At 67.7% G+C, this 109,761-nt stretch carries 113 protein-coding genes, 1 tRNA gene and 2 pseudogenes (2 of these 116 cut by a window edge); 59 read left to right on the top strand and 57 right to left on the bottom strand.

Annotation, left to right across the window (positions count from 1 at the left end; all coding sequences use genetic code 11):
* Together V6X63_RS03330 and V6X63_RS03325 are read right to left on the bottom strand one after the other, a co-directional pair.
* A protein-coding gene (locus V6X63_RS03330; RefSeq protein WP_367978101.1) for a 7TM-DISM domain-containing protein crosses the window boundary here: on the bottom strand, positions 1-376 show its beginning. It extends 452 nt beyond the left edge of the window; the window shows 376 of its 828 coding nt (coding positions 1-376); it begins with the start codon at positions 374-376; its stop codon lies beyond the left edge, outside the window.
* Positions 377-692: 316 nt separating this feature from the next.
* A complete protein-coding gene (locus tag V6X63_RS03325) occupies positions 693-1,331 on the bottom strand; it encodes a shikimate kinase (RefSeq protein ID WP_367978100.1) in 639 nt (212 codons plus the stop codon).
* A 199-nt stretch (positions 1,332-1,530) separates the two neighbouring features.
* Between V6X63_RS03325 and V6X63_RS03320 the strand changes: the two genes are divergently transcribed.
* On the top strand, positions 1,531-1,782 hold the full coding sequence (locus V6X63_RS03320; protein ID WP_367978099.1) for a helix-turn-helix transcriptional regulator: 252 nt from the start codon (positions 1,531-1,533) through the stop codon (positions 1,780-1,782).
* 165 nt (positions 1,783-1,947) lie between these two features.
* On the top strand, positions 1,948-2,208 hold the full coding sequence (locus V6X63_RS03315; RefSeq protein ID WP_367978098.1) for a hypothetical protein: 261 nt from the start codon (positions 1,948-1,950) through the stop codon (positions 2,206-2,208).
* A 71-nt stretch (positions 2,209-2,279) separates the two neighbouring features.
* Here V6X63_RS03315 and V6X63_RS03310 read toward each other — a convergent pair.
* Positions 2,280-2,355 (bottom strand) — tRNA-Lys (locus tag V6X63_RS03310).
* 127 nt (positions 2,356-2,482) lie between these two features.
* Between V6X63_RS03310 and V6X63_RS03305 the strand changes: the two genes are divergently transcribed.
* Both V6X63_RS03305 and V6X63_RS03300 read left to right on the top strand, forming a co-directional pair.
* A complete protein-coding gene (locus V6X63_RS03305; protein ID WP_367978097.1) occupies positions 2,483-2,761 on the top strand; it encodes a FitA-like ribbon-helix-helix domain-containing protein in 279 nt (92 codons plus the stop codon).
* Positions 2,761-3,180 (top strand): type II toxin-antitoxin system VapC family toxin, encoded by a 420-nt coding sequence (locus tag V6X63_RS03300; protein WP_367978096.1) that lies wholly within the window; start codon positions 2,761-2,763, stop codon positions 3,178-3,180. Before V6X63_RS03305 ends, V6X63_RS03300 begins: the two co-directional genes overlap by 1 nt.
* Before the next feature lie 4 nt (positions 3,181-3,184).
* Here the strand turns inward: V6X63_RS03300 and ybgF are convergent, their stop codons facing one another.
* From ybgF to V6X63_RS03250, 10 genes and pseudogenes are all read right to left on the bottom strand, one after another.
* Positions 3,185-4,048, bottom strand: coding sequence for a tol-pal system protein YbgF (gene ybgF, locus V6X63_RS03295; RefSeq protein ID WP_367978095.1), 864 nt, complete (start codon positions 4,046-4,048; stop codon positions 3,185-3,187).
* 22 nt (positions 4,049-4,070) lie between these two features.
* Complete coding sequence (pal, locus tag V6X63_RS03290; RefSeq protein WP_367967153.1) at positions 4,071-4,619, bottom strand: peptidoglycan-associated lipoprotein Pal; 549 nt, start codon at positions 4,617-4,619, stop codon at positions 4,071-4,073.
* Between the two features lie 130 nt (positions 4,620-4,749).
* Positions 4,750-6,099, bottom strand: coding sequence for a Tol-Pal system beta propeller repeat protein TolB (gene tolB / locus V6X63_RS03285; protein WP_367978094.1), 1,350 nt, complete (start codon positions 6,097-6,099; stop codon positions 4,750-4,752).
* 241 nt (positions 6,100-6,340) lie between these two features.
* The gene (gene tolA / locus V6X63_RS03280) at positions 6,341-7,366 is read right to left on the bottom strand and encodes a cell envelope integrity protein TolA (protein WP_367978093.1); all 1,026 of its coding nucleotides are present in this window, start codon (positions 7,364-7,366) and stop codon (positions 6,341-6,343) included.
* Complete coding sequence (gene tolR, locus V6X63_RS03275; RefSeq protein WP_367984553.1) at positions 7,363-7,767, bottom strand: protein TolR; 405 nt, start codon at positions 7,765-7,767, stop codon at positions 7,363-7,365. Before tolR ends, tolA begins: the two co-directional genes overlap by 4 nt.
* Before the next feature lie 41 nt (positions 7,768-7,808).
* Complete coding sequence (tolQ, locus tag V6X63_RS03270; protein ID WP_367967150.1) at positions 7,809-8,588, bottom strand: protein TolQ; 780 nt, start codon at positions 8,586-8,588, stop codon at positions 7,809-7,811.
* Between the two features lie 97 nt (positions 8,589-8,685).
* Complete coding sequence (gene ruvB / locus V6X63_RS03265; RefSeq protein WP_367978092.1) at positions 8,686-9,729, bottom strand: Holliday junction branch migration DNA helicase RuvB; 1,044 nt, start codon at positions 9,727-9,729, stop codon at positions 8,686-8,688.
* 24 nt (positions 9,730-9,753) lie between these two features.
* Positions 9,754-10,359 (bottom strand): Holliday junction branch migration protein RuvA, encoded by a 606-nt coding sequence (ruvA, locus tag V6X63_RS03260; RefSeq protein WP_367978091.1) that lies wholly within the window; start codon positions 10,357-10,359, stop codon positions 9,754-9,756.
* Positions 10,343-10,889: pseudogene (ruvC, locus tag V6X63_RS03255) on the bottom strand (crossover junction endodeoxyribonuclease RuvC); the annotation flags it as partial. The gene ruvA and the pseudogene ruvC, both read right to left, overlap by 17 nt.
* A 6-nt stretch (positions 10,890-10,895) precedes the next feature.
* Positions 10,896-11,639 carry a YebC/PmpR family DNA-binding transcriptional regulator gene (locus V6X63_RS03250; protein ID WP_367967146.1) on the bottom strand — a complete coding sequence of 248 codons (744 nt, stop codon included), beginning with the start codon at positions 11,637-11,639 and terminating at the stop codon, positions 10,896-10,898.
* Between the two features lie 92 nt (positions 11,640-11,731).
* Between V6X63_RS03250 and pabB the strand changes: the two genes are divergently transcribed.
* From pabB to phbB, 4 genes are all read left to right on the top strand, one after another.
* Positions 11,732-13,117 carry an aminodeoxychorismate synthase component I gene (gene pabB / locus V6X63_RS03245; RefSeq protein ID WP_367978090.1) on the top strand — a complete coding sequence of 462 codons (1,386 nt, stop codon included), beginning with the start codon at positions 11,732-11,734 and terminating at the stop codon, positions 13,115-13,117.
* 45 nt (positions 13,118-13,162) lie between these two features.
* Complete coding sequence (locus V6X63_RS03240; protein WP_367967144.1) at positions 13,163-14,341, top strand: acetyl-CoA C-acetyltransferase; 1,179 nt, start codon at positions 13,163-13,165, stop codon at positions 14,339-14,341.
* 15 nt (positions 14,342-14,356) lie between these two features.
* Entirely contained in the window at positions 14,357-14,893 is a 537-nt protein-coding gene (gene phaR, locus V6X63_RS03235) for a polyhydroxyalkanoate synthesis repressor PhaR (RefSeq protein ID WP_367978089.1), read from the top strand.
* A gap of 192 nt (positions 14,894-15,085) precedes the next feature.
* The gene (phbB, locus tag V6X63_RS03230; protein ID WP_367967142.1) at positions 15,086-15,832 is read left to right on the top strand and encodes an acetoacetyl-CoA reductase; all 747 of its coding nucleotides are present in this window, start codon (positions 15,086-15,088) and stop codon (positions 15,830-15,832) included.
* A gap of 419 nt (positions 15,833-16,251) precedes the next feature.
* Here phbB and rbsK read toward each other — a convergent pair whose 3' ends face one another.
* From rbsK to V6X63_RS03210, 4 genes are read right to left on the bottom strand one after another with little or no spacing between them, the layout of a single operon-like run.
* Positions 16,252-17,175: a ribokinase gene (gene rbsK, locus V6X63_RS03225; protein WP_367967141.1), complete on the bottom strand. Its 924-nt coding sequence runs from the start codon at positions 17,173-17,175 to the stop codon at positions 16,252-16,254.
* A 3-nt stretch (positions 17,176-17,178) separates the two neighbouring features.
* Positions 17,179-18,189 carry an alpha/beta fold hydrolase gene (locus V6X63_RS03220; protein WP_367967140.1) on the bottom strand — a complete coding sequence of 337 codons (1,011 nt, stop codon included), beginning with the start codon at positions 18,187-18,189 and terminating at the stop codon, positions 17,179-17,181.
* Positions 18,186-19,013, bottom strand: a complete 828-nt coding sequence (locus V6X63_RS03215; RefSeq protein WP_367967139.1) for a poly(R)-hydroxyalkanoic acid synthase subunit PhaE — start codon at positions 19,011-19,013, stop codon at positions 18,186-18,188. The genes V6X63_RS03220 and V6X63_RS03215 overlap by 4 nt, the downstream gene beginning before the upstream one ends.
* Before the next feature lie 51 nt (positions 19,014-19,064).
* Complete coding sequence (locus tag V6X63_RS03210) at positions 19,065-20,510, bottom strand: M48 family metalloprotease (protein WP_367978088.1); 1,446 nt, start codon at positions 20,508-20,510, stop codon at positions 19,065-19,067.
* 101 nt (positions 20,511-20,611) lie between these two features.
* On the opposite strand from V6X63_RS03210, the gene V6X63_RS03205 reads away from it, so the two are divergent.
* On the top strand, positions 20,612-21,736 hold the full coding sequence (locus V6X63_RS03205) for an AI-2E family transporter (RefSeq protein WP_408022294.1): 1,125 nt from the start codon (positions 20,612-20,614) through the stop codon (positions 21,734-21,736).
* Positions 21,737-21,766: 30 nt separating this feature from the next.
* On the opposite strand, the gene V6X63_RS03200 is transcribed toward V6X63_RS03205, so the two are convergent.
* Genes V6X63_RS03200 through V6X63_RS03190 form a run of 3 tightly spaced genes read right to left on the bottom strand, consistent with a single transcriptional unit; the run spans position 21,767 to position 24,072 of the window.
* Positions 21,767-23,050, bottom strand: coding sequence for a PhoH family protein (locus V6X63_RS03200; RefSeq protein WP_367978086.1), 1,284 nt, complete (start codon positions 23,048-23,050; stop codon positions 21,767-21,769).
* 7 nt (positions 23,051-23,057) lie between these two features.
* Positions 23,058-23,534, bottom strand: coding sequence for a peroxiredoxin (locus V6X63_RS03195; RefSeq protein WP_367978085.1), 477 nt, complete (start codon positions 23,532-23,534; stop codon positions 23,058-23,060).
* A gap of 4 nt (positions 23,535-23,538) precedes the next feature.
* Positions 23,539-24,072 (bottom strand): glycine cleavage system protein R, encoded by a 534-nt coding sequence (locus tag V6X63_RS03190; RefSeq protein WP_367967135.1) that lies wholly within the window; start codon positions 24,070-24,072, stop codon positions 23,539-23,541.
* Positions 24,073-24,211: 139 nt separating this feature from the next.
* Here V6X63_RS03190 and dapA point away from each other — a divergent pair, with 139 nt between their 5' ends.
* The 3 genes from dapA to purL are packed head-to-tail and all read left to right on the top strand — an operon-like array spanning position 24,212 to position 29,590.
* Entirely contained in the window at positions 24,212-25,087 is an 876-nt protein-coding gene (dapA, locus tag V6X63_RS03185; RefSeq protein ID WP_367967134.1) for a 4-hydroxy-tetrahydrodipicolinate synthase, read from the top strand.
* Entirely contained in the window at positions 25,084-25,695 is a 612-nt protein-coding gene (bamC, locus tag V6X63_RS03180; protein WP_367978084.1) for an outer membrane protein assembly factor BamC, read from the top strand. The genes dapA and bamC overlap by 4 nt, the downstream gene beginning before the upstream one ends.
* 4 nt (positions 25,696-25,699) lie before the next feature.
* Complete coding sequence (gene purL / locus V6X63_RS03175) at positions 25,700-29,590, top strand: phosphoribosylformylglycinamidine synthase (protein WP_367978083.1); 3,891 nt, start codon at positions 25,700-25,702, stop codon at positions 29,588-29,590.
* Between the two features lie 3 nt (positions 29,591-29,593).
* On the opposite strand, the gene V6X63_RS03170 is transcribed toward purL, so the two are convergent.
* A complete protein-coding gene (locus V6X63_RS03170) occupies positions 29,594-29,875 on the bottom strand; it encodes an antitoxin (protein WP_367967131.1) in 282 nt (93 codons plus the stop codon).
* A 298-nt stretch (positions 29,876-30,173) separates the two neighbouring features.
* Here V6X63_RS03170 and msrP point away from each other — a divergent pair, with 298 nt between their 5' ends.
* Together msrP and V6X63_RS03160 are read left to right on the top strand one after the other, a co-directional pair.
* On the top strand, positions 30,174-31,151 hold the full coding sequence (gene msrP, locus V6X63_RS03165; RefSeq protein ID WP_367978082.1) for a protein-methionine-sulfoxide reductase catalytic subunit MsrP: 978 nt from the start codon (positions 30,174-30,176) through the stop codon (positions 31,149-31,151).
* Positions 31,148-31,807, top strand: coding sequence for a protein-methionine-sulfoxide reductase heme-binding subunit MsrQ (locus V6X63_RS03160; RefSeq protein ID WP_367978081.1), 660 nt, complete (start codon positions 31,148-31,150; stop codon positions 31,805-31,807). Before msrP ends, V6X63_RS03160 begins: the two co-directional genes overlap by 4 nt.
* Here V6X63_RS03160 and V6X63_RS03155 read toward each other — a convergent pair.
* Positions 31,804-32,673 carry an ATP-binding protein gene (locus V6X63_RS03155; protein ID WP_367978080.1) on the bottom strand — a complete coding sequence of 290 codons (870 nt, stop codon included), beginning with the start codon at positions 32,671-32,673 and terminating at the stop codon, positions 31,804-31,806. The genes V6X63_RS03160 and V6X63_RS03155 overlap by 4 nt on opposite strands.
* A gap of 23 nt (positions 32,674-32,696) precedes the next feature.
* Here V6X63_RS03155 and V6X63_RS03150 point away from each other — a divergent pair, with 23 nt between their 5' ends.
* The 3 genes from V6X63_RS03150 (at position 32,697) to V6X63_RS03140 (ending at position 36,358) form a co-directional block, all read left to right on the top strand.
* Positions 32,697-33,026 (top strand): putative signal transducing protein, encoded by a 330-nt coding sequence (locus tag V6X63_RS03150; protein ID WP_367967127.1) that lies wholly within the window; start codon positions 32,697-32,699, stop codon positions 33,024-33,026.
* Positions 33,023-35,032, top strand: a complete 2,010-nt coding sequence (locus V6X63_RS03145) for an ABC-F family ATP-binding cassette domain-containing protein (RefSeq protein ID WP_367967126.1) — start codon at positions 33,023-33,025, stop codon at positions 35,030-35,032. Before V6X63_RS03150 ends, V6X63_RS03145 begins: the two co-directional genes overlap by 4 nt.
* Before the next feature lie 114 nt (positions 35,033-35,146).
* Positions 35,147-36,358: an ABC transporter substrate-binding protein gene (locus tag V6X63_RS03140; protein WP_367978079.1), complete on the top strand. Its 1,212-nt coding sequence runs from the start codon at positions 35,147-35,149 to the stop codon at positions 36,356-36,358.
* 73 nt (positions 36,359-36,431) lie between these two features.
* Here the strand turns inward: V6X63_RS03140 and V6X63_RS03135 are convergent, their stop codons facing one another.
* The 7 genes from V6X63_RS03135 to V6X63_RS03105 all read right to left on the bottom strand — a co-directional run bounded on the left by V6X63_RS03135 (position 36,432) and on the right by V6X63_RS03105 (position 40,897).
* A complete protein-coding gene (locus tag V6X63_RS03135) occupies positions 36,432-36,806 on the bottom strand; it encodes a type II toxin-antitoxin system VapC family toxin (RefSeq protein WP_367978078.1) in 375 nt (124 codons plus the stop codon).
* Positions 36,803-37,036: a type II toxin-antitoxin system Phd/YefM family antitoxin gene (locus V6X63_RS03130; RefSeq protein ID WP_367978077.1), complete on the bottom strand. Its 234-nt coding sequence runs from the start codon at positions 37,034-37,036 to the stop codon at positions 36,803-36,805. Before V6X63_RS03130 ends, V6X63_RS03135 begins: the two co-directional genes overlap by 4 nt.
* Before the next feature lie 79 nt (positions 37,037-37,115).
* Positions 37,116-38,051: a branched-chain amino acid ABC transporter permease gene (locus V6X63_RS03125; protein WP_367978076.1), complete on the bottom strand. Its 936-nt coding sequence runs from the start codon at positions 38,049-38,051 to the stop codon at positions 37,116-37,118.
* Complete coding sequence (locus tag V6X63_RS03120; RefSeq protein WP_367978075.1) at positions 38,051-38,911, bottom strand: branched-chain amino acid ABC transporter permease; 861 nt, start codon at positions 38,909-38,911, stop codon at positions 38,051-38,053. Before V6X63_RS03120 ends, V6X63_RS03125 begins: the two co-directional genes overlap by 1 nt.
* 6 nt (positions 38,912-38,917) lie before the next feature.
* A complete protein-coding gene (locus V6X63_RS03115) occupies positions 38,918-39,622 on the bottom strand; it encodes an ABC transporter ATP-binding protein (protein ID WP_367978074.1) in 705 nt (234 codons plus the stop codon).
* Positions 39,623-39,625: 3 nt separating this feature from the next.
* On the bottom strand, positions 39,626-40,405 hold the full coding sequence (locus tag V6X63_RS03110; RefSeq protein ID WP_367978073.1) for an ABC transporter ATP-binding protein: 780 nt from the start codon (positions 40,403-40,405) through the stop codon (positions 39,626-39,628).
* Positions 40,406-40,432: 27 nt separating this feature from the next.
* Positions 40,433-40,897, bottom strand: coding sequence for an FKBP-type peptidyl-prolyl cis-trans isomerase (locus V6X63_RS03105; RefSeq protein ID WP_367978072.1), 465 nt, complete (start codon positions 40,895-40,897; stop codon positions 40,433-40,435).
* A gap of 136 nt (positions 40,898-41,033) precedes the next feature.
* Here V6X63_RS03105 and V6X63_RS03100 point away from each other — a divergent pair, with 136 nt between their 5' ends.
* Entirely contained in the window at positions 41,034-41,936 is a 903-nt protein-coding gene (locus tag V6X63_RS03100) for a DMT family transporter (protein ID WP_367978071.1), read from the top strand.
* A gap of 17 nt (positions 41,937-41,953) precedes the next feature.
* Positions 41,954-44,062, top strand: coding sequence for a S9 family peptidase (locus V6X63_RS03095; RefSeq protein WP_367978070.1), 2,109 nt, complete (start codon positions 41,954-41,956; stop codon positions 44,060-44,062).
* Here the strand turns inward: V6X63_RS03095 and V6X63_RS03090 are convergent.
* Together V6X63_RS03090 and V6X63_RS03085 are read right to left on the bottom strand one after the other, a co-directional pair.
* Positions 44,032-44,562 (bottom strand): DUF2058 domain-containing protein, encoded by a 531-nt coding sequence (locus V6X63_RS03090; protein WP_367967117.1) that lies wholly within the window; start codon positions 44,560-44,562, stop codon positions 44,032-44,034. The genes V6X63_RS03095 and V6X63_RS03090 overlap by 31 nt on opposite strands.
* Positions 44,563-44,573: 11 nt before the next feature.
* A complete protein-coding gene (locus V6X63_RS03085) occupies positions 44,574-45,146 on the bottom strand; it encodes an SHOCT domain-containing protein (RefSeq protein WP_367967116.1) in 573 nt (190 codons plus the stop codon).
* Between the two features lie 160 nt (positions 45,147-45,306).
* Between V6X63_RS03085 and V6X63_RS03080 the strand changes: the two genes are divergently transcribed.
* The gene (locus V6X63_RS03080; RefSeq protein ID WP_367978069.1) at positions 45,307-45,912 is read left to right on the top strand and encodes a superoxide dismutase; all 606 of its coding nucleotides are present in this window, start codon (positions 45,307-45,309) and stop codon (positions 45,910-45,912) included.
* On the opposite strand, the gene V6X63_RS03075 is transcribed toward V6X63_RS03080, so the two are convergent.
* The 5 genes from V6X63_RS03075 to metH all read right to left on the bottom strand — a co-directional run bounded on the left by V6X63_RS03075 (position 45,869) and on the right by metH (position 53,571).
* A complete protein-coding gene (locus V6X63_RS03075) occupies positions 45,869-46,573 on the bottom strand; it encodes a polysaccharide deacetylase family protein (RefSeq protein WP_367967114.1) in 705 nt (234 codons plus the stop codon). The genes V6X63_RS03080 and V6X63_RS03075 overlap by 44 nt on opposite strands.
* Positions 46,570-48,825 (bottom strand): sulfotransferase, encoded by a 2,256-nt coding sequence (locus tag V6X63_RS03070; protein WP_367978068.1) that lies wholly within the window; start codon positions 48,823-48,825, stop codon positions 46,570-46,572. The genes V6X63_RS03075 and V6X63_RS03070 overlap by 4 nt, the downstream gene beginning before the upstream one ends.
* Positions 48,826-48,865: 40 nt before the next feature.
* Complete coding sequence (locus V6X63_RS03065) at positions 48,866-49,186, bottom strand: HPF/RaiA family ribosome-associated protein (RefSeq protein WP_367978067.1); 321 nt, start codon at positions 49,184-49,186, stop codon at positions 48,866-48,868.
* Positions 49,187-49,225: 39 nt separating this feature from the next.
* On the bottom strand, positions 49,226-49,807 hold the full coding sequence (locus tag V6X63_RS03060) for an invasion associated locus B family protein (RefSeq protein WP_367978066.1): 582 nt from the start codon (positions 49,805-49,807) through the stop codon (positions 49,226-49,228).
* 62 nt (positions 49,808-49,869) lie between these two features.
* Complete coding sequence (metH, locus tag V6X63_RS03055; RefSeq protein WP_367978065.1) at positions 49,870-53,571, bottom strand: methionine synthase; 3,702 nt, start codon at positions 53,569-53,571, stop codon at positions 49,870-49,872.
* An 89-nt stretch (positions 53,572-53,660) separates the two neighbouring features.
* On the opposite strand from metH, the gene V6X63_RS03050 reads away from it, so the two are divergent.
* A complete protein-coding gene (locus tag V6X63_RS03050) occupies positions 53,661-54,026 on the top strand; it encodes a hypothetical protein (protein WP_367978064.1) in 366 nt (121 codons plus the stop codon).
* On the top strand, positions 54,010-54,855 hold the full coding sequence (locus V6X63_RS03045; protein WP_456242977.1) for a M48 family metallopeptidase: 846 nt from the start codon (positions 54,010-54,012) through the stop codon (positions 54,853-54,855). Before V6X63_RS03050 ends, V6X63_RS03045 begins: the two co-directional genes overlap by 17 nt.
* Here V6X63_RS03045 and purU read toward each other — a convergent pair.
* Positions 54,848-55,717, bottom strand: coding sequence for a formyltetrahydrofolate deformylase (purU, locus tag V6X63_RS03040; protein ID WP_367967108.1), 870 nt, complete (start codon positions 55,715-55,717; stop codon positions 54,848-54,850). The genes V6X63_RS03045 and purU overlap by 8 nt on opposite strands.
* Positions 55,717-57,384, bottom strand: a complete 1,668-nt coding sequence (gene ettA, locus V6X63_RS03035; protein WP_367978063.1) for an energy-dependent translational throttle protein EttA — start codon at positions 57,382-57,384, stop codon at positions 55,717-55,719. The genes purU and ettA overlap by 1 nt, the downstream gene beginning before the upstream one ends.
* Before the next feature lie 117 nt (positions 57,385-57,501).
* Between ettA and glyA the strand changes: the two genes are divergently transcribed.
* The 9 genes from glyA (at position 57,502) to fnr (ending at position 65,017) form a co-directional block, all read left to right on the top strand.
* Complete coding sequence (gene glyA / locus V6X63_RS03030; protein WP_367967106.1) at positions 57,502-58,767, top strand: serine hydroxymethyltransferase; 1,266 nt, start codon at positions 57,502-57,504, stop codon at positions 58,765-58,767.
* A gap of 9 nt (positions 58,768-58,776) precedes the next feature.
* Complete coding sequence (nrdR, locus tag V6X63_RS03025; RefSeq protein ID WP_367967105.1) at positions 58,777-59,262, top strand: transcriptional regulator NrdR; 486 nt, start codon at positions 58,777-58,779, stop codon at positions 59,260-59,262.
* Positions 59,263-59,291: 29 nt separating this feature from the next.
* A complete protein-coding gene (ribD, locus tag V6X63_RS03020) occupies positions 59,292-60,374 on the top strand; it encodes a bifunctional diaminohydroxyphosphoribosylaminopyrimidine deaminase/5-amino-6-(5-phosphoribosylamino)uracil reductase RibD (protein ID WP_367967850.1) in 1,083 nt (360 codons plus the stop codon).
* Complete coding sequence (locus V6X63_RS03015) at positions 60,375-61,031, top strand: riboflavin synthase (protein ID WP_367967104.1); 657 nt, start codon at positions 60,375-60,377, stop codon at positions 61,029-61,031.
* Between the two features lie 2 nt (positions 61,032-61,033).
* Positions 61,034-62,188, top strand: coding sequence for a 3,4-dihydroxy-2-butanone-4-phosphate synthase (ribB, locus tag V6X63_RS03010; protein ID WP_367967103.1), 1,155 nt, complete (start codon positions 61,034-61,036; stop codon positions 62,186-62,188).
* Between the two features lie 69 nt (positions 62,189-62,257).
* Positions 62,258-62,719 (top strand): 6,7-dimethyl-8-ribityllumazine synthase, encoded by a 462-nt coding sequence (ribH, locus tag V6X63_RS03005; RefSeq protein WP_367967102.1) that lies wholly within the window; start codon positions 62,258-62,260, stop codon positions 62,717-62,719.
* The gene (nusB, locus tag V6X63_RS03000; protein WP_367967101.1) at positions 62,716-63,168 is read left to right on the top strand and encodes a transcription antitermination factor NusB; all 453 of its coding nucleotides are present in this window, start codon (positions 62,716-62,718) and stop codon (positions 63,166-63,168) included. The genes ribH and nusB overlap by 4 nt, the downstream gene beginning before the upstream one ends.
* 12 nt (positions 63,169-63,180) lie before the next feature.
* Positions 63,181-64,140, top strand: a complete 960-nt coding sequence (gene thiL, locus V6X63_RS02995; protein WP_367967100.1) for a thiamine-phosphate kinase — start codon at positions 63,181-63,183, stop codon at positions 64,138-64,140.
* Positions 64,141-64,240: 100 nt separating this feature from the next.
* Entirely contained in the window at positions 64,241-65,017 is a 777-nt protein-coding gene (fnr, locus tag V6X63_RS02990) for a fumarate/nitrate reduction transcriptional regulator Fnr (protein ID WP_367967099.1), read from the top strand.
* A 36-nt stretch (positions 65,018-65,053) separates the two neighbouring features.
* On the opposite strand, the gene sufT is transcribed toward fnr, so the two are convergent.
* Entirely contained in the window at positions 65,054-65,605 is a 552-nt protein-coding gene (gene sufT, locus V6X63_RS02985) for a putative Fe-S cluster assembly protein SufT (RefSeq protein ID WP_367967098.1), read from the bottom strand.
* A 128-nt stretch (positions 65,606-65,733) separates the two neighbouring features.
* On the opposite strand from sufT, the gene V6X63_RS02980 reads away from it, so the two are divergent.
* Both V6X63_RS02980 and V6X63_RS02975 read left to right on the top strand, forming a co-directional pair.
* Positions 65,734-67,035 carry an aspartate aminotransferase family protein gene (locus V6X63_RS02980; protein WP_367967097.1) on the top strand — a complete coding sequence of 434 codons (1,302 nt, stop codon included), beginning with the start codon at positions 65,734-65,736 and terminating at the stop codon, positions 67,033-67,035.
* 77 nt (positions 67,036-67,112) lie between these two features.
* Entirely contained in the window at positions 67,113-68,372 is a 1,260-nt protein-coding gene (locus V6X63_RS02975; protein WP_367978062.1) for an MFS transporter, read from the top strand.
* A 10-nt stretch (positions 68,373-68,382) separates the two neighbouring features.
* Here the strand turns inward: V6X63_RS02975 and V6X63_RS02970 are convergent, their stop codons facing one another.
* Both V6X63_RS02970 and V6X63_RS02965 read right to left on the bottom strand, forming a co-directional pair.
* Complete coding sequence (locus V6X63_RS02970) at positions 68,383-69,822, bottom strand: NAD-dependent succinate-semialdehyde dehydrogenase (RefSeq protein WP_367978061.1); 1,440 nt, start codon at positions 69,820-69,822, stop codon at positions 68,383-68,385.
* Positions 69,823-69,852: 30 nt separating this feature from the next.
* Positions 69,853-70,833, bottom strand: coding sequence for a D-2-hydroxyacid dehydrogenase (locus V6X63_RS02965; RefSeq protein WP_367978060.1), 981 nt, complete (start codon positions 70,831-70,833; stop codon positions 69,853-69,855).
* A 171-nt stretch (positions 70,834-71,004) separates the two neighbouring features.
* On the opposite strand from V6X63_RS02965, the gene V6X63_RS02960 reads away from it, so the two are divergent.
* Positions 71,005-72,210 (top strand): pyridoxal phosphate-dependent aminotransferase, encoded by a 1,206-nt coding sequence (locus V6X63_RS02960; protein WP_367967093.1) that lies wholly within the window; start codon positions 71,005-71,007, stop codon positions 72,208-72,210.
* Between the two features lie 29 nt (positions 72,211-72,239).
* Here the strand turns inward: V6X63_RS02960 and V6X63_RS02955 are convergent, their stop codons facing one another.
* Positions 72,240-73,784: a GNAT family N-acetyltransferase gene (locus V6X63_RS02955; protein WP_367967092.1), complete on the bottom strand. Its 1,545-nt coding sequence runs from the start codon at positions 73,782-73,784 to the stop codon at positions 72,240-72,242.
* Between the two features lie 68 nt (positions 73,785-73,852).
* Between V6X63_RS02955 and V6X63_RS02950 the strand changes: the two genes are divergently transcribed.
* The 3 genes from V6X63_RS02950 to V6X63_RS02940 are packed head-to-tail and all read left to right on the top strand — an operon-like array spanning position 73,853 to position 79,013.
* A complete protein-coding gene (locus tag V6X63_RS02950; RefSeq protein WP_367967091.1) occupies positions 73,853-74,245 on the top strand; it encodes a TraR/DksA family transcriptional regulator in 393 nt (130 codons plus the stop codon).
* 17 nt (positions 74,246-74,262) lie between these two features.
* Complete coding sequence (locus V6X63_RS02945; protein ID WP_367978059.1) at positions 74,263-75,993, top strand: autotransporter assembly complex protein TamA; 1,731 nt, start codon at positions 74,263-74,265, stop codon at positions 75,991-75,993.
* Positions 75,993-79,013, top strand: a complete 3,021-nt coding sequence (locus V6X63_RS02940; RefSeq protein ID WP_367978058.1) for a translocation/assembly module TamB domain-containing protein — start codon at positions 75,993-75,995, stop codon at positions 79,011-79,013. The genes V6X63_RS02945 and V6X63_RS02940 overlap by 1 nt, the downstream gene beginning before the upstream one ends.
* On the opposite strand, the gene V6X63_RS02935 is transcribed toward V6X63_RS02940, so the two are convergent.
* Entirely contained in the window at positions 79,004-80,374 is a 1,371-nt protein-coding gene (locus tag V6X63_RS02935; RefSeq protein ID WP_367967088.1) for a DEAD/DEAH box helicase, read from the bottom strand. The two genes, V6X63_RS02940 and V6X63_RS02935, sit on opposite strands and share 10 nt — an antisense overlap.
* Positions 80,375-80,469: 95 nt before the next feature.
* Here V6X63_RS02935 and grxD point away from each other — a divergent pair, with 95 nt between their 5' ends.
* On the top strand, positions 80,470-80,805 hold the full coding sequence (grxD, locus tag V6X63_RS02930) for a Grx4 family monothiol glutaredoxin (RefSeq protein WP_367967087.1): 336 nt from the start codon (positions 80,470-80,472) through the stop codon (positions 80,803-80,805).
* A gap of 26 nt (positions 80,806-80,831) precedes the next feature.
* Here grxD and rnt read toward each other — a convergent pair whose 3' ends face one another.
* Positions 80,832-81,464, bottom strand: a complete 633-nt coding sequence (rnt, locus tag V6X63_RS02925; RefSeq protein WP_367967086.1) for a ribonuclease T — start codon at positions 81,462-81,464, stop codon at positions 80,832-80,834.
* Positions 81,461-82,519 carry a dihydroorotase gene (pyrC, locus tag V6X63_RS02920; RefSeq protein ID WP_367967085.1) on the bottom strand — a complete coding sequence of 353 codons (1,059 nt, stop codon included), beginning with the start codon at positions 82,517-82,519 and terminating at the stop codon, positions 81,461-81,463. The genes rnt and pyrC overlap by 4 nt, the downstream gene beginning before the upstream one ends.
* Positions 82,520-82,628: 109 nt before the next feature.
* On the opposite strand from pyrC, the gene V6X63_RS02915 reads away from it, so the two are divergent.
* The 5 genes from V6X63_RS02915 to V6X63_RS02895 all read left to right on the top strand — a co-directional run bounded on the left by V6X63_RS02915 (position 82,629) and on the right by V6X63_RS02895 (position 87,772).
* Positions 82,629-83,843: an argininosuccinate synthase gene (locus V6X63_RS02915; RefSeq protein ID WP_367967084.1), complete on the top strand. Its 1,215-nt coding sequence runs from the start codon at positions 82,629-82,631 to the stop codon at positions 83,841-83,843.
* Positions 83,844-83,999: 156 nt separating this feature from the next.
* Positions 84,000-84,947: a metal ABC transporter solute-binding protein, Zn/Mn family gene (locus V6X63_RS02910; RefSeq protein WP_367967083.1), complete on the top strand. Its 948-nt coding sequence runs from the start codon at positions 84,000-84,002 to the stop codon at positions 84,945-84,947.
* Positions 84,944-85,756, top strand: coding sequence for a metal ABC transporter ATP-binding protein (locus V6X63_RS02905; protein WP_367967082.1), 813 nt, complete (start codon positions 84,944-84,946; stop codon positions 85,754-85,756). Before V6X63_RS02910 ends, V6X63_RS02905 begins: the two co-directional genes overlap by 4 nt.
* A complete protein-coding gene (locus V6X63_RS02900) occupies positions 85,737-86,876 on the top strand; it encodes a metal ABC transporter permease (protein WP_367978057.1) in 1,140 nt (379 codons plus the stop codon). Before V6X63_RS02905 ends, V6X63_RS02900 begins: the two co-directional genes overlap by 20 nt.
* Positions 86,873-87,772: a metal ABC transporter permease gene (locus tag V6X63_RS02895; RefSeq protein WP_367967080.1), complete on the top strand. Its 900-nt coding sequence runs from the start codon at positions 86,873-86,875 to the stop codon at positions 87,770-87,772. The genes V6X63_RS02900 and V6X63_RS02895 overlap by 4 nt, the downstream gene beginning before the upstream one ends.
* On the opposite strand, the gene nth is transcribed toward V6X63_RS02895, so the two are convergent.
* The 4 genes and pseudogenes from nth to V6X63_RS02875 all read right to left on the bottom strand — a co-directional run bounded on the left by nth (position 87,748) and on the right by V6X63_RS02875 (position 91,301).
* Positions 87,748-88,401, bottom strand: coding sequence for an endonuclease III (gene nth, locus V6X63_RS02890; RefSeq protein ID WP_367967079.1), 654 nt, complete (start codon positions 88,399-88,401; stop codon positions 87,748-87,750). The two genes, V6X63_RS02895 and nth, sit on opposite strands and share 25 nt — an antisense overlap.
* Positions 88,398-89,075 (bottom strand): annotated as a pseudogene (rsxB, locus tag V6X63_RS02885) (electron transport complex subunit RsxB); the annotation flags it as partial. The pseudogene rsxB and the gene nth, both read right to left, overlap by 4 nt.
* A 2-nt stretch (positions 89,076-89,077) precedes the next feature.
* Complete coding sequence (gene metG / locus V6X63_RS02880) at positions 89,078-90,730, bottom strand: methionine--tRNA ligase (protein ID WP_407826368.1); 1,653 nt, start codon at positions 90,728-90,730, stop codon at positions 89,078-89,080.
* Between the two features lie 19 nt (positions 90,731-90,749).
* Positions 90,750-91,301: a shikimate kinase gene (locus V6X63_RS02875; protein ID WP_367967077.1), complete on the bottom strand. Its 552-nt coding sequence runs from the start codon at positions 91,299-91,301 to the stop codon at positions 90,750-90,752.
* Positions 91,302-91,440: 139 nt separating this feature from the next.
* Here V6X63_RS02875 and apbC point away from each other — a divergent pair, with 139 nt between their 5' ends.
* Together apbC and dcd are read left to right on the top strand one after the other, a co-directional pair.
* Positions 91,441-92,535 (top strand): iron-sulfur cluster carrier protein ApbC, encoded by a 1,095-nt coding sequence (gene apbC, locus V6X63_RS02870; protein ID WP_367978056.1) that lies wholly within the window; start codon positions 91,441-91,443, stop codon positions 92,533-92,535.
* Positions 92,536-92,550: 15 nt separating this feature from the next.
* Positions 92,551-93,114: a dCTP deaminase gene (gene dcd, locus V6X63_RS02865; RefSeq protein WP_367967075.1), complete on the top strand. Its 564-nt coding sequence runs from the start codon at positions 92,551-92,553 to the stop codon at positions 93,112-93,114.
* Here the strand turns inward: dcd and V6X63_RS02860 are convergent.
* Genes V6X63_RS02860 through purM form a run of 3 tightly spaced genes read right to left on the bottom strand, consistent with a single transcriptional unit; the run spans position 93,111 to position 95,592 of the window.
* Complete coding sequence (locus V6X63_RS02860; RefSeq protein WP_367967074.1) at positions 93,111-93,875, bottom strand: DUF3108 domain-containing protein; 765 nt, start codon at positions 93,873-93,875, stop codon at positions 93,111-93,113. The two genes, dcd and V6X63_RS02860, sit on opposite strands and share 4 nt — an antisense overlap.
* Positions 93,872-94,537, bottom strand: coding sequence for a phosphoribosylglycinamide formyltransferase (gene purN, locus V6X63_RS02855; RefSeq protein WP_367978055.1), 666 nt, complete (start codon positions 94,535-94,537; stop codon positions 93,872-93,874). Before purN ends, V6X63_RS02860 begins: the two co-directional genes overlap by 4 nt.
* A complete protein-coding gene (gene purM, locus V6X63_RS02850; RefSeq protein WP_367978054.1) occupies positions 94,534-95,592 on the bottom strand; it encodes a phosphoribosylformylglycinamidine cyclo-ligase in 1,059 nt (352 codons plus the stop codon). Before purM ends, purN begins: the two co-directional genes overlap by 4 nt.
* 90 nt (positions 95,593-95,682) lie before the next feature.
* Between purM and V6X63_RS02845 the strand changes: the two genes are divergently transcribed.
* Complete coding sequence (locus V6X63_RS02845; RefSeq protein ID WP_367978053.1) at positions 95,683-96,705, top strand: DUF2066 domain-containing protein; 1,023 nt, start codon at positions 95,683-95,685, stop codon at positions 96,703-96,705.
* On the top strand, positions 96,705-97,421 hold the full coding sequence (gene hda, locus V6X63_RS02840; RefSeq protein WP_367978052.1) for a DnaA regulatory inactivator Hda: 717 nt from the start codon (positions 96,705-96,707) through the stop codon (positions 97,419-97,421). The genes V6X63_RS02845 and hda overlap by 1 nt, the downstream gene beginning before the upstream one ends.
* Here the strand turns inward: hda and V6X63_RS02835 are convergent.
* Both V6X63_RS02835 and wrbA read right to left on the bottom strand, forming a co-directional pair.
* Entirely contained in the window at positions 97,406-97,822 is a 417-nt protein-coding gene (locus V6X63_RS02835; protein ID WP_367967069.1) for a DUF2069 domain-containing protein, read from the bottom strand. The genes hda and V6X63_RS02835 overlap by 16 nt on opposite strands.
* Positions 97,819-98,436 carry an NAD(P)H:quinone oxidoreductase gene (wrbA, locus tag V6X63_RS02830; protein WP_367967068.1) on the bottom strand — a complete coding sequence of 206 codons (618 nt, stop codon included), beginning with the start codon at positions 98,434-98,436 and terminating at the stop codon, positions 97,819-97,821. The genes V6X63_RS02835 and wrbA overlap by 4 nt, the downstream gene beginning before the upstream one ends.
* 52 nt (positions 98,437-98,488) lie before the next feature.
* Here wrbA and V6X63_RS02825 point away from each other — a divergent pair, with 52 nt between their 5' ends.
* The 3 genes from V6X63_RS02825 (at position 98,489) to V6X63_RS02815 (ending at position 99,538) form a co-directional block, all read left to right on the top strand.
* Positions 98,489-98,770, top strand: coding sequence for an acylphosphatase (locus tag V6X63_RS02825; protein WP_367978051.1), 282 nt, complete (start codon positions 98,489-98,491; stop codon positions 98,768-98,770).
* A gap of 76 nt (positions 98,771-98,846) precedes the next feature.
* On the top strand, positions 98,847-99,185 hold the full coding sequence (locus V6X63_RS02820; RefSeq protein WP_407826367.1) for a c-type cytochrome: 339 nt from the start codon (positions 98,847-98,849) through the stop codon (positions 99,183-99,185).
* Positions 99,182-99,538: a c-type cytochrome gene (locus tag V6X63_RS02815; RefSeq protein WP_367967066.1), complete on the top strand. Its 357-nt coding sequence runs from the start codon at positions 99,182-99,184 to the stop codon at positions 99,536-99,538. The genes V6X63_RS02820 and V6X63_RS02815 overlap by 4 nt, the downstream gene beginning before the upstream one ends.
* Here V6X63_RS02815 and V6X63_RS02810 read toward each other — a convergent pair.
* Complete coding sequence (locus V6X63_RS02810) at positions 99,499-100,341, bottom strand: SDR family oxidoreductase (protein WP_367978050.1); 843 nt, start codon at positions 100,339-100,341, stop codon at positions 99,499-99,501. The two genes, V6X63_RS02815 and V6X63_RS02810, sit on opposite strands and share 40 nt — an antisense overlap.
* A 42-nt stretch (positions 100,342-100,383) precedes the next feature.
* Here V6X63_RS02810 and trmH point away from each other — a divergent pair, with 42 nt between their 5' ends.
* Entirely contained in the window at positions 100,384-101,052 is a 669-nt protein-coding gene (gene trmH, locus V6X63_RS02805; protein WP_367967064.1) for a tRNA (guanosine(18)-2'-O)-methyltransferase TrmH, read from the top strand.
* On the opposite strand, the gene V6X63_RS02800 is transcribed toward trmH, so the two are convergent.
* Complete coding sequence (locus V6X63_RS02800; protein WP_367978049.1) at positions 100,992-102,722, bottom strand: proline--tRNA ligase; 1,731 nt, start codon at positions 102,720-102,722, stop codon at positions 100,992-100,994. The two genes, trmH and V6X63_RS02800, sit on opposite strands and share 61 nt — an antisense overlap.
* A gap of 154 nt (positions 102,723-102,876) precedes the next feature.
* Here V6X63_RS02800 and ilvN point away from each other — a divergent pair, with 154 nt between their 5' ends.
* The 8 genes from ilvN (at position 102,877) to V6X63_RS02760 (ending at position 109,572) form a co-directional block, all read left to right on the top strand.
* Complete coding sequence (gene ilvN / locus V6X63_RS02795) at positions 102,877-103,371, top strand: acetolactate synthase small subunit (protein WP_367967062.1); 495 nt, start codon at positions 102,877-102,879, stop codon at positions 103,369-103,371.
* Positions 103,372-103,391: 20 nt separating this feature from the next.
* A complete protein-coding gene (ilvC, locus tag V6X63_RS02790; protein ID WP_367967061.1) occupies positions 103,392-104,408 on the top strand; it encodes a ketol-acid reductoisomerase in 1,017 nt (338 codons plus the stop codon).
* Positions 104,409-104,474: 66 nt separating this feature from the next.
* Positions 104,475-105,245, top strand: coding sequence for a CDP-diacylglycerol--serine O-phosphatidyltransferase (gene pssA, locus V6X63_RS02785; RefSeq protein ID WP_367967060.1), 771 nt, complete (start codon positions 104,475-104,477; stop codon positions 105,243-105,245).
* A 36-nt stretch (positions 105,246-105,281) separates the two neighbouring features.
* Positions 105,282-106,835, top strand: a complete 1,554-nt coding sequence (locus V6X63_RS02780; protein ID WP_367967059.1) for a 2-isopropylmalate synthase — start codon at positions 105,282-105,284, stop codon at positions 106,833-106,835.
* 16 nt (positions 106,836-106,851) lie between these two features.
* Entirely contained in the window at positions 106,852-107,604 is a 753-nt protein-coding gene (locus tag V6X63_RS02775) for a uracil-DNA glycosylase (protein WP_367967058.1), read from the top strand.
* Positions 107,601-108,092, top strand: coding sequence for a ribosomal protein S18-alanine N-acetyltransferase (gene rimI / locus V6X63_RS02770; RefSeq protein ID WP_367967057.1), 492 nt, complete (start codon positions 107,601-107,603; stop codon positions 108,090-108,092). The genes V6X63_RS02775 and rimI overlap by 4 nt, the downstream gene beginning before the upstream one ends.
* Positions 108,089-109,348: an MFS transporter gene (locus tag V6X63_RS02765; protein ID WP_367978048.1), complete on the top strand. Its 1,260-nt coding sequence runs from the start codon at positions 108,089-108,091 to the stop codon at positions 109,346-109,348. Before rimI ends, V6X63_RS02765 begins: the two co-directional genes overlap by 4 nt.
* The gene (locus V6X63_RS02760; protein WP_367967055.1) at positions 109,345-109,572 is read left to right on the top strand and encodes a DUF2970 domain-containing protein; all 228 of its coding nucleotides are present in this window, start codon (positions 109,345-109,347) and stop codon (positions 109,570-109,572) included. Before V6X63_RS02765 ends, V6X63_RS02760 begins: the two co-directional genes overlap by 4 nt.
* Here V6X63_RS02760 and V6X63_RS02755 read toward each other — a convergent pair.
* Positions 109,544-109,761, bottom strand: partial view of a sodium:solute symporter family transporter gene (locus tag V6X63_RS02755; protein ID WP_367967054.1) — the end only. 1,174 nt of this gene lie beyond the right edge of the window; only the last 218 of its 1,392 coding nucleotides appear in the window; the start codon falls outside the window, past its right edge; the stop codon is at positions 109,544-109,546. The genes V6X63_RS02760 and V6X63_RS02755 overlap by 29 nt on opposite strands.

Genomic DNA, 109,761 nt, shown 5'->3' with positions numbered 1-109,761 from the left:
GGTGATTGGTCGGCGCCTCGCCGGCGGCGATCGCCGGCCGGAAGAGCTCGATGGACGCCAGGTAATAGGGGCCGATGAAAAGACGGGCATCCTGCGGGCTGGATGTCGGGTTGGTGATCGTCAGCCGCATGCGCTGCGGGGCGTTATCAAGGCGCTGGCCCTGATCGGCGGGGCGCTGGCGGAGGTTGCATTGCTCGAGGGCGCTCGCCGTATCCGGTGTCACGCCGGGTGGGCAGTAGCGGAGTTCGTAGGGCAGTGGTTCGCCTTGCGCGGCGTTCGCTGTCATGCCGCCCAGCACCAGTGATGCCACCAGCCAGAGCAACGCCACCAGCAGCCCCCGGCACCATCCCGTCCGCCGCATTGTCTCCGCACCCATGCCCGCTCCCGGTTCTTGCCCCTGAACCGTATTGTCACCGCGTCGCCCGGCTTAAGCGAAGGCCACGCGCCACGACGCTTCCGTTATACGGCCTGCGCCGTGCGGAAACTCTCAGTGGCTCTCGGGTGTATGATCCCGAAAGCGACTGTGTCTTCTTTTTACAGGGTACGGACGATGAAGCAGAAACAACCGAACCACCGGCATAAAGCGGCCGTGATGCGGATTCTTGCCCGTCGACCCTCGGCGCCCCTTATTGATGAATCGCGGATACGGGAGGCGAGAGAAACCGGTCGGCCATAGCAGTCTTAGTAAGAGATTACGCCTGCGGGCGTACCAGTTCATCCTCTCCCACCCATCCCAGCTCAAGCCCGACGGTGTAGAAACCCGTCACCGAGAATTCGCTGATCTCGCGCGCGGTATGGGCGACGGTGATCTCGCCGCAGAGGGCGCGCGAGGCGGCCTTGGTGACCTCCTGGAGTAGCGCGAAGTCCCGGAACCAGTGCTTTAGCGGCGCTTTGCCGAGTGCTTCGCGCTTTTGGTTCCGGCCTTCGATGCCGGCGGCCACCGCCGCTTCGAGCCGATCGATGGCCTGCGGATCCCGGGCACGCAGCGATTCGGCAAGCTGCGAATAGCGCAGCTCCAGCACGACATTGTCCCGATCGGCATCCCGGGCGTGATACGGCGCGATGGCCTCATCCAGGCAGACCAGCGCCCGCCCGAGGCCGAAATGCTCAGCTACACGCGGGGTGATGGCGGAAATGCCGCGCGGCTCAAGGGGATCGCCCTGGATGATGACAAGCGGCGGTTTGCTCACCGGGCGACGCGCCCAGTGTGCCTGCAGTCCTGCCGCGACCTGCTCCGCGACGGCCATCGGATCCCGCGGGTCATAGCCGCCCATGCCCTCAATGACGACCGGGTGATAGGCGGCGAGGGTGGTGAGTGAATCCGGAGTCAAGGCAATCCAGGCGCTAGGATGATGGTGGGACTTGCAGGATACATTCCACACAATGTCTCCGTCATCCAAAAGTCGACTCGTATGCGTCAATTCCGATAATATATTTTTACTGCAATTAGCGCATAAATTTGATCTATGTGCTGATCCCGATATTGCAACATTATCGGGGTTGCCGCATATTGGAGTCGAGGTAAAGACCATGAATGATCTGGCACGCACACCAGGGCAGATCGGCAACCTCGTCCGCCGCATCCGCAAAGGCCGGCGGCTGACGCAGGCACAGCTCGGCGAGAAGGTGGGGCTGCGCCAGGAGACGATCTCCCTCATTGAGACCGGCAACCCAGCGGCCCGGATGGATACGATCCTGGCGGTTCTGGCTGCCCTGGATCTGGAGTTCCGCATTGCGAAGCGCTCCAGGGGCGGTGCCGAAGAGATTGAGGCGATCTTCTGATGCCGCGGCGCCGACAACATGCGCCGCTGCGGGTCCTGCTCAACAGCGGTCTCGTCGGGCATACGACCAGGGCGTCTGGCGGGGCGATTTCATCGACTCGCCCCGCTCTATGACGTCCTAATCGCACAACCGAGCCTGGACAGTCGCCAGATCGCTCGCAGACAGATGAAACTGGCTATGTCGGTGGGTGCCCGGCGCCATTACCCTGTCGAAGAGATTGTGGGGCGTCATTTCCTGCAGACCGGCCAAGAGGCGGGCCTGCCAAAGACGCTCGTCAACCAGGCGATCGAGGACATGGCCGATCATGCCGCGGACGCGCTTGAGAAGACGACGCAGGCGCTGCCTGCGGATTTCCCGCCCAGCATCCATGAGTCCGTGAGCGCGGGTGTCTTGAAGCGCGTTCGTCAACTGACGGTCCGGGAGTGACATCCTCTCCACGGCTTAAGCCGGCAGGTTCTCGCGATTCTCTGGCGGGCAAGGCGTAAGCTTTCGATGATTGGTGGGTCGTGCAGGATTCGAACCTGCGACCAGCGGATTAAAAGTCCGATGCTCTACCAACTGAGCTAACGACCCACTGCCGCGGAATGATACGGAGATGGCGCGCTGGCGGCAATATGGAAGCCCGGCCGTACCTTGAGGATGCGCCGCCATGCTATCGTGATATCATTATGATTGCGTTTCGATTAGCCGGAGGTGAGCGATGGCACAGCTTGTTGTTCGGAATCTGGACATGGCCATCAAGGCAGCGATCAAGCGGCGTGCGGTTGAGCACGGATGGAGTATGGAGGAGGAGATTCGGCAGATTCTTCGGGGCGCGGTCAGCGAGCAGCGTATATACGCGGGAAACCTCGGTTCCCGAATCGCAGAGCGCTTTGCCGGAGACGGGCTGACAGCCCCCATACCTGAATGCCACGGCCAGCCTGTAGAACCCATGTCGTTTGACCGTGAAAACGCGTCAGAGGGCGACGCGCACCAATGATGCTCCTCGACACCAATGTGCTCTCGGCGCTGATGCAGTCAACGCCGGATGAGCGAGTTGTCCAATGGTTGGATCAACAGCCGGTTGACGAGATCTGGCTGTCCACGATCACGATCTTCGAGGCGCGGTACGGGCTGCAGATCATCGAGGATGGCCGCCGTCGCCGACACCTTACCCGGCAGTTCGAGGCCATTCTGGCTGAGGACCTGGCGCATCGCGTCCTTTCATTTGATCAAAAAGCAGCCGATGCGGCCGCCACGCTCGCAGCGAGTCGGCGCCGTCATGGGCGCCCGGTTGATACAAGAGACACCTTCATCGCAGGCATTGCAGTCGCGAACCAGGCAGCGATCGCTACCGGAAATATTCGGCATTTCTCGGACTTACCGACTCCGGTGGTCAACCCATGGGCTGCCGCCTGAACCGTCACATCTGATTCAGACGCTGCTGAGCTAGATTCGCCGCGGTGGTGTCCGGGAAATCGGCGATGACGCGCTCGAGCGCGGTCCGGGCTTCTTCCATCCGGCCCTGCTCGAAGTACACATAGCCGATCTTGAGCAGCGCATCGGGGCGCTTGTTGCTCTCCGGGTAGTTGTCGATGACCTGCTGGAACTCGGGCAGGGCCGCGTCGAAGTCGCGTACGACGTAGTACGACTCGCCCAGCCAGTAGCGGGCATTGGCGGCGAGCGCGGAGTCCGGATGATCGGCCACGAACCGCTGGAAGGCCTCGGCGGCCTCCTGGTAGCGTCCGGCGCGGAGGGTCTCGAAGGCGCTGTCGTAGGCGTTGCGAATCGCGGCCTCCTGGCCGGCTGCATCCGCGGCGGCATTGTCTGAGCCGGTGGTTGAGGCGCCGTTGTTGGGGCTGGCTGATCCGGCTGCATCCGACCCGTTCGCGCTCTGCGCTGCGCCGGCGCTGCCGGTGCCTGCACCGGTGGATGGGGCTGCGCCGTTGCCGCTGGCGCTATCCGTGGATCCGTTGCCGTCCCCGGTCTCCAGTGCCTGCAGACGGCCGTCCACATCCAGGTAGATCTGGCGCTGCTGGTCGCGCAGATCATCGATCTGGCGCTGCAGTTGCTCGATCTCGCCGCGCAGGGTGCTCACCTCCTGTCGCAGGGTCTCGGCCTGGTTCATCAGGCCCATGAGCGCGCTGCCCTCGAGGCGCTGCTCAAGCCGGTCGACACGGCGCTCGAGATTGGCCTGGGCGGGCGCCGGTGTGCTGGTGGCCGCCAGTGTGGCGGCCAGCGCCAGAGCGGCGCCGGCCATCAGACGGGGACGGGCGATACGCGACATGAAGCCTCCCGATGTGCCTCGTTTAGCGTTCGTAGACGAGCTCGGCGCGGCGGTTCTGCGCCCAGGCCGATTCCGTGCTGCCGCTCACCGCGGGGCTCTCTTCGCCGTAGCTCACGATGTCGACCTGGGTCTCATCGGCTCCGGCGATCAGCAGTGCCTGCTGGACCGACTCCGCCCGGCGCTCGCCGAGGGCGAGGTTGTACTCGCGCGAGCCGCGCTCGTCGGTATGACCCTCGACGAGGATGGCCCGCTCGGGATTGTCGGCGAGGTACTCGCCGTGCGCCTCGATCAGCTCCATGCCCTCATCGGTCAGCACAGCGCTGTCGTATTCGAAGTAGACGACCCGATCGGACAGCGGGCTCGCCGGGTCTTCCAGCGGCTCGCCCTCGAACCCGGCCGTGCCCTGGGCACCGGAGGCGGAGGCCCCGGCACCGCCGGCCGCCATTTCCGCGGCGGCGGCCTGGTCGATCTCGGCCATCTCGGTGTCATTGATGTCGTCTTCGGTGGTGGCGCAGCCGGCCAGCACGACGGTGAAGGCCACGGGCAACAGCCAGCGGAGGCTAGGTTTCATGGAAGACTCTCCTGTTCCTGATCGATGCGATGCCATGGTTCGGTGAACCCTCTGGGTCGATACCCCTATTAAAAGCGGAAAAAGCGCTGACGAAAAGCGTTTTCCCGCGGCCCTGTCCCCAAAGGCCCGCCTAGAGCGGTCCCCAGTCCGGCTCACGCACGGTATTGTCAAATCGTGTGAGTTCGCCCTGCACCCGGCCGAATACCGACACGGTGGCGAGTTCGGTGCCCTCGCCGGTGGAGCGGGTGTAGGCGATCATGCTGCCGCTGCTCGAGAAGCTCGGTGACTCATCGAGCGGCCCTTCGGTCAGCACCCGCATGAACCCCTGCTCGAGATCCTGTACCGCGATGCGGAAGCCGTCGCCGTCCTGATTGACGAAGGCGAGGAAGCGGCCGTCGTCCGAGACGCTTGGGCTCGCGTTGTAGCGTCCCTCGAAGGTGACGCGCTCGGCATCACCGCCGCCGACCGGGATGCGGTAGATCTGCGGGCTGCCACCCCGGTTGGAGGTGAAGTAGATCGCCTCGCCGTCGGGCGCCCAGGTGGGTTCGGTATCGATGCCGAAATGGCGCGTGAGCTGGCGGGCACTGCCTTCGCCATCGGGGTCGATCAGATAGATATCCGGGTTGCCGCCGCGCGAGAGGGTGATGGCCAGTTGCTCGCCGTCCGGCGACCACGATGGGGCGCCGTTGATCCCCGGGAAGCTCGCCACCACGCGCCGCTCACCGGTGGCCACATTCTGCACGAAGATCTGCGAACTGCGGCCGGACTCGAAGGAGACATAGGCGAGGCGCTCGCCATCGGGGGACCAGTCCGGTGACATCAGTGGTTCATCGGAGGTGAGGATGGTCTGCGGTCGGTGGCCATCGGCCTCCGCCACCACCAGGCGGTACTCGCGCTCGTCCACCGGGCCGACTTCCTCGATGTAGGCAATGCGGGTGTTGAAGCCGCCGGGCCGCCCGATCAGGGCCTCGAAGATCTGATCGCTGATGGTATGGGCGAGGTTGCGCAGCCCGGCGGGCGTCACGCGGAAGCGCTGGCCGGTGATGCGCTCGCCGGCGTAGACATCGAGCAGCTCATAGCGCACGCGGTAGTTGCCGCCCTCAAGCGGCGCGATGCTGCCGACCACCAGCGTGTCCGCCCCCAGGGCGCGCCAGTTGCGAAAGCGCACGTCCTCGAAGCGAGCCGGGTCGCCGAGGTGGTTGGCCGGGTCCAGCGGGTCGAACAGCCCGCTGCGGTAGAGATTGGCGCGGATGATCGCGGCGACATCAATGCCCGGGTCGACGCCTTCCTCGGCGAACGGGACCACCGCGATGGGCAGGGCCGCCGCCGCGCCGCCGGTGATCTCAATGCGCACTTGGGCGTTGGCCTGACCGCCCGGCATGGCGAGCGTGGCCAGCATGCCGAGCATGATCAGCAGCGCGGTGCCCGCGAGTGCAGCACCGATGCGGCCTGTGCCGCGATGGAAGGAGGGGTGGGTCATTGATCTCATGGTGTTCAATCCGGTTTTGCAGCAACCCGGGTTACTGGCTTGATGACCATTCTGCACGGCTGTCGTGACCGGCCTGTGATGTCTCCAGCATGGTACCGGACATTGGCTTGCCGGTGCGCGAGGCCCGGTCGATGCGGGTACCCCTGTCCGCTCCGGCTGCACACGATTCTGGTGTATGAATGTGTGTCTCTTTCATGTGCAGGCTCGCCAACAGACACCCTGGCCCCTCTATTCACTCATCCGGCGCGAAGATCAGTTCCACGCCCTGACGATAGAGCGCGGCGAGGGCGGGTTCATCGGGCATCGGTAGCGGGTCGGCGCGGCGGACGGCCGTCTCCGCGGAGCGATCGAAGGCCGCATTGCCGCTGGTGCGCACCACCTGGGCCGAGAGCACTGTTCCGCCCGGCCCCAGGCGCACGGCGACCACGCAACTGAGGCCGTCCGGAATACCGGCCGGCCGCGTCCAGGCCCGCTCGACTTTCTGCCGGATGGCGGCGTCGAAGGTACCACGGGCCTCGGCCACGCGACGGGCCTGCGCCTCCGCCTCCGCGCGGGCTTGGGCCTGCGCCTCGGCCTCGCGACGGGCCTGCTCTTCCGCTTCCCGACGGGCGCGTTCCTCGGCTTCGCGTCGGGCCTGTTCTTCGGCCTCGCGTCGGGCCTGCGCCTCGGCTTCACGCCGGGCCTGTTCCTCGGCCTCCCGCCGCGCCTGTTCCTCGGCTTCACGGCGGGCGCGTTCTTCCGCCTCGCGACGGGCCTGCTCTTCCGCTTCCCGCCGGGCCTGTTCCTCGGCTTCGCGTCGCGCCTGCTCGGCTGCTTCAGCCTCGCGCCTTGCCTGCTCCGCCGCCTCGCGCTGGCGCTGCGCCTCAGCTTCGGCCTCGCGGCGGGCCTCCTCCGCGGCCCGGGCGGCTTCCCGCTCGGCGGCCAGGCGTTCGGCCTCCGCCTCGCGCTCGGCCTCGAGGCGCTCGAGTTCCTCCTGGCGCTCGCGCTGCGCGGCCTGCTGCTGGGCCTCCAGCGCCTCGATCGCGGCCTCGACCTCGGCCTCGTCCACGGCCACCGCCTGTACCGCCTGCTCCGTGCCGGGTCGGGCCTGGTCGGTGACGCTGCCAAAAGTGAAACTCAGGGCGAACAGCCCGAAGAGCAGGGCATGGGCAACCACCGACAGGCCGATGTCGCGTCCGGCCCCGGCGCCGCGGAGCAGACCCCCGGCGTTCTCCGGGCGCGTCTCGTCATCGCTTCCGGATCGGCCCAGTCGCATCATCCACCGCTGGCCGGGGGCTGGGTCATGAGCCCGACCTGGGGCACGCCGGCATCCTGGAGCGCGGTCATCACATCGATCACCCGTGCGTAGGCCACCTCGCCATCACCGCGCACGAACACCGGCGTGTCGGGCTGCGCCCGCATGACCGCGGTGACGTTCACCACCACCTCCTCGGCGCTGACCGGCTCATCATCCGCCTGCGCGCCGATGCTCAGGTAAAAGCGCCCGTCCCGGTCGACCTCCACGATCACCGGCTCCTGCTCCTGCGGCGGCATGGGCTCGGCGGTGGACTGCGGCAGGTCGATCTCCACGCCCTGGTAGAGCAGCGGGGCGGTGACCATGAAGATCACCAGCAGCACCAGCATGACGTCGATGTACGGGACGACGTTGATCTCCGCCATCGGGCGGCGACGGCCGCGTCGGCGCATGGGCGCGTTCACGCTCACCGGCCGCCGGCTCCCGGGTCGGCGTATCCCGCACCGGCGGCGGCCCCGCCGCCCGCCGCGGGTGATCCGGCCGCCGCGCTCCCCGCGCCGGCCGCGCCGGCGGCACGGCCATGCAGGTGCCGCTGCAGGATGCTGGTGAACTCCTCGATGAACATCTCGTAGCGGTTGGTGATGCGCTCGGACTGGTTGGAGAAGCGGTTATAGGCGATGACCGCCGGAATGGCGGCGAAAAGCCCCAGGGCCGTGGCGATCAGCGCCTCGGCGATGCCGGGGGCCACCGTGGCGAGCGTGGCCTGCTGCATCGCGCCCAGCGCGAGGAAGGAGTTCATGATGCCCCAGACCGTCCCGAAGAGACCGATGTAGGGGCTGGTCGAGCCCACCGTGGCGAGAAACGGCACGTACTGCTCGAGCTGGTCCATCTCGCGGTTCAGAGCCACGCGCATGGCCCGCTGTGCCCCGTCCATGGTGGGCTCCGGGTCGGCGCTCTGCCTGCGCATGCGGCTGAACTCCCGGAACCCGGCGCGGAAGATCCGCTCCATGCCGCCGGACTCGATATCGGGCTGCTCCGATCGGGTGTAGATCTCGGTCAGGTTGCCGCCCGACCAGAAGTTGTCCTCGAACCGGATGGCGCCGTCGCGGGCCTGTCTGAGCTGCCGGAGCTTGCGGAAGATGATGGCCCACGAGCCCACAGAGGCGGCGAGCAGGATGAGCATCACGAGCTGGACGACAAGGCTTGCCTCCAGGATCAGATGCGTGACGGAGAGATCAACGGACATCGGCCACCTTCAGGTCAGAAAATACCAGCCATCCCGTGCAGATGGGCCGGATCGGTGAGAGAGAACACTAACGGGCCGGCCCGATGGGCGCAACCGCTCAGCCGCTGCCGAAGAGCTCGCCGGTGGGGTCCTCGATACGCGGCGGTGGCGCCACGCCAAGGTGGGCATAGGCGCTGCGGGTGGCCATGCGCCCGCGGGGGGTGCGGTGCAGGAAGCCCTGCTGGATGAGGTAGGGCTCGATGACATCCTCGATGGTGCCGCGTTCCTCGCCGATGGCTGCCGCCAGGCTCTCAACGCCCACCGGCCCGCCGTCGAACTTCTCGACGATGGCGAGCATCAGGCGCCGGTCCTGGGTATCAAAGCCGTTGTCATCGACCTTGAGCATGTCCATGGCCGCAGCGGCGACCTCACGGTTGATGTGTCCGTCCGCGCGGACCTCGGCATAGTCGCGCACGCGGCGCAGTAGCCGGTTGGCGATGCGCGGCGTGCCGCGGGCCCGGCGGGCGATCTCGCCGGCCCCGTCGTCGTCGATGGCAAGGGCCAGCAGCCCGGCCGAGCGGTTGACGATGGTGGTGAGCTCGTCCACCGAGTAGTACTCGAGGCGCTGGACGATGCCGAAGCGGTCGCGCAGCGGCGAGGTGAGCAGCCCCGCCCGGGTGGTCGCGCCGACCAGCGTGAAGGGCGGCAGATCGAGCTTGATGGAGCGCGCCGCCGGCCCCTCGCCGACGACGATATCGATCTGCTGGTCTTCCATCGCCGGGTAGAGCACCTCCTCGACTACCGCGGAGAGGCGGTGGATCTCGTCGACGAAGAGCACGTCACCCGGCTCGAGGTTGGTGAGCAGCGCCGCCAGATCGCCCGGGCGGTCGATGACCGGACCCGAGGTCTGGCGCAGGCTCACGCCGAGCTCCTGGGCGATGATATGCGCGAGCGTGGTCTTGCCGAGCCCGGGCGGGCCGAACACCAGCACATGATCCAGCGCCTCGCCCCGGCCACGGGCCGCGCCGATGAAGATCTCGAGCTGCTCGCGCACCGCCTGCTGGCCGATGTAGTCGGTGAGCCGGCGCGGGCGGATGGCACGGTCCACGGCCTCGTCATCGGGGCCGGCGGTGCCGGCGATAATGCGGTCGTTGTCGATCATGGCCCCTCGTCCTGATCCGTGCCGCTAGCGTACCGCCTTTTGCAGGGCGGCGCGGATGAGCTGTTCGCTGTGATCACCCTCAAGGCCCTTCAGCAGACGCTGCGCCTCGGCGGGCTTGTAGCCAAGCGCCACCAGTGCCGCGCTGGCCTCGGCCATCGGATCCTCGGGCACCGCCGCGGCCGCGGCCATGCCGGCGGGGCCGGGTGTCGCTGCGATGCCGCCGCCGAGGCTCTCCAGCCGGTCCTGCATCTCCAGGGTCAGCCGCTCGGCGATCTTCTTGCCGATGCCGGGCAGCCGGGTGAGGGTGGCGGTGTCCTTCTGCTCGACGCAGCGGCGGAATTCCTCGGCACTGATGCCCGAGAGGATGGCGAGTGCCATTTTCGGGCCCACGCCATTGACCCGGACCAGTGCCCGGAAGAGCCCGCGTTCGCCCTCGCTGAGAAAACCGTAGAGCACCGGGACCTCGTCGCGCAGGCCCTGGTGGACGCGCAGCGTCACCGCCTCGCCGATGGCCGGGAGTTGGTAGATGGTGGACATCGGGGCCTCGAGCTCGTAGCCGACCCCGCCCACGTCCACCAGGACTAGCGGGGGCTGTTTCTCGAGCAGGGTTCCGGCGATACGCCCGATCATTGTGGCGGCCTCTGTGGTTAACGCTGCCCGGCGAGGCGGGCGGAGAATCGATCCTGCTGGATGTGGGTGAGCGCGACGGCGAGGGCGTCGGCGGCGTCCTCGCGCACCGCGCCCTTGATCGCCAGGATGGCGCGCACCATGTAGCCCACCTGGTCCTTGTCCGCGCCGCCGCGGCCCACCAGGGCCTGCTTGACCGCGCGGGCGCTGTATTCGTGGACGGTGAGGCCGGCGCTCGCGCAGGCGCAGATGGCGGCACCCCGGGCCTGACCGAGCTTGAGCGCGGACTGCACGTTGCGATTGACGAACACCTCTTCCACCGCGCTCTCGCCGGGGGCGTGTTCGGCGATCACCTCAGCGAGGCCGCGGAAGATGATGTGCAGGCGCTCGGCGAACGCGCCGGTGCCGGCCTGGATGACGCCGCTTGCGATGTAGCGCGTCTCGCCGCCGTTCACGGCGACGATGCCGAAGCCGGTGCGCACCGAGCCCGGATCGACGCCCAGGATCCGGCGTTCAGCGCCTGCGCCCGGCATGCCGACTCAGGCGTCCTCGAAGGCGGCGGCCTGGATGTCCGCGTTGGTGTAGACGTGCTGGACGTCGTCGAGATCCTCGAGCCGCTCGATCAGACGCGCGGCCTTGCCGGCCTCCTCGTCGTCGAGGCCGGTGGTGTTCTCCGGGCGCATGGTCACTTCGGCGTCGGCCGGCTCGAGGCCCGCCGCCACCAGGGTATCGCGCACCCGGGTGAACTCGTCGGGGGCGGTGAGCACCTCGAAGGAGCCGTCCTCATTGCTGATGACATCCTCGGCGCCGGCCTCGAGCGCGGCCTCCATGAGGGTGTCCTCGTCGGTCTCCGGCGGGAAGATCATCACGCCGCGCTGCTGGAACATGAACGCGACGCAGCCATCGGTGCCGAGGTTGCCGCCGTGCTTGTTGAAGGCATGGCGGATGTCGCTCACCGTGCGGTTGCGGTTATCGGTCATGCAGTCGGCCATGATGGCGATGCCGCCGGGGCCGTAGCCCTCGAAGCGGGCCTCCTCGTAGGCCACGCTCTCGTCATTGCCGGCGCCGCGGGCGGCGGCCTTCTCGATCTTGTCCTTGGGCATGTTCACCGCGAGCGCGCGGTCGACGGCGAGACGCAGGCGCGGGTTGGCGTCGGGGTCATCCCCGCCCTGACGGGCCGCGACGGTGATCTCGCGGATCATCTTGGTGAAGATCTTGCCGCGCTTGGCGTCCTGGGCCTTCTTGCGGTGCTGGATGTTGGCCCACTTGCTATGCCCTGCCATGATCCCCCTCTTAGAAGAAGCAATGATAGTCTTTCCGGAGATGGCAGATTAGCATGCCGGGAAAACACGCACAGACGGGTCAGGCAGGGCACATGGCCGAAATCCCGCTTCCACTCCCCGACGATCTGGTCGCGACCTTTGCGGCACTGCGCGAGCGCATGCCGGCGCCGGTGTGGCTGGACGGTGCGGCCGGCGGGCGCTACAGCATCATGAGCGCCGCGCCCCGCAGCGTGCTGGTGAGCCGGGGCGGGCGGACCTGGTCGCTACCCGATGGTGCGCGGGCCGACCACGCCCTCCAGCCCGGTGGGCCGGGGGATCTGGGCACCGGCGATCCGCTGGCGCTCCTCGGTGAGTGTCTGGGTGACGGGCCGACCGGCATGGCGCCCTTCGCCGGCGGGGCCATCGGCTACTTCGGCTACGAGCTCGGCCGCCGTCTGCAGGGTCAGCGTCCACTGGACGCCGGCATGCCCGAGATGGCCGTGGGACTCTACGACTGGGCACTGGTCATGGATCACCGCGCGGGCCGCGCTTGGCTCGCCGGCGAGCCGCCGACGGGGACCACGGGCTGGTTGCAGCGCCCGCCGCAGGCCGAGCCCGGCGGCTGGCAGGCGGAGAGTGATGTCCGGGCGATGCCCGGGTTTGACGGCTACGCCCGGGCCTTTGAGCGTGTGCAGCACTATCTGCATGCCGGCGACTGCTATCAGGTCAACCTCGCCCGTCATCTGCAGGCGGCCTTCAGCGGTGACCCCCTCGGTGTCTATGCCGACTTCCGCGGCCGTGCCGGCGGCCCCTTCGCCGCTTACCTCGACCTGCCGGGCGGGCCCGTTCTGAGTGGCTCGCCCGAGCGTTTCCTGCAGCTCCGCGATGGCATGGTCGAGACCCGCCCGATCAAGGGCACGCGCCGGCGCGAGTCCGATCCCCGCCGCGATGCGGCCGTGCGTGCGGCGCTGCAGGCCAGTGCCAAGGACCGGGCGGAGAACGTGATGATCGTGGATCTGCTGCGCAATGACCTCGGCCGCGGCTGTGAGACCGGCAGTGTTGCGGTGCCGCGCTTGTTCGCGCTGGAATCCTTTGCCACGGTACACCACATGGTCAGTGTCGTGACCGGGCGGCTGGCGGATGGGCGTGGCGCGACGGATCTGCTGCGCGACTGCCTGCCCGGGGGCTCGATCACCGGCGCGCCCAAACTGCGCGCCATGGAGATCATCGACGAGCTCGAGGCCGGGCCGCGGGGCGTCTACTGTGGTGCGATCGGCTATATCGGCCACGATGGCGCGATGGACACCAACATTGCCATCCGCACCCTGACCGCCCGCGATGGCTGGCTGGACTACCGGGCGGGCGGTGGTGTGGTCGTCGACTCGCGGGTGCGCGCGGAGTTTGACGAGACCGAATCCAAGGCGGTGGCGTTCCGCCGCCTGGTCGAGGGGGCGCGGCCGTCGTTGCTGCAAAGCAGCAATAACGCGGCGCTGGTATGATGAAAGAGAAAGTAAGCGACTCCGGTTGTGGAGGAGGATGATTCGATGGAAGACGTGGTCATAACAGCAGCAGGACGCAGTGCGGTGGGCAGCTTCGGGGGGACGCTCGCACCGCTGTCGGCATCGGAGATCGGCACCCAGGTCATCAAGGGCGTGCTCGAGCGCGCCGGTGTCGAGCCGGAGGCCATCGACGAGGTCATCCTCGGTCAGGTCCTGACCGCCGCCTGTGGCATGAATCCCGCGCGGCAGTCGGCGTTGAATGCCGGCCTGCCCGTCACTACCCCGGCCATGACCATCAACAAGGTCTGCGGCAGTGGCCTGAAGGCCACGCATATGGCGACCCAGGCCATCGCCATGGGCGATGCGGGCATCGTGCTCGCCGGCGGCCAGGAGTCGATGAGCCAGGCGCCCCACGCCCTGCCGAATTCCCGCAAGGGACAGCGCATGGGCCCCTGGAAGATGGAAGACACCATGATCAAGGATGGTCTGTGGGATGTCTTCAACAACTACCACATGGGGGTGACCGCCGAGAACCTCGCGCGTGAGTACGACATCAGCCGTGAGGCGCAGGACGAGTTCGCCGCGCGCTCGCAGCAGCTCGCCGAGGCCGCGCAGAAGGCCGGGCGCTTCGACGAGGAGATCATTCCCGTCGAGATCCCGCAGCGCAAGGGCGATCCGGTGGTCTTCGACACCGACGAGTTCCCGCGCCACGGCGTCACCGCCGAGAGCCTCGCGAAGATGCGTCCGGCCTTCGACAAGGAGGGGACGGTCACCGCGGGCAACGCCTCGGGCATCAACGACGGCGCGGCCGTGGTGCTGATGATGTCGGAGAGCCGAGCGAAGGCACTCGGCCTCGAGCCCATTGCCCGGATCAAGGCCTACGCCAACGCCGGCGTGGAGCCGCATATCATGGGTAGTGGACCTATTCCGGCCACCCAGCGCTGCCTCGAGCGCGCCGGCTGGACGGTGGACGATCTGGAGCTCATCGAGTCCAACGAGGCGTTCGCCGCCCAGGCGCTGGCCGTGAACAAGGCACTGGGCTGGGACACGGATAAGGTCAACGTCAACGGCGGGGCGATCTCCATCGGTCACCCCATCGGCGCATCCGGTGCGCGTATTCTGGTCACGCTGCTGCATGAGATGCGCCGCCGGGATGTCCATCGCGGGCTCGCGACACTGTGCATCGGTGGCGGTCAGGGTGTGGCACTCGCAGTGGAACGCTAATCGGGGGAGAGACCCATGGCTGAGACGCGGCTGATCAAGAAGTATCCGAATCGCCGGCTGTACGACACGGCGATCAGCAGCTATGTGACGTTGGAGGATGTCAAAGGGCTTGTGCTCGATGGCGTGGACTTCCAGGTCACCGACGCCAAGACCGGCGCCGATCTGACCCGGACCATCCTGCTGCAGATCATCAGCGAGGAGGAGGAGGGCGGCGAGCCGATCTTCTCCAGCGAGCTGCTGGCGCAGATCATCCGCGCCTACGGCGGCAACATGCAGAGTCTGCTCACCAGTTATCTCGAGAAGAGCATGGAGCTCTGGGCCGATCAGCAGCGGGCGCTGCGCGAGCGGGCCCGGACGTTCATGGATGCCAGCAATCCGATGACGGTACTCTCGCAGATCACCGAGCAGAACCTTTCGATGTGGCAGCAGGCCATGGACAGCTTCCGCACCGAGCAGGCCGACGGCTCGCGGGGTGGGGATGACGGCGACGACGCCGGCGAAGGCGGCAGGCCCCCCGGTGGTTCGTCCCGCGGCGGGAGCGGCAAACGCTAGGCACGGGCCGCCCCCGTATCCTGAGAATGACCGGCCATGCGCCGGTCGTTTTTTATGTCCGGATCTGTCCGCCGGTCTGAACTTTCCGTCGTGTAGCATAGCGGATGTTGCGTTGACACCTTCCTTTAAGCCTCTCTATGATGCTGCGCAACATTTTATTGTGCGTTGCACAAGCATACTGGGAGGTCCGACATGACGCAGCGACTGGCTTTGGTAACCGGGGGAGAGGGCGGCATCGGTACGGCGATCTGCCGGCAGCTCGGCGCGGACGGGCGTCGGGTGGTCACCACCTGCGTCGATCCGGAGGCGGAGAACATCGAGGCCTGGGCCGAGAAGCTGCGCGGTGAGGGAATCGACGCCCACTGGGTGCAGTGCGATGTCAGCGACCACGAGGCCTGTGTGGCGATGGCCGAGGACGTTCGCTCGCGCTTTGGTGAGGTGGAGATTCTCGTCAACGTCGCGGGCATCACCCGGGATGCCTTCCTGCATAAGATGGCCGCCGAGCACTGGGAGCAGGTGATCGACATCAACCTCAGTGGCGTCTTCAACGTCACCCGTCAGTTCGTCGGCAGCATGCGCGAGCAGGGCTTCGGCCGCGTCGTGAACATCTCCTCGGTGAACGGCCAGACCGGGCAGTTCGGGCAGACCAACTACTCCGCGGCCAAGGCGGGCATGCACGGCTTCACCATGGCGCTTGCGAAGGAAGGGGCACCCAAGGGTGTCACGGCCAACACGGTCTCGCCGGGCTACATCAAGACCAGCATGACCGACGCCATGCCGGATAAGGTCCGCGAGGCCATCATCGGCCAGATCCCGGCCGGCGATATGGGCCGTCCCGAGGATATCGCCCGGGCCGTGGGCTTTCTCACCGCCGATGACGCCGGCTACATCAACGGCGCCAACCTGCCGGTCAACGGCGCGCTCTTCTGCAGCTTCTGACCGACTGAAGGGGCCCGGGGCCCATCCCGGGCCCCAGCCCCAACGCCGATCGCGCTCAGGCGTACGCCCCCTGTCCGCACGCGCCAGCCGCCCCCACGACCCGGTTCGCCTGGCATACGTATCTCATCCATTGCGCTGAGCGCCTGATGAAAGATGGGGAAAGGTAAGGCGGGTTGTTGCGTGATGCGCCGCAGCAATAAGGGCCGAAAAAATGGGAGACTGAGTCTCCCGAGGGAAGTGCACCCTCGTTGCGGGGTGCTTTATTCGGGGGTGTTGCACACTTTCTGGCGGTTCCCCACCGGTGCGCTTTACCCGCTCCTCCTCTTGGCGCTCTATCGTTGTGATTGATCAAAATAATGGGCCGTTCCGGCCGACGCAAGCGCTTTCGTTGACGCACCGCACCACGCCGATCGCCGTCTCTAGCCGGCCTGCAGTGCCGCATCCACCTCGGCCCGCGTCGGGACCGCCGGGGCGGCGCCGGGGCGGGTGACCGACAGCCCGGCGGTGGCGCAGGCTCGGCGCGCGGCCGTGGGCAGGTCCAGCCCGTCGGCCAGTGCCGCCGCCAGTGCGCCGTTGAAGGCGTCGCCGGCGCCGATGGTGTCCACCACCCGGTCCACGGCGATGGCCGGGACCACGCCCTGGAATGTCTCGCCGTCGATGTAGACGCCCCGCTCGCCGAGGGTGATCAGTACATTCCGGACACCGCGCTCGCGCAGCGTGGCCGCGGCGGCTTCGATTTCGGCATCGGTCTCCACCGGATGCCCGACGAGCAGGGCCGCCTCCGACTCGTTGGGGGTGAGGTAGTCGATGCCCTGGAACATCTCCGTGGGCAGTGCGCGGGCCGGCGCCGGGTTGAGGATGACCGGCACACCGTGCCGCTGGGCCAGCCTCATACCGTGCTGACAGATCTCGAGCGGCAGCTCGAGTTGTGAGATGAACACGGCGGACTCGGCGATGCGGGCCTCGGCGGCGTCGACATGAGCGGTGGTGAGGCGCTCGCAGGCGCCCGGATCGATCACGATCGCGTTATCGCCGCGCTCGTCATCCACCAGGATGGTGGCGGTGCCGGTGGCCGCCTCGGGGTCGGTGCCCACATGGGTCGCATCGACGCCCTCGCGGGCGTAGAGCTCGCGGGCGATGGGGGCGAAGGCATCGTCGCCCAGACGGCTGATGAACGAGACCTCGGCGCCCTGGCGGGCAGCAGCGACGGCCTGGTTCGAGCCCTTGCCGCCGGCCAGCAGGCTGAAGCCCCGGCCGTGCAGGGTCTCGCCCCAGACGGGCATGCGTGGGGTGCGGGCGATCAGGTCGGCACAGAAGAGGCCAAGAACGGTGACGCGAGGCATGGCTTATTGACTCCTTAACCACTCGACAAGGGCCGGGTAGAGCGTCTTGTGCGCCCGGCCACCGATGAAAAGACCCAGATGCCCGCCGGGGATGCTCCGCTCCTCGCAGGCCCCGGCGACGTGATCGCCGAGGGCGCGGGCGGCGTCCGGCGGGACGAGATGATCGTGTTCGGCCCAGGCATTGAACACCGGCGCGGTGATGCGGCCAAGGCGCACGCGCCGGCCATCCAGCGTCAGGCGATCCTGGACGAGGGCATTGTGCTGATAGATGTCCCGGGCGAATTCCGCGAACGCCCGCCCGGCAAGGTCCGGGCCGTCATACATCCAGCGCTCCATGCGCATGAACGCCTCGAGTTCCGCGTCGTCGGCGTCGGCCAGCGCGGCCAGGCTGCCGTAGCGCTGCGGGCCGAGGGCGAAGGGCTTCAGCGAGGCGAAGACCGTGGCGAGGCCGGGACCGGTGACATTGCCCGTGGCGGCGACCAGATCGTCGAAGTCGACGCGGCGCGCGAGTTCGGCCAGGCGGTCACCGGCCGTGCCGGTGTCCACCGGTGTGGCGAGGGTGGTCAGGCTGCGCAGGCGCTCGGAGGCCAGCGCCGCATGACAGAGCGCGAGCACACCCCCCTGGCAGATGCCGAGCAGGTGGGGCGGGACGGCGTGCCGGCCGCTCACCCAGGCCACGGCATCGGCGATATCGCCGAGGATGTAGTCGGCGAGACTCAGATAGCGCCTTGCCAGGCCCGGTGGATGCCAGGCGATGAGGTAGACGCAGTAGCCGCCATCGGTCAGCCGACGGATCACCGAGCGCTCGGGGCTCAGATCGAGGATCGCGGGGCGGTTCACCAGCGAGTAGACGATGACCAGCGGCGGATGGGCCGGGTCACCATAGCGATGCAGGGTGGCGTTATCGGTCTCGGTGACCGGCTCGCTCGCGGTGGTGGGCTCGGTCCGCTCGCCGAGCCGTGCGGCGCGGGTCAGCGCGCGCTGAAGGTCGGTCTGCGGGGGCGTGCTGCTCATGGCGCGGGCTGGGTCGTCCCGCCATTGCCGCGCAGTTCGGCGCGCAGCTCGGCGATCTCGGCGCGCAGCGCCGCGGTCTCCTCGCGCCGGCGCCGGCGCTGGCGCTGCAGCTCGGCGGCCAGATCGTCGAGGCCCCGGGCGGAGGGCAGGCCCATGCCCTCGAGCAGCTCGTCGGCGAGCTCGCGAAAGGTCTGCACGAGCCGGCTCCAGGCGTTGATCAGCTCGGCGATGCGGGCCTGGGTGTCGGGCTCGGCGAGCCAGGCCTCGTAGCGGGGCTCGGCGATGGCCGACCAGCGGGCGCTGAAGGTCTCCGGATCGAGCCGCGCGGCGGCCGCCGCCGGGCTGTCGGCCTCATCGCTGTCCGAGTCCGCGGCGAGCGCCTCGCGGAAGGCGGCGGTGCACTCCTCGGCGAGGCGCGTGACCGAGTCGAGATGCCGGGCAAGCGCCGCCTGGTAGGCCTCGGCGCGCTCGCCGAGGGCACGGACCTGGGCCTGCTGGCGTGGATAGGGGCCGAGGCTCGGGAAATCGCCGGCGGTGGTGTCCGGCAGCATCGGGCCGATGACCCGTAGCGTGTCGGCCCACTGGCCGAGGAGGGTGCCAAGGCGCTCACCGCCGGCCTCGCGCTGCGCGCGCTCCGCCTCGATGGCTTCAATCAGGCGTTGGACGGCCTCGGCGGGGGTGCGTGCCTCATCCAGGGCCGTGGCGCTGCGTGTGAGTAGCGCACGCACGCCGAGGGGGTCGGTGTCGCCCTGGAGTTCGTGCAGCCACGCCATCCAGTCCGCCGCCCTCGTATTGCCCTGATCGCTTGCCCCGTTGCCGGCCATCCATCCTCCCCTTGACCCGCGGCTATGCTAACACTGTGCCGGCGGCGGAAATCAGCCAGGTGGCGTGAGGCGTGACTCCCAGCGATCGCGCAGGGCATTGGCGCGGGAGCGTTGACTGGCGCTGGCACTGGCAGGATCCACCCGGCGCAGTTGCGAGAGGCCTGCGCGCAGATCGCCCTGAACGGCGTAGTAGTGGGCCATGGCGAGCGCCGATTCCGCCGGATCGGCGGCGGCGCTGGCCACTCGGGCATGCAGCTCCCAGATGCCTGGCGCCTCGGGATGTTCGTGGGTGAGATTGCGGGTCAGCGCGAGGGCCTTCCGCGCGCGGTCCTCGCGCAGCAGCGCGTCGATGCGGGTGACCTGCAGCCCGACGCTGTCGGGAAAGAGGCTGAGCCCCGCGTTGATCCGCCCCAGCGCGTCATCGACACGGTTCTCCGCCAGCGCCGCCTCGGCCAGCCCCAGGTAGAGCATCTCGTGCTCGCCCCGCGCCTCATCCAGGCCCTCGAAGATCGTCGTCGCCCGGGCGGGATCGCCGCTGCGCACGAGCGCGGTGGCGAGCCCATAGCGATCGCCCGGCGTGGCCTCAGACTCGACGCGGGCCTGGAAGATGTTTCGCGCCTGATCCGGGTTGTCCGCCACGAGCACCGCCAGGCGCGCCCGCACATAGGCGAAATCCGGACTCTCGAATACACGCTCGGGTTTCAGCTCGTCAGCCATGGCCCGGGCATCGGCGATCCGCGCCTGGGTGAGTGGATGGGTGCTCAGGAACGGCGGGGGCTGAGAGCGATAGCGGTTGTCGTCCATCAGCACCTGAAAGAATTCCGGCATGCCCATGGGGTCGAGCTGGGCACTGGAGAGGATGCGCATGCCCACCCGATCGGCCTCGCGCTCATGATCCCGGGAGTAGGCGAGCTGGCTGTCGATACCGCTCGCCATGCCCGTGGTGGCGGCGGCCATGCCCGCCTGCGGATTCTGGGAGCCGATGAGCAGCCCGGCGAGCACGAGGGCGGCGGTGCGCAGGCTCGTCTGCTGGGCGGCGGCCACGCGCCGGGCGATATGCCGCTGGGTGACATGCGAGAGCTCGTGGGCAATGACCGCCCCCAGCTCACTCTCGTCGCGGGCGGCGGTGATCAGCCCACTGTGCACGCCGACATAGCCGCCGGGCATCGCGAAGGCGTTGATGCGCGGGTCATCGACCACGAAGAAACGGAATTCGGTCGCCGGCATATCGCTGGCGACGGCGATGCGCTCGCCGAGGTCGCGGACGTAGGCGTTGATCGACGGGTCGGTGATCAGATCCACCTCGCCGCGGATCTCGCGCATCATCTCCTGGCCGATACGCGCCTCCTCGCTCGGCGGCAGCACCCCGCTGGACGGGTCACCGAGATCGGGCAGGGACAGATCCAGCCCCTGCGCGCCAACGACGGCCGGGGCGAGGGCAAGTGCCATCGCCAGGAGCCCGGCGAGGCATGATCGGATGGGCGCGTATCGCGTCATGACAACCCTGTTTGACCGGTGGCGGGACCGCCGCGTTCCCCTTCGGCCCCGGAGTATGGGAAAGTATAGCGCGCTTGCAGGAGGTTGCCGTGTCCACGCCCATGTACCCGATCCGTGAATGGATTCGCCGTCATCTGAGTGATCCGCAGGTGGTGGGCCTGGCCGTGCTGCTGCTGGTTGGCCTGGCGGTGGTGACCTTCCTCGGCAGCATGCTGGTGCCGGTGTTCGCCTCCATCGTGCTGGCCTATCTGCTCGAGGGGTTGGTACGCACTCTGGTGCGTCATGGCGTGGGCCGGCGCATCGCGGTGGTGGGCGTGTATCTGGTGTTCATGATCTGTCTGGCGGCCACGCTGGTGACGCTGCTGCCGACCATCGTCAACCAGGTCATCCAGCTCATCGAGAATCTGCCCGCGATGCTCGAGCAGGGCCAGCGCGCGCTGCTGCGCCTGCCCGAGCGCTATCCGGACTACTTCTCCACCGATCAGGTCGCCGCCCTGCTGGACACCATCCGGCGCGAGGCGGTCGGCTACGCGCGGGCGCTCGCCTCGTCGTTCTCGCTGGCCTCGGTGGTGATGGTGATCACTCTGGTGGTCTATGCGGTGCTGCTGCCGGTGCTGATCTTCTTCTTCCTGTGGGACAAGTCGAAGATCCTCGGCTGGATGGGCCGCTTCCTGCCCCGCCACCACGGGCTGGTGGTGTCGGTCTGGCACGAGGTGGACCTGCAGATCGGCAACTACGTGCGGGGCAAGTTCGTCGAGGTGGTGATCGTCTGGTTCGGCAGCTACATGACCTTCCTTTTCCTGGGGCTGGAGTTCGCCATGCTGCTGGCGCTGCTGGTGGGCCTGTCGGTGATCATCCCCTATGTGGGTGCCATCGTGGTGACACTGCCCATCGCCATCGTCGCCTATTTCCAGTTCGGTACGAGCAGCGAGTTCATGTGGGTGTTGATCGCCTACGCCATCATCCAGGCCATTGATGCCAATGTGCTCGTCCCGCTGCTCTTCTCGGAGGCGGTCAACCTGCACCCGGTGGCGATCATCATCGCCATTCTCGTGTTCGGCGGGATCTGGGGTTTCTGGGGCGTGTTCTTCGCCATCCCGCTCGCCAACCTCATTCAGGCCGTGATCAACGCCTGGCCGCGGGCGGCCGTGGATGAGGAGATGCTGGAAGAGGCCGCCGACGACCCGGCCGCTGCCCCTGTGGGTGAGACGACGGGCGAGCGTTGAGGCCGGCTCAGTCGCTCTCGGCAAACATCATCAGAGCACGTCGCTGGCGTGAGCGGCGAGGCGGGAGCGCTCGCCCCGGGTGAGGGTGAGATGGGCGCCGTGGGGCCAGTCCCGGAAGCGCCGGACGAGGTAGGTGAGCCCGGAGGTGGTGGGCGTGAGCCACGGTGTGTCGATCTGCGCGATATTGCCCAGGCAGACGATCTTCGTGCCGGGGCCGGCGCGGGTGATGAGGGTGCGCATCTGCTGCGGGGTGAGGTTCTGGGCCTCGTCCAGCACCATATAGCGGTTGAGCAGGGTGCGCCCGCGCATGAAATTGAGCGAGCGGATGCGGATGCGGCTCTGGAGCAGATCCTGCGTGGCGGCCTGTCCCCAGCGGCTGCCACCGCCGGCGCCGCTGGCCGGGGCGCTCAGGATCTCGAGATTGTCCATCAGCGCCCCCATCCAGGGCGTCATCTTCTCCTCCTCGGTGCCCGGCAGGTAGCCGATGTCCTCGCCGATGGCGACCGTGGCCCGGGTCATGAGGATTTCGTCGTAGTGCTGCACCTCCAGCGTCTGCGCGAGCCCCGCGGCGAGGGTGAGCAGCGTCTTGCCGGTCCCGGCCGGGCCGAGGAGCGTGACCAGATCGATCGTGGGGTCCATGAGCAGGTTGAGTGCGAGGGCCTGCTGCTGGTTGCGGGCGTGAATGCCCCAGACCGACTCGCCCTCGGGCCCGTAGTCGGTGACCGGGACGGGCTGGAGCCGGCCATCGGCATCGGGCTGCAACCGCCAGGCCGTCGCGTCCTGGACCAGGAATTCGTTGGGGCGGGCGGCCAGCTCGCCGGCGGCGGTGGCCGGATCGGCGTGCGGGGCAATCGCATGAATCCCGCCGGGCAGCAGATCCGGATCATCCAGGGGTGCCTCGCTCTCGTGATCGGTGGCGTGCAGGCCGAGCACGCTCGCCTGGATGCGCAGGTTGATGTCCCGGGCGACCACGGTGACATGGACATCGGGGTGGGTGCGCGTGAGGGTCTGGGCGGCGGCCAGCACCGGCGTGGGGTGCCCGGCATCGCCTTCGGTGAGAAAGTAGAGCCGGCCCAGGCCCTCGCCCAGCGGCAGGCCGCGCTCCAGCTCGCGTGGCGCGATGCCGGCCAGGCGCTCGTCGAGAAAGCGCGCCGCCTGCAGCGCATTGCGCGCCTCCTCGCTGTTGCCATGGCGCGCGGCATCGAGGCCGTGCAGAACCGCCAGTGGCAGGTAGATGTCCTGCTCACCGAAGCGGAACAGTGCGGCCGGGTCGTGCAGCAGCACCGAGGTGTCGAGCAGGCAGGCACGGCGCATGCCGGCACTAGCCCTTCTGGTGACCCGTCAGGCTCTCGAGAACCGCCTCGGCATGCCCCTCGACGCTTACCTTGCGCCATTCCTCGCGCAGCGTGCCCTCGGGATCGATCAGGAAGGTGCTGCGCTCGATGCCGCGGGCGGGCTTGCCGAACATCACCTTGTCCTTCATCACCCCGAAGAGGTTGCAGACCGACTCGTCCTTGTCGCTCAGCAGCGGGAAGGGGAAGTCGTGCTTGGCGCGGAAGTTGGCGAGCGCCTTCGGCCCGTCACGGGAGATGCCCACCACCTGCGCGTTGGCGGCGCTGAAGCGCGGGTCGAGATCGCGGAACGCCTCGCTCTCGACGGTGCAGCCGGGTGTGCTCGCCTTGGGGAAGAAGTACAGCACCACCCAGCGGCCCCGCTGGTCGGCAAGCCGCCAGTGCTCGCCGGTGTCGGTGGAGCGCTCGAAGTCGGGAACGGGCTGATTAACGGTGACATCGCTCATGGGATTATTGCCTCAGCGGTTCGATGATGGCGTCAAGGTTCAACTGGTCGCACAGATCCATGAATTCCTCCCGCAGCCGGGCGATATGCAGCGCGGCGGAGACATCAATCGTCATCTGCACCTGAAACATCGGGGTGCCGGTGTGCGCGGCCGCGTAGGTGCTGGTGGTCAGATCGCGGATGTTGATCTCGCGGCTGGCGAAGAAATTGGCGAGCTGGTGGACGATGCCGGGATGATCCACCGAGACCACCTCGACGCTGTAGGGCAGCAGATTGGCGGCCGGGGCGCCGGGGTGCGTGCGCCGCGCCTGCACGGCGAGACCCAGGCGACGTCCGGCGGAGGGCAGGCCCGCCTCGAGCTTGGCCAGTTCGTTCCAGCGCCCCTCGACCAGCATGACGATGGCGAAATCGCCGCCGAGTACGGTCATGCGGCTGTCCTCGATGCTGCAGCCGGTCTCCGAGATCAGTTGCGAGAGTTCATTGACCAGCCCCGGGCGATCCTCGCCCAGCGCGGAGATGACCAGGAAATTCTTCTGCATGACGCTGCCCGACGCTGTCTCGCTGACACCCCGTGAACAAGGGTTCGGAGTGTAGCACGGTGCCGATGGCACTCGGCTTGTCAGTCCCGTGGTGCAGGGCTAACATCCGCGCATTACCGCAGATTAAGGGGATTTGGCGATGTTCCAGGGCAGCATGGTCGCGATGGTGACACCCATGCACGAGGACGGGGCCCTGGATGAGGCCGGTCTCGAGCGGCTGGTGGAATTCCACATCGCGAGCGGCACCGACGCCATCGTCGCGGTGGGCACGACCGGTGAATCGGCCACCCTCGACCACGAGGAACACTGCCACGTCATGCGCCGCACCGTGGAGATCGCCGCCGGGCGGATTACGGTGATGGGCGGCTGCGGGGCGAATTCCACCTGGGAGGCGCGGCAGCTTACCGAGTGTGCCCTCGAGGCGGGCTGCGAGGCCGCGCTGCTGGTCACGCCGTATTACAACAAGCCGACCCAGGAAGGGCTCTATCAGCACTTCCGCCATGTCGCCGATGCCGTGCCCATGCCGCAGATCCTCTATAACGTGCCGGGGCGCACCGGCGTCGATCTGCTGCCGGAGACCGTCGACCGGCTGGCCGATACCGCGAACATCGTTGGCATCAAAGAGGCCTCGGGCAGCCTGGAGCGCGCTGAGGAAATCATCGAGCGCTGCGGCGACCGGATCGATGTCTACTGCGGGGAGGATGCCCGCAACCTCGCGCTCATGAACGCCGGGGCCAAGGGCTGCGTGTCGGTGACCGCCAACGTGGCACCGGGGCTCATGCACCGGATGTGCGCCGCGGCGCTCGCCGGCGATCAGACCGAGGCGGAGGCGCTGGACGCGCGCCTCGCGGCCCTGCATAACGCGCTCTTCCTCGAGACCAACCCGATCCCGGTCAAGTGGGCGTTGCTCGAGATGGGCCTGATCGGCCCGGGCATGCGCCTGCCGATGACGCCGCTCTCCGAGCAGTACCACGAGACCGTTCGGCAGGCCCTGAAGCTGGCGGACGCACTGTGAGGCATCTGGCCGCCATGTCGCTGGCCGCCCTGCTGGCGGGCTGTAGCTGGATGGGCGGTGAGCCCACCGAGGAAGAACGTATCGCCGAGCGGCTGGCCCAGCCGCCGGATGTGCTCTCCGATGCGCAGTTGAGAGCCGCCCCGACGCAGAGCGGGGATGATGCCGTTGTGGCGCGTGACGGCGTGGAGATCGTCGGCACGCAGATCGAGACCGATCCCGAATCGGCACTAAGCTATGTCGACGGCCGCCCCGTGCTGGACCTCGGGCTGCCGCTCGAGGCGGGCTGGGCCATTGTCGGCCGGGCGCTGGATCGCACCGGTTTTGAACTGGTGAGCTCCGACCGGGCGGAGCACATTCACCTCATCCGCTACGACAGTTCGATCGCCGATGATGAGGTGTCGCGTGGTGACGGGGATGGGGACGGGATGCTCTCTTCCCTCGCGTTCTGGCGGGACGAGCCAGAGTCCGCCCCGCGCGACTATCGCATTGCGATGGTGGAGCGTGGCAAGGGATCGCGGGTGAGCGTGCAGACGCCCGATGGCGAGCCGGCCGCCCGGGGTGCCAGCCGCCAGGTCCTGGCCGTGCTCGCCGAACAACTGAAGCCCTGACGCCATGCTGATTTTCCTCGCCGATGCGCCCCGCGAGCCGGTGCGTGACACGCGCCTTTTGCAGAAGGCCCGCGCCGCGGAGCCGGCCGTGGCCACGATCCACGCGTGCAGTCTCTATTTCATCGACCCGGAGCGCTCGCTGAGCGCAGCGGAGCTCACCCGCCTGCGCGCCCTGCTCGGTGCGCACCCGATGGAGGGTGGCGATGAGGATGACGGGCCGGCACTCATCGTGGTGCCGAGGCTGGGCACCATCTCGCCCTGGGCGAGCAAGGCGGGTGATATCGCCCATCACTGCGGACTGACCGCGATCCGCCGGGTCGAGCGGGGCACGGCCTACACGCTCGCCGATGCCGAGGGCAGCGCACTGGATCCCCGGGATCGATCGGCCCTGGCGGCGGCCCTGCACGATCGCATGACCGAGTCGGTGCTGAGCGATCTGGACGAGGCCGAGGGGCTTTTCGCCGAGCACTCGCCGCGGCCGTTGCAGACCATTGACCTGCTGGGCGGCGGCGCCGAGGCGCTGATCGCCGCCGACGCGGCGTTGGGGCTGGCGCTCTCGGACGACGAACGCGACTATCTGGTGGAGAACTATCAGGCGCTCGGCCGTAACCCGACCGATGTTGAGTTGATGATGTTCGCCCAGGCCAACTCCGAGCACTGCCGGCACAAGATCTTCAACGCCGACTGGGTGATCGACGGCGAGGCGATGGATGAGTCGCTCTTTGCGATGATCCGCCACACCCATGCGAGCCGCCCCGAGGGGGTGCTCTCCGCCTATAGCGATAATGCGGCGGTGGTGGCCGGTGGCGAGGTGGACCGGTATTTCCCGGGCAGTGACGGGGTGTATCGGTACGTCAGCGAGCCGGCGCATCTGGTCATGAAGGTGGAAACCCATAACCACCCGACCGCCATCTCGCCGTTTGCCGGCGCGGCCACCGGCGTGGGCGGTGAGATCCGCGATGAGGGGGCCACCGGCCGCGGGGCGCGCACCAAGGCGGGACTGGCCGGTTTTTCCGTCTCCAACCTGCGCATTCCCGGCGCCGAGCAGCCCTGGGAGGTGGATCATGGCCGCCCGGGGCGGATGGCCTCGGCGCTGGAGATCATGCTCGACGGGCCCATCGGCGCCGCCCGCTATGGCAACGAATTCGGCCGCCCGCAGCTTGGCGGGTATTTCCGCACCTACGAGCAGCGCGTGCCCGGCCCGCACGGTGATGAGATCCGTGGCTATCACAAGCCGGTGATGATCGCCGGGGGCATGGGGGCGATCCGGCCGGGCCAGGTGGACAAGGGCATGGCGCCGCCGGGATCGCCACTGGTGGTGCTCGGCGGCCCGGCGATGCTCATCGGCCTCGGCGGCGGTGCAGCCTCGTCGGTGGCGAGCGGGCAGAGTGCCGAGGCGCTGGATTTCGCCTCGGTGCAGCGCAGTAACCCCGAGATGGAGCGTCGCTGTCAGGAGGTGATCGATGCCTGCTGGCGGCTCGGCGACGACAACCCGATCATCGCCATCCATGACGTCGGCGCCGGCGGGCTTTCGAACGCGCTGCCCGAGCTGCTGGATGACTCCGATCGCGGCGGGCGTCTGGAGCTGCGCACCATCCCCTGCGCCGAGGCCGGGCTCTCACCGCTTGAGATCTGGTGCAACGAGGCCCAGGAGCGCTATGTCCTCGCGCTCGACGGCGAGCGGCTGGAGGCCTTCCAGGCGCTCTGCGAGCGCGAGCGGGCACCCTTCGCCGTGGTCGGCGAGGCCAGCGAGGAGCGGGATCTGATCCTCGGCGATGGCGAGTTCGACAATTATCCGGTGAACATCCCCATGGATCTGCTCCTCGGCAAGCCGCCGAAGATGCGCCGTGAGGTCGATCATGTCGCGCCGCCGCGCCAGCCGCTGGGGCTCGTCGGGGTGAGCCTCGCCGAGGCGGCCCAACGGGTGCTGCACCTGCCCACGGTGGCCAGCAAGGAATTCCTGATCACCATCGCCGACCGCACGGTCACCGGACTCACCGCCCGCGATCAGATGGTCGGGCGCTGGCAGGTGCCGGTGGCCGACTACGGCATGACCCTGGGGGATTACAGCGGCTATCGCGGCGAGGCGATGGCCATGGGTGAGCGCAGTCCGGTCGCTCTGCTCGATGCCCCCGCCTCGGGGCGGATGGCCATCGGCGAGGCGCTCACCAACCTCATGGGCGCGGCGGTGGGCCGTCTGCGCGAGGTCAACCTCTCAGCGAACTGGATGGCCGCCTGCAACCACCCCGGCGAGGATGCGCGGCTCTTTGACACCGTCGCCGCCGTCGGCCGCGCGCTCTGCCCCGAGCTTGGCATCGCCATTCCGGTGGGTAAGGACTCGCTGTCGATGAAGACGGTCTGGGCCGCGGACGGCGAGGAACGGGCGGTGATCTCGCCGCTCACGCTGGTGATCTCGGCCTTCGCGCCGGTGGCGGATGCGCGCCTTGGCGTAACGCCTGAGCTGGTGGCGGATCCGAACAGTCATCTGTTCCTGCTGGATCTGGGTGGGGGTCGACGCCTCGGCGGCTCGGCGCTGGCGCAGGTCTATGGCCAGCTCGGTGAAGAGGCGCCGGACCTGGATGATCCGGCGGCGTTCCGCGCCGGCTTCGATACGGTGCAGGCGCTGCTCGAGGACGGGCGGCTGGCGGCATTGCATGATGTCTCCGATGGCGGGCTGCTGGTGACCCTCGCCGAGATGGGCTTCGCCAGCCGCTGCGGACTGGCTGTGGACTGCTCCGAGCTCGCGGATGATCCCCTCGCCGCCGCCTTCGCCGAGGAACTCGGCGTGGTGCTGCAGGTGGCGGAAGCCGAGCGCGAGGCGGTTGAGGCCGCCTTCGACAGGGCCGGCATCGGTAATCGTCTGCATCGCATTGGCCGGCCCACCGAGGGCGGGCATCTGGTCATCCGCCATCACGGCGCGGTGGTGCTCGACGAGCCGCTGGGTGCGCTGGAGCAGGTCTGGCATGAGACAAGCCACTACCTTCAGGCACTGCGTGATGATCCCGACTGCGCCGAGGAGGCCCATGCCGCCATCGCCGATCGCGAGGATCCCGGGCTGCGGGCCGAGCTCTCCTTCGACCCGGCGGAGGACGTGGCCGCGCCGCTCATCAACACCGGGGTCCGGCCGCGGGTGGCCGTGCTGCGTGAGCAGGGGGTCAACAGCCATATCGAGATGGCTGCGGCCTTCGAGCGCGCCGGCTTCGGGCCGCTGGATCTGCATACCACCGACCTCATGGCTGACCCGGCCCGCCTGCAGGACTGCCAGGCGCTGGTGGCCTGCGGCGGCTTCTCCTACGGTGACGTCCTCGGAGCGGGTCAGGGCTGGGCGCGGACGGTTCTGTTCAACCCCACGCTGCGCGAGGCCTTTGAGGGCTTTTTCGCCCGCCCCGACACCCTGGCGCTGGGTGTCTGCAATGGCTGCCAGATGCTCTCAGCACTGCGCGAGATCATCCCCGGCACCAGCCTGTGGCCGGATTTTCGCGCCAATCGCTCGCGGCAGTACGAAGCCCGTCTCTCGCAGGTGGAAGTGCTGCCTTCACGCTCGCTCATGCTGGGTGACATGGCGGGTTCACGCCTGCCGATCGTCGTCGCCCATGGCGAGGGGCGAGCGGTGTTCGCCGCCGATAGTGGGCCGCGCAAGGCCATGGCGGCGGATCTGGTGGGGCTGCGCTACATCGATGGCGCCGACGAACCCGCCTCGCGCTACCCGGCCAACCCCAACGGCTCGCCACTGGGCGTGACGGGCCTGTGCAATGAGGACGGCCGGGTAACCATCATGATGCCGCACCCCGAGCGGGTCTTCCGCACCATCCAGCATTCCTGGTGTCCCGCTGAATGGGGCGAAGATGCCCCCTGGATGCGCCTGTTCCGTAACGCCCGCCGCGCGCTCGCCTGAGCATCACCGGTTTTCGACGAGCTGACCGCTGACGTACTTGTGCAGCAGGCTCGCGGCTAGCGTCTGATAAGGAATGCCTTCCTCCAGAGCGCGCGCCTTCAGGTTCTTGAGGTCGCGGCTGGAAATCCGGATATTCAGGCGCTGGTCTTTCTTAAACGTCTCGTTTGCCGCCCTCTGATGTGCCTCGATGCGCTGCTCTGAGTCGTCGACGCTTTTCAGCGCGCCTGCCTCTTCAGCCTGCAGGATCTCCAGTTCCTCGTCGTCGTAGCGGTGTTTTTTGCTCATGTCTGCCCCCTGTACTGTCGGATGGCCTTTCGGCTGGGGATGATGATTTTGAGAAAGATCTCTCCCTCGGTCTCGATAAACGGGACGAGATAGACATAGTCCTCCACTGCAACCACCGAAATCATATAGCCCCGACGGCTATTGGATAACCCGCATGACTGGAGCCGTCACCTGGATGCGCCCATTCCTAAACGCCCGATGGCCGCTCGGCTGGGCGATTGGTGCTTGATCCGCCGCCGAACTCCGGCCATCGTTGGGGGTCTTACCAGCCGAGTGATCGAACGCAGAGGGAAGTCGGATGCTCATCAAACGACGCCGCGCAAGTGATGTGCGCCCTTCCGAGATTACCCCGGAGTCGCTCTATCGCGACCGCCGGCGTTTCCTGCGCACCTCGGCGCTGGCCGCGGCCGGCACCCTGCTGGCGCCGGGCTGGAGTATGGCCAAGCCCATGGAGGCGCTTGAGCCGCTGGGTGAAATGCCCGGGAGCGACTTCAGCACCGATGAGGCACTGACCCCCTATGAGGAGGTCACCACCTACAATAATTTCTACGAATTTGGTTCCAGCAAGGATGATCCCATGCGTCTGGCGCCCGGGCGACTCGAGCACCGGCCGTGGACGGTGACGGTCAGCGGAGAGGCCGGGAATACCGGGGAATTCGGATTTGAGGATTTCATGCGGGGCCTCACGCTGGAGGAGCGGATCTACCGTCTGCGCTGCGTGGAGGGGTGGTCCATGGTCATCCCCTGGAACGGCGTGCCGCTCGCCGAGGTGATCCGCCACGCACAGCCCACCTCGCGCGCCAAATACGTGAAGTTCAGCACGAAATACGACCCGCAGGTCTTTCCGGCCCAGCGCGCACGCGGCATGAGCTTTCTGGCGAGCATTGACTGGCCCTACACCGAGGGGCTGCGCATGGACGAGGCGATGAACCCGCTCACCCTCCTCGCGGTCGGGCTCTACGGCAAGGAACTGCCTTCGCAGAACGGCGCACCGATCCGGCTCGTGGTCCCGTGGAAATACGGGTTCAAGAGCATCAAGTCGATCGCGCACATTCATTTTCAGGAGACCGAGCCGGAGACCACCTGGAACCTGCTCGCGCCCAACGAGTACGGTTTCTACGCCAACGTGAACCCCAACGTGAACCACCCGCGCTGGAGCCAGGCCCGTGAGCGTCGCATCGGCGAGTTCTTCAAGCAGGACACGCTGATGTTCAACGGCTACCAGGAGGAGGTGGCCGACCTCTACGCGGGCATGGATCTGCGCAAGTACTATTGAGCAGCGTCCGCGCTTCCAATGGCTGGCTGGCGGCGGTGGCGCCGGCGCTGGTCCGTCCGCCTTCAAAAGGCCGGATGCGGCTCATCCGGCTCACCCTGTTTGCCGTGTGCGCCCTCCCGGCCGCTCTGCTCGTCAGCGGTCTGTTGCGGGGTGGTCTGGGCGTCAATCCCGTCGAGACGCTGCTCAACCAGTCCGGCCTGTGGGCGCTTCGCTTTCTCGTGCTCACGCTCGCGGTCACGCCCCTGCGCTGGCTGACCGGCGCCGCCTGGGTGATCCGGCTGCGCCGCCAGATCGGGCTCTGGGCGTTTTTCTACGCGGCCTCGCATTTCACGGTCTATGCGCTCTTCGAGCATAGTCTGGTGCTCTCGACTATCCTCGCCGACATCATGGATCGCCCGTTCATCCTGGTGGGCATGAGCGCGCTCCTGCTCATGCTGCCACTGGCGCTGACCTCGACCCAGGGCTGGATCCGGCGGCTCGGGCGTAACTGGAAGCGCCTGCACTGGCTGGTCTACCCGGCGGTGGTCCTGGGGCTGGTGCATTTTTTCTGGATCATTCGCGCCAATCGCTGGACCGAGCCGTTGATCTATGCGGGCCTGGTGGCGGTTTTTCTGGCATGGCGGGTCTGGCGACGGCGGCCGCAGAGGGCAGGCTAAACGAGCCCTCTGGATCCCACCCAGTGGCGTGCGAACTGCCACGCCACGCGACCACTCCGCGAGCCGCGCTCGAGGGCAAAGCGCAGGGCGTCGGCCCGCCAGTCCGACATGGGCGGGGCGGGTGGCGCCTGTAGCCCGTCAATCCAGGCCGCGCAGATATCCAGGTAGCGTTGCTGATCGAAGGGCTGGAAGGAAAGCCACAGGCCGAACCGCTCGGATAGGGAGATCTTCTCCTCCACCGCCTCGCCGGGGTGGATTTCCCCGTCGACCATGCGCGCCTGCTCATTCTCAGAGAAGTATTCCGGCAGGAGATGGCGGCGGTTCGATGTGGCGTAGATCAGCAGGTTCTCAGGTGGCGCTGCGATGGAGCCGTCGAGGGCCGCCTTGAGGGCCTTATAGCTCGGATCATCGGCCTCGAAGGAGAGATCGTCGCAGAACAGGATGAAACGCTCCGGGCGCTGGGCCACCGCCGCGATGATGCGCGGCAGCTCCACCAGATACTGCGGCTCGACCTCGATCAGTCGCAGGCCCTCGGTGGCGTATTCATTCAGGAGCGCCTTGATGAGCGATGACTTGCCCGTGCCGCGGGCACCGGAGAGGAGCACGTTGTTGGCGGGCAGACCCGCCAGAAACTGCCGGGTGTTGAGGTCGGCCGCATCGCGCTGGCGCTCGATATGCTGCAGGGCGTCCAGGCGGATGGGGTGAGTGTGTGGCACGGGCTCCAGCCCCCCGCCACTGGCGCCATGGATCCAGCGTGCGGCGTGGCTGCGTTGCCAGTCGATCCCGGTGGGCCTCGGCGGCAGCAGCCCTTCCACTCGATCGAGCAGGGTGTCCAGGCGATCGGCGATTCTCTCGAGGTCATTCATCCGGCCTATGTTAGCCTCTCGCGATGGAAAAGGCAGGGGGCAACCTGGAGCGCGTCTTTACGGTCGCTGACCCGCTCATCGCCGGCCATATCGAATCCATCCTCAGCGAGCGCGGCATCCATTGCTTTGTCCGCAACCGCCATCTGGTGGGCGGTGCCGGCGAGATTCCGCCGCTGGAGGCCTGGCCGGAGATTTGGGTGGATGCCGACGATGCGGCGGTGGCGCGGCGCCTGATTGATGAGGTGGTCGAGCCCGTCGGGCCGGCGCCTGCGCCGTGGGTCTGTCCCGGCTGCGGCGAGACGATCGAGGGGCAGTTTGCCCAGTGCTGGCGCTGCGGGGAGTATCCGGATTGATCCAGCTAAGCAACATCACGCTCCGCCGCGGTCCCGACCCGCTGCTCGAGGATGCCAGGCTTACCGTGCATGCCGGCAGCAAGCTGGGTCTGGTGGGAGCCAACGGCACCGGCAAGAGCACCCTCTTCGCCCTGTTGCGCGGGGAGCTCTCCGTGGATGCCGGCGAGGTCTCGATGCCGGCGGACTGGCGGCTGGCCTGGATGGCGCAGGAGACGCCGGGGCTGCCGAGGCCCGCGATCGAGTTCGTGCTCGACGGGGATGAGCGTCTGCGCGCCGCCGAGGCCGAGGTGGAGGCGGCCCAGGAGAGCGGTGAGGGTGAGCGCATCGCCCACGCCCATGCCGACCTGGAGGCGGCGGGCGGCTATGACGCCCTGGCCCGGGCCGGCGCGCTGCTCCATGGTCTGGGCTTTGAGTCGGCAGTGCAGACGCAGCCCGTGGCGGCCTTCTCCGGTGGCTGGCGGGTGCGGCTCAATCTGGCACGGGCGCTGATGGCGCCCTCGGATCTGCTGCTGCTCGATGAGCCCACCAACCACCTGGATCTGGAGACGGTGCTGTGGCTTGAGCAGTGGCTTCAGGCCTATCAGGGCACGCTCATTCTCATCGCTCACGACCGGGATTTCCTCGACAACGTGGCCGAGGGCATCGTGCACATCGAGCATCGCCGGCTGCATCACTACAGCGGTGGCTACAGCGCCTTCGAGCGCCAGCGCGCGGAGCGTCTCGCCCAGCAGCAGGCGCTCTATGATCGCCAGCAGCGCGAGATCGCCCACATGGAGCGGTTCATCGACCGCTTTCGCGCCAAGGCCACCAAGGCGCGGGCGGCGCAGAGCCGGATCAAGGCGCTCGAGCGCATGGAACGGGTAGCGCCGGCTCATGTCGACTCGCCCTTCCACTTCGATTTCCCCGCGGCGCCGGCTGCTGGTAATCCCCTCATCGGCTTCGAGGACCTCAGCCTGGGTTATGGCGACACGCCGATCCTCGCCGGGCTTCGCCAGACGCTGGCGCCGGGTGACCGGATCGGCCTGCTGGGGCGCAATGGCGCCGGTAAGTCGACGCTGATCCGGGCGCTGGCCGGTGATCTGGCGCCGCTCGATGGACGCATCCAGCGCGCCCGCAACCTGCGGGTGGGCTATTTCGCCCAGCACCAGCTCGAGCAGCTCGACCCGCAAGCGAGCCCGGTGCTGCATCTCCAGCGCATCAGCCCCGATGCCGAGCCGCAGCGGCTGCGGGACTTCCTCGGCGGCTTCGACTTCAACGGCGATCAGGCGCTGGATCCGGTCGCGCCGTTCTCCGGTGGGGAGAAGGCGCGGCTCGTGCTGGCCATGCTGGTCTGGCAGGCGCCCAACCTGCTGCTCCTCGATGAGCCCACCAACCACCTCGATCTGGAGATGCGTCACGCCCTCAATCTGGCCTTGCAGGGCTTCGAGGGTGCCGTGGTGGTGGTCTCCCATGACCGCTACCTGCTCGAGAGCACGGTGGCTGATTACTGGCTGGTGGCGGGCGGGGGCGTCACTGCGTTCAAGGGTGACCTCGATGACTATCGGGGCTGGCTGGCGCGGGACGAGCGTGAGGCCCGCCGCGCCACGCGGACGGTGGGTCAGGACGTCACTGAGTCGTCATCGGCATCGGTCAGCGGGCAGAGCGATGCGGCGCCGGTGTCGCTGCCGAATGAGCCGCCGGCGGTCAGCCAATCCCGTGATGACCGTCGTGCCCGGCGCCAGGCCGTCGCGCAGGCCAAGGCGGCGCTGCGGCCGATGGAAAAGCGGGTGCGGGCCGCCGAGACGCGGATCGAGAAGCTGGATGCGGCGCTGGGGGAGGTCGAGACCCGGCTCGCCGATCCGGCCCTCTATGCCGATCCGGCGAGCGATGTGCTCAATGATCTGCTCCGCGAGCAGGGTCGGCTGCGCCAGGAAAAGGCGTCCGCCGAGGCCGAATGGCTGGAGGCTGAAGAGGCACTGGAGACGGCCCGTGGCGAGGCCGGGACCGGCGCCTGGCAGAGCGCCTGAGCGACCCGCCATCGAAGCGCTGGCATCGGCCTGTGGCGGCTTTGCCTTCCGTCGCTGGGCTGCGTATTCTCGACCCTTGCCCAATCCACAGTTATCCAGCGGAGAGTGTTGGACATGAGAATAAACGCCAAGCTAGCGGGCGCGCTGGGCGCCCTGTCCCTGGTCATGGCCGCAGGCGCGGCACAGGCGGAGCTGCGCATCGGTGCGCTGCTGCCCCTCACCGGCGATCTGCAGGCCTATGGTGAGAGTTCGCGCAACGGCATCGAGCTGGCCGCCAGCGAGATCAACGCCGAGGGCGGTGTCATGGGTCAGGAGGTGGTCATCGAGATCGCCGATACCCAGACTGAGCCACAGGCCGGCGTGGACGCGGCGCAGCGGCTGGTCTCCGTGCAGGATGTCTCGGCAATCGTCGGCGCGCTCTCCAGCGGCGTGACGATCCCGGTGGCGAGCAGCGTCACCTCGGTCGAGGGTGTGCCGCAGATCTCCGGTGCCTCCACCTCGCCGGTGATGACCACCCTCGAGGATAATGACTTCCTGTTCCGCACCACGCCGTCGGATGCCTTCCAGGGCACCGCGCTCGCCTCGGTGGCCGCGGATGAGGGCATCGAAAGCGTCGCCATTCTCTATATCAACAATGACTACGGCGAGGGCCTTGCCGACGCCTTTACGGAGGCGTTCGAGGCCACAGGCGGCAGCGTGGTCGGTCGCACCGGCTACGAGCCGGGCATGGCCTCCTACCGCGGTGAGCTGAGCCAGGTCTCGGACGGCGAATCGCCGCTGCTGCTGATCGGTTATCCGGAGAATGGCCAGACCATCCTGCGTCAGGCGCTGGAAGGCGGCTACTTCAGCCAGTTCATGTTCACCGACGGCATGAAGTCGCCGCAGATTGTCGAGAACCTGGGCGCAGAGTTCCTCAACGGAAGCTTTGGCACGGTGCCGGAGGCCCGTGATGACACGAACGCCGCGCAGCATTTCCGCAGCGCCTACGAGGCGGCCTATGGCGAGCTGCCACCCGTGCCCTACATCGATACGGCCTATGATGCGGTGTACACCATCGCGCTGGCGGCTCTGCTCGCCGACAGCACCGATCCGGTGGCGATCCGTGACCATCTGCGCGCCGTGAACGATCCGGAGGGTATGACCGTCGGTCCCGGTCAGTTTGACGTGGCCGTGGAGCTCGTCAATGCGGGTGAGCCGATCAACTATCAGGGTGCTTCCGGCAGCGTCGACTACGACGCCAACGGCGATGTCGCCGGTACCTTTGGCCATTGGGTCATCGAAGATGGCGAGTATGTGACCGTGGAGGTCTTCGAGCCGTCCATGTGATCGGTGTGCCGGTCGTCGGCCGGCCCCACTGAACGCCTCGGTCGGATCGGCCGGGGCGTTTTTGTTTAACCCATCAAGCGAGAATGGGGCACGGATAGTGTTCGAAGAGGGGGTCCTGAGTGGCGATCGTGAGTCCTTTCGCGATGGACTGCGTGATTAGCATCCGATCAAAGGGGTCTCGGTGATGGAACGGCAGTTGGTGCAGAAGCATCGCCTCATACGCTGAGAAGTCCAGGAGCGAGAAGCCACTTTGCTCGGCCACTTCAAGTGGATCGAAAGTCAGGGGCAACTTGCCGAGCGAGGCCTTGATTGCCAGTTCACTCACGGAAATCGAGCTCAGATAGACCTTATTGCTCGGATCCTCGATCTCGGAGCGCTGTGTGCTGGTGAGCCGATGCGGTTCGGACAGGGCCCACAGAAAAATGTGGGTGTCCAGCAGCAGTTTCACCTGTCCTCTCCAAAGAACATGTCTTCGATTTCACGATCCGCTTCGAAGAATTCGTCTGGAGTGACGAATTGACCCTTCAGCAGGCCGAGTCTGCGTTTGCCCTCGGGTTTGTGGGCGACCAGATCCACGAGGGGAAGATTGTTTTTACAGATGGTGACCTTTTCCCCGTGGTAGGCCTGAGCGATCAATTTAGAGAGCTGTGCCTTGGCTTCGGCGATGTTGACTTCCATGGGTGATCCTTCCCTAAAAGGTGAAGGTCAATCTTCCCTAAGTTAGTCAAGTTGGTCAATCAGATTGGGTTGTTCCCATTCAACGCCGATGCTCTCCCGGCATCGGTGGCCGCTTCTCGGGCAGCAGACCCTGCGGGCGGCTGACCAGGATGATCTGCAGCAGGATACCGATGAGGAACACGCGGAACGCGCTCTCGCTACCGATCAGCGCCGTGGGTACCAGACCGGCGAGCATCTCGGTGGACGACCAGATCAGCCAGACCACCAGGGCGCCGAGCATGGCGCCGAGATTGTTGCCGCTGCCGCCGGCGATCAGCATGACCCAGACCAGGAAGGTGCCATAGAGCGGGCGGAAGGCCTCGGGGCTGACAAAGCCGACGAAGTGGGCATAGAGCCCGCCGCCCAGCGCCATGATGCAGGATCCCACCACGAAGGCCTGCAGCCGGAAACGCGCGATGTCCTTGCCGGCCGCCGCGGTGGCGGGTTCGTTGTCGCGGATGGCCCGCAGCACCCGGCCCCAGGGCGAGCGCCGGGCGATTTCCACCGCCAGCCAGGTCAGGCCCACGAAGGCGGCCACCACGATCAGATAACCGCCATTGCCGAGCCCGAAGGGCTTCTCGATGCCCGGAATGCCGCGGGTGCCGTTGCTGAGCCAGCCCTCATTGAGGAAGAACAGCCGGATGATCTCGGCAATACCGATGGTGGCGATGGCGAGGTAATCGGTGCGCAGTCGTGCGGTGATGCGCCCCACGGCCCAGGCAATGGGCAGACAGACGATGACCGATCCCACAAGCCCCAGCAGGAAGGGCAGGTTGAGTCCGCCCAGCCAGTTATCCGATGGGCCGGTGGTGAGGATGGCCGTGGTGTAGGCGCCGACGGCGAAGAACCCCGCGATGCCGATGTTGAACTGCCCGGTCATGCCCCATTGCATGTTCAGCCCCAGCGCCATGATGGCGTAGATGCCCACCAGGTTGAGGAAGAAGAGGGCGTAGGCGCCCAGTCCGGCAAGTTCCATTACACCGACCCCTTGATGATGCCCTGTGGCCGGAAGATCAGCGTGACCACCATGATTGCGAAGGCCACCGCGGGTTTGTACGAACCCGGGATGATGAGCGTGGAGAGCTCCATCGCGCAGCCGATCACCAGCCCGCCGAGGATGGCCCCGTAGGGCCGGCCGATACCGCCCAGTATCGTGGCGGCGAAGATCGGCAGTAGCAGGGTCCAGCCCATCACCGGATGCAGCCGCGTATCCATGCCGAGGAAAACGCCGGCCGCGGCGGCGAGCGCGCCACCGATCACCCAGGTCCACATGATCACGCGATCGGCCGGGATGCCGGTGACCAGCGCCAGGTTCATGTTATCGCTCATCGCCCGCATGGCCTTACCCATCTTCGTGCGGGTGAGGAACAGATGGACGCCGATGACGAGCACCGTCGCCGCCAGGAAGATCAGCAGATGGTCGGGCTTGAGCGTGAGCGGCCCGATGCGCCAGGGGAGCTGGATACCGGTCTCGTAGACCTGGTTGCTGCTACCCCAGACCATCTGGATGAATGAGCGCAGCACCAGGGCGGTGGCGAAAGAGGCGATCAGCAGGATCACCGGTTGTACCCGTCGGATGCGGCGGTAGACCACCTGGTCGATGCCCACGGCAAGCCCCGCGGTGAGGAGCATGGCGACGGGCAGGGCGGCCAGTACCGGCAGGTTGAACACGGTCACCACGGTCAGGGCGAAGTACGCGCCGATGGCCATCAGATCCCCATGGGCGAAATGCGCGAAGCGCAGCACGCCGAAGATCATGGTCGCCCCGACGGCGCCCAGCGCGAGAATACTGCCGAGCAGGATGCCGTTGATGAGAAGCTGGATGAACTCGATCATTGCCTGTCAGCCGCCCAGGAACATTTCCGCCACCTCGGGGTTGGCGAGGAGGGCGGGGCCGGTGTCTTCATAACGGTTCTCGCCGGTGGCGAGCACATAGCCGCGATCGGCGGCGGCCAGCGCCTGGCGGGCGTTCTGCTCGACCATGAGCACGCCGATGCCGAGCTGGTTGATGCCCTTGATGCGCTCGAAGGTCTCGTCGATGAGCCTTGGCGAGAGCCCCGCGGTCGGCTCATCGAGCATGAGCAGGTGCGGGTCGACCATGAGCGCCCGGCCCATGGCCACCATCTGGCGCTCACCACCGGACATCACGCCCGCCTGCTGGTTACGACGCTCCTTCAGGCGCGGGAAGATCTCGAAGATCTTCTCCATGCGCGGGCGATGATCGCCACTGAGCGCATAGGCGCCGAGTTCGAGGTTCTCCAGCACGGTCAGTGACGGAAATACATTGGATTCCTGCGGGACGTAGGCGATGCCGCGGGTGACCATGCGCTCCGGCGGACGGTTGGTGATGTCTTCGCCCATGTACTCCACGCGCCCCTCGCGGATGGGCACCAGGCCGAACACGGCCTTCATGGCCGTGGACTTGCCCGCCCCGTTGGGGCCGACGATGACCACGATTTCATCGGCCTCCACCCGCAGGTGGGTGCCGCGGAGGATGTCCACGCCGCCGTAGCCGGCGTAGAGCCCGTTTGCTTGCAGAAGGCTCATGCTTCAGGCCGCTCCCGTCCCGCCACTGATGCCGGTGCCCAGATAGGCCTCGCGCACCTCCGGATTGGCACGCAGCGTGGCCATGTCGCCCTGGGCGATCAGCTCGCCGTTGGCCATGACCATGACCGGGTCACAGAGCCGGGCGATGAGATCCATGTCGTGTTCGATGACGCAGAAGGTATAGCCGCGCTCGCGGTTGAGCCGCTCGATGGCCTCGGCGAGCTTGCCGAGCAGGGTGCGGTTGACGCCGGCACCGGGCTCGTCGAGCAGCACCGCCCTGGCATCGGTCATCATGGTCCGGCCGAGATCCAGGAGTTTCTTCTGGCCGCCGGAGAGATTGCCGGCAAGCTCGTCGCGCAGGTGGCTGATCTCGAGGAATTCCAGCACTTCGTCGGCCTGGCGGAGGATGGCGCGGTCCTCGCGGACCACCTTCCACCATTGCAGCCAGCTTCGCAGCAGATTCTCGCCCGCCTGGCGGGCGGGGACGACCATGAGGTTCTCGCGCACGGTCATGCGCGAGAACTCGTGCGGGATCTGGAACGTCCTCACCAGCCCTTTGTGGAAGAGCTCGTGGGTGGGCAGGCCGGTAATGTCCTCGCCCTGCAGCCGGATGCGGCCGCTGTCGGGGGCAAGGGCGCCCGCGACGATGCTGAACAGCGTCGACTTGCCGGCGCCGTTCGGGCCGATCAGCCCGGTGATGCTGCCCTCGGCCACCGTGAAAGAGACCTCACGGACTGCCTGCAGGCCACCGAATGCCCGGGAAATCCGCTCGATCTCGATCACGTTGTCGTCCCCTGCTGTCGGTTGAGTCTACTCGTGCACGTGCCCGTGTTCGATTTCCTCATCCGAGGCCTCGCGGACATCGGAGACCTTGACATTGAAGTTCAGCGTCTGGCCGGCGAGCGGATGGTTGGCGTCCACTGTGACGCTGTCACCGCTGACGGCGGCCACGGTCACCACCTGGGTGCCGGACTGGGTCTGGGCCTGAAAGCGCATGCCGGCCTCGACGTTATCGACGCCCTCGAACATGCTGCGCGGGACATCCTGCTGCAGGCGATCGTCACGCTCGCCGTAGGCCTCCTCCGGCGGGATGCTCACGTCCAGGTCGTCCCCGGTGGTCTTGCCCTCCAGGGCCTTCTCGAGGCCGGGGATGATGTTGCCCGAGCCATGCAGGTACTGCAGTGGCTGGCCTTCCGGCGACGCGTCCAGGATCTCGCCCTCGGTGTCGCGCAGGGTGTAGTCGATGGCAACCACCGCGTTCTTTTCGATCTGCATGTAGACCTCTGAGTCGATTATGTGTGACCGCGTAGTGTAAACGTCCGGTTTGTGCCGAACAAACGTGTTCGGCTGGCCATTGATGGCCTTGGCGGATAGGCTCTGTTATCGATCTTTTCAAGGAGATGCGCGCTTGGTGGCAACGCCGGACCAGATTGGGCTGAGCGGACCCGCGGCACATGGCCGGGGCCTGGCGATTGCGCTGGGCGCGGTGCTGCTGATCAGCTTCGATGCGCTCATGGTGCGGCTCGCCGATGCGCCGCACTGGGATGTGGTGTTCTGGCGCGGGTGGCTGATCTGCTTGTCCCTCGGGGCGTGGATGCTGGTCACGGGCAATCGCCTGCGCTTGCCCGCGGGCCGGCGTGAGCGCTGGCTCATCGCGGTCTCGGTGGTGCTCCTCTCGGGCAATACGACGCTGTTCGTACTCTCGGTGACCTACACGGCGGTGGCCAACACCGTGGTGATCCTGGCCGCGTCACCGTTCTTCGCGGCGCTGTTCTCCCGCATCTTCCTGCATGAACGCGTGCCCCTGCGGACCTGGGCGGCGATCGCGCTCGCCGTCATCGGCGTGGTGGTGGTGTTCGGGGGCGGGCTGCAGGGCGGATCGGTGCTGGGCGACAGCCTGGCGCTGCTGCTCGCGTTGATGGTCGGCGCGCAACTGACGATCCTGCGCCGCTTCCCGGCGGTCCCGCGCCTGCCGCTGGTCTGCGTGAGCGGGGCGATCGCCGGCGCCATGGCCATCCCGTTCGCCGATCCGTTCAGTCTCTCGCTGTCGAGCTACGCGGTGATCGGCGTCATGGGCGTTCTGCAGATGCCGCTCGCCACCGTGCTGCTCACCGTTGCCACGCGCTATCTGCCCGCGCCGGAGGTCAGCCTCTGCCTGCTCATCGAGACCATCCTCGGCCCGATCTGGGTCTGGTGGGTCCTCGGCGAGGCCGTGCCGAGCCTGACGCTGGCCGGCGGTGCGCTCATTCTGACCACCGTGGCCGTGCATGCCTCGCTGGCCCTGCGGGCCGAGCGACAGGCCCGGCCCGTTTAACCCAGGGAGTGACGTGCATGACCGATCGACCGGGATCCGGCGCGATCCGGCCGCCGCTTGCCATGCGCCGGCCGATAACCGACACCCGACATGGTGTCACGCGCACCGACCCCTACGCATGGCTGCGTGACGCCCACTGGCGTGATGCCATGGTGGACCCCGAGCGTCTGGATCCAGCCATCCGCGACTACCTCGAGGCCGAGAACCGTTATGCCCAGTCGGTGATGGACCCCCTGGAGCCGCTGCGCCAGACGCTGGTGACCGAGCTGCGCGGGCGCATCCGCGAGGATGACAGCAGTGTCCCGGCGCCGGAGGGCCCCTGGGCCTACTACTCGCGCTATCGCGAGGGTGGGCAGCATGCGCTGCTCTGCCGGCGGCCCCGCGATGGCGGGGACGAGGAGGTGTTGTTCGACGGCGACCGCGAGGCGGAGGGCACCGAGTACTTTCGCCTGGGCGGCGCGGCCCACAGCCCCGATCACCGCTATCTCGCCTGGGCCAGTGACCGTGCCGGCGCGGAGTCGTTCAGCATCCGGGTCCGCGACCTTGCCACCGGCGATGATCTGGACGAGGTCATCCATCCCGCGCGGGGGGACATGGCCTGGGCCAGTGACGGCGAGAGCTTTCTCTACACCGTGATCGATGACGAGCATCGGCCCCGCTGGGTCTATCGCCATCGGGTGGGCATGCCGGCCGAGTCGGATGAGCTGGTCTATACCGAGCGGGATCCCGGCTTCTTCCTCGGCGTGGATCGCACGGAGAGCGGGCGCTATCTGTTGATCGACAGCCACGACCACACCACCTCGGAGGTGCGCTGGCTGCCGGCCGACGATCCGACCGCCGAGCCGCGGCTCATCGCCGGGCGCGAGCGGGATGTGGAGTACTCGGTGAGTGACCATGGCGATGACTGGTTCATCCTCACCAACGCCGGTGGCGCGGAGGATTTCTGCATTGCCCGCGCGTCGATCGGCGCCACTGGGCGCGATGCCTGGGTGCCGCTGGTTGCCCATCGTCCGGGCCGGCTCATCGAGGGGATGCTGGTGTTCGCCGACTGGCTGGTCCGCCAGGAGCTGGAGGATGCCGAGTCGCGCATCGTCATCCGCGAGCTGGCGACGGGCGAGGAGCATGTCATCGAACAGCCCGACCCCTGTATCGAGGTGGGTGTGATGCCCGGGCTTGAGTACGACACCGATACGCTGCGCTTTGCCATGAGCGGGTTCGCCCGGCCTGCTCAGGTGTTCGACTACGACATGCGCCGTCGCGAGCGGACGCTGCGCAAGACCCAGGAGGTCCCATCCGGCCACGACCCCGAGGCCTATGTCACGCGGCGTCTGATGGCGACGGCGCCGGACGGGGAGTCGGTACCGATCTCCCTGTTCCACCACCGCGACGTGGCACCCGATGCCGATACGCCGCTGCTGCTCTACGGCTACGGGGCCTATGGCATCAGCGAGCTGCCCGGATTCAGCCCCAACCGGCTATCGCTGGTGGACCGGGGCTTTGTCTATGCCATCGCCCATGTCCGTGGCGGCCGCGAGCGGGGTTATCGTTGGTACCGCGAGGGACGACAGGCGGCGAAGCGCAATACCTTCAGCGATTACATCGCATGTGCCGAGACGCTCATCGAGGCGGGTTATACCGGTGCCGGACGAATGGCCGCCCACGGCGGCAGCGCCGGCGGGATGCTGGTCGGCGCCGTGCTCAACCAGCGCCCGGAGCTCTTCGGGGCCGCGGTGGCGGATGTGCCGTTCGTGGATGTGCTCAACACCATGCTCGATCCGGATCTGCCGCTGACACCACCGGAGTGGCCGGAGTGGGGGAACCCCATCGAGGACCCCAAGGCCTATGCGGAGATCGCCGCCTACTCGCCCTATGACAACGTGGCGCCACGGCCGTACCCGCATCTGCTGGTCACCGCCGGCGTCTCTGATCCGCGGGTGACCTACTGGGAGCCGGCCAAGTGGGTGGCACGCCTGCGCAGCGAGGGGGAGCCGCCGGGGACGGTGCTGCTGCACACCAACATGAGCGCCGGGCATGGTGGCCCGGGCGGACGGTTCCAGTTCCTGGAGGAGGTCGCCTACCGCTACGCCTTTGTGCTCTACCACATGAGATCGTCGGGCACGGGATGATCGGCGTAGGCGTCGTCCTCGTCCCCTGAATCGCTGTCCGCGGCGGTCCAGGCGATGAGAAACGGCGCCCGGCTGCGCACCTTCTCGACGATGTCCCCGGGGATGAGCCGGTAACGCCCGCGCGTGCGGGCGATGGCGAGCGCGCCACTGGCCAGCTCCCGGCGCTGGGCGGCGCTGACGTGAATGGGGCGGATGCGGCCATTGTGGCTGAACTGGAAGCGCTCCTCGCCGTCGTGGGCGATCTCATTGTCGATCACCATCTGCCGCGCCGCCTTCTCGTCGGCCTCCTGCCGGCGCTCCTCCTGGCGCCGGGCATTGAGCGTGCGGTCCCTCGCCCGCCGGTCCGCCTCGCGCCGGGCGGCCGCCTCGCTGGCCGCGCTCTGCTCGGCGTCGGCCTCGCCACGGCGGCGTTTCTTGCGCTTGCTGCTGCGGGTCTTCTTCACCGACTGTTCGTCGACGAGCCCCGCCTTGAGCAGTTGATCGCGAAGGCTGTCACTCATCGTCGCCGCCTTCAGTAGGCCTCGTCGAGGACCTGCTGACGGAGCTGATCATACTCGGACTGATTGATCAGGCCGCGCTCCAGGAGCGCATCGAGCTCCTCGAGCCGCGCGGTGAGCGAGTCGGCGGATGCCCCCGCACTGCCGCCGCCCGCACCGTCGCCGCTGCTGGCGGGCATCCGCTCGGCAAAGGCCTTGCCGGTGAGCTGGAACATCCGCTCGTCGCACATGCCCCGCTCGAAGACATCACCCGTGCCGAGGATGTAGAGATAGTCGGCGTCGCGCTTCACCGCCTCGTCGCGGAGTTTGCGGATGGTCTCCTCAACGGCGCCGTGGCGGCCGGAGGGGATGTCGCAGTCGGCGCGGCTGTAGCGCGTGAACTGCCCGAGGCTGAGGTAGTCGTTGCCCGGTGGCTCCGTGCTCACGATCAGCGACGGTGAGCTCAGCGACTCGGTCAGCGCCGTGCCGGCGTCGGCCGCTTCCTCGGCGGATTCCTCAATGGCGGTGACGCTGTTGCCCGGCATCATGCCGCAGGCGGACAGGGCGAGGCTGGCGGCGAGTATGGGCAGGGCTTTGCGGACGGTCATCGGCGACTCCGGTCGATATGAATTCATTACTGCGCGAAGTATTGCTGATGAGGGCGGCGATTGGCCAGTCCGCTATGGCCAAAACCGGACTGAAAGGGTACGGTTTGCCCCGTTGAATCGAGCCTTTTTCTGTCACCGAAAACCAGCAAAGGAGACCCTCATGGCCTTCACGCTACCGGATTTGTCCTACGACTATGATGCCCTGGACCGCTCCATTGATGCCCGCACAATGGAGATCCACCACACCAAGCATCACAACACCTACGTCACCAAGCTGAATGATGCGGTGAACGGCACCGACCTCGAGGGCAAGCCGCTGGAGGAGCTGCTCACGGGTATCTCCGCGCTGCCGGTCGGCGTGCGCAACAACGGCGGAGGCCACTATAACCACTCGCTGTTCTGGAAGATGCTCTCGCCCGACGGCGGCGGTGCGCCGGACGGCGCCGTGGCGGATGCCATCAACGAGGCCTTCGGCTCCTTCGACAGCTTCCGCGAGACCTTCACCAACGCGGCGCTGGGTCGCTTCGGTTCCGGCTGGGCCTGGCTGATCCACACGCCGGAGGGGCTCAAGGTCACCTCCACGCCCAATCAGGACAACCCCATCATGGATGTCGCCGAGGAGCGTGGCACGCCGGTCCTGGGCATCGACGTCTGGGAGCATGCCTACTACCTGCGTTACCAGAACCGCCGTCCGGACTACGTCGAGGCGTTCTGGGACGTGGTCAACTGGGACGAGGTGAACCGCCTGCTGGCGGACGCGGGCTGAACCGCACCAGATCCCGTCGCATCGCTCCCGCCAGCGGGAGCTGCGCATCCCGGGGATGCAACCCGATGCGCACTCCCGCCCGCGGGGCGCGGGCCCGGTTGACGGCGTTGCTGACCTGCAGCGCCCGATACTGCAGCCCGTTACCCGCCTCGTAGCCGAGTAATGCCCGATAGCGCCAGCGCCCGCTGGTCACCGAGTAGATCCCCCGCATCGTCTCGATGGAGTCAAACGGCTGCTCGTCGAGCCGGGCTCGGGGAACGGCGCCGAGCGCCCACGCGGGCGGCACATAGAGCGTCGGCGACGCCAGTCCCCGCGCCCCGAACCAGTCATGGCAATCGCGCATGAGCGTGAGGATGCCCTCGGCGTCCAGCGCCAGGTGCTCCGCGACGTCGCGCGAGATGAATGCCCCATGCAGCCGGTGCCAGAGGCCGCCATAGCGGGTGATGCGATGCCGCCAGCCATGGCCCGCCAGCTCATGGCCATCGTCCTGCCAGCGCCGCAGCGTCTCGATACCATCGTGATCCCAGCCCGCGCCGGGCACCACCAGCAGCACGGGTGGCGGCCAGCCGCAGTCATGACACAGTTCGATGAGTGCCTCGACCTGCGGGAGCGTGTCCGGCATGACATCGTGGATACTCAGGTGAACGGCGGCTCGACTCATGGCTGGATGAGCGCCATCCACTCATCGATGCACTGGCGCGCCATCCGCGCGCTGCACGCGCGGGCGGCCCGCGCACGGGCCTCGAGTTCATCAGGCGACCGGGCGAGGACCTCGCCCAGTGCCGTCGCGACGGTCTGTCGGCCATCCATGACCAGCAGGCCATCGGCGAGCTCCGGCCAGTCGGTGATCCCGCAGCCGGGCGAGACCAGCGTCAGTCGGCCACGCACCATGGCCTCCAGTGCCACCGTACCAAACGCCTCGACCTGCGAGGGCAGCACCAGCAGGTCGCTGTCATCGAGCATGCCGAGCAGGCGACCGCGGTCGAGCCAGCCGACATACTCCAGGTTCCCGAGCCGCGCGGCGGCGGCCTCCACCTCGCCGCGCAACGGGCCATCCCCGGCGATGCGGAAGTCGAGTCCGGGTTGGGACTCGGCGGCCTCGATGACGGATTCCACGCGCTTTTCCGCCGCCAGGCGGCCGACGAAGAGGACCCGCCGGGGGGGTATCTGCAGTGGCGCCAGAGGCGCTTCGAGGAAGTCCCGGGGGATGGGGGTGTTCACCCGGATCGCATGATGGGCGCCCTTTTCCCGGGCGAGCTGGTGCATGTGGGCGGAGTTGCTGACCACCACACCGGCGCGGCGGAAGAGGATACGGTTGATGCCGCGCATCGCCAGGCGGTTGAGGGCGCCGCGCAGGCGCCCCCAGTAAAGTCCGGCCAGGGCCTCGTAGTCGGTATGCAGGCCGAAGATCAGTCGCGCCCCCAGGCGCCGGGCCATGAGTCCGGCGAGTACGCCATAGGGTCCGGGCGTGGCGACGATGATCACCTCCGGGGCGGCGTCCGCAATGATCCGGCGGAGCGCACCCGGCGAGGGCAGGGCGATGCGCTGGGTGGCATCGCCGGGCAGCGCGGTTTCGTGCCAGTGCGGAATTGATGCGCCTTCGCTGCCGTTGGCGATCAGTCGGATGGCGGCGACCCGGGTGTCGAGGTGGGCCACCAGGTCGCTGTAGTAGGTGCCCACGCCATTGCGCTGGGGTGCGGCGTCGGAGACCACCACCACGCGCAGTCGATGAGCAAGCGGCGTCTGTCGGCCCGCGGGGGTGACGACGGTGGCGGCAAAATCGAAGGCCGACCGGATGTCGGCGAAGTCGGCGGCGACCTGCTCGTCGTCGAGGCCATAATCGGCGAGATCGTGCCGGTGGCCGGAGCGATGGGTCCGGGCCCGGGCGTCCAGGGCATCGAGTCGTTCGGCGAAGGCGGTGCCGAGCGGCAGTCCCAGATGGGCATAGACCTCGCGGATCGCCTCGGCCAGCCCCTGGCGCTGTGCGCCGAGGGGCAGGAATACCGAGCGATCGCCGGCCCGCGCCGGCAGCACCGAGAGCAGGTTGCGGTAGCCGAACTGCAGTTGCGCGAGCATCCGCCGGGTCAGCTCGTCCTGATGGATCGGGCCGTGCAGTGCCCGCAGGCCCGGGCCGAGGCTGGAGAGCTGTGAGGAGACCACCTCGGCTGGATCGCGCAGGCAGGCGACGACCCGGGCATCCGGAAAGGCCTCGAGCAGGCTGGCGGCGAGGGTGGCATGGCTGGCGTTCTTGGCCAGGTAGGTGCGCTCGGTGCCGTGAAAGTACAGATGCCGCTGAATGACCCGACGGTACTGGCCCATGAGGCGTCTGCGCTCGTCATCGGCAAGGGCGATGTCGCCGCGGCCGAGCCGCCAGAGCCGGTCGCTGTCGGGGAAGGCCACCACGAGGATGAAGGCCGAGAGCTGCGGTAGCAGGCTGAGATAGTCCTCCTCCGGGGCATGCAGGCTCATCGGGTGCGCATCGGTGAGCGGCGCCAGCCAGCGGCGGTTGAGCCAGCCGGCGAGCCGGCGCAGGGGGCGGCCCAGGCGGCGATCCGCGCGGGCGAGTCCGCGCCAGAGATGGCGATGGGTGATGGACGGGGCGAGCAGGCACTCCCAGGTGCGCTGCGTGGTGAACTGATGATCCTCGGCAAGCGCCTCATGCAGGGCCGTGGTGCCGCTGCGCGGCACACCGAGGATGAAGACCGGTTGCTGCACCGCGACCCGGCGATAGCCCCGGAAGAACAGTTCGTCCAGCCACAGGCCGAGCCAGTAGTAGAGCAGCACCCACGGCAGGATCAGCGCCAGGCCCAGGTTGACGGCCCAGCGCCGGGGCCCATTACGCAGCAGCCCCTGACGGCGGGGCAGCAGACCGGATCCGATCAGGCCGAGGGCATCGGCGAGTACCCTCAACATTCAGCCAGTCTGCCCCGCCTTCATGACCATTGGATGTCGATCAGTGCGGGCGCTTGCGGTCGTTCTTGCCGAACTGGTTGGCGAGCGCCCGGTCGAGCTTGCCGGCGGCCTGATGCGAGGCGGTGTAGGCGTCCTCGGCCAGGGCCTCGGCGACGATGGGATCCATGCCACGGGGGTGTGCCTCGAGCAGGCAGTGGATGTCGCGGCCGCCCTTGTTCGCGTTGTCGTCCTTGAAATGGGCCTCGATGCGCGTCAGACGCTCGCCGTGCTTGCGCTCCAAGGGCTCGAGCTTGTGCTGGAGGTGGTCACGCAGCGCATCGGAGAGCTGGACGCCATCGCCCGGGTTGATGATGAGTTCCATATCGGCTCCTGATCTCCTTGTCGGTGGGTTGGGGCCGGTCTATGGCTGGCTGGCCTGCAAGTCATCCAGCGCCGCGCTGAAGCCGAGCAGCGACATGGGAATCTCGACGTTGCGGCCCTGGGGATCGACGATGGTCAGCACAGCCTCGGCACCGGCACGCATCTGACCGATCAGCGCCTCGCCGAGTTCGATATCGGCCCGGCAGCCGCTGCCCAGACAGAGCTGGACGGGGAACTGGATCGGCTCGTTGTCATCGACCTGCAGGCGCACACCCGGCGGCAGCCGCATGCCCAGCGGCAGGTTGAACAGCGCCACCGGCTGACTGGCCTCCTGGGGGTAGCCGATCACCACCTCCAGCACGGTCTGCTCGGTCTCCTGTTCGCTCACCTGCTGGTACATCTCGCAGAATTCGCCGGCGCCGAAGGCATCCGCCGGGGCGGGCTGACAGCGCACGACCCAGTTCTGGTGGCGGGCGCGGATTTCCGCCTGCGGCCGCTCGCCCTGGGGCTGGAGCGCGGGCTCGGTGCTGTTCGACTGGGCCATGGCCGTGCCGGCGGTGCAGGCCAGGGCCAGGGCCAGCAGTGCCACAATCGGGGCCAGTGGGCGGGTGACTGCCGTCATGGTCTACCTCGGTTGTCCTTGGGTGGAGTGGTCAGTCTGCCGGACTGCCGCCGTCATGCAAGTCAGTCGTCGTCGGGTTCGTAGCCAAGGTTGGGGGCGAGCCAGCGCTCGACCTCGCGGACCGACAGGCCCTTGCGTTCGGCGTAGTCCTCGACCTGGTCGCGATAGATGCGACCGATGCCGAAGTAACGGCTGTCGGGATGGCCGAGATACCAGCCCGATACCGCGGCGGTGGGGAACATCGCCCGGCTCTCGGTGAGGCGCAGGCCGATGCGCTCCTCGACATCCAGCAGCGCCCAGAGCAGGTCCTTTTCGGTGTGATCCGGGCAGGCCGGATACCCCGGTGCCGGCCGGATGCCGCTGTACTGCTCGTCGATGAGCGCGGCGTTGTCGAGCTGCTCGTCGGGCTGATAGCCCCAGTATTCCCGGCGGACGCGCTGGTGGAGCATCTCCGCGAACGCCTCGGCCAGGCGGTCGGCCAGCGCCTTGACCATGATCGAGTTGTAATCGTCGTTATCCGCCTCGAAGCGGCTCACGGGCTCGTCGATGCCGATACCGGTGGTCACCGCGAAGGCGCCCATCCAGTCGGGCAGGCCGCTGTCCCGAGGCGCCACGAAGTCGGCCAGTGACTGGTTGGGCCGGCCCTCGGGCTTTTCGTTCTGCTGGCGCAGATGGTGCAGCGTCGTCAGCACCTCGCGGCGGTCCTCGTCGGTGTAGAGTTCCGTGTCATCCCCCACGGCGTTGGCCGGGAACAGGCCGTAGACGCCGCGGGCGGTGAGCCAGCGCTCGGCGACGAGCTGATCGAGCATCTCCAGGGCGTCGGCATGCAGCTTGCGCGCCTCCTCGCCGACCACCTCGTCATCGAGGATTTTCGGATAGGAGCCGGCGAGCTCCCAGGCATGGAAGAACGGCGTCCAGTCGATGTACTCGACGAGTTCCTCCAGGGCGGGCTCGACGATATGAATGCCAGGCCGCTGTGGCTGGACGGGCCGCCAGCCGCTCCAGTCCACCGGGGTGCGGTTCTCGCGCGCGGCCTCGATGCCGAGCCATTTCTGGCGGCGTTGGCGGCCGGCATGCTGCTTTCGCACCCGCTCGTACTCGCTGCGGATCCCGGCGGCGAACGCCTCATAACGCGTATCGCTGACCAGGTTGCTGGCCACGCCCACCGCCCGTGAGGCGTCCTTTACGTAGATCACGTCGCCGTCGTAGCGCGGATCGATCTTGACCGCCGTGTGCACCCGCGAGGTGGTGGCGCCACCGATCAGCAGCGGGGTTTCCATGCCCCGGCGCTGCATCTCCTTGGCCACGTTGACCATCTCGTCGAGCGATGGGGTGATCAGACCCGACAGGCCGATGACATCGGCCCTGTGCTCGATGGCGGCCTCGAGGATCTGCTCGGCGGGCACCATGACGCCCAGGTCGGTGACCTCGAAGTTATTGCACTGCAGGACCACGCCGACGATGTTCTTGCCGATGTCGTGGACGTCGCCCTTGACCGTGGCGAGCAGGATGCGACCGGCGGGTTCGTCGTCGGTATTGCCGCTCGCCGCCTTCTCCTCCTCGATATAAGGCAGGAGATAGGCCACGGCCTTTTTCATCACGCGGGCGGATTTCACCACCTGGGGCAGGAACATCTTGCCCTCGCCGAACAGGTCGCCGACGACGTTCATGCCGTCCATGAGCGGGCCTTCAATGACCTCGATGGGGCGCTCGAACTGCTGGCGGGCCTCCTCGACGTCCTCGTCGGTGTAGTCGGCGATGCCCTTCACGAGGGCATGCTCGAGGCGCCTGGCGACAGGCTGCTCGCGCCAGGCGAGATCCTCTTCCTTTTTCTTGCCGCCCTGGCCCTTGTAGCGCTCGGCGAGATCCAGCAGCCGCTCGGTGGCGTCCTCGCGACGGGCCAGGACGACATCCTCGACGTGATCGCGCAGCTCCGGGTCGATGTCGTCATAGACCTCGAGCTGGCCGGCGTTGACGATGGCCATGTCGAGCCCGCTGCGGATCGCGTGATACAGGAAAACCGAGTGCATCGCCTCGCGCACCGCGTTGTTGCCGCGGAACGAGAAAGACAGGTTGGACAGCCCGCCACTGACCTTGGCGTAGGGGAGGTTGTCCTTGATCCAGCGGGTGGCGGCGATGAAGTCCACCGCATACCGATCGTGCTCGGCGATGCCGGTGGCGACCGGGAAGATGTTGGGGTCGAAGATGATGTCTTCGGCCGGATAGTCGACCCGTTCGGTGAGCAGGCGGTAGGCGCGCTCGCAGATCTCGATGCGCCGCCCGTAGGTATCCGCCTGGCCCTGCTCATCGAAGGCCATGACGACGACGGCGGCGCCGTGGCGCTTGAGGTCGGCGGCCTGCTCGAGAAACGGCGTCTCACCCTCTTTCAGGGAGATGGAATTGACCACCGACTTGCCCTGGATGCACTTCAGCCCGGCGATCATCGCGTCCCACTTCGACGAGTCGACCATGACCGGTACCCGGGCGATGTCGGGTTCGGCGGCCACCAGCTTGAGGTAGTTCTCCATGGCCTCGGTGGCATCGAGCATGCCCTCGTCCATGTTGACGTCGATGATCTGCGCCCCGCCATCAACCTGTTCCCGGGCCACCTCGAGGGCGGTGTCGTAATCACCCTCCTTGATCAGGCGCTTGAAGCGCGCCGAGCCGGTGACGTTGGTGCGCTCGCCGATGTTCACGAAGAGGCTTTCTTCGCCGATGTTGCAGGGCTCCAGGCCCGAGAGCCGCATGGCCCGCTCGGGCTCGGGGATGGGCCGCGGAGGCAGGCCGGCCACGGCCTCTGCCAGGGCCCGGATGTGCTCGGGCGTGGTGCCGCAGCAGCCGCCGATGATGTTCACGAAGCCGCTCTCGGCGAACTCCTTCATGATCTGTGCCATGAATTCGGCGGAGTGGTCGTATTCGCCGAATTCGTTGGGCAGCCCGGCGTTGGGGTAGACGGTGACGTAGGTGTCCGCCACCCGGCTGATCTCCTTGACGAAAGGCCGCATCAGATCGGCGCCCAGCGCGCAGTTCAGCCCCACCGTGAAGGGCCGGGCGTGGCGCACCGAGTTCCAGAACGCCTCGGTGGTCTGGCCCGAGAGCGTTCGCCCGGAGGCGTCGGTGATGGTCCCGGAGATCATTACCGGCCAGCGCTCGCCGCGGTCCTCGAACAGCCGTTCGAGCGCGTAGATCGCCGCCTTGGCGTTGAGCGTGTCGAAGATCGTCTCGATGAGCAGGATGTCCGCGCCGCCCTCGAGCAGTCCTTCGGCGGCCTCGCGATAGGCGGTGACCAGCTCGTCGAACGTGACGTTGCGCTTGCCCGGATCGTTGACGTCCGGCGAGATGGACGCCGTGCGGTTGGTCGGGCCGATGGCGCCGGCGACGAGGCGCGGGCGGCCGGGGTCTTCGGCCTCGAATTCATCGCAGACCTCGCGGGCGATGCGCGCGGCCTCGACGTTGATCTCCCGCGCCAGGTGCTCCATGCCGTAGTCGGCCTGGGCGATGGTAGTCGCCGAGAAGGTGTTGGTCTCGACGACGTCGGCGCCCGCCGCCAGGTTCTCGCGATGGATCTCGGCGATGATTTCCGGCCGGGTGAGGACCAGCAGGTCATTGTTGCCGTTGAGATCCTTCGGGTGCTCGGCGAAGCGCTCACCGCGGAAATCAGGTTCGGCCAGCTCGTACGACTGGATCATCGTGCCCATGGCGCAGTCGAGCAGGAGAATGCGCTCGGCGAGGGCCTGATGCAGTCGGTCAATGCGCTGCGACATTCGCGGCGGACTCCGTTTGCCATCGATAAACCCGTCATTATACGGAATATGGCGGTTTACCCCAGTGAGCGGGGGTGCATAATACAGCCATGGATTCCTGGCCGCGGCGCTTCATCGCCTACTGGTTCGCGCTCTGGCACCTGCGCCAGCCGCCGCTCGCGACGGCGTCGGCGCAGGAGCGGGCGCGCTGGTGCCGGGATCACTGCGGCACCTTCGCCGGGCGCTGGTTCGCCCTGGGCGCCGGGCTGTGGCTGCTGTTCAGCACCCCGTTCACCTCCTTCGCGCCGCTGGGCATCATCGGCATTCTCGGCCTGGTGATGGGCATGTGGCATATCGCCTGGCAGATCCTCGCCCAGGGGCGTGCCGGGCCGCCGCCCATCGAGCCGCCCGCCGAGTTTCCCCGGCCCGACGCGGAGCGTGACGAACCGTCGGATCGTGATGATGACAAGCCCTGACAGGCCAAGCCGCCGGCGCGCCGCACGTGCCCTGCGGGTCACCCTCGTCCTGGCACTGGCCCTGGTGGTGGCGGCCTGCGCGACATCGCCCACCGGTCGCTCGCAGTTGCAGTTCTTCCCGGCATCACAGATGCGCAGCATGGGTGTCGAGGCCTACGGCCAGATGAAGGCGAACGAGCCGGTCATCGAACAGGGGCCGGTGGTGGACTACGTCGAGTGCGTGGCCGACGCCATCATCCCGCAGGTGCCGGCGGAGTACGCCGAGAACGGCTGGGAGGTGACGGTCTTCGATAGTGAGCAGATCAACGCCTTTGCGCTGCCGGGCGGCAAGATCGGGGTCTACACCGGGCTGCTGGCGGTCGCCGAAAACCAGGATCAGCTCGCCGCGGTGATCGGCCATGAGATCGCCCATGTCATGGCCGAGCATGCCAATGAGCGGATGTCCACGCAGTTCGCGACGACGGTCGGCCTCGGGGCGCTGCAGGTGGCCGCCGGCGATGACCCGGAGCGCCAGGAGTTGATGGCGGTGCTCGGCGTGGGCGCGCAGGTGGGCATCCTCCTGCCGTTCAGCCGGCTGCACGAGTCGGAGGCCGACGAGATCGGCCTGGATCTGATGGCGCGCTCCGGCTTCGATCCCGAGGCCAGCGTGGCGCTATGGCGCAATATGGCGGAGGCCAGCGGCAACGGGCCACCGGCGTTCCTCTCCACGCACCCTTCCCGCGATCAGCGCATCGATGACCTGCAGGCCGCGATGCCGCGGGCGCTCTATCTCTACGAACAGGCCGTGGAGGCAGGCCGGCGGCCGGACTGTCAGCGCCCGCCTAGCTGAAGACGATGGTGCGGTTGCGGTAGACCAGCGTCTGGCGCTGGATATGCGCCCAGACGCCACGGGCGAGCACGAGCTTTTCCAGATCCTGTCCCTTGCGCACCAGCTCGCCGACGGAATCCCGGTGGGTGATGCGGGTGACGTCCTGCTCGATGATGGGGCCGGCGTCGAGATCCTCGGTCACGTAGTGGCTGGTGGCGCCGATGATCTTCACCCCCCGGGCATGGGCGGCATGATAGGGCCTGGCGCCGGCGAAGGCGGGCAGGAAGGAGTGGTGGATGTTGATGATCCGCTGCGGGAAGGCCTCGATGAGCCGCGGGCTGACGATCTGCATGTAGCGCGCGAGGATGACGAGATCAATGCCGTTTTCCTCCAGCAGCGCGATCTCCCGCGCCTCCTGCTCGGCCTTGGTCTCCGGCGTGATGGGGAAGCAGTGAAAGGGCAGGCCGAACTGCTCCGCCACGGGGCGCAGCGTGTCGTGGTTGCTGATGATCAGCGGGATCTCCACCGGCCACTCGCCGGACTGCCAGCGCGACAGCAGATCGTAGAGGCAGTGCGACATGCGGGAGACGAACAGCGCCATGCGCAGCGGGCGAGCATCGTCGTGGAGCTGCCACGTGGCCCGGAAATCGTTGGCGATGGCCGTCTCGAAGGCCGCGCCAAAGCCCGCCGTGTCCAGGCCGAAGCCGTCCAGTTCCCATTTGACGCGCATGAAAAACACGCCCTCGGCGCGGTCGACATGCTGGTCGAGGTCGATGATGTTGGCGCCGTGCCCGGCCAGGAACCGGGTCACGGCCGCCACCACGCCCGGGCGGTCCGGGCAGTGCATGAGGAGGGTCGCGGTCTGCGCGCCGGGCCCGCCCATCAGCCGGCGAGCCGCCGGTACTTGATGCGGTGCGGGTTGAGCGCGTCGTCGCCCAGGCGCTTGCGCCGGTCGGCCTCGTACTCCTGGTAGTTGCCCTCGAAGAAGGTCACCTGGCTGTCACCCTCGAAGGCGAGGATGTGGGTGGCGATGCGATCCAGGAACCAGCGGTCATGGGAGATCACCATGGCCGAACCGGGGAAGACCAGCAGGGCCTCCTCGAGCGCGCGCAGGGTCTCGACATCGAGGTCGTTGGTGGGCTCGTCGAGCAGCAGCAGGTTGCCGCCACGCTGCAGCAGCTTGGCCAGATGCACGCGGTTGCGCTCGCCCCCCGAGAGATCGCCGATGCGCTTCTGCTGATCCTGGCCCTTGAAGTTGAAGCGCCCCACGTAGGCCCGTGAGTTCACCTCGTACTTGCCCACCTGGAGGATGTCATGGCCGCCGGAGATCTCCTCCCAGACGGTCTTGCCGTCGTCGAGGTGGTCGCGGCTCTGGTCGACATAGGCGAGATCCACCGTCTCGCCGAGGCGCAGGTCGCCGCCGTCGGGCTGTTCCTGACCGACGATCATGCGGAACATGGTCGTCTTGCCGGCGCCGTTGGGGCCGATGATCCCGCAGATGCCGCCGGCGGGCAGCGTGAAGGAGAGATCCTCGACGAGGAGATGGTCGTCGAACCCCTTGCGCACGCCATCGGCCTCCACCACGACGTTACCGAGGCGCGGGCCCGGCGGGATGTAGATCTCGTTGGTCTCGTTGCGCTCCTGGAATTCCTTCGACTGGAGCTCGTCGAACTGCTTCAGGCGCGCCTTGCTCTTCGACTGGCGGCCCTTGGGGTTGGAGCGCACCCACTCGAGCTCGGCCTGCATGGCCTTGCGGTGGGCGGCCTGCTCGCGGGCCTCCTGCTCGAGACGTTTTTCCTTCTGCTCGAGCCATGAGGAGTAGTTGCCCTGCCAGGGGATGCCGTGGCCGCGGTCGAGCTCGAGGATCCAGCCGGCGACGTTGTCGAGGAAGTAGCGGTCATGGGTGACGGCGACGACGGTGCCGGGGAATTCGGCGAGGAAGCGCTCCAGCCAGGCCACCGACTCGGCGTCAAGATGGTTGGTGGGCTCATCGAGGAGCAGCATGTCGGGGTTGGAGAGCAGCAGGCGGCAGAGCGCCACGCGCCGGCGCTCACCACCGGAGAGCCGGGTGACGTCGGCCTCCCAGGGCGGCAGGCGGAGCGCCTCGGCGGCCTGGTCGAGCTTGCGCTCCAGATCCCAGGCGTCGGCGGCGTCGATCCTGTCCTGCAGCTTGCCCTGCTCGGCCATCAGCGCCTCGAAATCGGCGTCCGGATCGGCGAATTTCGCCGAGACCTCATTGAACTGGTCGATCAGCGCCTTGGTTTCGGCCACGCCCTCTTCAACATTGCCCCGGACGTCCTTCGCGGGATCGAGTTCGGGTTCCTGGGAGAGGTAGCCGATATTGATCCCCGGCTGTGGCCGGGCCTCGCCCTCGATGTCGGTGTCGATGCCGGCCATGATCCGCAGCAGCGTGGACTTGCCCGCGCCGTTGAGGCCGAGCACGCCGATCTTGGCGCCGGGGAAGAATGATAGGGAGATATCCCGAAGGATATGCTTCTTGGGCGGGACGACCTTGCCGACCCGATTCATGGTGTAGATGTATTGTGCCATCCCATCAGTCTACGAACTCTGGGGCGCGGAGAGAAGCGCCGGCGGCAATGCATGGAGAAGCGGTTTCCGCTATAATTGACGGTTTCCACGATCCGCCCGCCATGATGAGGGACAGGCATGTATTCCACCGACATGACCGTTGCCGGATTCGACCCGGAGCTGGCCGACGCCATCGATCAGGAGCGTCATCGCCAGGAAACGCATATCGAGCTCATCGCCTCCGAGAATTACGCCAGCCCGCGCGTGCTCGAGATGCAGGGCAGCGTGCTCACCAACAAGTACGCCGAGGGCTACCCGGGTAAACGCTACTACGGCGGTTGCCAGTATGTGGATATCGCCGAGAACCTGGCGATCGAGCGGGCCAAGGCGCTGTTCGGCGCGGCCTACGCGAACGTGCAGCCGCACTCCGGCTCCAGCGCCAATCTCGCGGTCTTCATGGCGCTGGCGAGTCCCGGCGATACCCTGCTGGGCCTCAGTCTGGATCATGGTGGCCATCTCACCCACGGGGCGAAGCCGAACTTCTCGGGCAAGATCTACAACCCCGTGCAGTATGGCGTGACCTCGGATACCGGCGAGATCGACTATGCCGAGGTCGAGCGCCTGGCGAAGGCGCATCGGCCGAAGATCATCGTCGCCGGTTTCTCGGCCTATTCGCGCATCATCCACTGGGCCCGCTTCCGCGCCATCGCCGACGAGGTCGGGGCCTGGCTGGTGGCCGACATGGCCCATGTCGCCGGTCTGGTGGCGGCCGGCGTCTACCCGAGTCCGGTGCCCTATGCCGATGTCGTGACCACGACCACACACAAGAGCCTCCGCGGCCCCCGCGGCGGCCTGATCCTCGCCCGGGAGAACCCGGACGTGACCAAGAAGCTGCAGTCGCTCATCTTCCCGGGCACGCAGGGTGGGCCGCTCATGCATGCCATCGCCGGCAAGGCGGTCGCGTTCCGCGAGGCGCAGGATCCGGATTTCCGCATCTACCAGGAACGGGTCATCGCCAACGCGCGGGCCATGGCAAAGACCGTCATGGAGCGCGGCTACGACGTGGTGTCCGGCGGCACCGACAACCACCTCTTCCTGATGAATCTGGTGAGCAAGGGGCTGACCGGGAAGGCGGCGGACGCCGCCCTCGAGGATGCCCACATCACGGTCAACAAGAACACCGTGCCCAACGACCCTCAGTCGCCGTTCGTCACCTCGGGGCTCCGGATGGGCACGCCGGCGATCACCACACGGGGCTTTGGCGAGGGCGAGAGCCGCGAGCTGGCCGGCTGGATCTGTGACGTCCTCGACGACATCGAGGACGATGCGGTGCGGGCCCGCGTCCGCGATCAAGTGACCGACATCTGCACGCGTCACCCCGTCTATGAGGCCCTGCAGGGCTGACAGGGCGGCATGCGCTGTCCCTTCTGCCAGACGCAGGATACGCGGGTCATCGACTCGCGGCTCGCCAGCGAGGGCGATCAGGTACGGCGTCGGCGTGAATGCGTTGGCTGCGGGGAGCGGTTCACCACCTATGAATCCGCCGAGCTCGTCATGCCCCGCGTGGTCAAGCGCGACGGCACCCGTGTGCAGTTCGACGAGCTGCGCCTGCGAACGGGCATGATGCGGGCGCTGGAGAAGCGCCCGGTGGCCACCGAGGCGGTGGAGGCCGCGCTCAACCGGATCCGGCAGCGCATCCAGGCGCTCGGCGATGGCGAGGTGGCGGCGAGCACCATCGGTGAATGGGTCATGGAGGAGCTGCGTGAGCTCGACCAGGTGGCCTACGTGCGCTTCGCCTCGGTCTACCGAAGCTTCCAGGACGTCAGTGCCTTCCGCGAAGTCATCGAAGGACTCGAGGACCCCGATGCGCCACGGATGAACAATGGTGAGCGCTCTTGAGCGATTTCAGTGCCGCCGACCACGCCTGGATGGCGCGGGCGCTGCAACTGGCGGAACGCGGGCGCTGGACCTGCGACCCCAATCCGCGCGTGGGCTGTGTGCTGGTGCGCGATGGCGAGTGCATCGCCGAGGCCTGGCATACGCGGGCCGGTGAGGCCCATGCCGAGATCCTGGCGCTGCGCGCCGCCGGTGGCGACACCGCCGGTGCCACCGCCTATGTGACCCTCGAGCCCTGCAGCCACTACGGGCGCACGCCGCCCTGTGCCGATGCGCTGATCGAGGCCGGTATCGCGCGGGTGGTGGCCGCCGCCACTGATCCCAACCCGCGGGTGGCCGGCCGTGGGCTGGATCGCCTGCGCGAGGCGGGAGTGGCCGTCACGGCGGGGCTGATGGCCGAGCAGAGCGAGCGCCTCAACCCGGGATTCTTCCGTCGCATGCGCGCCGGGCTGCCCTATGTCCGGGCCAAGCTCGCCGCGAGCCTCGACGGCCGCACGGCGATGGCCTCGGGCGAGAGCCGCTGGATCACCAGTGAGGCCGCCCGCCGCGATGTCCACCGCTGGCGCGCCGGCAGCGGCGCGATCGTCACCGGGGTGGATACGGTGATCGCCGATGACCCGCAGCTCACCGTGCGCGATGTCGAGGCGGATTTTCTGCCGCCACGCCGCGTGGTGATGGATACCGACCTGCGCACGCCGCCCGACGCCGGGCTGCTCGCCGACGAGCGCGGCGTGGTGCTGATTCATGGCGGCACGATGCCCGCCCGCGAGCCCGACCTGGTGCATGCCGGCGCCGAGCTCTGGCATGTCGCCCCGGGCGAGGACGGCCATGTCAGTCCGACAGCGGCGCTGGAGGCGCTGGCCGGGGTCGAGATCAACGAGGTATGGATGGAGGCCGGCCCCCGACTGACGGGTGCCTGGATCCAGGCCGGGGTGGTGGATGAGTTGATCGTCTACCTGGCACCGCATCTGATGGGCCATGAGGGACGCCCGCTGCTGTCCCTTGCCGGGCTCGAGGTGATGGCCGACCGCCTGCCGCTTACCTGGATGGATCAGCGTCGTGTGGGCGAGGACCTGCGCCTGACGCTGCGTGTCCGCGAACCCGAGGAGGTGTGAATGTTCACCGGGATTATCCAGGCCACCGGGACGCTGCGGGAGAGTCGCGAGACAGGCGGCGACCGGCGGATGCGTTTCGATGCCGAGGCCCTCGATCTGCGGGCGGTGGCCGTGGGTGACAGCATTGCCGTCAACGGCTGCTGCCTGACCGCCGTCGAGGTGGATCCCGCGGGGTTCGCGGCGGATGTCTCGCTGGAGAGCCTGGCGCGGACCACCCTTGGACGCCTGACCCCCGGCGACCGGGTCAACCTGGAGACGGCGCTGACGCTGTCCACGCCGCTTGGCGGGCATCTGGTCAGCGGCCATGTCGATGGCGTCGGTGAGGTGGTCTCGCGCACGCCCGACGGCCGTTCCGAGCGCTGGCGCTTCCGGGCACCGGACGCCCTCGGCCGCTATATCGCCGAGAAGGGATCGATCGCCATCGAGGGCATCAGCCTGACGGTCAACCGTGTCGAGGGTGCCGAGTTCGAGGTCAATATCGTCCCGCATACCTCGGCGGTGACCACGCTGGGCGAATACGGGCCGGGCCAGTCGGTCAACCTCGAGGTGGACCTGGTGGCGCGTTATCTCGAGCGTCTGATGCAGGGCGGCGAGGGCATTAACCGCGGCGGAGTGAGTGAGGCGCTGCTGCGGCGCAGTGGATTTCTTGAGGACTAGGCATGGCATTCAATTCGATTGAGGAAATCATCGACGAGCTCAGCGCGGGGCGCATGGTGCTCATGCTCGATGACGAGGATCGCGAGAACGAGGGCGATCTGCTGATGGCCGCCTCCATGGTGCGCCCCGATGATGTCAACTTCATGGCCCGCTACGGGCGGGGCCTGATCTGCCTGACACTCACCCGCGAGCGCTGCGGGCAACTGCGTCTGCCATTGATGGTCTCCGGAGCCGGCGACCATCAGGGGACCCGGTTCACGCTCAGCATCGAGGCGGCGCAGGGTGTCACCACCGGCATTTCCGCCGCGGACCGGGCCCGCACCATCCAGGCGGCGGTCTCGCCCCAGGCGACGCCCGAGGACATCATCCAGCCGGGGCATGTCTTTCCGCTCATGGCGCAGCCCGGCGGCGTTCTCACCCGTGCCGGGCACACCGAAGCGGGCTGTGATCTGGCCCGGCTCGCCGGTTTCGAGCCAGCGGCGGTCATCGTCGAGGTCCTCAACGAGGACGGCACCATGGCGCGGCGCGACGATCTGCTCGCCTTTGCCCGCGAGCATGACATCAAGATCGGCACCGTCGCGGATCTGATCGCCTACCGCATCCGCAACGAGCGCACCGTGGAGCGGGTCGCCGACTGCGAGCTGCCGACCGAGTACGGCCGCTTCCACCTCTACGCCTATCAGGACACGGTGGATGGCGCGCTGCACTTCGCGCTGCTGCGCGGACGCACGGATCCGGAGACGCCGGCGCTGGTCCGGGTGCAGATTGAGAACACGCTGGCCGACCTGTTCGGTGCCACGGCGCCGGATCAGACCTGGTCGCTGCGTGAGTCGCTCGCCGAGATCGGGGGCAGCGAGGTGGAGCCGGCCTGTCTGCTGATGCTGCGTCGCGCCGATGATCGAGACGAGGTGCTCACACGCATGCGCGAGTTCGAGGCGCTCTCCCAGAGTGGCGAGATGACGCCGGAGCCGCGGGAGTCGAGCGAGGAGAGCCAGGCCCTGCGCACCTATGGCATTGGTGCACAGATCCTCACCGATCTGGGCATCCGGCGCATGCGCGTGCTCTCCACGCCCAAGATCATGTATGGCCTCTCCGGCTTCGGCATGGAGGTGGTCGATTACGTCCAGACCGCGAGCGGGGCCGAGCCGTCGGCCTGATCGGCGGTTTCCTCGGGGCGTACGGCGGTTTAGGCTTGCGTCCGTCCACAGAATGACAACGGTACGAACATGAAGACCCTCGAAGGTGATTTCACGGCCAATAACGCGCGGGTCGCGCTGGTGGCTACTCGTTTCAACGACTTTATCGTCGATTCGCTGGTGGGCGGCGCCCGGGATGCGCTGGTCCGCCATGGCGTGGCCGACGAGTCGCTGACCCTGGTCCGGGTCCCCGGCTCCTGGGAGCTGCCGCTGGTCGCCGACCGGTTGGCGGCCTCCGGCGACTACGATGGCATCGTCGCGCTGGGCTGCGTCATCCGCGGGGGGACGCCGCATTTCGAATATGTCGCCGGTGAATGTGCCAAGGGGCTCGGCCAGGTCAGCCATCAGCACGGCGTGCCGGTGGCCTTTGGCGTACTCACCACCGACAGCATCGAGCAGGCCATTGAGCGGGCTGGCACCAAGGCGGGCAACAAGGGCGCCGAGGCGGCCATGTCGCTGCTCGAGATGATCAGTCTCCTGCGTCGTCTGTGAACCGCGCCAAGGCCAACCGGAGCAGGGCGCGGGCTCGCCGGCGCGTGCTCCAGGCGCTCTATCAGTGGCAGTTGACGGGCCAGGATCCGGCCGACATCCAGCGGCAGTTTCTCGGCGAGCACCGTCTGGGCCATATGGACCTGGACTACTTCTCGGAGGTCTTCCGCGGCATCACCGATGATGCCGACAGCCTCGATGCGGCCTTCGACCGATACCTGGACCGCCCGGCAGCCAATCTCGACCCGGTGGAGCGCTCGCTGCTGCGCCTGGGGACCTACGAGCTGCGCGAGCGCCTCGAGGTGCCCTATCGCGTGTGCATCGACCAGGCGGTGGAACTGGCCAAGGCGTTCGGCGCCGAGCAGAGCCATCGGTATATCAACGGCGTGCTCGACCGCGTCGGGCGGGATCAGCCGCTGCGTGCCGCCGAGCTCAAATCCCGCCGGCGCTGATCGGTGGGCGGCATGGCCGGCTGTTCGGAATTCGACCTCATTGATCGACATCTCGCCGGCCTCGGCGCCGAGCGCGACGACGTGCTGCTGGGGCCGGGCGACGACGCCGCCATCACCCAGGATGGCGGGCGACCACTGCTGATGGCCCTCGATACCCTGGTCGAGGGGGTGCATTTCCCGGCGGATCTGCCGGCTTACTGGGTCGGCTACCGGGCGCTGGCGGTGAACCTGAGCGATATCGCCGCCATGGGCGGTGAACCCTGCTGGGCGCTGCTCGGTCTGACGCTGCCGGCGCCGGACGAGTCCTGGGTCGCGCAATTCGCCTCTGGGTTGGGCCGTCTGGCGAGGGCGTCCGGGGTCGCCGTGATCGGCGGGGATGTCACCCGCGGGCCTTTGACGGTGAGCCTGCAGATCACCGGCCGGGCGACCGGCGCGCCACTGCGCCGGGACGGGGCCCATGCGGGGGACAGGGTCTGGCTCTCGGGACGACCCGGCGAGGCCGCCGCGGGTCTGGCGGTCTGGCAGCAGGAGGGGGCGCGGGAGCAGGCCCGATGGCAGGGGCTGCGGCAGGCGTTCATCGCCCCCCGTCCCCGGGTCGCACTGGGACAGGCGCTGGTCGGTGTGGCCAGTGCCGCCATTGACCTGTCCGACGGCCTGGCGGCCGATGCGGGTCATATCGCCGCGCGCAGCGGCGTGGCGCTGCATCTCGATCCGCCACGCGGCCGGCCCTCGGCACGGCTGCTGCGCTGGGCGGGAGAGGCCGAGGCGCGTCGCCTGCAGCTCGGCGGGGGGGATGACTATGAGCTCTGCTTTACCGCGCCGCGGGAGGCCGATGTCATGGTGCGGGCGGCGGCCCGGCGCGCGCGCACACCGGTGCGATGCATTGGCGAGGTGCATGAGGGGGAGGGCGTCTGGTGGGGGGGTGAGCCCATCCTCGACCGCGCCGCCGGCTACTGCCATTTCGTCAGTTGATTCTGTGGTGGTAAGGACAGCGCATTCGGCGTAATATTTTCGCTAGGATCAAGGTGAACAGGAGGACGGGTCGCGCGGGCGACCGAAGGCAGGACAGCCAATGAGCGATTCCGATCCCTCGGACTTCCGGATCTCCAGTCTCCGCCAGGCCTGTGCCCACTGCAGCCTGAATCAGCTCTGTCTCCCCATGTCGCTCAGCGAGGCCGATATCGAGCAGCTTGATGCCATCGTCGAGCGCAAGCGGCCACTCCAGCGGGGGGATCACCTGTATCGGGGCGGAGACAGCTTCCAGGCCGTCTATGCGGTGCGCTCGGGCTCGCTCAAGACCTACACCACCACCGAGGAGGGTGAGGAGCAGGTCACCGGCTTTCACCTCCCCGGTGAGCTGATCGGGCTCGATGCCATCAATAGCTGGGTCCATCCCTGTTCCGCGGCGTCACTGGAGACGACCAGCATCTGCGAACTGCCGTTCGAGCAGCTCGAGCACCTGGCGGCGGATATCCCGGGGCTGCAGCGCCAGTTGCTGCGCCTGATGTCCAAGGAAATCTTCGCCGATCAGGAGATGCTCTTCGCCATGGCCCGGCGCAGCGCCGAAGAGCGCCTGGCGATGCTGCTGACGAGCTTCTCCGAGCGCTTCGCGCGACGCGGTCTGTCGGCCACCCGCTTCCGCCTGCCCATGGCACGCAGTGATCTGGGCAATTACCTGGGGCTGGCTCCGGAGACCATGAGCCGGCTTTTCCGGCGCTTCTCCGACCAGGGCTGGCTGAAGGCCGAGGGTCGGGAGATCCAGCTCATCGAACCGGATGCCCTCAGCGAGCTGGCCGGTCGCGGCCTCGCCGAGGAGCCCGAGCCGCAGCGCGGCGACGGGTCGGATTAGCGTGGCGGCGAGGGCATGGCCCCGCCACCCGCGACGTTACATCATGCCGGTCTGGAGTTTCGCGGCCTCCGACATCATCTCGAAGCTCCACGGTGGATCGAAGACGATCTCCACCTTCACCTCCTCGACGGTCGGGATCTGCCTGACCTTCTCGCGCACGTCATAGGCGAGGATATCGCCCATCCCACAGCCCGGTGCGGTGAGTGTCATGTCGATGTCCACCGACCGGGTGCCATCCCCGTTGAGCGTGATGTCACAGCGGTAGACCAGTCCCAGCTCGACGATGTTGATGGGGATTTCCGGGTCATAGCAGCGCCGCATCTGATCCCAGACAAGCTGCTCGACATCCTCCGCCGAGGCATTGTCCGGGAGCTCCGGCGTCGGCTCGGGCTCCTTGCCGATGGCGTCGGCATCCTTGCCGTCGATGCGGAACAGATTCCCCTGGATGTAGACGGTGTAGCTCCCGCCCAGTGCCTGGGTGATCATGCCCTCGGCGCCCTTGGGGATGATGCCCGTATCTCCCGCCGGGATGAGCGCGGCCTCGCAGTCGCGCTCGAAGATCACCGGCTCGTTGCTTTGCATCGCCATCCTTGAAAACCTCTTCAAAGTCTGTTGGTGAAGGATAGCAAACGGCGGTTTGTTGTCCGACCCGGGAGGAAATGATTGCGCGCTTCGCGTATGCTGAATTGGGAATTCTCTAGCCAGGAGGCTGTGTCATGAGTGACAACGTCCACCATCTCTCGCCGCTGCTGCGCCAGTCCAGCGACATTCTGGTCGAGCGCGCGCAAGGCATGTACGTCTACTCCGAGGATGGCGGCAAGTACATGGACTTCGCCTCGGGGATCGGCGTGCTGAGCACCGGCCACTGCCATCCGCGGGTGGTCGAGGCGGCGAAGGCGCAGATCGACAAGGTGGTCCACGCGCAGTACGCGATCATGAAGCATCGCCCGATCCTCGAGCTCTCGGATCGGATCGTCGAGCTGCTGCCCGATCACATTGACAGCGTGTTCTTCTCCAACGCCGGCACCGAGGCGGTGGAGGCATCCATCCGCCTGGCCCGACAGGCCACCGGCAAGCCCAACATCATCGCCTTCCGCGGCTGCTTCCATGGCCGCACCATGGGTTCGCTGTCCACCACCACCTCCAGCGCGGCGGTCCGCCAGGGCGTGCAGCCGATGATGGGCGGCGTGGTGACGGCGCCATTCCCGGATACCTACTGGTACGGAATGAGCGAGGACGAGGCGGCGGATTTCGCGCTGCGCGAGCTCGACTACATCCTGCAGGTCCAGAGCACGCCCATGGAAACGGCGGCGATGCTCATCGAGCCGATCCAGGGCGAGGCGGGTTACATCCCGGCCAACACCAAATACATGCAGGGGCTGCAGGAGCGCTGCCAGAAGCACGGCATCCTGCTGATCATGGATGAGGTGCAGTCGGGCAACGGCCGGACCGGCATGATGTGGGGGTACGAGCATTTCGGCGTCGAGCCGGATGTCGTGGTCTCCGCCAAGGGGGTGGCGAGCGGCTTCCAGCTCTCGTTCATGGCCGCGCCGGCATCGCTCATGAGCAAGGCCCTGCCGGGCTCTCAGGGCGGGACCTACGGCGGTAACGCCGTGGCCTGTGCCGCCGGCCTGGCAACGCTCGATGTCATGCGCGACGAGAAGCTCGTGGAGAATGCCGCGGAGCGCGGCGCCCAGCTCCGGGCCCGGCTCGAGGACGTCCAGCAGCGCCATCCGGAGATCGGCAATCTCTCGGGCAAGGGGCTGATGATCGGCACCCATCTGGTGGATGCCCACGGCAAGCCGGATGGTGATCGGGGCGCGAGGATGCTCAAGGCCTGTGAGCACCGCGGTCTGTTGATGATCCGCTGCGGCCCGTGGGGTGGCAACGTGATCCGCTGGATCCCGCCGCTGATCGTCACCGCCGAGGAGATCGACTGGGCGGTGGATCAGTTCGAGGCGGCGCTGGTCGAGACCGGGGGTGGCGAGCAGGGCGAGGCCATGCGCAGCACCGGCTGAGGCCACCCCTGCCGCCTCTGGCATCAACGACAAGGCCCGGTTCAGCCGGGCCTTTTCAGTTCAGGATCGACGGATTGATGCGCACTTCCCTGCAGCGCCTGGCGGGCTATCGGTACCTGCTGGGTTTCGGTTTCCTGCTGGCATTCCTCTCCGGTTCGGGCCAGACCTATTTCATATCGCTGTTCGGTGGCGAGCTGCGGGAGGCCTTCGAGCTGAGCAATGCGGAATTCGGCGGACTGTACTCCGCCGCGACACTGGGCAGCGGCCTGCTGGTCATCTGGCTGGGTCGCGGCGTCGACCAACTGCCGCTGCCGGTCTTCACGACCGGCGTGATGGCCGGGGCCGCCCTCGGAGCGGTGGCGCTGGCCGTCGCGCCCGGGGCCCTCTGGCTCGTCCCGGCGTTCCTGCTGCTGCGCCTGTGCGGGCAGGGCTTGATGATGCATGTGGCGCAGACCACGGTCGGCCGCCGTGTGACAACGGCAAGGGGAACGGCCATCGGAGCGGTCACCCTCGGCATGCCCGCGGGCGAGGCGGTGCTGCCGGCGCTGGCGGTGGCGCTGATGGCGGCCCTTGGCTGGCGGGGGAGCTGGTGGGTCATCGCGGCGCTGCTGGTGGTGGTGGCGCTACCGGCCTGCCTGCTCCTGCTGCGGCTGCATGTCCGTCTACCGGCGCCGGCCGCCACGGCTGAGGCGGACGGCGGGCGCTCTTCAGCATCCGCGGGCGCGCCGGTACCGGACTGGACCCGCGAGGCCGTGCTGCGTGATGCGCGCTTCTATCGCATCCTGCCGGCGCTGCTGGCGCCGCCGTTTCTGATCACCGCACTGTTCTTCCATCAGGTTCCCATCGCCAATGCCAAGGGCTGGAGTCTCGCCTGGGTGTCCACGGCCTTCGTGGTGTTCGCCCTGGCGCATGTGGTCTCCCTCGCGCTGAGCGGGACGCTGGTGGACCGGCTGGGGGCGCCCCGGCTGCTGCGGCTCTATCTTCTGCCCATGCTCACCGCGCTCCTCGTGCTCGGGTTCATGCCCGGTGACGCGGCGGCCATGCTCTATCTGGGGCTGGCGGGCACCAGTGTGGGAACGGCCGGTACGCTGATGGGTGCGCTCTGGCCCGAGCTCTATGGCGTCCGGCATCTGGGGGCGATACGGGCGATGGCCCACGGCGCCATGGTGCTCAGCACCGCGGCGGCGCCGGTGCTCGTCGGTGTGCTGCTGGATGCCGGTGTCGGCGTGCGGGGGTTGTCCGTGGCACTGGCGGCCTATGTGCTGGCGGGTATTCTGCTGATCCCGTCCATTCGGGCGCTGACCGCCCGGGAACCGGACGGTCAGCGATCGGGCTGAAGGCCCCTGCTCAGCCCACCGGGATGGTCTGCGTCTCGGTGAACTCGAAAAGCCCCTCCAGGCCGCCCTCGCGCCCGAAGCCGGACTGTTTCATGCCGCCGAAGGGCGCCTCCGGCGTCGGTCCACTGCCGGTGTTGAGCGCCGCATGGCCGAAGCGCAGGCGTTCGATGACCCGGTGGCCCCGGTCCTCGTCGGCGGTGAATACATAGCAGGCGAGGCCGAAGTCGGTGTCGTTGGCCATGCGCACCACCGCCGGCTCATCGGCGAAGGTGATGATCGGCACCAGCGGACCGAAGGTCTCCTCGCGATAGCAGGCCGCCTCGGCCGGGACGTCGAGCAGCACCGTCGGCGGGTAGAAGGTCCCGGCCAGACCGCTGGCATCGCCCTGGTAGATCTGCTGTGCGCCGTGGGCCAGGGCATCTTCCACATGCCGCTGGACCTTGGCGACGGCGTTCTCGTCGATCAGCGGGCCGAGGCGCGTGCCTTCTTTCATGCCATCGCCCACGGTCAGCGCCTTGACCCGTTCGGCCAGCTTGTCGGCGAAGCGGGCCGCCACGTCGGCGTGCACGAAGATGCGGTTGGCACAGACACAGGTCTGGCCGCCACCACGGAATTTGTTGCCGATGAGCTGGTCGGCGGCATGATCGAGATCGGCGTCATCGAAGATGATGTACGGTGCATTGCCACCCAGCTCGAGGGTGAGGCGCTTCACACCGGGTGCGGACTGACGGATCAGCTCGCGACCCACCTCGGTGGAGCCGGTGAAACTGATCACACGCACCGAGGGCGCATCGAACAGCGCATCGGTGATCGGGCCTGCCGAGCCCATGACCAGATTGGCCCTGCCCGCGGGCAGCCCGACCTCACGCTCAAGCAGGGTGAACAGCGCGATCATCGTCAGCGGTGTCTTCGACGAAGGTTTGATCACGCTGGGGCAGTCGGCGGCGATGGCCGAGGAGAGCTTCTTGGCGATCATGCCGATGGGGAAGTTCCAGGGCGTGATCAGGCCGACGACGCCGGCGGGCCGATGGTGGACATGCCAGGTGCAGTCGCGCGGATGCTCGTCGAGCGTATGGGGTGCCAGGGCGTCGATATGGGCGGCGGCATAGCGGAAGAATCCGGCGGCGTAATCCGCCTCGCCCTGCGCCTCGGCCAGCGGCTTGCCGTGTTCCATGCACAGAATGCGGCCGATCTCCTCGCGGTTGGCGATCAGCGCATCGGCAATGGCATCCAGCCAGCGGCGGCGCTGCTCACGATCGGCGGGCTGCTCCAGGGCGGCCTCCGCGGCGGCGATGGCCCGCTGGGTCTCGTCACTTCCCATGGCGGCGACATCCGCCAGATGACCGTTGTCGACCGGATTGGTCACTGCAAGCGTGCGGCCACTGTCGGCCATGACCCATTCACCGTTGATATAACCGCCGAGTGATGGGAGCAGGGGGGATTCGATCATGAAGCGCCTCGTTTGTTTGGGTTGCGTGAATCAGGCGGAGGGGACGAAGCCGTGGGCCTTGTCCACTGTGTTGTTCAGGGTCTCGCCGTTGCGCCAGCGCTCGAAGTTATCGATGAACTGCTGCGACAGGGCGGTCTTCCAGCCGATGAAATCGCCGGCCATGTGCGAGGAGATGTGCGCATTGGGCAGGTCCCAGAGCGGATGCTCCGGCGGCAGCGGCTCCTGCTCGAAGACATCGAGCGCGGCGCCGTCAATGGCCCCATCGCGGAGGGCGTCGACCAGTGCGTCGGTGTTGACGATGGGTCCACGCCCGATGTTGATGAGCCGTGCGCCGGGGTGCATGGCCTGGAACTCGGCCTCGCCGAAGAGCCCCTCGGTGTCGGCGGTGAGCGGCGCGGCGATCACCACGAAGTCGTAATCCGGCAGCACGGAGATCAGATCGGCCTGGGCATAGATCGCGCCGAAGTCATCATCCCCCGGCCGGGCACGGCGGCCCACGCCATCCGGGCTCATGCCGATCGCGCCGCAGAGGCGGGCGATCTGCCGGCCGATGGAGCCGGCGCCCACCACCAGCACGCTGCGCCCGGCCACCGGCTCGGTCTCGCGATGCTGCCACTGATGGCTCTGCTTGAGTCGCCAGTTGCCGGCGAAGTCCTTGCAGAAGGCAATGATCTGGCCGAGCACATATTCGGCGATGCAGCGGTCGAAGATACCGCGGGCATTGGTGACCGGGATGTCGCTCTCGCGCACCTCGGGGATGAGCAGTGCGTCGACGCCGGCGCTGGTGGCGTGGATCCACTCCAGCGCGTCGGCCGCGGGCCAGGCCTCGGCGAGCGCCTCGGTGCGGAAGTCCGTGACGCAGAGCACCCGGGCACCGGGCAGTGTGGCTCGAAGGCTCTCGGCATCCTCGGCGACCTGCAGCTCGGCGATCCCTTCGAGCGCGTTCATCCCCTCGGGAAGGCCTTCACCGGGCGCGGTGAGAACAACGATTTTGGGCCGGGCCTGGGTCATCCGATGCGTCCTTCTGTGGCGGGTCTGACCGCATGGACGGTAAACACCCCCGATGCACCGCGTCAACTGCGTCAGAATGCGCTCTGAGGGGCTTGACCGCTTTCCTCGCGAGGTCTAGCTTCGCGTTGATATCCGACGTTGTTCCGACCCGCAGCAAAAGGGGATCCGATCATGGTGAATCCGGTGGAGATGGACCAGGGCGATCAGGCCGAAGGGCCGCTGTTCAGCCCCTCCCTTCAGGCCATTCCGATGCCCGGCATCCGGCGGATGATCAATACCGCCGCCGGCATGGAGGATGTCATCCATCTGTCCATCGGCCAGCCCGACTTTCCCACGCCGCAACATATCGTTGAGGCGCATATCGATGCGCTGCGCGACGGGTATACCGGCTATACCATGGATGCCGGCCTGCCGGAGCTGCTCAGCGAACTGGCGCGCTACTACAGCAACCGCTACGACCGCGAACTCACCGAGGACAACTTCCTCGTCACCACCGGCGCCACCGAGGCGATGTACCTCGCGCTCACCGCCACGGCGGCACCCGGCCGGCAGTTCATCGTCACTGATCCGACCTTCCTGCTCTACGCGCCGCTCATCCGCATGAACGGCGGCGAGGTGAAGATCATCCCCACGCGCCCGGAGCACGGGCATCAGATCGACCCGCAGGAGGTGATCGATGCCATTGGCATGCGCACCTTCGCGATCGTGCTCAACTCGCCGAGCAACCCGAGCGGGGCCGTGTATCCGCGCGAGACCATTGAGGCGATCGTCCAGGAGGCCGCCTACCGCGGTGTCTATGTCTTCGCCGACGAGGTCTACGACCATATCCTGCTCGAGGAGGGGATGCAGTTCCCCAGTGTGATCAACTGCACGTCGGATCTCGATCACGTGATGTCGATCTCGAGCTTCTCCAAGACCTTCAGCATGGCGGGCTTCCGCATCGGCTGGATGATCTCCAGTCAGGGCGCGATCAAGAAACTGCGGCGCTATCACATGTTCACCACCACGGTGGCGAGTACGCCGGCGCAGTGGGCGGGTGTGGCGGCCCTGCAGGGGGACATGAGCTGCGTCGACGAGATGAACGCGGAATACCGGCGCCGCCGTGACCGGGTGGTGGAGCTCGTCAGCGAGACACCGCATCTCACCGGTTATGTGCCCCAGGGCGCGTTCTACGTCTTCCCGTCGCTGCCGCCGCGCACCGATGCCACGGACCTGTCGCTGCGCATGCTCGAGGAGACGGGCGTCTGCGTGATCCCCGGCGATGCCTTCGGCGACACCTGTGGCAACGCCATCCGCATCAGCTTCTCGAACTCCATGGAGAACATCGAGGAGGCGTTCGCACGCATGCAGCCCTGGCTGGCGAAGCAGAAGTTCTAGGCGGGAAGGCGCCGCCGTTCGTGGCGCCGTCAGTCCTCCAGCCAGTGCACGCGGTAGAGGTCCAGGCGCCGGTCCTTGGCGTTCTGGACCGAGCCCTCGGCGCGGAGCTGCTTGAGCTTGTCCATATCGAGATCCACCACCAGGGTCATCTCGGTGTTGGGGGTGGATTCACTGACGATGCCGTCGTGGGGGAAGGCGAAGTCCGAGGGTGAGAACACGGCCGCCTGGGCGTACTGGATTTCGATGTTCTCCACCCGTGGCAGATTGCCCACGCTGCCCGTGATGGCCACGTAGCACTCGTTCTCGATCGCCCGCGCCTGGGCACAGCGCCGCACCCGCAGGTAGGCGTTCTTGGTGTCGGTCCAGAAGGGCACGAACAGGATCTGCATGCCCTGATCGGCCAGCAGCCGGCAGGCCTCGGGGAACTCGACGTCATAGCAGACCAGGATGCCGATCTTGCCCACGTCGGTGTCGAAGGCCTTCAGTGCATCGCCCCCCTGTACCCCCCAGTAGAAGCGCTCATCGGGGGTGGCGTGGAGCTTGTAGTGATTGTCGATGGTGCCGTCGCGCCGGCACAGGTAGGCGACGTTGTAGAGCGCGTTGTCATCATAGACCGGCATGGACCCGGCGATGATGTTGATGTTGTACGACACGGCCATGCGGCTCATGGCATCGGTGATCTCGCCGGTGTACTGGGCGAGGCCGCGCATGGCTTCGGCGGGATCCTCCTGGTTGAACTGCGCGAGCAGCGGGGCGTTGAAAAGCTCCGGGAAGAGGATGAAGTCACAGTTGTAGCCGGCCATGGCATCGACGAAGAACTCGATGTTCGACATCAGATCTTCGAAGTTGGTCACGCGACGCATCTGCCACTGGACGGTGCCGACCCTGACGGTGGACTTGCGGCCACCGATGAGCGGCGTGCGGTCGCTCTCGTAGAAGATGTTGTCCCACTGCAGCAGCGTCGCGAAGGCCCGCGAGTCCTGATCCTCCGGCATGTAGGCGGTGATCACGCGGCGCACGTGGAAATCATTGGCGAGCTGGAAGGACAGGATCGGGTCGTAGAGCTCGCGGCGCTTGACCAGATCGATGTACTCCTCGGGCTTCATCTCGCCGGCATGCTCGCTGTAGCCGGGCATGCGGCCACCGGCCACGATGGCGCGCAGGTTGAGACTGCGGCAGAGCTCCTTGCGGGCGTCGTAGAGGCGCCGGCCGAGACGCATACCGCGGTACTCGGGGTCGACGAAGATGTCGACGCCATAGAGCACGTCGCCGTTGGGGTCGTGGTTGCTCAGATAGCCGTTGCCGGTGATCTCGTCGTACTTGTGCCGGTCGCCGTAGCGGTCGTAGTCGACGATCATGGAGATGGCCCCGGCGACCACCCGGCCGTTGTCCTCGATGCAGATCTGGCCCTCGGCGAAGCGGCTGACCTGCGCGGCGAACTGCTTGCGGGTCCACGCGCCGCCCAGATCGGGATAGACCTGGTCCATGATGTGCTTGACATCGGGATAGTCCGACAAGCGCAGATGGCGGAGCCGCAGGTGATGTTCCTCGGCGCTGGCGTCCTGTTCACTCATGCGATTGAGGATATCATGGGGCCCTCTCGAGTCAGAGAGCAGGACACTCATCACGGCAGGAGCTGACAATGAACGAGAATCTGTCCGCCGAGGAGCGCCAGGCACTGCGCAGGGAGCTGGAGAAAGAGCAGACCGCGCTGCGCGAGGAGATCCGCAGCGAGGTGCTGGCTGCCGATCTGCACCGCGCCGAGGACATCGCCGACCGGGTCCGTGATCCGGGCGATGAGTCGCTGGTGGATCTGCTCGCTGACATCGAATACGCCGACATCGACCGCCATATCCAGGAACTGCGGGCCAACGAGGCGGCGCTGCGCGCCTGGCATGAGGGTGGCTACGGGATCTGCGTGGACTGTGGCGAGCCCATCCCCTTTGCCCGGCTGCAGGTCTCGCCGTCGGCCTCGCGCTGCATCGACTGTCAGGAAGCCCATGAGCGCGCCGGGGGCCGGCCGCCACGCCTCTGAGACGGACTGTCGGGGGCATGGGATGCGCGCCATGGCGATGGCTCCTCGTACTGGCCGTTGCCTCGCTACTCGCCGGCACCGCGGCGGCCGAGGTCCGTCTCACGCTCACGGGCGTTGATGGCGAGGCCGCCGAGAACATCCGTGCCCACATCGACCCGGCCGTGGATCTGGACTCCGATCTGGCCGCGGATCTCTACCGGGATCGGGTGCGCAGCCAGGTCACGGAGGCGCTGGAGGCGCTGGGCTACTATCAGGCCCGCAGTCAGATCAGTCTCCGCTCGGTGCAGGGACACTGGGCGCTCTCCATCGACGTGGATCCCGGCCCTCGGGTGACGGTGCGCTCGGTCAATGTCCGCGTCACCGGAGCGGGCGAGGATGATGCCGCCTTCCAGCGACTCACCGAGCGTCTGCCCCTGCGTCCCGGCGAGCCGCTCAACCAGGGCGACTACGAGCGCAGCAAGCGGGCCCTGCGCAATCTTGCCCTTCAGCGGGGCTATTTTGATGCGCGGTTCACCACCGCACGCCTTGCCATCAATGTTGCCGGTGCCTGGGCGGATGCCACGCTGGTCCTCGCCACCGGGCCGCGCTACGCGCTGGGCGAGGTGCGCTTCTCGGCGACGCCTTTCCGACGCAGCTTCCTCGAGCGGCTTGTGCCCTTCGAGCCGGGCACGCCCTACACCGCCGACGCCGTTGCCGATCTCAACAGCCGGCTGCTCGAGAGCGGTTACTTCAGCGATGCGCTGGTCGAGACCCGCCGCGATGAGGCGGTGGATGAACGGATCCCGGTGAAAGCCGATGTGGTGACCCGCGACCGCAACACCGTGACCACCGGGATCGGCTATTCCACCGACGAGGGCCCGCGCACCCGGCTCGGCTTCGAGCGGCACTACATCAACAACCGCGGGCACCGCCTGAACAGCGGGCTGCGCCTCTCGACGGTGCGCCAGAGCGTGGATGCCCGCTACGAGATCCCGCTCGCCGATCCCCTCAACGACTATCTCGCGCTCGCCACGGGCTGGCAGAAAGAGGATATCGAGGCGAGCCGCAGCGAGCGCTACACCGTCTCGCTCAGCCGGCGCCAGGGCTTTACCTCGGGCTGGGTGCGCACGCAGTCGCTGCGCTGGCTCGACGAGCGCTTCAGCGCGGGGCTGGATTCGGGGACGAGCCGTCTGCTGCTGCCCGGGCTCGCGTTCACGCGGACCCGCTCCCGCGGCGGCATCGATCCCTACCGCGGTGACCGGCAGACCTACTCGGTGGAGTTGGCGGCCCGGGATGTCATGTCCGACCTGGACATCGCCCGCCTGCGCCTGAGCAACACCTGGCTGCGCAGCCTCGGCGAGCGCAACCGCTTTCAGTTGCGCGCCGACCTCGGTGGCATTGCCACCAATGACTTCGACCAGACGCCCACCTCCCTGCGCTTTTTCGCCGGCGGCGACCAGAGCGTGCGCGGGTTCGCCTACAACAGCCTCGGCCCCCGGGATGCCAGCGGCGATGTGGTCGGCGGGCGCTATCTCGCCACCGGCAGTCTTGAGTACAGCTACAAGGTGTTCGGCAACTGGCGCCTGGCGACCTTTGTGGATGCCGGTAATGCGTATGAGCGTATCGATGACTTCGACCCGGCGGTGGGGACGGGATTCGGGGTGCGCTGGTCATCGCCGGTCGGTCCCCTGCGGCTCGACTTTGCCTGGGGCGTGAGCCGCGAGGATGTGCCCTTCCGCCTGCATATCTCCGTGGGCCCCCCGTTCTGATGCCTGGCCTGCGCAGTCTTCTGCTGACGCTGACCTTCGGCCTGGCGCTGGGGGTTGCCTGGCTGATCAGCACGACCGAAGGCGCACGCTGGCTGGCGGCCCGCGGAGAGGCCCTGGTGCCCGGCCTGCAGCTCTCCGTCGTCTCGGGCACGCTCTGGGACGGGCTGGTGCTTGCTGATGTCGCCTGGTCGGCGGATGACCGGCGCGTGACCGCCGGCCGGCTGGCGCTGGAATGGCGCCCCGACTGTCTGCTGCGCTGGCAGGTCTGTATCAAGCGCTTGACGGTCGTCGATGTTGAGGTGGACTGGCCGGCGGCCCCCGTTGGGCCGGAGAAGGCCGCTGAGCCGTCGGCGGAGGGCGGTCCACTGGATGCCCTGCCTGAGCGGATCCATCTGCCGGATCTGAGCCTGCCGGTGGATGTCCTCATCGAGGGCCTGCGGATCGAGCGGGTGGCGATCCGGCGGGGAGGCGACGCGGGGGATGCGCCTGCGCTTGCGTTGAGCGTTGTCGACCTGGCCGCACGCCTTGTCGATGACCGGCTGACCGTCGAGCATCTGGATGTCGCCGGCGGGCCGGGCCAGGCCAGCCTGTCGGGAGAGGTCGTGTCGGCGGGTGCCTGGCCGGTCGATCTGCGCTGGTCGGTGCAGCCGGACGGCGCCCTTACCGCCGGCGAGTCACTGCGGGTTGCCGGGCGGCTGACCGGCGAGGCGGCGGATCTTGAACTCAGCGGCGAGCTGTCGGGCGCCCGGACGGCGCGGTTCGATATCGGCCTCCGCCTGCTTGGACCCTCCCGTCAGGTGAACGCGAGTATCGAGGCGGAGCAGAGTCGGCTCGCCCTGGACGCGCGTCTGAACGACACCCTGCAACTCGATGGCCGCTTCCAGGCACCCTCGCTGGAGGCCTTCTGGCCGGGGCTCTCCGGCGGGCTCGAGGGCCGTTTCGAGGTGAGCGGGGAGCCGCTGCGCCCATCGGTGACCGGCACAGTGACCGCCACGGCGATTGCCTACCAGGGACTGGCCCTGGCGCAGGCGGATCTCGATGCGGACTGGTCGGCGCACCGGGGGGGTGAGATCGATCTTCAAGTGCTCGGCCTGATGCGGGACGACACCCGACTGGGTGACCTGCGGCTGTCCCTGCAGGGTGAACCCGCCCGCCATCGCCTGGTCCTGACGGCGGATGACGGACCGATCGCCGCGCGGCTGGTGGCCCGTGGCGCCATGGAGGCAGGCGCCGATGCCTGGGCCGGGACGATCACCGAGGCGACCGTCACCGCGGCCGGCCGACGCTGGCGGATGACGGGGGCGCCCTCGCTGGATATCGGTGCGGAACGGGTCCGGCTGGCCGGTCACTGCTGGGTCTGGCAGGACGTCCGGGTCTGTGCCGAGCCGCTGCTGGCCGATCCCGATCGGGCACAGGCCCGGCTGCGTCTCGCACGCATGCCGCTGGCGCTGCTCGAGCCCCATCTGCCCGAAGGATTCGCACTGCTCGGTGAGGTGACCGGGACGGCGGCATTCGACTGGCAGCGCGACACCGGCCCCAGCGCCCGGGTGACGCTGGTCAGCGCCGACGGTCGCATCGAGGTGCCGCAGGACCGTGGCGACGGCGCGCTGTCGCTGGACTATGACCGAATCGTCATCGATGCCGATCTGCGACCTGATCAGGCCAACCTGCGGCTCGGCCTGGCGTCGCCGGCCATTGGCACCGGAGGCATCGTCGTGCAGACCGACCCGTCGGATGCCGCCCGGCCGATCGATGGCATTGTGTGGCTGGATGGCGTTCCCCTGGCACCGCTCGCCGCCACGCTGCCGCAACTGCGCCGCGTTCGCGGTGTGCTGCAGGCGCGGGGCGAGCTGCACGGCACGCTGGCCGACCCGGTTTTCCGGGGCTCTCTGCGGCTTGCCGATGGTGAGCTTCTGCCATCGGCGCTGGTGACGCCGCTGGAGGCGATCAACCTGACCGCGCGCATCGACGGTCGAGTGGCGACGCTTGCGGGTGGTTTCCAGGCCGGCGATGGCGAGGCCAGCGTGGATGGGCGGCTCGACTGGGAGCAGGTGGAGCTGCGCGGGCGGATCGATCTGCGCGGCGAGGACCTGGCCATTGATGTGGGGACGCTGGCCGAGCTCACGGTGAGCCCGGCTATGAGCCTGGAGATCACGCCGCAGACACTTCGGCTGAGCGGCGAGCTGCGGGTCCCCGCGGGTGAGCTTCGGCTGGACCAGCGGGCGCCGGGTGCCGTGCGGGTCTCGCCGGACGCCGTGCTGGTGGATGATGCCGGCGAGCCGCTGGTAAGCGCCGAGGTGGACGCCGGCGGACGGACGCTGGAGAGCGACCTGCGGCTGGTGCTGGGGGATGCGGTGACATTCTCGGCCCAGGGCGCGACCGGGCGGCTCGGCGGTGAGCTGCGCCTGCGCCAGATCGGCGCCGAGGGGGCGGAGGGCGAGGGCGTGCTGAATATCCTCGATGCGAGCTATGAGGCCTATGGCCAGTCGCTGTCCATCCGCCGCGGGCGCCTGATCTTCGCCGGCCCGCTGGCCCGGCCGCGGCTCGATATCGAGGCCGTCCGGGAGTCGGCGGACATCCTCGCGGGCCTGCGCGTGACCGGCCCCGCCGATGATCCACAGGTGCGGCTTTTCTCGCGCCCGACGATGCCCCAGGCCAGCATTCTTTCCTATCTGGTCACGGGCCGGCCGCCCGGCCAGGGCACGCCCAGCGAGGAGGCCCTGCTGAGCCGTGCGGCACTGTCACTGGGTGTTTTCGGTGGCGGGCGCATGGGCTCGGCGATCGCCGAGGAGCTGGGTGTCGAGGACTTTCAGCTTGAGGCCACCGGTCAGGGTGAAGACGCGCAGGTGGCGGTCAGCGGCTATCTCGCCCCCAATCTGATGGTGCGCTACGGCGTCGGCGTGTTCCAGCCGCAGAACACGCTCAGCCTGCGCTATTACCTCACCGGTCAGCTCTATCTGGAGGCCGTGAGCGGTGCGGAGAACGCCCTCGACCTCTTCTACTCGTTCAACTACGACTGATCGCCGCCTTCGTTCGGCGGGGGAGCCGCGTCGCCATTGGACCCGGCGGGCCTGGAGCTCCGGCTCGATCCGCGCGGGCCGCCGTTGCCACGGCCGCCACCATTCCCGCGCCGGCCACCACCGCTTCCGCCGCGGCTGCGGCTGCCACCGCTGCTGCTGCGGCGGTTGTCCATGCGGGCCGCCGGCTTGATGTCCTCGGCGATGAGCTCTGGCGGTGCCATTTCCGAGGGGATCTTCTGGTCGATGTACTGCTCGATGTCGGGCAGCGAGTAGACGTAGCTCTCGCAGGCAAAGCTGATGGCATCGCCCGTCGCGCCGGCCCGGGCCGTCCGGCCGATCCGGTGGACGTAGTCCTCGGCATCCTGCGGCAGGTCGTAATTGATCACATGGCTGACCTCGGGGATGTGAAGCCCGCGGGCGGCGACGTCGGTGGCGACGAGGATGGGCAGTTCGCCGGCCTGGAATTTGGCAAGGAGCTGCTCGCGTTTGTTCTGCGGGATATCCCCGGAGATGACCGCGGCCTTGATGTCGTTGCCGAGCAGGTAGCCGGTGACCTTGTCCGCGTCGCGCTTGGTGTTGACGAAGATGAGCGTGCGTGTGGGTTCCTGCTGGCGGAGGACGCCCAGCAGCAGGCCGATCTTCTGGTTGTTCTCGACGTGGTAGAGCGTCTGCCGGACCTTGTCGGCAGTGATGGTGTCGGACTCGATCTGTACCGACTCCGGGTCGTTCATGTGCTCGTAGGCGAGTTCGCGGACGCGCTCGGAGAGGGTCGCCGAGAACAGCATGTTGAGCCGCTCCTCGGGTGGCGGCATGCGCCGCAGCAGGTAGCGGATGTCGGCGATGAATCCCATGTCGAACATGCGATCCGCCTCGTCGAGGATGCAGACCTCGATGTTGTCGAGGCTGAAGACGCGCTGCTTGTAGAAATCGATGATGCGCCCCGGCGTGCCGATGAGGATGTCGGTGCCTTTCTCCAGGGCCTTGCGCTGGCTCTCGTAGCCGGTGCCGCCATAGATGCAGGCGAATTCCATGCCGGTGAACCAGCCCAGGCGCTCGGCGTCCTTGTGGATCTGCAGCGCGAGCTCGCGGGTCGGCGCGAGCACGATCGCCCAGGGGCCGACCTTCTCGGCGGCCACGGGGTTGGTCATGAGCCGGTGCATGCAGGCGAGCAGAAAGGCGGCCGATTTGCCGGTGCCGGTCTGTGCCTGACCGGCGACATCACGGCCTTTCAGGGCGATGGGCAGGGCCGCGGCCTGGATCGGTGTGCAGTGCTCGAAGCCCGCTTCCTGCAGACCGGTGAGAAGGGATTCGTGGAGTCCGAGGGACTCGAAACGCGTGTCAGACAGATGATTTTGTTCCATGGCCGCGCAGGATACCGTATCCACAGGGTTTTTGCCCCTCGCCTGATATTGGTCCAATCCGTACACTGATCGTACGGATTAACAAAGGAGCCGAGATGAGCGACGTACAGGACAGCATTCGCGAGCAGGTGGAAGGCAATCCGGTGATTCTCTACATGAAGGGCTCACCCCAGTTCCCCCAGTGCGGCTTCTCGATGCGCGCGGCGCAGGCGCTGGCCGGCTGCGGCGTGGAGTTCGCCTACGTCAATGTGCTGGAGGACGAGGGCATCCGCCAGGGCATCAAGGAATACGGCAACTGGCCGACCATTCCCCAGCTCTACGTCAACGGCGAGCTGCTGGGCGGCTGTGACATCATCATGGAGATGTACGAGTCGGGCGAGCTGCAGCAGGCCGTCCAGTCCGCCGCCGGCAGCGAGTCGGACAACGCCTGATCCCGCCGGGGGCCGCGGGGCCGGGCTCAGGCTCCGGCCCCATAGTCGGGATGGTCATTCAGCTCATCCCAGCGATTGACGATGGTGCAGAAAAGCTCGGCGGTCTTCTCCGCATCATAGATCGCCGAGTGCGCCTCCCGCGCATCCCAGCCCAGGCCGGCCGCCGCCACGCCCCGCGCGAGCACGGTCTGCCCGAACGCCAGCCCCGACAGGGTCGCCGTGTCGAAGCACGAGAACGGATGAAACGGGTTGCGCTTGATGCCGCTGCGGTTCACCGCCGCATTCAGGAAGCCCAGATCAAACCAGGCGTTATGGCCCACCAGCACCGCGCGGCTGCAGCCGGTGGCGCGGATGGTCTCGCGGATCGGCCGGAAGATCTGACGCAGGGCCTCATCCTCGGGGATCGCCATGCGCAGCGGATGGTCCGGGTCGATGCCATTGAATTCCAGCGACTTGGGATCGAGATTGGCGCCCTCGAACGGTTGGACATGGGTGGTGTGGGTCTCGCCGGTGTAGAGCGCGCCGTCCTCGTCCATGTGGACCATGACGGCCGCGATCTGCAGCATGGCATCCGTGGCGGCATTGACGCCGCCGGTCTCGATATCCACCACCACGGGCAGGAAGCCGCGGAAGCGTTGATTGATGGCACGGGTGCTCATGAGGCCTCCGGGGCGAGGGTGTCATCGGTGAGCGACCAGGCGATCTCTTCGCCGGCGCGCAGCGGCACGATGTGCCCGTCGCCATAGGGCAGCGCCTTGGGTATCGGGCGCGGCTGACGCTGCAGCGTGATGCGGTCGCCATTGCGCGGCAGGCCGTAGAAGTCGGCACCGAAATGGCTCGCGAAGCCCTCCAGCCGCCCGAGCGCGCCGGCCTGATCGAAGGCCTCGGCGTAGAGCTCGATGGCGAGTGGCGCGCTGAAGATGCCGGCGCAGCCGCAGGCATTCTCCTTGGCATGTCGGGCATGGGGCGCGCTGTCGGTGCCGAGGAAGAAGCGGGGATGACCCGAGGTGGCGATGTCGATGAGCGCCTCGCGGTCGCGCTCGCGCTTGAGAATGGGCAGGCAGTAGTGGTGGGGGCGCACGCCGCCGGCCAGCAGATCGTTTCGGTTCATGAGCAGATGCTGTGGCGTGATGGTGGCGCCCAGGCGCTCGGGTCCCTGGCGGACGAAATCCACGGCCGCCGCCGTGGTGAGGTGCTCGAGCACCACGCGCAGGTGGGTATGGCGCGCGAGCAGCGGCGCCAGCCGCTCCTCGAGGAAGATCGCCTCGCGATCGAATATGTCCGTCTCGGGTCGGGTGACCTCGCCATGGATGCAGAGCGTGAGGTCATGTTCGGCGATCGCGGCCAGCGCGTTGTCGCATCGGCGGATGTCGGTGACGCCGGAGTCGCTGTTGGTGGTGGCGCCGGCGGGGTAGAGCTTGACCGCGTGTATGAATCCGCTGGCCGCGGCGCGCTCGATCTCCTCGGCCGGGGTGTTGTCGGTGAGATAGAGCGTCATCAGCGGCTCGAACGCGCTGCCCTCGGGTCGCGCCGCGAGGATCCGCTCGCGGTAGGCGCCGGCCATTTCGGTGGTGGTCACCGGCGGCACGAGGTTGGGCATGATGATCGCGCGGCCGAAGCGGGCCGCGCTCCAGTGGACCACGTCCTTGAGCACGACGCCGTCGCGCAGGTGAAGGTGCCAGTCATCGGGTCGAGTCAGCGTGAGCGTTTCCATGCAGCCAGTGTATCAGGGCCGGCGCCGCACGCCTTGATTCTCCCTGCCGGCGCGCCGATCATTGCTGCGCAACAGGACCCCGAAATTCTTCAATCCGAGAGTGCATTTCATGAGCGAGATCAAAAAGGTCGTCCTGGCCTACTCCGGCGGGCTGGATACCTCCGTCATCCTGCAGTGGCTGCGCGACCACTATCACTGCGAGGTGGTGACCTTCACCGCCGATCTGGGTCAGGGCGAGGAGCTCGAGCCCGCGCGCGCCAAGGCACAGGATCTGGGCGTCGAGGAGATCTACATCGATGACCTGCGTGAGGAGTTCGTGCGCGACTTCGTCTTCCCGATGTTCCGTGCCAACGCCATTTATGAGGGCGAATACCTGCTCGGCACGTCCATTGCCCGTCCGCTGATCGCCAAGCGTCAGATCGAGATCGCCCGGGAGACCGGCGCCGATGCCGTCTGCCACGGCGCGACCGGCAAGGGCAACGACCAGGTCCGCTTCGAGCTCGGCTATTACGGCCTCGAGCCGGGCATTCATGTCATCGCGCCCTGGCGGGAGTGGGATCTGAACTCCCGCGAGCGCCTGCTCGCCTATGCCGAGGAGCGCGGCATTCCCATCGAGGGCAAGAAGGAGGGTGGCGGCTCGCCGTACTCCATGGACGCCAACCTGCTGCATATCTCCTACGAAGGCGGGGTGCTGGAAGACACCTGGACGCCAGCGGAGGAGGACATGTGGCGCTGGAGCGTCTCGCCCGAGGCGGCGCCGGATACACCCACCGAGATCGACCTCGAGTTCCGTGGCGGGGATGCCGTCGCCCTCAATGGCGAGGCCCTGGCCCCCCATGACATGCTCTCGCGGCTCAACCAGCTCGGTGGCGATAACGGCATTGGCCGCATCGACATCGTCGAGAACCGCTACGTCGGCATGAAGTCGCGCGGGTGTTATGAGACGCCGGGCGGCACGATCCTGCTGCGGGCCCATCGCGCCATCGAATCGATCACCCTCGACCGTGAGTCGGCGCATCTAAAGGATGAGGTCATGCCCCGTTACGCCGAGCTCATCTACAACGGCTACTGGTGGAGCCCGGAACGTGAGGCGCTGCAGGCGCTGATCGACAGGACCCAGGCTCGGGTCAACGGCATCGTCCGGCTCAAGCTCTACAAAGGCAATGTCATCGTCGTCGGGCGTCGTTCCGAGTCGGACAGCCTGTTCGATGACAGCATCGCCACCTTCGAGGACGATGCGGGCGCCTATGATCAGAAGGACGCGGAGGGCTTCATCAAGCTCAATGCCCTGCGTCTGCGCGTCGCGGCGCGGCGCGGCGAATAGCGCGTCGGGGCCCCGGCCGGTCCCGCAGCCGGGTCGTTGACCCGATGCGGGGCAATGGATAAATTGGAATCATACCAATTCTCATTCGCATGGAGATGTCGTATGGTTGCCAATCGCTGCCGCAGGGCTTTACTCACCGGCGCGACGGTCCTGAGCTTGGGTCTCGGTGCCGCGCAGGCGGCGGTTGCAGCGCCCATGGTGCTCGCCACCACGGGAATGGTCGGCGACACGGTGGCGGCGCTGGGAGGGGAGTGCATCGACACTGACGTGTTGATGGGCCCCGGTGTCGACCCACATCTCTTCCAGGCGTCGGCCTCGGACGTGCGCGCCTTCCAGCAGGCGGAGCTGATCGTCTATAACGGGTTCGGACTCGAGGGACAGCTCGACGATGTCCTGACCCGCGTCGGTGAGCGCCGGCCCACGCTGGCGCTCGCGGAGGCGGCCGGGGCGACGGGTCCGGTCGAGGTGATGCGCGGTATGGGCGATGAGGCAGTGGATCCGCACCTGTGGATGGATGCACGCCTCTGGGCGCAGGGGATCCCACCGCTTGCCGGAGCGCTGACCGATGTCGTCCCGGGCTGTGCCGAGGCCATCAACGAGCGCGCGGGACGTCTCAACGAGCAACTGCTCGCGCTGGATGAATGGATCCGCACGAGTCTTGCCAGCATCCCCGAGCCGCAGCGGGTGCTGCTCACCGCCCACGACGCCTTCCGCTATTTCGGCCGGGCCTATGACATCGAGGTGCGCGGCATCCAGGGCATCAGCACCAGTGCCGAGGCCAGCGTCGCCGACATCCAGGCCAGTGCGGCGCTCATCGCCGCGCGTGACCTGCCGGCCATCTTCGTTGAGACCACCATCAACCCGCGCACGGTCCGCGCCGTGCTGGAGGCGGCCCGGGAGCGCTCGGCCGAGGTATCCATCGGCGGTTCGATCCATGGTGATGCGCTGGGCGAACGTGGAACGCTGGCCGACAGTCTGATCGGTATGCTGATTCACAATACCGCGCAGATCACCCGCGCCCTCGGCGGCTCACTGGCGTCGCTGCCCCCGGCACTCGAGGCCTGGAGCGGGCCACTGCGCGCCGACGGGGAGCGTGGCGGTTGAATCGTATCGGTGAGGGCCTCGGTCAGCCGCATGAGCCGGACCTCGCGCTGCATGTCGAGGATCTGACGGTCAGCTACGGCGATCGCCCCGCGCTCTGGGATATCGATCTCAACATCCCCCCTGGCGTGCTCGCCGGTGTCATCGGGCCCAACGGCGCCGGCAAGAGCACCCTGCTGAAGGCCATCCTCGGGCTTGTGCCGCTGTCGGCGGGTCATGTCCGGCTGTTCGGCCATCCCTACGCGGCCCAGCGTCGCCGGGTGGGCTACGTGCCCCAGCGCTCCAGCGTCGACTGGGACTTCCCCACCACCGCGGTGGATGTGGTCACCATGGGCCTGTACGGCCGTATGGGCTGGTTGCGCTGGCCCGGGCGCCGGGAGCGCGATCAGGCCCTGCGCGCGCTGGAGGAGGTCGGCATGGATGCCCTCGCGGACCGGCAGATCAGCGAACTCTCCGGTGGTCAGCAGCAGCGTGTGTTCATCGCCCGCGCGCTCATCCAGCAACCGGACATCCTGCTGCTGGATGAGCCCATGGCCGGTGTCGACGCCACCACCGAGCGCAGCATCATCGATATCCTCGGGCGACTGCGCCGCGAGGGGCGCACCATCATCGTGGTCCACCATGATCTGCAGACCGTGCAGCGCTACTTCGACTGGCTCGTCTTTCTGAATGTCCGGGTGATCGCCGCCGGGCCGATCGATTCGGTGTATACCGCCCGCAACCTGCGCCGCACCTACGGCGGCCAGGTCGCACTGCTCGACGAGGGGCGGCAGCGCAACGCAGGGCCGGAGAATGATGGGCCTGCTGGCTGACTATACGCTGCAGAACGTCATGCTGGGCGCCGCGCTGATTGGCGTGATCAGCGGCGTGCTCGGGGCTTTTGCCGTGCTGAGGCGCCAGAGTCTGCTGGGTGACGCGCTCGCCCATGCCGCGTTACCCGGCGTGTGCATCGGGTTCATGCTCGCCGGTGCGCGGGAGATGGGCAGCATCATGGGGGGTGCGTTGTTCACCGGGGTGGTGGCGGCGCTGCTGATGGTCGCGCTGACGCGCAATACCCGGCTCAAGACGGATGCAGCGCTGGCCGCTACGCTCAGCCTCGGCTTTGCCCTCGGGGTGGTGCTGCTCACCTGGATACAGCGCCGGAGCGGCGCGAGCCAGGCGGGCCTGGACAGTTTCCTGTTCGGCCAGGCGGCGGCGACCACGCGGGCCGATCTCTACCCGATGATGATCCTCGTAGGCGTGGCCCTAGTGGGTGTGGCACTCCTGTGGAAGCCACTCAAGCTCATGACCTTCGACCCGACATTCGCTGCCGTGACGGGTCTGCCGGTGCAGTGGCTCGAGCGTCTGCTCACGGCCATGATCGCCCTGGCCGTGGTCACCGGCCTGCAGATGGTGGGTGTGGTGTTGATGACAGCGATGATCATCGCGCCCGGCGCGGCGGCCCGCCAGTGGTGTGGCAGTCTGCTCGGCATGGTCATCCTCTCGGCGCTGCTGGGTGCCCTTGCCGGCATCGGGGGTGGCCTGGTCAGTGCGCTGGCGCCGGGGCTCTCAACCGGTCCGGTGGTGGTGCTGCTGGCGACGCTCCTGGCGCTGCTGTCGCTGCTGCTCGCCCCGCGGCGGGGGCTGATCCCTGCCTGGTGGCGGCGTCGCCATCGCCGCTCGCACACCTCGACCGACCGTATCCTGCAGACGCTCTATGACCTTGCCCGCGAACATGGTGACTGGCACTACCGGGTGGAGCAGGGTGCGGTGGATGCCTACCACGGCATGATCACCGAGCCGCAGCTCAGTGCGCTGGCCGATCGCGGGCTGGTCGTGCCGGCCCAGCACATGCCCGATGAAGGGCGCCACTGGCAGCTCACCGAGACCGGCGTGGCCCATGCGGCGGAGTATGCGCAGCGCCGTCGGCGGCGATTCGGGAACGGGGCATGAGCGGACTTGCCGACCCCACGATCGCCATCCTGCTCACCGGTATGCTGGTGGGCATGAGCGCCTCGCTGCTCGGCAGCTTTCTGGTGCTGCGCGGCAACAGCATGCTGGCCGATGCCATCAGTCATTCGATTCTCTTCGGCATCGCCCTCGCCTGGCTTCTCACCGGACAGACCAGCGGCCCGGTACAGATCGTGGGCGCCGCGCTGAGCGGCGTGCTGGCTGTCTACCTGATAGAGACGCTGACGCGCACCCGAAGGCTGCGGGATGATGCGGCCATCGGCCTGGTGTTTCCCGCGCTGTTCAGTGCCGGGGTCATCCTGATCAATGTCTTCGCCCGCGATGTCCATCTCGATGAGCACACCGTGCTGCTCGGTGAGATCGGCTTCGTCTGGCTCGATACGCTGGTGCTTGGCGGCATCGAGGTGCCCCGCGCCATGCTGGCCATGGCCGTGATGCTGATGCTGGACGCCGCCTTCGTGCTGGCCTTCTACAAGGCGCTCAAGCTGGCCACCTTTGACCCGGATCTGGCCCGGGCGCTGGGTCTGGCGCCGGGTCTGATCTTCTACGTGCATCTCTCGCTGCTCAGTGGTACCGCCGTGGCGGCGTTCGACGCGGTGGGTGTGGTGCTGTTCATCACCTTCGTGGTGGTGCCTCCGGCCACGGCCTATCTGCTCACCCGTCGGCTCCCGAGCATGATCCTGCTGGCGATGGCACTGGCGGCGGCCAGTGCGCCGCTGGGCTATGCCCTGGCGGTGTGGCTGGATGTCTCGATCGGTGGTGCGATGGCGCTGGCCACCGGGCCTTTCCTGCTGCTCGCCTATGCCTGGCGCCGCTGGCGGGCCGGGCGGCAGAAGCGCTCGACGCAGCCGGTTCAGTCGCCGTCGGCCCCCGCGTAGCGGGCCTTGTCGGGGAATTCACACAGGTCATAGATCGGGCAGGCGCCGCAGCGGGGCCTGCGGGCGGTGCAGATGTAGCGCCCATGCAGGATCAGCCAGTGGTGGGCGTCCTTGAGGAATTCCTTCGGGATGAGTCGCAGCAGCTTGTCCTCGACGGCGCGCACCGTCTTGCCTTTCGCGATCCCGGTGCGATTGGCCACCCGAAAGATATGCGTGTCGACGGCCATGGTGGGCTCGCCGAAGGCGGTGTTGAGGACCACATTGGCGGTCTTCCGGCCGACGCCGGGGAGCGCCTCGAGGGCCTTGCGGTCGCGGGGGATCCGGCCGTCGTGCTGCTCGACCAGCGCCTGGCAGGTGGCGATGATGTTCTTCGCCTTGCTGTTGAAAAGCCCGATGGTGCGGATGTAGTCCCGCAGGCCGTCCTCGCCGAGCGCGAGAATCGCTTCGGGGGTGCTGGCATCCCGGAAAAGCGGGCCGGTGGCCTTGTTGACGCCGCGGTCGGTGGCCTGCGCGGAGAGGATGACCGCGATCAGCAGCTCAAAGGGGGTCGAGTAGTTGAGCTCGGTGGTGGGGTGCGGGTTGGCCTCGCGCAGCCGCTCGAAGATCGCCTGGCGTTTCTCGCGGTTCATGACGGTTGATCCGTCCGCCGGCGGCGTCGGGCCCGGGCCCGCTCCAGGGCGGCGCGGGCCGTGGCCCGGCGGGCGTCGCGATCCGGCAGGGTATGGGTCGGGGCCGTGCCTCCGGCGCCGGCATTGCGCTGGCGGCGGACGCGGTCGGTGGCACGGCGCGCATCATGCGCCGCCCGCCGGCGGGCCAGCCGCTCGTTGCGCTGGCGGAAGCGCTCGCGGGCGATGTCCCGGCGGCGCTGCTGGACGGCCTCCGGCTCCTGCTCCCGCGAGGTCGGCAGCATGTGGATGCAGTCCACCGGGCAGGGGGCGAGACAGAGGTCGCAGCCGGTGCACTCCTCGGCGATCACGGTATGCATGAGCTTGCGCGCGCCGACGATGGCGTCCACGGGACAGGCCTGAATGCACTTGGTGCAGCCGATGCAGACCGCCTCGTCGATCCAGGCCACCCGCGGCGGTCGGTATTCGCCATGCGCGGGGTCGAGGGCCTTGCTGGCCCGCCCGAGGAGATCGGCCAGGGCATCGATGCCCGCCTGGCCGCCCGGCGGACACTGGTTGATGTCCGCCTCGTCGCGGGCGATGGCCTCGGCGTAGGGCCGGCAGCCGGGATAACCGCACTGCTCGCACTGCGTCTGGGGCAGCAGCGCATCAATGCGGTCGGTGAGCGTCGCCTTCTCACTCATGTGGGTTTCAGGTTCTCCCGGGAGTCCTCGACCATGGCATCGATGGCCTCGCTGTCCACCCGCGTCATGAGCGGCTTGAAGGCAGCGATGTCGTGGTCGAGCAGCGGCTGGCCGGCATCGGACCAGTCCATGGCGTGGATCTGCAGGAAGTCCTCGGCCGCCGCGGCGGTCTGCGGCAGGACCGGCTTGAGGTAGAGCATCAGCAGCCGGAACAGGTTGAGCCCCGTGGTGCTGATGGCCTGAACCGCCTCCGCCTGATCGGGCTCCTTGGCCAGTACCCAGGGCTTTTTCTCGTCGATGTACTGGTTGGCTTCGTCCGCCAGCGCCATGACCTCGCGCACCACGCGCGAGTACTCGCGGTCCTCGTAGAGCCCGGCGATGATCTCGGCACGGGCGCTCATGCGCCGGAACAGCTCCGGGGTATCCAGCCGCGGTCCGAGCCGGCCGTCGAAGCGCTTGTTGATGAAACCGGCGCAGCGGCTGGCGATGTTGACCAGTTTGCCGACCAGATCGGCGTTCACCCGTTGGGTGAAGTCCTCAAGGCTCAGGTCGATGTCGTGCACGCCGGTGCCCAGCTTGGCGGCGAAGTAATAGCGCAGGTATTCCGGGTTGAGATGCCGGAGGTAGGTCTCGGCCATGATGAAGGTGCCGCGGGACTTCGACATCTTCTGGCCATCGACGGTGAGAAAGCCATGGGCGCAGACCCGCGTCGGGGTGCGGAAGCCCGCGCCGTGGAGCATCGCCGGCCAGAACAGGGCATGGAAGTAGACGATGTCCTTGCCGATGAAGTGATAGAGCTCGGCCTGCGAATCGGGTCCCCACCAGGCGTCGAAGTCCATGCCCAGGCGATTGCACAGGTCCTGGAAACTCGCCATGTAGCCGATGGGTGCATCCAGCCAGACGTAGAAGTACTTGCCGGGCGCATCCGGGATCTCGAAGCCGAAATAGGGCGCATCGCGCGAGATGTCCCAGGCACGCAGCCCGGCGTCGAACCACTCCTGGAGCTTGTTCGCCACCTCGTCCTGCAGGCCTTCGCTGGCCGCCCACTCGCGCAGCATCGGCTCGAAGTCCTGCAGCCGGAAGAAGAAGTGTTCCGATTCCTTCTGCACGGGGGCCTCGCCGGAGATCACCGAGACCGGGTTGCGCAGTTCGTCGGGCGAGTAGCTGGCGCCACAGGCCTCGCAGTTGTCGCCATACTGATCGTCGGCGCCGCAGCGCGGGCAGGTGCCCTTGATGTAGCGGTCGGGGAGGAACATGCCCTCCCTGGCGTCGTAGGCCTGGGTGATCACCTGGCGGTCGATCCAGCCGCCGTCGCGCAGGCGCGTGTAGATGAGCTCGGAGAAGTACCGGTTTTCCTCGGAATGGGTGCTGTAGTAGTTGTCAAAGCCGATCTCAAACCCGGCGAAATCGCGTCGGTGTTCGGCGCCCACCTGCTCAATCAGCGCCTCCGGCGTGATCCCCCGCTCGCGGGCCTTGAGCATGATCGGCGTGCCATGGGCGTCGTCGGCGCAGACATACCAGCACTCGTTGCCCTGCAGTTTCTGGAAGCGCACCCAGATGTCGGTCTGGATGTATTCGACGAGATGGCCCAGGTGAATCGGGCCGTTGGCATAGGGCAGGGCACTGGTCACCAGTATCTTGCGGCTCATGGACGCTCCGCGTTGACGATTACAAAGGCGGCATTATGCCAGAGCCATCGCTCCGGTTATCAGCCCTCTCGAGGGCGGCCCTGACCGCCTGGACGCTGGCCGCGGGGTCGCATCCGCTGACATCCACGCGCAGATCGGCATGCCGGCGGTATAGGGCCTCGCGCTCGTGATAGAGCGCCTCGAGGGGCTGGCCGGCCTCGCGGGCCAGGCCGCGGGTATCGATGTCGGTCACCCGCTCGAGGATCACCGGCAGTGCCACATGAAGCTCGACGATCACGCCGGATGCCCGCAGATGTGCCATGGCCCGGTCGCTGTAGACCGCGCTGCCGCCGGTGGCGATGACATGGCCCTCGCATGCGAGGGTGCTCAGCACGTCGGCTTCGATGGCGCGCAGCGCCTGATGGCCCGCGCCATCGACGATCGCCTGCAGGCTGCGCTGCTCGCGTTCCTCGATGAGCGCATCGGTATCCGTGAACCCGAGCCCCAGGGCCCGCGCCAGCAGCGCGCCGACGGTGCTCTTGCCGGCGCCCGGCATGCCGATGAGCACGATGTTGCGGCGGGACGGCGTCATCGTGGCAATCTGCCGGAGCCGCCCGCTGCCGGCAACCCCCGGGCAGGGGCAACCCCATGGCGAGCATGTTTTATGCGCCGGGGGGTGGGGTTAGACTCGCCAGCCTGGCTGATTCAAGCGCTGATTCCGAGGAGCCGACATGTCTGCACCGACCCCTGAGGCCGTCGAAAATGCCCTGTCACACTGGACCGAGCCCAGTCTGGGCACGGATCTGGTGAGCGCCGGGGCGCTCGAGGATGTGCGCATCGACGAAGGCACGGTCCACATCGGGCTCCGGCTGGGGTTTCCCGTCGATCACTACCGCCCGGCGCTCGAGCAGGCAGTCGCCGAGCGCATCCGCGAGGCGACCGGTGCCGGGCGGGTCGAGGTCGCCATTGACTGGGCGATCGCCGCCCATCAGGTGCAGGCGACCCTGAAGCCGCTGGATAACATCCGCAACATCATCGCGGTGGCCTCGGCGAAGGGCGGGGTGGGCAAGTCCACCACCGCCGCCAACCTGGCACTGGCGCTGGCCGATGAGGGCGCCCGGGTGGGCATCCTTGACGCCGATATCTATGGCCCCAGTCAGCCGCGCATGATGGGGGTCGCCGGGCGCAGGCCCGACAGCCCGGATGGCAAGACCATGAACCCGCTCGAGAATTACGGCGTGCAGATCATGTCCATCGGCTTTCTGATCGAAGAAGACTCGCCGATGGTCTGGCGCGGTCCGATGGTGACCCAGGCGCTGACGCAGCTCCTCAACGACACCCGCTGGGAGGCACTGGATTATCTGGTCATCGATCTGCCGCCGGGCACCGGTGACATCCAGCTCACGCTCTCGCAGAAGGTGCCGGTGGCCGGCGCGGTGGTGGTCACCACGCCCCAGGACATCGCCACCCTGGACGCCCGCAAGGGCGTGCGGATGTTCGAGAAGGTCAAGGTGCCGGTGCTCGGTATACTCGAGAACATGAGCCTGCATGTCTGCTCGCAGTGCGGGCACGAGGAGCATATATTCGGCGCCGGGGGCGGCGAGCGGCTGGCCAAACAGGAGGGTGTCGAACTGCTCGGCTCGCTGCCGCTCGAGATCGGCATCCGTGAGCATGCCGACAGCGGCGCGCCGACCATGGTCTCCGAGCCGCAGTCGCGGGCCGCGCAGCGCTACCGGGAGGCGGCGCGGCGGACGGCGGCGCTGCTCTCGCGACAGGATCCGGCCGGCGCGAGCCGGTTTCCGAACATCGTCGTCGACGACAACTAGAACAGGGGCAGGGCAATGAGCATCAAATCCGACCGCTGGATCCGGGAAATGGCCGCGGGAGGCATGATTGAGCCATTCGAACCGGAGCAGGTGCGCGACGCCGGCAGCGGTCGGATGATCTCCTACGGTACGTCGAGCTACGGCTACGACGTGCGCTGTGCGGATCACTTCAAGATCTTCACCAACATCAACTCGGCGGTGGTCGACCCGAAGAACTTCGACGAGTCGAGTTTCGTGGACGTGCGCTCGGATGTCTGCATCATCCCGCCGAACAGTTTCGCGCTGGCGAGCACCGTCGAGTACTTCCGCATCCCGCGCAACATCCTGACCATCTGCCTTGGCAAGTCCACATATGCCCGCTGCGGGATCATCGTCAACGTCACGCCCCTCGAGCCGGAATGGGAAGGGCACGTGACGCTGGAGTTCTCCAACACCACGACGCTGCCGGCGAAGATCTACGCCAATGAGGGTGTCGCGCAGATGCTATTCCTGGAATCCGACGAGGTCTGTGAGCAGTCCTATAAGGATCGCTCGGGCAAGTACATGGGCCAGCGCGGGGTGACGCTGCCCCGTCCCTAGTCCGGGAGGCCCTGGACGTCGGCGAGGACCAGGCGGAAGTTGCGGCTGCCATCCTCCCACTGCTCCACCTGCACGGCCAGATAGCGCAGCGCCGGCGCCACCCAGAGGATGGTCCGCCGGTCGCTGTCCGTATCGCTGCGCTGGATGCGCAGCGCCGCAAAGCGCCCGGCGGGTGTCTCCACGGTCTCGCGGCCGTCGATGTCGAGCAGATAGGTCCTGAGTTCGCCGCCGTCGGCGATGCGGTAGACGAGCTGTTCGGTATCCGCGGGGCGGGCGGCGAGATCGTGCATGAGCTGCAGCGGGCTGATGACGCGATCGATGGTGTCGCGGGTGATGTCCATGCGCCATGGCCAGTCGGCGACATCGTTGACCACCTCGAGTGCCCCCCAGTCGAACCGGAGCTCCGCCTCGCGGGCCTTGTCATCGCCGCTGCGCTTGTAGCGGTAGACATCCGGACGGAATCCATCCGGTCCGACATGGCCGATACTCATCTCCCGGACTTCGCTGGCGTAGACCATCCGGGCAATGCCCGTGGGGCGGGTGTGCAGTCGGTAGTAATAGCGCCCTTCGGCCGGCCGGCGCAATTCGAGATCGGCGCGCCCCAGCGTGAACCCCGCCTTGCGCACTTCGTAGACGGCGCTGAACGGGGGGATCGCCTGCCCGGTTGACGCGTCGGCGGGCACTCCCGGTGGGGTCCATGCCAGTGCGACGCCCAGAACGAGCCCGGTCAGGGTGGATCGCACGCCGGCGCGCCGCTTCATGAGGCCACTTCGGGCTCCAGGCAGGGCGGAGCGGCGAGCGGTTCATCGTCAAGCCACACCCTGCCGGAGCGCAGAACCACCCGCCCTTCGGCAATCCAGCGCACAACCTCGGGGTAGAGGCGGTGCTCCATGGCCTGGACCCGATCCTGCAGGCGCTCGGCGGTATCGCCGGGATGGATGGGGACGGCGGCCTGCGCGATCACCGGTCCGGCATCCAGTTCGGGGATGACGTAATGCACGCTGCAGCCGTGCCGGGTCTCGCCGGCGTCAATGGCCCGCTGGTGGGTATGCAGCCCGCGATAGGCCGGCAGCAGTGATGGGTGGATATTGATCAGACGGCCCATGAACCGCGTCACGAAGCCATCGGTGAGGATGCGCATGAATCCCGCCAGGACCACCAGGTCGGGGCGTATGGCCTCGAGCCGCTCGGCGAGTACCGCATCATAGCGCTCGCGGTCGGCGTATGCCCGGTGGTCGAGCACCTCGGTGTCGATACCGGCATGCTCGGCCCGGGTCAGGCCTCCGGCGCCGGGGCGATTGCAGATCACCCGCTCGATGCGCCCCGGGATATCGCCGGCGGCGACGGCGTCGATGATCGCCTGCAGGTTCGTGCCACCGCCGGAGATCAGGACGGCGATGCGAAAGGGCTGGTTCTCGCTCACGACACGCCCCGGTAAACGGTCTCCGCCGCCTCGCCCCGGGCGCGGGTGACTTCGCCGGCGACCCAGGCCGTCTCGCCCGCGGCGCGCAGGATATCCAGGGCCTGCTCGGCCTCCGCGCCCGGCACCACCAGCATCATGCCGATGCCGCAGTTGAAGGTGCGGCGCATCTCGTCGGTCTCGACACCCCCGGTGTCCTGCAGCCACCGGAACAGCGCCGGCCACCGCCAACTGCCGGTGTCGACGCTGGCGGCCAGACCGGGAGGCAGTACGCGGGGCAGATTCTCGGTAAGCCCCCCGCCGGTGATATGGCTGATGCCGTTGACGGTCACTTCACCGAGCAGCCGCCGCACCGTCCGTGCATAGATCCGGGTGGGCTCGAGCAGCCACTCGTCGAGGGGGCGGCCGTCGAGGGTGCGTGTCAGGGCCTCGGGGTCGCGCGCGAGAATCCTTCGCACCAGCGAGTAGCCGTTGGCGTGAACGCCGCTGCTGCCGAGCGCGATCAGGGCGTCTCCCGGGCGGACGCCCGCGCCGTCGATGACATGGTCGCGCTCGACGACGCCCACGCAGAACCCTGCCAGGTCATAGTCGCCTTCGCCATACATGCCCGGCATCTCGGCGGTCTCGCCACCGATGAGGCCGGCGCCGGCCTCCCGGCAGCCGGCGGCAATGCCGCGGATGACCCGGGCCGCCACGTCGGTGTCGAGCTGACCCGTGGCGTAGTAGTCGAGGAAGAAAAGCGGCTCAGCGCCGGTGACGATGACGTCGTTCACGCACATGGCCACCAGATCGATGCCGATGCCGTCATGGCGACCGGTCTCCAGGGCGAGCCGGAGCTTGGTGCCAACGCCGTCGGTGCCCGCGACCAGCACCGGCTGGCGATACCGGTCAACCGGCAGCGCGAAAAGCCCCCCGAAACCGCCGAGCCCGCCGATCATGCCGGGCCGGCGCGTCGCCGCCACATCGCCCTTGATGCGCTCGACAAGATCGGCGCCGGCATCGATGTCGACACCGGCGTCGCGGTAGGTGAGTCCGGGCTTGGAATCGGGTCGGTTCACGGCGTTGCTCCGAGTCTCGCTTTGATCGTTCCGGTCATTCGCTCATGGTACCGTAAAAGCCCTTTTGCGGAGGTTCCGGATATCCAACCGATGAGCTTTGCCCTGCGAGCGATCTGTCTGGTCATCCTGCTCGGCGGCCTGCTGCCGGTGGCCCTGGCGCAGTCGGCCCCGGAGGCGGTCCTGGTGCCCGTGGCGGATGAATCGGAATCAGCCCGTGACCGTGCGCTCGGCGAGGCGATGAATGTGATGCTGGTGCGGCTCACCGGCGATGCGGCCGTGACCGGCACCGACCTGGCCGAGCGGCTCCGTGCCTCGGCCGAGCGGTATCTGGTCGGCTTTTCCTACCGCGCCGCGGACGAAGATGCCGGTATGCGGCTTGCGGTGCGGTTCGACGAGACGCGCCTGCGCGGTGCGCTCGGCGAGGCGGCGGTCGCCATCTGGCCGGCGCCACCGCCCACCGTGGTGGTCTGGCTGGCGGTCGAGCAGGCGGGTGAGCGCTTCCTTGTCGATGGCGAACAGGGCGCGGCGCTGCGCGAGCGTCTGCGGGCCGCGGCCGCCTCGTCGGGCCTCTCCCTGCTCTTCCCGCTCATGGATCTGCGGGATCGCCGCGATCTCGGCTATGCGGATGTCGCCGGGGGGTTCGCCGACCCGGTCCGCGCGGCGTCGGCACGCTATGCCGGCGAGGCGGTGCTGGCGGGCCGGCTGCGGATCTCCGATGACGGGGCGGTGGCGGTGCGCTGGCTCCTGTTGCCCGGCGCCGGGGAGCCTGTAAACCGCTGGCAGGCCGAGGCCGGGGGCACGGGCCCTGCGCTGGCGTCCGCGGTCGGGGTGCTGGCTGAACGCCTGCGGCCGGTCTATGCCTACGTCCCGGATCCGGAGGCGGGGCGCCGGGTTGCCCTGACGGTGGCGGGCGTCGAGTCGCTCGCCGATCATCGGCGTCTGCAGGGCTATCTCGAGGGGCTCACCGGCGTGGAGCGGGTGGTCACCACCGCCGTGTCCGGCACACAGGTGCGGATGCAGCTCGCCGTGAGCGTCGACGAGGCCCGGATCCTCGAGGCGCTGGCCCGGGACGAGCGGCTGGGTGAAGCGGATGATGGGTACCGCTGGCGCTGATGAGCGGATCCATCCCGGGCGCGCAACTGGCACTGGATTTCCGCTGGAGTGATGCCGCGGATCTGGCGTCGTTCGTGCCGTTGGGTAACGAGCAGTCAGCGGCGGCCGTGGCGGCGCTCGGCGGCCCGGCGGCGCAATCCCTCTACCTCACCGGTCCGCCGGGCAGCGGCAAGAGCCACCTGCTGCAGGCCGCCTGCGGCCGGGTCAGCGATGCCGGCGGCCCGGCCGTCTACATCCCCCTCGGTGATCATGTCGAGGGGCCCGTCGCCCAGCTCGATGGTCTCGAGGGCCTGTCACTGGTCGCCATCGACGATCTGGACTGCCTGGTTGGGCGGGATGAGTGGCAGGAGGGCGTTTTCCATCTCTACAACCGGCTTCGCGATGCCGGCGGGCTCATGGTGGTTTCCGCGCCGGCCGCGCCCTCAGCGCTCGGACTCCGGCTGCCGGATCTCGTCTCGCGGCTCGATTCGCTGCTGCGGCTGCGCCTGACGGCGGCGGATGACGACCGGCGCCGCCGGATCCTGGCCGCGGCGGTGGCCCGGCGGGGGCTCGATCTGCCGGCGGCGAGCACCGAGTACCTGCTGCGTCACCACGCCCGTGATCTGGGGTATCTGATGGGCGTGGTCGAGCGCCTGGATGCCGCTTCGTTGCAGGCGGGCCGCCGCCTGACCGTGCCCTTCATCAAATCGGTGCTGGACGATCAACCCTCGGCCTGACGGGCCTTGTGCGCCTGCTTGCCGCGTCTGAGCACAAGCATCACGGCCCCGAAGTAGCCGATGGTCAGAACGGCCTCGGCGCTACCCAGCCAGCGCTCCGGGAAGCCGCCGGTGGCCGTGAGGATGCCATGGATGAAATAGACCAGGATGAGCATGCCGGTCCATTGCAGCGTGTATCGGCGGCGGTTGAGCACGCCGCGCAGGCCGAAGAGCAACGGCAGCAGGAAGACCAGTAGCAGCGGGCTGCGCAGGCCCGGTGGTGGTGGCGAGAGCCAGATGAGCCACGCGAACAGCAGGACGATGAGCGCCAGATAACAGCCTGCGGCGAAGCGATAGAGCCCGGAACCCGCCACCTGCGTAGCTGACTCGCCGGTGGGCGCCTTGCCGCGCAGCACCTTCATCGGCCCGCGCCCGTGCCGCCCGCGGCCAGGCGCTGCGCGGCATCCGCCACCCGGGCACCGAGCGCCCGGCAGAGGGCGGCCTCCGTTTCGTCCACCTCGCGATCCGCCTCGCCGCCCGCCAGGTGACTGGCGCCATAGGGCGTGCCGCCGGTGGTGGTCTCGGTCAGGCCGGCCTCGGTATAGGGCAGGCCCAACAGATACATGCCGTGGTGCAGCAGTGGCAGCATCATCGACAGCAGCGTGCTCTCCTGGCCGCCATGGAGGCTGCCCGTGGAGGTGAAGACCGCCGCCGGCTTGCCCGCCAGCGCGCCGCTCAGCCAGAGCCCGGCGCTCTGGTCGAGGAAATGCTTGAGGGGCGCGGCCATATTGCCGAACCGCGTCGGGCTGCCGAGGATCAGCCCGTCGCACTCGCCGAGCTCCTCGAGGCTCGCATAGGGCGGGCCCGCCTCGGGAATCGGTGACGCCGTAGCCTCGCAGATCTCGGAGACCGGCGGCACGGTGCGGAGCCGTGCGTGGGCACCGTCGATCCGCTCGATGCCATGGGCCATCTGCCGGGCCATGGCATGGGTGGCGCCATGGCGGCTGTAGTAGAGGACCAGGATTTCGCAACTCATGGCGCGAATCTTGGGTGTTAGGGTGACCGGGCGCAAGAGCCGGAGGATCAGGATGAGCGCGACATCCATTTCATGCCGTGAGTTCAGGGTGCGGGGCCGGGTGCAGGGCGTGTTCTACCGCGCGAGCACGCAGGACCGGGCGAGGGCGCTCGGGCTCCGGGGCTGGGCCGAGAATCTCCCCGACGGGAGCGTGCGGGTGGTGGCCTGTGGCGACGAGGCGGCCGTCAGCGCGCTGGGCGAGTGGCTCTGGGAGGGGCCGGCCGCCGCCGAGGTCACCGACGTGACCGCCGCGGCGATCGATGACCTGGGAAGCCAGGGCTTCACGACCCATTAAAGGGTCCGCTTAAATTGACCGATATCAAGTTTCCCGCGATACTTGCGCCCTGGGATGACCGGCTGAGAGGAGCACAATGAACAGCATGCGATGGATGGCGGCGGGGGCGGCTGCGCTGCTGCTCGCGCTGCCGGGCGTGAGCGCCGCCCAAGGCAACATCGAAGCAGGCCGCGCCAAGGCCTACACCTGTCTCGGTTGCCATGCGGTGGAGGGCTACCGCAACGCCTACCCTTCTTACCGCGTGCCCAGGCTCGGTGGCCAGCATCAGGAATACCTCGTCTCAGCGCTCCAGGCCTACAAGAACGGTGACCGTCAGCACGCCACCATGCAGGCGCTGGCGGCCACGCTGAGCGAGCAGGACATGCTGGATATCGCCGCTTACTTCGAGGCCGAGGGCCGGGGAGGTGCGGAATGAACCGGTTGATGCGCATGATCGGCGCGGGTCTTCTCGCCACGGCCGGCATCGCCCAGGCGCAGCCCATCGGTAATGTCGAAGCCGGGCGGGAGAAATCCCAGGCATGCATCGCCTGTCACGGCGAGACCGGGGCCGCCGATAACCCGGCCTTCCCCATGCTGGCGGGCCAGCATGCCGACTATCTGCTGCATGCCCTTGAGGCGTACAAGAGCGGCGATCGGCAGAATGCCATCATGAATGGTCAGGCCGCGGCGCTCAGCGAGCGCGACATGCGCGATCTCGCGGCTTTCTACGCCGCGCAGGATCCCGCGCTCTACACGGTGGAGCGGGGTTCGGCGAGCAGCGAGCGGTAGCCCGAGCGGTAATCGGGATAGCGCAGGCGATAGCCATCGGCCTGCAGGCGCCGGTTACTGCACCGCCGGCCACCCGCCGTCCCGGGCTCACGGGGCGGCGTGGGTCGTCCCATCTCAGCGGCCAGCCAGTCCATGATCTCGCACTGAGTGCACGGCGCGTCATCGACGCCGATATAGACCGGTGCCGGTGTCGCCAGCGCCCCTACATGGGCCAGCACGCCGGCACAGTCCGCTTCATGGATGCGGTTGGTGTAGCGGGGTGGATCGGCCTGGCAGGGTGCGCCGCGCGCCACCCGACGGAGGAGCACCTCCCGCCCCGGACCGTAGATGCCGGCGAAGCGCACGATCACCGCACCACCGGGATGCGTGGCTGCGACCGCCTCGGCCTCGAGTAGCCGGCGGCCGGAGAAGCGGGTCGGCTCCGTGGCGCTCGATTCATCCACCCAGCCACCGTCGTCCTGGCCATAGACCCCCGTGCTGGAGACGAAGATCAGCCGGCTCGAGGCATTACCGGAGGCGCGCAATGCCTGGCACAGTCGCTCCAGCCCGGCGACGAAGGTCTCCCGATAGCCTTCGTCGTCATAGCGGTCCGGGGTGAGGATCGCATAGACGCGGTCGAGTCCGGTGGGCAGCCGCGCGGCGAGATCCGCATCGAACAGATCCGCCCGGCAGGGGGCGATCCCTGCGGGCAGTCCCTCCGGGTTGCGCCGCAGGCCGGTGACCTGATGCCCCGCCGCGGCGAGTTCCAGTCCCAGTCGGCTGCCGAGCCGGCCGCAGCCGGCGATGAGAATGCGTTGAGCCATAATCCTCTAGAATAGCGGCAGTACCGCCAGGGAGGACAAGCCTTGAGTGCCAATCGCCTGGCCCGGTTGCGGGCCACGCTGGACCGACGCCAGCCCGATCTGCGCGTGCTGCTGGACGGTGTCCACAAACCCCACAACGTGAGCGCGATCCTGCGCACCTGCGACGCGGTGGGCGTCTATCAGGCGCATGCCGTGGTTGGCGGCGGTCGGCTGGATATCCATCGCCACTGCGCGGCCGGCGCCGGCCAGTGGATCCACACGGTCACCCACGATCACGTCACCGACGCCATCGCGGCGGCCCGCAGTGACGGGCTGTGCGTCTATGCCGCGCACGCCTCGGAGAAGGCCGTGGACTTCCGCGAAGTGGACTACACCGCCCCCTGTGCCGTGCTCATGGGTGCGGAGCTATGGGGGGTGAGCCGGGTGGCGGCGGATCAGTCGGATGGCCATATCGTCGTGCCCATGGCCGGGCTGGTGGAGTCACTGAACGTCTCGGTGGCCGCGGCCGTGATCCTGTTCGAGGCGCAGCGCCAGCGCCAGGCGGCGGGTTGTTACGACACCCCGCGGCTCGACCCGGACCGCTACCGCCGCACGCTGTTCGAGTGGCTGCACCCGAGAATCGCCGCGCATTGCCGAGCGCAGGGTATGGACTACCCGGCGCTCGATGACGATGGTGACCCGATCCGCTCGCGCAGCACCGACACCGCATGATCGAGCGGGATGTCCTCGGCCTCGTCCCCGGTTCGGGCGCGGTACTCCAGCGTACCGGCCTTGAGACCGCGGTCCCCCACGACGATGCGATGGGGAATGCCGATCAGCTCCATGTCGGCGAATTTCACCCCCGGACGGGCGTCCCGGTCATCCCATAGCGGGTCCAGCCCCGCCGCGCGGAGTTCCTGGCAGAGGCGCTCGGCGGCCTCCGCCACCGCCGGCGAGCGGTCCGCCCCGATGCTGACGATGGCGACGTCGAAGGGCGCCAGCGGAGCCGGCCAGATGATGCCGCGGTCATCGTGATTCTGCTCGATGGCGGCGGCCACCACCCGCGAGACACCGATGCCGTAGCAGCCCATGATCAGCGGCTGCAGGTCGCCATCCTCATCGAGGACGCGGGCATCCATGGATTCGCTGTACTTGGTGCCAAGCTGGAAGATATGGCCGACCTCGATGCCGCGATGGATCTCGAGCTGACCCTCATCGCAGCGGGGGCAGCCCTCGCCGGCGTTGACGGTGCGCAGGTCGGCCGTCTCCGGCAGCGATGCATCACGCCCCCAGTTGAGATTGATCCAGTGCCAGTCCGCGCGCCCCGCGCCGCTCGAGAAATTGGCAAGCCCGGCGGCGCGGTGGTCGACCACCCGGCGCAGGCCGTCGGGCAGCCCCTTCGGCCCGATGAAACCGCGGGGTACACCGGTGGCGGCGAGGGCCTCATCGGGCTCGGCAAGGCGGACCTCTTCGGCATCGAGGGCATGCGCGGCCTTGACCAGGTTGAGTTCATCGTCACCGGCGACGAACAGCACCGCCGGGACGCCGTCGGCCATGACCACGACACTCTTGACCACCTGCTCCGGGGTCAGTCCCAGGACCTCGCACTGCTCGGCGACGCTGTGGATGCCGGGCGTGGCGCGCTCTTCGGCGGGGAGTGCGTCGGCCGCCGCCGGCACCGCCGGTCGACTCGCCGCGAGCTCCGTGTTGGCGGCGTAGTCGCAGACGCTGCAGCTCGCGATCTCGTCCTCGCCGGATTCCGCCAGCACCATGAACTCCTCGGAGACGCTGCCACCGATGGCGCCGCTGTCGGCGACCACCGAGCGGAAGCGCAGGTCGAGGCGCTCGAAGACGCGGCTGTACGCCCCGTGCATGTCGCGATACGTCGCCTCCAGCGAGGGCTGGTCGAGGTGGAAGGAGTAGGCGTCCTTCATGATGAATTCGCGGGCCCGCATCACGCCAAAGCGGGGCCGGATCTCGTCGCGGAATTTGGTCTGTATCTGGTAGTAGGTCAATGGCAACTGCCGGTAGCTGCGCAGTTCCCGGCGCAGGTAGTCGGTGATGACCTCCTCATGGGTCGGGCCGATGCAGAAATCCCGCTCGTGACGGTCCTGAAGCCGCAGCAGCTCCGGGCCGTAGAGCGACCAGCGTCCGGATTCCTGCCAGAGCTCGGCGGGCTGGACGGCGGGCATGAGCACCTCGAGTCCACCGATGCCATCCATTTCCTCGCGCACGATCTGCTCGACCCGCCGCATGACCCGCAGCCCCAGGGGCTGCCAGGTGTAGAGCCCGGCTCCGATCTTCTCGATCAGCCCGGCCCGCAGCATCAGCCGGTGGCTGACGATCTCGGCATCCGCCGGGGTCTCCTTGCTCGTGAACAGTGGAAAACGGCTTGTGCGCATGAATCCGTGCCCTGTGGTGAATGCCAGGCTGCACAGGTTATCCGACCGGGGGCGGAGCGCCCACCCCCGCGCTTGACGCCCAATAGCGGGCACCGTAACTTGAGCGGCTTTCATCGGACAAAAGTTGGGACCATCCGGCGCCGGTCACAGGGCTATGCGACATATCATCTCCATCCTTGTCGAGAACGAGTTCGGTGCGCTGGGGCGCATCGCCGGGCTTTTCACCGCCCGCGGCTACAACATCGACTCGCTGACCGTCGCGCCCACGGATGATCCCACCCTCTCGCGCATGACCCTGGTCACCCAGGGCGATGAGCGCATCGTCGAGCAGATCCTCAAGCAGCTCAACAAGCTGCTGGATGTGGTCAAGGTGATGGACATCACCGACTCGGCGCACATCGAGCGCGAGCTGATGCTGGTCAAGGTGCAGGCCACCTCCAGCGAGGCGCGGGAGGAGTTCAAGCGACTGGCGGATATCTTTGACGCCCGTGTCGTCGATGTCACCGACAAGACCTACACCATCGAGGTGATTGGCCGCGGCAGCAAGCTGGATGCATTCCTCGAGCTGCTCGAGCACAAGACCCCCATGGAAGTGGTGCGCTCCGGTGTCATCGGCATTGCGCGCGGCGACAAGCAAATGCGTGTCTGAATCCACACTCCGGGGGAGTCATGAAGGTCTACTACGATAAGGATGCCGATCTTTCCATCATTCAGGGCATGAAGGTGGCCATCCTTGGCTACGGCTCACAGGGGCATGCCCATGCCAATAATCTCAAGGAATCGGGTGTCCCCGTCGTGGTCGGTCTGCGTGCCGGCTCCGCGAGCGCGGCCAAGGCCGAGGCCGCGGGCCTCGAGGTCGCCGAGGTGGCCGACGCCGTGGCGGCGGCCGACCTGGTGATGATGACCCTGCCGGACGAGCACCAGGCGGCGGTCTACCGGCAGTACGTGGCGCCCAACCTGAAGACCGGCGGGACGATCGCCTTCGCCCACGGCTTCAACATTCACTACCAGCAGATCGAGCCGCGCGCGGACATGGACGTGATCATGATCGCGCCGAAGGGCCCGGGGCATCTGGTCCGCTCGACCTACGTCGAGGGTAACGGCGTGCCGAGCCTGATCGCGGTGCACCAGGACGCCAGCGGCCGCGCGCGTGATGTCGCCCTCGCCTATGCCTCCGCCAACGGCGGTGGCCGCTCGGGTGTCATCGAGACGAGCTTCCGCGAGGAGACCGAGACGGATCTGTTCGGCGAGCAGGCGGTGCTCTGCGGTGGCATCACCTCGCTGATCGAGGCCGGTTTCGAGACGCTGACCGAAGCCGGTTACGCGCCGGAAATGGCGTACTTCGAGGTCCTCCACGAGACCAAGCTCATCGTTGATCTGCTCTACCAGGGCGGCATCGCCAACATGCGCTACTCGATCTCCAACACCGCCGAGTACGGTGACTTCACCCGCGGCCCGCGGGTGATCAACGAGCAGTCGAAGCAGGCCATGCGCGAGCTGCTCGAGGAGATCCAGAACGGTGAGTTCGCCAAGGAATTCGTGCTCGAGAGCCAGGCCGGCGAGCCCCGTCTCAAGGCCATGCGCCGTCGCGCCGCGGAGCATCCCATCGAGGAAGTGGGCGAGAAGCTGCGCAGCATGATGCCGTGGATCCAGGCCAACCAGTTGGTGGACCGCAGCCGTAACTAGGGAGCGGACACCGCTGCCAACCGGCGGCCCCGGCATGTCGTCGGCGGCCGCCGCGTCGAGGTCGGCATGACCGAGCAACTCCCGGAGCCGCGTCGATCCCGGCGCGGCATCTATCTTCTGCCCAATCTGATCACCACGCTGGCCCTGTTCTTCGGGTTCTACGCGGTGGTGGCGGCGCAGTCCGGTGCCTACGAGGCGGCGGCCGTGGCCGTGTTTCTGGCCATGGTCATGGACGGGCTGGACGGGCGTGTCGCCCGCATCACCAACACCCAGAGCGATTTCGGCGTGCAGTACGACAGCATCGCCGACATGGTCTCGTTCGGCATCGCGCCGGCGCTGGTGGTCTATCTCTGGGCGCTTGAGGATCTTGGCGAGCTTGGCCCGGTCTGGGACAAGCTCGGCTGGCTGGGTGCGTTCATCTATACCGCCTGCGCGGGGCTGCGCCTCGCCCGGTTCAACACGCAGGTGGGCGTGGCGGACAAACGCTATTTCCAGGGGCTGCCGAGCCCGGCGGCGGCGGCTACGCTGGCGGGCCTGGTCTGGGCCGGTGACCGCCTTGATTTCGGCGGCTGGCCGGCGGGTATTCCGGCGCTGGTCATCACGGTGCTGGCGGGCGTGCTGATGGTCAGTAACGTCCGCTACGACAGCTTCAAGGAAATCGACTTCCGCTATCGCGTGCCCTTCGTGGTCATGGTCCTCGGGGTCATGGGCGTGGCGTTGATGTCGGTGCATCCACCCACCGTACTGTTCGCGCTGGCGCTCACCTACCTCGGCTCCGGTCCGGTGCTCACGGTGCTGCGGCGCCGGCGGCGTCGCAAACGCCGGCAGGCGGGTTAGAATGCCGCCAAGGGAACATCGCGAGGACCGGGAACGATGAGCGAAGCCGACCGCCTGATTATTTTTGACACCACGCTGCGCGACGGCGAGCAGTCGCCGGGCGCGTCCATGACGCGCGAGGAGAAGGTTCGCATCGCCCGGGCACTGGAGCGGCTGCGGGTGGATGTCATAGAGGCCGGATTTCCGGCGGCCAGCCAGGGCGATTTCGAATCCGTCCGGGCGGTGGCGGAGACCATCACCGACGCCCGCGTCTGTGGACTGGCTCGGGCCAACGACCAGGACATCGACCGTGCCGGTGAGGCCGTTGCGCCAGCGCCGGCGGGCCGGATCCATACCTTTATCGCCACCTCGCCGGTGCACATGGAGAAAAAGCTCCAGTTGACGCCCGATCAGGTGGTGGAGCGCGCGGTCGCCGCGGTGGGCCGGGCACGCAACCTCTGCGACGATGTCGAGTTCTCGCCCGAGGACGCCGGCCGGTCCGATCCGGAGTTCCTCTGTCGGATCATCGAGGCGGCCATCGAGGCCGGTGCGACGACGATCAACATCCCGGACACCGTGGGTTATAACCTGCCAACACAGTTCGCCGGCCTGATCCGTGGGCTGCGCGAGCGTGTACCGAATTCCGACCGCGCCGTATGGTCGGTGCACTGCCACAACGATCTCGGCCTGGCGGTGGCCAACTCCCTCGCCGCGGTGCGCGAGGGCGCCCGGCAGATCGAGTGCACCATCAACGGCCTGGGCGAGCGGGCCGGCAATGCCGCACTCGAGGAAGTGGTCATGGCGCTGCGCACCCGGCGCGATGATTTCCCCTGCGATACGCGCATCGAGACCCGTGAGATCGTGCCGACGTCGAAGCTCGTGGCCAATATCACCGGTTTTCAGGTGCAGCCCAACAAGGCCATCGTCGGGATCAACGCCTTCGCCCACGAGTCGGGCATTCACCAGGACGGCGTGCTCAAGCACCGCGAGACCTACGAGATCATGCGCGCGGAGGATGTCGGTTGGGGCACCAACCGCATGGTGCTCGGCAAGCACTCAGGGCGGAATGCCTTCCGCAGCCGCTGCGACGAACTGGGCATCCGCTTCGAGACGGCCGCACAACTCAACGAGGCCTTCCAGCGCTTCAAGGACCTCGCCGATAAGAAACACGAGATCTTCGATGAAGACCTCCAGGCGGTGGCGACTGAGGCGGTGGCGGCGCTGGAGGAGGATCAGGGCGTCACCCTGGTGGCCTTCCGCTGCTGCTCCGAGACCGGCGAGACGCCGGTGGCGGACGTCACCCTCAATGTCGATGGCGAGGAGCGGCAGAGCTCGGCAGCCGGTGACGGGCCGGTGGATGCGGCGTTCAAGGCCATTGATGGCATTCTCGGCGTGGAGGCCGAACTGCTGCTCTACTCGGTGAACAACATCACCACCGGCACGGATGCGCAGGGCGAAGTGACGGTGCGGCTCGAGCGGGGCGGCCGGGTGGTCAATGGCCAGGGGTCGGACACGGATATCGTGATCGCCTCCGCCAACGCCTATCTCAATGCGCTGAACCGCCTGCGTGCGCGGGGCCAGCGCACCCATCCGCAGACCGAGGGCGTCTGAGCGGCGGCCGGCTGTCATGGGCGTGCTCGATCCCCGTCGCCGCCGGCTGCTCGACGAGATGGGCATTCCCGTCTGGCGTCTGCGCGGGCGCTCGGACGGACCGCCCGAGATCCAACCCGAGGCCGAATCCGAGGCCGAAGCCGTGGCTGATGCGGTTGCCTCCGCGCCGCCGGCAGACCAGTCGGGCGGGGTGAGTGCACCCGCGATGGACTGGGCGGGCCTGCTGCAGGGCATCCGCGGGTGTGACCGCTGCCCCCTGCATGCGACCCGCCAACAGGCCGTCCCGGGTGTCGGTGACCCTGATGCGCGGGTGCTGATCATCGGCGAGGCCCCTGGCGCCGAGGAGGACCGCCGCGGCGAGCCATTCGTGGGCCGGGCCGGGAAGCTGCTGGATGCCATGCTCGCGGCCATCGGCCTGGACCGGCAACAGGGCGTGTACATCACCAACGTGGTCAAGTCGCGCCCGCCGCAGAACCGCGATCCCAATGCCGATGAGATCGCCGCCTGCCGGCCCTGGCTGGAGGCGCAGATCGCGCTCATCCGGCCGGCGGTGATCCTGGCCGTGGGCCGGGTTGCCGCGCAGTCGCTGACCGGCAGGACGGCCCGTATGGGCGAGTTGCGGGGGCGCTGGCATGCCTGTGGGGATCCAGCGACCCCGTTGCTCGCGACCTATCATCCCGCCTATCTGCTGCGCACGCCGTCCGCCAAGGCCAAGGCCTGGGAGGATCTGCTCAGGCTCAAGCGCCGCCTGCGCGAGGCGGCCGGATGACGGCCGCGCCGGCGGATTTCCTGCCGGTGATCCGGCCCATGCGCCCGCGCGATGTCGGCGCCGTCCATGAGGTGGAGTCGAGCGCCTATGACTATCCCTGGACACTGAATATTTTCCGCGACTGCCTGCGCATGGGCTATGAGTGCTGGGTCCAGTTGGCCACCGACCGCATCGTCGGTCATTTCATTCTGGCCATGGGTCCGGGGGAGGCCCATGTGCTCAACCTCGCGGTCCATCCCGGCTGGCACAATCATGGCCTGGGTCGGGCGCTGCTCGAGCGGGCCCTCGAGCGGGCCGAGCGACTTGGCGCCGAATCGGTGTTCCTCGAGGTTCGCCCGAGCAATTCGCCAGCGGTCCATCTGTACATGAGCAGCGGCTTCCGCCGGGTCGGTCGGCGACGCGATTACTATCCGTCGGAATGCGGGCGCGAGGATGCACTGGTCATGCGCCATGACCTGCGGGAGGTTGCGCCGGCGGGGCGGCGATGAGCGCGCCGCGCGGGCAGCGCCGGGTCGTCAGGGCCTGGGCGCTCTACGACTGGGCCAATTCGGGGTTCGCGACGGTGGTGCTGGCGGGGCTCTTCCCGATTGTCTTCCAGGACTACTGGAGTGCCGCGGCCGAGCCATCGGTGGCCAATCTGCGGCTAGGCTGGGCCAATGGGCTGGCCAGTCTGGTGATCGTGCTCATCGCGCCGCTGGCCGGCGCCATGGCCGACCGCACCGGACGACGCAAACGGGCGCTGCTCCTGTTCGCCTTCCCGGCGGCGGCGCTCACGGCGCTGTTCGCGCTGGTGCCGGCGGGCATGTGGTGGCTGGCGGCGGGCCTGTTCGTATTGGCCACGGTGGGCTTCATGGCCGCCAATCTCTTCTACGATTCGCTGCTGGTGGCGATTGCGCCGCGCCGGCGCTGGCATGCGGTGTCCGGCTTCGGGTTCGGGCTCGGCTACCTGGGTGGGGGGTTGCTCTATCTCGGCTGTGTGATCGCCGTGCTGCGGCCCGGTTGGTTCGGCCTGGCCTCGGCGCTGGACGCCGCGCTGGCCGCGTTCGTCGTCACCGGCCTGTGGTGGGCGGTATTCAGCCTGCCGCTGGCATTCCGTGTGCCGGAACCGGCGGGTACCGCGCCCCGGACGGCGGCCCTTCCGGGCGGGCTCCGACAGCTCCGATCGACGCTCAGCCATCTGCGCGCGCATCGTCCGGTGGGGATTTTCCTGCTCGCCTACTGGCTCTACATCGACGGCGTCGGCACCACCATCCGCATGGCGGTGGCCTACGGCCGGTCACTCGGCTTCGAGCAGAATGATCTGATCGTGGCGTTGCTGATCACCCAGTTCGTGGGCTTCCCGGCGGCCATCGCCATGGGGGCGCTGGGTGAGCGCATCGGCGCCCGGCGCGGTATCCTTCTCGGCCTCGGGCTGTACATCGGCATTGCCGTCTGGGGCGCTTTCATCCAGGCCCCCTGGGAGTTCTACACCATCGCGGCCCTGGTGGGGCTGGTGCAGGGTGGTGTGCAGGCGCTCAGCCGCTCGTTCTATGCCGGGCTGATCCCGCCGGAGCGGGCCGGCGAGTTCTTTGGTTTCTATAATCTACTGGGCAAGTTCGCGGCACTCATCGGCCCGCCGCTATTCGGCCTGCTCGGGGTGTGGTTTGGTGATGTGCGCTACTCAATGCTGGCGCTTATCGTATTGTTCATGGCCGGCGCGCTGCTGTTGATGCGTGTCGATACAGTCGAAGGGGAGAGACGATGACGGATACGGGTGAGCCGGAAGACGGGCAGCGGCGGCTGTCGGTCTGGCAGGTGATCAAGAGCACCGCGGCGGCGGCCTTCGGTGTGCAGACCGAAGACGCGCGGCGCCGCGATTTCACCCAGGGCAGCGCGGCGAGCTTCATCATCGCCGGGCTGCTGTTCACCGTGGCCTTTGTGGTGGGCCTGCTGGTGGTGGTCAACCTGGTACTGAGCCAGGCCGGCTGAGAGGCGCGAGGCGCGCCACCAGCCAGGTGACGGCGGCCGAGCCCAGCAACGCGCCGAGGAATGGCCCCAGTGTCGGGGTGGCGCCGGGGAAGCTGGCGGCGAGCAGACCGGCGGCGATCGAGCCACCGCTGAGGCTCCCCGGGATCACCGCGCCGACGAGCCCGGCAATTGCCCCGATAATGGCCGCCC

Source organism: Spiribacter onubensis (genome assembly GCF_040838425.1).
Lineage (GTDB): Bacteria > Pseudomonadota > Gammaproteobacteria > Nitrococcales > Nitrococcaceae > Spiribacter > Spiribacter onubensis.
This window is presented reverse-complemented; position numbering and strand designations above follow the sequence as displayed.

Excerpts from the sequence above, each read along its gene's own strand:
- V6X63_RS03320 (WP_367978099.1), top strand. The coding sequence starts at position 1,531 with ATGAATGATCTGGCACGCACACCAGGGCAGATCGGCAACCTCGTCCGC.
- V6X63_RS03315 (WP_367978098.1), top strand. The coding sequence starts at position 1,948 with ATGAAACTGGCTATGTCGGTGGGTGCCCGGCGCCATTACCCTGTCGAA.
- V6X63_RS03305 (WP_367978097.1), top strand. The coding sequence starts at position 2,483 with ATGGCACAGCTTGTTGTTCGGAATCTGGACATGGCCATCAAGGCAGCG.
- V6X63_RS03300 (WP_367978096.1), top strand. The coding sequence starts at position 2,761 with ATGCTCCTCGACACCAATGTGCTCTCGGCGCTGATGCAGTCAACGCCG.
- ybgF (WP_367978095.1), bottom strand. The coding sequence starts at position 4,048 with ATGTCGCGTATCGCCCGTCCCCGTCTGATGGCCGGCGCCGCTCTGGCG.
- pal (WP_367967153.1), bottom strand. The coding sequence starts at position 4,619 with ATGAAACCTAGCCTCCGCTGGCTGTTGCCCGTGGCCTTCACCGTCGTG.
- tolB (WP_367978094.1), bottom strand. The coding sequence starts at position 6,099 with ATGACCCACCCCTCCTTCCATCGCGGCACAGGCCGCATCGGTGCTGCA.
- tolA (WP_367978093.1), bottom strand. The coding sequence starts at position 7,366 with ATGATGCGACTGGGCCGATCCGGAAGCGATGACGAGACGCGCCCGGAG.
- tolR (WP_367984553.1), bottom strand. The coding sequence starts at position 7,767 with ATGGCGGAGATCAACGTCGTCCCGTACATCGACGTCATGCTGGTGCTG.
- tolQ (WP_367967150.1), bottom strand. The coding sequence starts at position 8,588 with ATGTCCGTTGATCTCTCCGTCACGCATCTGATCCTGGAGGCAAGCCTT.
- ruvB (WP_367978092.1), bottom strand. The coding sequence starts at position 9,729 with ATGATCGACAACGACCGCATTATCGCCGGCACCGCCGGCCCCGATGAC.
- ruvA (WP_367978091.1), bottom strand. The coding sequence starts at position 10,359 with ATGATCGGGCGTATCGCCGGAACCCTGCTCGAGAAACAGCCCCCGCTA.
- V6X63_RS03250 (WP_367967146.1), bottom strand. The coding sequence starts at position 11,639 with ATGGCAGGGCATAGCAAGTGGGCCAACATCCAGCACCGCAAGAAGGCC.
- pabB (WP_367978090.1), top strand. The coding sequence starts at position 11,732 with ATGGCCGAAATCCCGCTTCCACTCCCCGACGATCTGGTCGCGACCTTT.
- V6X63_RS03240 (WP_367967144.1), top strand. The coding sequence starts at position 13,163 with ATGGAAGACGTGGTCATAACAGCAGCAGGACGCAGTGCGGTGGGCAGC.
- phaR (WP_367978089.1), top strand. The coding sequence starts at position 14,357 with ATGGCTGAGACGCGGCTGATCAAGAAGTATCCGAATCGCCGGCTGTAC.
- phbB (WP_367967142.1), top strand. The coding sequence starts at position 15,086 with ATGACGCAGCGACTGGCTTTGGTAACCGGGGGAGAGGGCGGCATCGGT.
- rbsK (WP_367967141.1), bottom strand. The coding sequence starts at position 17,175 with ATGCCTCGCGTCACCGTTCTTGGCCTCTTCTGTGCCGACCTGATCGCC.
- V6X63_RS03220 (WP_367967140.1), bottom strand. The coding sequence starts at position 18,189 with ATGAGCAGCACGCCCCCGCAGACCGACCTTCAGCGCGCGCTGACCCGC.
- V6X63_RS03215 (WP_367967139.1), bottom strand. The coding sequence starts at position 19,013 with ATGGCCGGCAACGGGGCAAGCGATCAGGGCAATACGAGGGCGGCGGAC.
- V6X63_RS03210 (WP_367978088.1), bottom strand. The coding sequence starts at position 20,510 with ATGACGCGATACGCGCCCATCCGATCATGCCTCGCCGGGCTCCTGGCG.
- V6X63_RS03205 (WP_408022294.1), top strand. The coding sequence starts at position 20,612 with ATGTACCCGATCCGTGAATGGATTCGCCGTCATCTGAGTGATCCGCAG.
- V6X63_RS03200 (WP_367978086.1), bottom strand. The coding sequence starts at position 23,050 with ATGCGCCGTGCCTGCCTGCTCGACACCTCGGTGCTGCTGCACGACCCG.
- V6X63_RS03195 (WP_367978085.1), bottom strand. The coding sequence starts at position 23,534 with ATGAGCGATGTCACCGTTAATCAGCCCGTTCCCGACTTCGAGCGCTCC.
- V6X63_RS03190 (WP_367967135.1), bottom strand. The coding sequence starts at position 24,072 with ATGCAGAAGAATTTCCTGGTCATCTCCGCGCTGGGCGAGGATCGCCCG.
- dapA (WP_367967134.1), top strand. The coding sequence starts at position 24,212 with ATGTTCCAGGGCAGCATGGTCGCGATGGTGACACCCATGCACGAGGAC.
- purL (WP_367978083.1), top strand. The coding sequence starts at position 25,700 with ATGCTGATTTTCCTCGCCGATGCGCCCCGCGAGCCGGTGCGTGACACG.
- V6X63_RS03170 (WP_367967131.1), bottom strand. The coding sequence starts at position 29,875 with ATGAGCAAAAAACACCGCTACGACGACGAGGAACTGGAGATCCTGCAG.
- msrP (WP_367978082.1), top strand. The coding sequence starts at position 30,174 with ATGCTCATCAAACGACGCCGCGCAAGTGATGTGCGCCCTTCCGAGATT.
- V6X63_RS03155 (WP_367978080.1), bottom strand. The coding sequence starts at position 32,673 with ATGAATGACCTCGAGAGAATCGCCGATCGCCTGGACACCCTGCTCGAT.
- V6X63_RS03150 (WP_367967127.1), top strand. The coding sequence starts at position 32,697 with ATGGAAAAGGCAGGGGGCAACCTGGAGCGCGTCTTTACGGTCGCTGAC.
- V6X63_RS03140 (WP_367978079.1), top strand. The coding sequence starts at position 35,147 with ATGAGAATAAACGCCAAGCTAGCGGGCGCGCTGGGCGCCCTGTCCCTG.
- V6X63_RS03130 (WP_367978077.1), bottom strand. The coding sequence starts at position 37,036 with ATGGAAGTCAACATCGCCGAAGCCAAGGCACAGCTCTCTAAATTGATC.
- V6X63_RS03125 (WP_367978076.1), bottom strand. The coding sequence starts at position 38,051 with ATGGAACTTGCCGGACTGGGCGCCTACGCCCTCTTCTTCCTCAACCTG.
- V6X63_RS03120 (WP_367978075.1), bottom strand. The coding sequence starts at position 38,911 with ATGATCGAGTTCATCCAGCTTCTCATCAACGGCATCCTGCTCGGCAGT.
- V6X63_RS03115 (WP_367978074.1), bottom strand. The coding sequence starts at position 39,622 with ATGAGCCTTCTGCAAGCAAACGGGCTCTACGCCGGCTACGGCGGCGTG.
- V6X63_RS03105 (WP_367978072.1), bottom strand. The coding sequence starts at position 40,897 with ATGCAGATCGAAAAGAACGCGGTGGTTGCCATCGACTACACCCTGCGC.
- V6X63_RS03095 (WP_367978070.1), top strand. The coding sequence starts at position 41,954 with ATGACCGATCGACCGGGATCCGGCGCGATCCGGCCGCCGCTTGCCATG.
- V6X63_RS03090 (WP_367967117.1), bottom strand. The coding sequence starts at position 44,562 with ATGAGTGACAGCCTTCGCGATCAACTGCTCAAGGCGGGGCTCGTCGAC.
- V6X63_RS03085 (WP_367967116.1), bottom strand. The coding sequence starts at position 45,146 with ATGACCGTCCGCAAAGCCCTGCCCATACTCGCCGCCAGCCTCGCCCTG.
- V6X63_RS03080 (WP_367978069.1), top strand. The coding sequence starts at position 45,307 with ATGGCCTTCACGCTACCGGATTTGTCCTACGACTATGATGCCCTGGAC.
- V6X63_RS03075 (WP_367967114.1), bottom strand. The coding sequence starts at position 46,573 with ATGAGTCGAGCCGCCGTTCACCTGAGTATCCACGATGTCATGCCGGAC.
- V6X63_RS03070 (WP_367978068.1), bottom strand. The coding sequence starts at position 48,825 with ATGTTGAGGGTACTCGCCGATGCCCTCGGCCTGATCGGATCCGGTCTG.
- V6X63_RS03065 (WP_367978067.1), bottom strand. The coding sequence starts at position 49,186 with ATGGAACTCATCATCAACCCGGGCGATGGCGTCCAGCTCTCCGATGCG.
- V6X63_RS03060 (WP_367978066.1), bottom strand. The coding sequence starts at position 49,807 with ATGACGGCAGTCACCCGCCCACTGGCCCCGATTGTGGCACTGCTGGCC.
- metH (WP_367978065.1), bottom strand. The coding sequence starts at position 53,571 with ATGTCGCAGCGCATTGACCGACTGCATCAGGCCCTCGCCGAGCGCATT.
- V6X63_RS03050 (WP_367978064.1), top strand. The coding sequence starts at position 53,661 with ATGGATTCCTGGCCGCGGCGCTTCATCGCCTACTGGTTCGCGCTCTGG.
- V6X63_RS03045 (WP_456242977.1), top strand. The coding sequence starts at position 54,010 with ATGATGACAAGCCCTGACAGGCCAAGCCGCCGGCGCGCCGCACGTGCC.
- purU (WP_367967108.1), bottom strand. The coding sequence starts at position 55,717 with ATGGGCGGGCCCGGCGCGCAGACCGCGACCCTCCTCATGCACTGCCCG.
- ettA (WP_367978063.1), bottom strand. The coding sequence starts at position 57,384 with ATGGCACAATACATCTACACCATGAATCGGGTCGGCAAGGTCGTCCCG.
- glyA (WP_367967106.1), top strand. The coding sequence starts at position 57,502 with ATGTATTCCACCGACATGACCGTTGCCGGATTCGACCCGGAGCTGGCC.
- nrdR (WP_367967105.1), top strand. The coding sequence starts at position 58,777 with ATGCGCTGTCCCTTCTGCCAGACGCAGGATACGCGGGTCATCGACTCG.
- ribD (WP_367967850.1), top strand. The coding sequence starts at position 59,292 with ATGGCGCGGGCGCTGCAACTGGCGGAACGCGGGCGCTGGACCTGCGAC.
- V6X63_RS03015 (WP_367967104.1), top strand. The coding sequence starts at position 60,375 with ATGTTCACCGGGATTATCCAGGCCACCGGGACGCTGCGGGAGAGTCGC.
- ribB (WP_367967103.1), top strand. The coding sequence starts at position 61,034 with ATGGCATTCAATTCGATTGAGGAAATCATCGACGAGCTCAGCGCGGGG.
- ribH (WP_367967102.1), top strand. The coding sequence starts at position 62,258 with ATGAAGACCCTCGAAGGTGATTTCACGGCCAATAACGCGCGGGTCGCG.
- thiL (WP_367967100.1), top strand. The coding sequence starts at position 63,181 with ATGGCCGGCTGTTCGGAATTCGACCTCATTGATCGACATCTCGCCGGC.
- fnr (WP_367967099.1), top strand. The coding sequence starts at position 64,241 with ATGAGCGATTCCGATCCCTCGGACTTCCGGATCTCCAGTCTCCGCCAG.
- sufT (WP_367967098.1), bottom strand. The coding sequence starts at position 65,605 with ATGGCGATGCAAAGCAACGAGCCGGTGATCTTCGAGCGCGACTGCGAG.
- V6X63_RS02980 (WP_367967097.1), top strand. The coding sequence starts at position 65,734 with ATGAGTGACAACGTCCACCATCTCTCGCCGCTGCTGCGCCAGTCCAGC.
- V6X63_RS02975 (WP_367978062.1), top strand. The coding sequence starts at position 67,113 with ATGCGCACTTCCCTGCAGCGCCTGGCGGGCTATCGGTACCTGCTGGGT.
- V6X63_RS02970 (WP_367978061.1), bottom strand. The coding sequence starts at position 69,822 with ATGATCGAATCCCCCCTGCTCCCATCACTCGGCGGTTATATCAACGGT.
- V6X63_RS02965 (WP_367978060.1), bottom strand. The coding sequence starts at position 70,833 with ATGACCCAGGCCCGGCCCAAAATCGTTGTTCTCACCGCGCCCGGTGAA.
- V6X63_RS02960 (WP_367967093.1), top strand. The coding sequence starts at position 71,005 with ATGGTGAATCCGGTGGAGATGGACCAGGGCGATCAGGCCGAAGGGCCG.
- V6X63_RS02955 (WP_367967092.1), bottom strand. The coding sequence starts at position 73,784 with ATGAGTGAACAGGACGCCAGCGCCGAGGAACATCACCTGCGGCTCCGC.
- V6X63_RS02950 (WP_367967091.1), top strand. The coding sequence starts at position 73,853 with ATGAACGAGAATCTGTCCGCCGAGGAGCGCCAGGCACTGCGCAGGGAG.
- V6X63_RS02945 (WP_367978059.1), top strand. The coding sequence starts at position 74,263 with ATGGGATGCGCGCCATGGCGATGGCTCCTCGTACTGGCCGTTGCCTCG.
- V6X63_RS02940 (WP_367978058.1), top strand. The coding sequence starts at position 75,993 with ATGCCTGGCCTGCGCAGTCTTCTGCTGACGCTGACCTTCGGCCTGGCG.
- V6X63_RS02935 (WP_367967088.1), bottom strand. The coding sequence starts at position 80,374 with ATGGAACAAAATCATCTGTCTGACACGCGTTTCGAGTCCCTCGGACTC.
- grxD (WP_367967087.1), top strand. The coding sequence starts at position 80,470 with ATGAGCGACGTACAGGACAGCATTCGCGAGCAGGTGGAAGGCAATCCG.
- rnt (WP_367967086.1), bottom strand. The coding sequence starts at position 81,464 with ATGAGCACCCGTGCCATCAATCAACGCTTCCGCGGCTTCCTGCCCGTG.
- pyrC (WP_367967085.1), bottom strand. The coding sequence starts at position 82,519 with ATGGAAACGCTCACGCTGACTCGACCCGATGACTGGCACCTTCACCTG.
- V6X63_RS02915 (WP_367967084.1), top strand. The coding sequence starts at position 82,629 with ATGAGCGAGATCAAAAAGGTCGTCCTGGCCTACTCCGGCGGGCTGGAT.
- V6X63_RS02900 (WP_367978057.1), top strand. The coding sequence starts at position 85,737 with ATGATGGGCCTGCTGGCTGACTATACGCTGCAGAACGTCATGCTGGGC.
- V6X63_RS02895 (WP_367967080.1), top strand. The coding sequence starts at position 86,873 with ATGAGCGGACTTGCCGACCCCACGATCGCCATCCTGCTCACCGGTATG.
- nth (WP_367967079.1), bottom strand. The coding sequence starts at position 88,401 with ATGAACCGCGAGAAACGCCAGGCGATCTTCGAGCGGCTGCGCGAGGCC.
- metG (WP_407826368.1), bottom strand. The coding sequence starts at position 90,730 with ATGAGCCGCAAGATACTGGTGACCAGTGCCCTGCCCTATGCCAACGGC.
- V6X63_RS02875 (WP_367967077.1), bottom strand. The coding sequence starts at position 91,301 with ATGACGCCGTCCCGCCGCAACATCGTGCTCATCGGCATGCCGGGCGCC.
- apbC (WP_367978056.1), top strand. The coding sequence starts at position 91,441 with ATGTCTGCACCGACCCCTGAGGCCGTCGAAAATGCCCTGTCACACTGG.
- dcd (WP_367967075.1), top strand. The coding sequence starts at position 92,551 with ATGAGCATCAAATCCGACCGCTGGATCCGGGAAATGGCCGCGGGAGGC.
- V6X63_RS02860 (WP_367967074.1), bottom strand. The coding sequence starts at position 93,875 with ATGAAGCGGCGCGCCGGCGTGCGATCCACCCTGACCGGGCTCGTTCTG.
- V6X63_RS02845 (WP_367978053.1), top strand. The coding sequence starts at position 95,683 with ATGAGCTTTGCCCTGCGAGCGATCTGTCTGGTCATCCTGCTCGGCGGC.
- hda (WP_367978052.1), top strand. The coding sequence starts at position 96,705 with ATGAGCGGATCCATCCCGGGCGCGCAACTGGCACTGGATTTCCGCTGG.
- V6X63_RS02835 (WP_367967069.1), bottom strand. The coding sequence starts at position 97,822 with ATGAAGGTGCTGCGCGGCAAGGCGCCCACCGGCGAGTCAGCTACGCAG.
- wrbA (WP_367967068.1), bottom strand. The coding sequence starts at position 98,436 with ATGAGTTGCGAAATCCTGGTCCTCTACTACAGCCGCCATGGCGCCACC.
- V6X63_RS02825 (WP_367978051.1), top strand. The coding sequence starts at position 98,489 with ATGAGCGCGACATCCATTTCATGCCGTGAGTTCAGGGTGCGGGGCCGG.
- V6X63_RS02820 (WP_407826367.1), top strand. The coding sequence starts at position 98,847 with ATGAACAGCATGCGATGGATGGCGGCGGGGGCGGCTGCGCTGCTGCTC.
- V6X63_RS02815 (WP_367967066.1), top strand. The coding sequence starts at position 99,182 with ATGAACCGGTTGATGCGCATGATCGGCGCGGGTCTTCTCGCCACGGCC.
- V6X63_RS02810 (WP_367978050.1), bottom strand. The coding sequence starts at position 100,341 with ATGGCTCAACGCATTCTCATCGCCGGCTGCGGCCGGCTCGGCAGCCGA.
- V6X63_RS02800 (WP_367978049.1), bottom strand. The coding sequence starts at position 102,722 with ATGCGCACAAGCCGTTTTCCACTGTTCACGAGCAAGGAGACCCCGGCG.
- ilvN (WP_367967062.1), top strand. The coding sequence starts at position 102,877 with ATGCGACATATCATCTCCATCCTTGTCGAGAACGAGTTCGGTGCGCTG.
- ilvC (WP_367967061.1), top strand. The coding sequence starts at position 103,392 with ATGAAGGTCTACTACGATAAGGATGCCGATCTTTCCATCATTCAGGGC.
- pssA (WP_367967060.1), top strand. The coding sequence starts at position 104,475 with ATGACCGAGCAACTCCCGGAGCCGCGTCGATCCCGGCGCGGCATCTAT.
- V6X63_RS02780 (WP_367967059.1), top strand. The coding sequence starts at position 105,282 with ATGAGCGAAGCCGACCGCCTGATTATTTTTGACACCACGCTGCGCGAC.
- V6X63_RS02775 (WP_367967058.1), top strand. The coding sequence starts at position 106,852 with ATGGGCGTGCTCGATCCCCGTCGCCGCCGGCTGCTCGACGAGATGGGC.
- rimI (WP_367967057.1), top strand. The coding sequence starts at position 107,601 with ATGACGGCCGCGCCGGCGGATTTCCTGCCGGTGATCCGGCCCATGCGC.
- V6X63_RS02765 (WP_367978048.1), top strand. The coding sequence starts at position 108,089 with ATGAGCGCGCCGCGCGGGCAGCGCCGGGTCGTCAGGGCCTGGGCGCTC.
- V6X63_RS02760 (WP_367967055.1), top strand. The coding sequence starts at position 109,345 with ATGACGGATACGGGTGAGCCGGAAGACGGGCAGCGGCGGCTGTCGGTC.